Genomic DNA, 115,343 nt, shown 5'->3' on the forward strand with positions numbered 1-115,343 from the left:
TCCCGAGGCATCCTGGGCTTCCTCATCGCGGTCGCGATCGGCACGCCGCTGGGCCTGATCGTGGCCCGGGTGAGCTGGATCCGGGCCGCGATCGGCCCGATCCTGTCCGGTCTGCAGTCGCTGCCCTCGGTGGCCTGGGTGCCGCCGGCGGTGATCTGGTTCGGCCTGAACAACAGCGCGATCTACGCGGTCGTGCTGCTGGGCGCGGTGCCCTCGATCGCCAACGGCCTGGTGGCCGGGATCGACCAGATCCCGCCGCTGTACCTGCGGGCCGGTCGGGTGCTCGGCGCCCGCGGCTTCAACAGCGTGTGGCACGTGATGCTGCCCGCGTCGCTGCCCGGCTACGTGGCCGGCCTCAAGCAGGGCTGGGCGTTTTCCTGGCGCTCGCTGATGGCCGCCGAACTGATCGCCGCCGGACCGGAGTTGGGGTCGGGGCTGGGCCAGTTGATGGACCAGGGCCGTGATCTGGGCGACATGCCGATGATGTTGACCGCGGTCTTCATGATCCTGATCGTGGGGATCGGCATCGAGATGCTGGTCTTCACCCCCGTCGAACGCCTGGTGCTGCGCCAGCGCGGCCTGGCCACGAGCAGGTAGCCCACGCCATGACTCCCGTTCCCCCGCTCCTGGCCGTCGCGCACGGCAGCCGCGATCCCCGGCACGCCGCGGCGATGGCCGCCCTGGCCGCGCGGGTTCGCGCGCTGCGGCCGGGGCTGCGGGTGGACATCGGCTACCTGGACCACTGCGGCCCGCGGGTGCCCGAGCGACTGGACGAGTTGGCCGACGCCGGCGCCGACAGCGTGATCGCGGTGCCGCTGCTGTTCACCCCGGCGTTCCACGCCAAGCAGGACGTGCCCCACGTGCTGCGCCATCGCCGGCTGACCGTGCGTCAGGCGGCCACACTGGCCCCTTCCCCGCTGCTGTTGGCAGCCTTGGACCGGCGCATGCGCGAGGCGGGTGTACGGCCCGGAGACAGCCGATACGGCGTCGTCCTGGCCACCGCCGGTTCCACCGACCCGGAGGCGAACGCGGTGACCACCATCGTCGCGCGGGAGTGGCGGCGTACCGGTTGGTGCGCCGTGGTCCCCGCGTTCGCCTCCGTCCACCAGGGCTCCACGATCGGCGCGGCGATCGAGGAGTTGCGCACGCTGGGCGCCGAACGCGTCGCCGTCGCGTCGTGCATGCTGGCCCCGGGCATCCTGCCGGACCGCATCCTCCGACAGGCCCTGGCCGCCGGGGCGGAGCCGGTCACCGAGCCGGTCGCGGACACCGAGGAAATCGCCCGATTGGTGCTCGACCGCTACGACGCGGCACTGCCGGTGCGATCCCGGCGCTCCGCCTGACCCCGAACCGGCTCGAACCGGCTACCATCACCGGCGTGATCGACTCGGTGGCAGGCGAACGGTCGGTGCTCCTACGCGCGTGTGCGAAGGTCGCGGTGCCGGCCGCGGACGCCACGCTGCTCGCCTTCGGCGAGAACGCGGTGTTCGCCCTGCCGGGTGCGGGCCTGGTGGTCCGGGTGGCCCGCGGGGCACACATGGCCGAGCGGGCGCGCCGCGAGATCGCGGTCGCGTGCTGGCTCGCCGAACAGGACTTCCCGGCGGTACGACCCGCGCCGGGGATCGACCCGCAGCCGGTGTCCGTCGACGGCCGCCCGATCACCTTCTGGGAGTTGTTGTCGCCCGCCGAGCGCGAACCGGACGTCGTCGACCTGGCCCGACTGCTCAAGAAGCTGCACGCGCTGCCCACCCCGCCGTTCGCGCTGCCCGCCCGGGCCCCGCTCGCGCTCGTGGAGACCTGGCTGGATTCGGCCGACGCCGCCGTGGGGTTGGAGGATCGCCGCTATCTGTTGGCCCGCCGGGACGCGTTGGAGGCGGCCTGCCGCGAGCTGACCCCGGCGCTGGAGCCGGGCCTGATCCACGGCGACGCGCTGCTGCGCAACGTCGGCGTGCACGGTGGCCGGGCGCTGCTGCTGGACTGGGAGACCGCGGCCCACGACCTGCGCGAGTACGACCTGGTGCTGACCCCGATGGCCGCCGCGCGCTACGGCCTGCCCGACGGCGCGCAGCGACGGTTCGCGAAGAAGTACGGATTCGACGTCACCGAGTGGCCCGGCTACCGGGTGCTGCGCGACACCCGCGAACTGGCCGCCACCGCGTGGGTGGCCCAGCACGTGCCCGGCAACCCGGCGGCGGAGGAGGAGTTCCACCACCGGGTCCGCACCCTGCGCACCGACGACCCGGACGCCCGCTGGCACGCGTTCTGACCGGGCCGCGACCGCGAGCGCGCTCAGGACGTGCGCTTGCTGTCCACCCACTGTTGCTCGAACTCCTCCTGGAACAACGGGTAGAGCCCGCGCGTCTCGGCCGCGTGCGCGCGCAGCACGAACGCCGGTGACTCGACCCCGCGCGCGTGCCGCAGGTACGGCTGGATCAGGCCCACGTCCCCGTCCACCAGGTACGCGGCGAACCGGGGCGCCTCGTCGTACAGCCGGATCTCGATCCGTCGGGGCTCGCGCAGCTTCGAACGGATCCGGCGCAGGTGCAGGATGTTGAGCGTGGTCATCCGGGACAGCAGTCCCTTCTTGATGCCCTCGTCCTTCTCCCGCTGCTTCATCGCGTCCCCGGCCGGGTTCAGGAACAACAACCGCATCTCGCAGCCGCTCGAACCCAGTCGGGTCAGGTCGCGCCCCGAGTAGTTCTGGCACAGCAGGTTGAGCGAGACGCCCATCGCGTCGATCCCGCGCGCGCCCTCCACCAGGTCGGCGAACGGCAGGCGGCGTTGCAGCGCGGAGCGGTCCTGGAAGACCCCCACCACGTCCGCGTAGCGCCCGGCGAACAGTTCCTCGACCGCGTCCAGGGCCAGCCGCCGATCGCCCCGCTCGGCGAGCGGGCCGTCCAGCATCGCCAGCACCCGTAGGCAGGCACGCTCGACCTGGGCCAGCACGTCGGGCGAGAGCACCCGGTTGCGGGCCACGATGTGCCGGCCGATCTCGACCTCTTCCAGGGCGCGTTCCAGCTTGCGTCGGTCCGGCAGGAACGGTTCGAAGCACCACCAGTTGCGCACCATCAGCTCGCGCAGTTGCGGCAGGGTCAGGAACGCGATCAGCTCGTCGTCGGCCGGGTCCACGATGTAGCCGCGCCGGCGACTCATCTCCCGCACGGCCTCGGCACGTTCGACCCATTCGTTCTGCGCGTTGCCGGCCGCCGCCAGCACCCAGGCACCGTCGTCGTGCGGGTGCTCGCCGGGCCCGTAGACCGGGATCAGCACCGCGCCGATCACCGCGCGCAGCCGCTGTTCGATCAGGTTCAGGTAGACGTACGCCCGGCCGGCCCGACGGGCCCGCAACAGCGCGCCCGCCCAGTCGTCCTCGGTCCAGGTCAGCGTCGCGGGGTCTATCCCGGGCATCGGGTCGGGCGGGCTCGAACCGTCCAGCACGGCCGTCCCGGTCGCCGCGTGCCGGGGCCCGGGCAACACCGACGCGTCGAACGCGAACGAGCCGCTGTCGGTGAGCCCGGCCGCCCCGCTCGCGGACTCGCCGTCCGCGTAGCCGGCGTACGGATCCGGGAAGGTGTCCCCGCCGTCGCCGAAGGTCGGGCCGTTCCCGCCGCCGAGGCCGGTCGTACTCGGGCCCTCCGCGGGATCATCGGTCGTCGAGGGTGGCGAGTCGGATTCCCGATCGGCCATCGCGTCCCATCCGTTCGTCGTCGAGCCGGAACCGAACGAGCGTATAGCGAAACCCGGTGACCTCGGGGAGCCCGCGCGGGCCGGGTCGCATACCCCGTTCGAGTGATGCACGCGCGGGCATTACCCGAATGGCGTAAGGCGATTGGGGGGACTCGACACGCTCTGGCAATTTCTGCCCGGCGGCACGATGACGTCTCGGAACAATTGCCGGACGGCAGAGGGTCTTCCCTCCACCTGTTCCGGACCGCAACCGGGACGGCTCGATGGTCCGTCTCATGCGGCAGGAACCGTGGCACCCAGGAGGTCGTCATGTTGGCCACGAACGGCAGGATCCCGGCGGGACGTACCGGCACCGAGGACGATTTCGCCAAGTACCGAGACGTCGTCGCGGACATCTTCGCGCACCACCACCGCGCCGAGCCCGCGGGCGCCGACGGCGCGGTGTGCTCGTGCGGCGACGTATGGCCGTGCCGAGAGGAAGTCCTCGCGGCGGAATTGCTCGACTGGATCTGATCCGGTGCGCGCAACCGATCGGTGGCACAGCGCGCACGCCCACCGATCCGGCTCGAAATCCACCCGACCGGGGGACGCCGGAGCAGATCTCGCACATGAATCCGGTTCGGTACGGGAGACTGCAAGCTGCCGAAGCACGATCCGCGACAAAGCAGGTTGCTCATGCAGGTCTGGCCCGGTCATCCGTATCCGCTCGGCGCCACGTACGACGGCGCCGGCACCAACTTCGCGGTCTTCTCGGAGGCCGCCGAACGTGTCTGGTTGTGCCTGCTGGACGAGGGCGGCGCCGAGCAGCGCATCGAGCTGCGCGAGGCCGACGCGTTCGTCCGGCACGCCTACCTGCCCGGTGTCCAGCCCGGGCAGCGGTACGGCTACCGCGTCCAGGGCCCGTTCGCCCCCGCCTCCGGCGCCCGGTGCAATCCGAACAAGCTGCTGCTCGACCCGTACGCCAAGGCGATGTGCGGCGAGGTGCACTGGCACGAGTCGATGTACGGCTACTCGTTCGAGCACCCGGACCTGATGAGCACCACCGACTCCGGGCCGCACACGATGGCCTCGGTGGTGATCAACCCCTGGTTCGACTGGGGCGACGACCGGCCGCCGCGCACCGAGTACCACGACACGGTGATCTACGAGGCGCACGTGCGCGGGCTGACCCGCACCCACCCGGGGCTGCCCGAGGAGATCCGCGGCACCTACGCGGGCATGGCGCACCCGGCGGTGATCGAGCACCTGGTGAGCCTGGGCGTGACCGCGATCGAGCTGATGCCGGTGCACCAGTTCGTGCACGACCACCGGCTCTCCGACCTGGGCATGCGCAACTACTGGGGCTACAACACGATCGGCTTCTTCGCGCCGCACGCGGCCTATTCGTCCACCGGCGAACGCGGGCAGCAGGTGCAGGAGTTCCGCTCGATGGTCAAGGCGCTGCACGCGGCGGGCATCGAGGTGATCCTCGACGTGGTCTACAACCACACCGCCGAGGGCAACCACCTCGGGCCCACGCTGTCCTTCCGCGGCCTGGACAACGCGTCCTACTACCGGCTCGCCGACGACAAGCGCTACTACCTGGACACCACCGGCACCGGCAACAGCCTGCTGATGCGCAGCCCGCACGTGCTGCAGCTGATCATGGACTCGCTGCGCTACTGGGTCACCGACATGCACGTGGACGGCTTCCGCTTCGACCTCGCGGCCACCCTGGCCCGGCAGTTCCACGAGGTGGACCGGCTGTCCTCGTTCTTCGACCTGGTCCAGCAGGACCCGATCGTGTCCCAGGTCAAGCTGATCGCCGAGCCGTGGGACGTCGGCGAGGGCGGCTACCAGGTGGGCAATTTCCCGCCGTTGTGGACCGAGTGGAACGGCAAGTACCGCGACACCGTGCGCGACTTCTGGCGCGGCGAGGAGCGCACCCTGGCCGAGTTCGGCTCGCGGCTGACCGGCTCCTCGGACCTGTACCAGGACGACGGCCGGCGGCCGATCGCCTCGATCAACTTCGTCACCTGCCACGACGGCTTCACCCTGCACGACCTGGTGTCGTACAACGGCAAGCACAACGCGGCCAACCACGAGGACAATCGGGACGGCGAGAGCCACAACCGGTCCTGGAACCACGGCGTCGAGGGCGAGACGGACGACCCGGACGTGCTCGCGCTGCGGGCCCGTCAGCAGCGCAACTTCATCGCCACCGTGCTGCTGTCCCAGGGCGTGCCGATGATCGCGCACGGCGACGAGTTCGGCCGCACCCAGCAGGGCAACAACAACGTCTACTGCCAGGACAACGAACTCGCCTGGGTCCGATGGCCCCAGGGCGAGGTGCCCGATCAGCTCGAATTCATGCGGATGATGACCCGGCTGCGGGCCGAGCATCCGGTGTTCCGACGCCGGCGCTTCTTCCACGGCAGATCCGTCCAGGGCACCCACGACGAGCTCACCGACATCGCCTGGTTCACCCCCACGGGTGAGGAGATGTCCGACGGCGACTGGTGGGCGGCCGCCGCCAAGTCGGTCGCGGTCTTCCTCAACGGCAACGCGATCTCCGAACCGGACCCGCGCGGCCAAAAGATCACCGACGACTCGTTCCTGTTGTTGTTCAACGCCTCGCACGAAACCGAGGAGTTCACCATCCCCGACGGCCTGGGCACGACCTGGACCGTCGTGGTCGACACGGCCGACGACAAGACCACGATGCACGAGCCGAAGACCCGGATGACCGTCGACGGCGGCTCCTGCCAGTCGGTCGAGCCCCGCTCGCTGGTGGTCCTGCAACGACCCTGAATCGGGCGGCCGGCCCCGGTCCGGCGGATCCCGGCGAACCGGGCCCGGCCGCGTCCGATCAGGTTTCACCACCCCGGCGGGTGGTAGCCCGGGGCCGTCCGGGGAAGCTAGTCCGCATGACCTCGTCGCCTTCGCAGCTCCCCACCGGGACCTATCGGCTCCAGTTGCAGCCCACCTTCGGGTTCGCCGAAGCTGCCGCCGCCGTGCCCTACATCGCCTCCCTCGGGGTCAGCCACCTGCACCTGTCGCCCGTCCTGCAGGCCGTGCCCGGCTCCACCCACGGCTACGACGTGGTCGACCACTCGCGCGTGTCCGCCGAACTCGGCGGCGAGGACGGGCTGCGCGAGCTGGCCGGCTCCGCCGCCGCACACGGGCTGGGCATCGTGCTGGACATCGTGCCCAACCACATGGCGGTGCCCGCGCCCGAGTCGCTCAACCGGCCGCTGTGGGAAACCCTGCGGGAGGGGCCGGACTCGCCCTACGCCCGCTGGTTCGACATCGACTGGTCCCGGCACGACGGCCGGGTGCTGCTGCCCGTGCTCGGCGGACCGGTCGAGGAGGTCGCCGACGAGTTGATCGTGGACGGCGACGTGCTGCGCTACCACGAACACGAGTTCCCGCTCCGGGCCGGCACCGACAAGCTCGCGCTCGACGAACTGCTCGCCGCCCAACACTTCGAACTCGCGCACTGGCGGCGCGCGGACAGCGAGCTGAACTACCGCCGGTTCTTCACCATCGCCGGCCTGATCGCCCTGCGTCAGGAGGACGACGAGGTCTTCGCCGCCACCCACGAGGTCGTCCTGCGGCTGGTCGACCAGGGGCTGGTGCAGGGGCTGCGGATCGACCACCCGGACGGGCTCGCCGACCCGCGCGCCTACCTGGCCCGGCTGCACGCCGCCGCGCCGAACGCCTGGATCGTGGTGGAGAAGATCCTCGCCGACGAGGAACGGCTGCCCGCCGACTGGGCCTGCCACGGGAGCACCGGCTACGACGCGCTGCGCCGGGTGGACAACCTGTTCGTCGACGCCGAGGGTGCCGAGCCGCTGCGGGCGCTGCACCGCGAGCAGACCGGGGTCAGGGAGGGCTTCGACTACCTCGCCCAGGAGGCGAAGGCCGAGGTGCTCGCGGGCGGCCTGGCCACCGAATTCGCCCGGCTGCGGCGCGCCCTGGACGACCTGGAACCGGTCGCGGGCGCCGGTGACATCGGCCGCGCCCTGCCGCCGCTGCTGACCGCGTTCCCCACCTACCGCCCCTACCCCGGCGGCGGTCCCGGCTCGATCGCGGCGATGGCCCGGGCGCTGACCGGGGTGCCCGGGCAGGTCTCCGAGGCGGCCCGCGAGATCGCCGAACTCGCGCTCGCCGACGGCGAGTTCGGCACCCGCTTCGGCCAGGTGGCGGCAGCCCTGGCGGCCAAGGGCGTCGAGGACCGCGCGTTCTACCGCTGGTACGGCCTGAGTTCGCTGAACGAGGTCGGCGGCGCCCCGGACTCGATCGGCCTGGACATCGCCGACTTCCACGCCGAATGCGCGCGAATGTCGCCCACCACGATGACCACGCTGAGCACCCACGACACCAAGCGCAGCGAGGACGTGCGGGCCCGGCTCGCGGTGCTCGCCGAGGTCCCCGAGGACTGGGCCGAACGGGTGCACACCTGGAACGACTGGTCCCGGCCGCACCGCTCCGAGTTCCGCTTCGGGCCGGACGGCTACGACACCTATCTGCTGTGGCAGACCCTGGTCGGCGCCTGGCCGTTGTCGCCCGACCGGGCCGTCGACTACCTGCGCAAGGCGATGCGCGAGGCGGCCCGGGCGACCACCTGGACCGACCCGAACCCCGACTACGAGGCGGCCACCGAGGCATTCCTGCGCGCCGTCCTGGCGGACGAGGAACTCGGTGCCGACATCGCCGAGTTCGTCACCGACCTGGATCGACCGGCCCGGGCCGTCTCGCTCGGCGCCAAGCTGGTCCAGCTCACCATGCCGGGCGTACCGGACGTGTACCAGGGCGGCGAACTGGCGCTGTACACGCTGGTCGATCCGGACAACCGGGCGCCGGTCGACTTCGGCCGCGAGCACACTCCCCTGGACGCGCTCAAGTTCCGCGTCACCCGCGCCGCGCTGGGCCTGCGCCGGGCACATCCCGACTGGTTCACCGGCACCTACGCGCCGCTGCTCGCCCGGGGCAAGGAGGCGCGACACGCGATCGCGTTCGTGCGCGGCGGCGAGGCGATCACCGTGGCCACCCTGCTGCCGGCCGGCCTCGCGGCCAAGGGCGGCTGGGGCGGCGCCCTGCTCCCGCTGCCGCCCGGTCGCTGGATCGACGCGCTGACCGGGAACCCGTACAGCGGCCAGGCCCGGCTGCGGCACATCCTGGAGGACCTGCCGGTGGCCCTGCTCACCCGCGGCTGACCCACCCGCGCTCCCTCCGCACTCTCCCACCCGTTCGCCCGCGTTCCCGGAAAGGACAAACCATCGTGGTCAGGTTCGAGGTCTGGGCCCCGAAAGCGTCGTCCCTGGACGTCATCGTCGACGGTCGCCGCAAGCCGATGCGGGACGCGAACCGGCCCGGGTGGTGGCAGGCGGAGGTCCCGGCCGCGGTGCACGGGAGCGACTACGCGTTCGTGATCGACGGCAGCGCCCCGCTGCCCGACCCGCGCTCACCCTGGCAGCCGCACGGCCCGGACGGCCCCAGCCGGGTGGTGGACCACGCCGCGTACACGTGGGCCGACCGGGCCTGGACCGGCCGGCCGCTGCCCGGCGCGGTGGTCTACGAGTTGCACATCGGCACCTTCACGGTCGAGGGCACCTTCACCGCGGCCGTCGAGCGGCTGGACCACCTGGTCGACCTGGGCGTCACGCACGTCGAGGTGATGCCGGTGTCCGCCTTCCCGGGCAGGCACGGGTGGGGCTACGACGGGGTGTGCCCGTGGGCGGTGCACGAGCCGTACGGCGGCCCGGAGGGCCTGAAACGATTCGTCGACGCCTGCCACGGGCGCGGCCTGGGCGTGATCCTGGACGTGGTGCACAACCACCTGGGCCCCTCCGGCAACCATCTCCCGCAGTTCGGGCCCTACTTCACCGACCGCTACAAGACACCGTGGGGTTGGGCGGTCAACCTGGACGGACCCGGCTCCGACGAGGTGCGCGCCTACCTGGTCGCCAGCGCCCTCATGTGGCTGCGCGACTACCACGTGGACGGACTGCGCCTGGACGCGGTGCACGCGCTCGCCGACAACCGCGCGGTGCCCTTCCTCGAAGAGTTGTCCGAGGCGGTGGACAAGCTCGCCGCGGCCAGTGGTCGGCCGCTGTTCCTGATCGCCGAGTCGGACCTGAACGACCCCCGGGTGGTCACCCCGCGCGAGAGTGGCGGGATGGGCGTCCAGGCCCAGTGGAGCGACGACTTCCACCACGCGCTGCACGCCCTGCTCACCGGCGAACGGCAGGGCTATTACGGCGACTTCGGATCGATGGGCACACTCGCCAAGACGCTCACCCGGGTCTGGCTGCACGACGGCACGTGGTCCTCGTTCCGCGAGCGCACGCACGGCCGGCCGGTGCCCACCTCACGCATGCCCGCACACCGCTTCCTGGGCTACCTGCAAACCCACGACCAGGTCGGCAATCGGGCCACCGGCGACCGCATCTCGGCCACCCTGCCGCCGGCGCTGCTGGCCGCGGGCGCGGCCCTGGTACTCACCTCGCCGTTCACCCCGATGTTGTTCATGGGCGAGGAATGGGGCGCGTCCACCCCGTGGCAGTACTTCACCGACCACACCGACCCCGAACTGGCCGAGGCGGTGCGCAACGGGCGGCGCGCCGAGTTCGCCTCGCACGGCTGGGACGCCGCGCAGATCCCGGATCCGCAGTCCGCGCGGACCGTGCGCGACTCGTGTCTGGACTGGGACGAGCTCAAGGGCTCACCCCACGCGGCGCTGCTGGCCTGGTACAAGCGGCTGATCGCGCTGCGTCGCGAGTGGGAACACCTGACCGATCCGGATCTGACCCGGGTTCAGGTCAGCTTCGAGGAGACCGCCGGCTGGCTGATGGTGCATCGTGGTGCGTTCCGTACGGCGATCAACCTGGCCGAGCAGCCCGCCACGCTGCCGATGGGCACCGGCGCGGCCGAGATCGTCGCGGCCTGGGACGACCGCGCGGAGATCCGGCGCGGCCTGGTCGGCACCACCCTGCGCCTGCCCGCGACCTCGGTCGCGGTGGTCCGCGTGGGCCCGCGCTGATCGGGCCCGAACGCCGGACGGTCGACGCCGCCGTCCGGCGTTCGGGGCCGCCCGGGTCCGCTCAGGCGTCCAGCAGCCGCTTGCGCTCCGCCTCGACGTCGAAGGTGGCCGCCGGGTACCGCGGGTCCAACTCGGCGAGGTGCTCCAGCAACAGCCGGCTGATCGCCCAGTTGCGGTACCACTTACGGTCCGAGGGCACCACGTACCAGGGCGTCGCGTCGCTGTCGCACTTCTCCAGCGCGGCCTCGTAGGCCGCGCGATACTGCGGCCACACCGAGCGCTCGTCGATGTCCGCGGGGTTGAACTTCCAGTGCTTGTCCGGGTTGTCCAGCCGCGCGAGCAACCGCTCCCGCTGCTCCTCGGGCGAGATGTGCAGGAAGACCTTGAGCACGCTCACCTCGTCCTTGGCCAGGCCCTGCTCGAAGCGGTTGATCGTGGCGTAGCGGCGCGACCACACCTGGCGCGGGACCAGTTCGCGCACCCGGGCGATCAACACGTCCTCGTAGTGCGAGCGATCGAAGACGCCGATCAGGCCGGGGGCCGGTACCTGGTTGCGGATCCGCCACAGGAACGGGTGTCCGAGTTCTTCCTCGGTCGGCGCCTTGAACGCGTGGATGTGGCAGCCGGACGGGTTGAACTGGCCGATCACGTGCTTGACCGTGCCGCCCTTGCCGGAGGTGTCCATGCCCTGGATCACCAGGAGCACCCGGCGGCGCGCACCGCCGGCCACGGCCTGCGCGTAGAGCTTCTCCTGAAGCTCGGCCAGTCGCGGTGCCATCGCGGCGACGTCGGCGAGCGCGTCGGCCTTGTCGCCGCGGAAGCCCGGGGTGGCGCGCGGGTCGATCGCGGTCAGGTCGACGGGGCCGGCGGGCGGGCGGAGCACGGCGCGGATGGACGGCACGTCCGTCCGCGGGTGCTCGGCCGCCTCCGCGGGCGCCTCGGCGACCACGTGCAGGCGCGGTGACTCGGCGGCGACCCGGGTTTCGGGGACGGACTCGACGACGGCTTCGGTCACCACCTCGACGACGTCCGGGCCGACCGCTTCGAGGGCGACCACGTCCAGGCGCAGCGCCTTGGCGGCGGCCTGCTCGGCCTCGGCGCGCTCGGCGGCCTGCCGGGCGAGCTTCTTCGCCACCTTCGCCGCTTCGGCGGCCTCCCGCTCGGCTGCGGCCCGGACCGCCTTGGCGGCCTTCTTGTCGGCCTTCCGGGCGGCCTTGGCCTGCTCGGCCCGCAACTCCCGCTCGGCCTTCAGCGCCTTCTCGGCCTTCCTGGCGGCTTTCTCCGTCTTTTCGGCCTTTTCGGCTTTCTCGGCCTTGGCGGCTTTCTCGGGCTTCTCGATCTTCTTGGCGGCCTTCTCGGGCTTCTCGGCCTTGCCGGCCTTCGCGGCCTTCGCGGCCTTCGCAACGGCCGTTTCGTCCCATGTCTCGCCCAGGCCCACCGGGGCTCGCCCCTTCGGGTCCCGGTCGGTCGTGCCTGCACTCCTGCGTTCGGCCTTCTTCGCCATACCGCTGCCTCCGCGTCGTCGGGACCCGGGTCCGATGATGCCTCACCCGCACACCGGTCGCCCACGGACAACACCCGCACGGCGCACGGCCGATGCCGGCCGTACCCGTGCGTCCGCCCCGGTCAGCGGGTCGGTACGTGCTCCGCGCCGTCGCGGGCCATCGCCACCAGCCGCGAGACCGCGCGCAGGTACTTCTTGCGGTAGCCGCCGGCCAGCATCTCCTCGGTGAACAACTCGTCGAAGGGCACCCCCGAGGCGACGACCGGCAGCTCGCGGTCGTACATCCGGTCCGCGAGCACCACCAGGCGCAGCGCGGTCGCCTGGTCCTGGACCGGTCGCACGCCGCGCCAGAAGATGCCGGTGACCCCGTCGAGCATGGCCCCGTAGCGGCTGGGATGCACGGTCGCCAGGTGCGCGAGCAGCTCGGGGAAGTCGTCGAGCGCGGCACCCTCGGGCGCGGCCTCGGCGGACTTGGCGACCACGTCGTCGTCGATCGGCGCGGGAGCCGCGGGCAGGCCCCGGTGCCGGTAGTCCTCGCCGTCGATGCGCAACGCCTCGAAGCGCGCGGACAACCCCTGTATCTCGCGCATGAAGTCCTGCGCGGCGAACCGGCCCTCGCCGAGCTTGTCGGGCAGCGTGTTCGAGGTGGCGGCCAGCTTGACGCCCGCGTCGGCGAGCTTGCCGAGCAGGGTGGACACCAGGACGGTGTCGCCCGGGTCGTCCAGCTCGAACTCGTCGATGCACAACAGGCGGTGTCCGGACAGCGCCTCGACGGTCTGCCGAAAGCCCAGCGCGCCGACCAGGTTGGTCAGCTCGACGAACGTGCACAGCGACTTGGGTCCGGGCGCGGCGTGCCACAGCGACGCGAGCAGGTGGGTCTTGCCGACGCCGTAGCCGCCGTCGAGGTAGATCCCGCTGGGGCCGGGCGCGCTCTCCCGGCGGAACCAGCGCCGCCGGCCGTTCCCGCCGTCCCCGTTCAGCTCGGCCGCGAACCGCTCCAGGCGCTGCACGGCCGCGGCCTGCCCGGGCTGGTTCGGATCGGGAATGTAGGTATCGAAGCGCACGTCGCCGAAGCGCGGCGGCGGAACCATCTCGGCGACGAGACGGTCGGCGGGGACGCTGGGCTGCCGCCGGGTGAGTGACACGGCGTGGACTACTGGCACGATCATCAAGCCTACGACGCGTGCAAAACTCGGTCGCATGCGCCGTCTCCTTCCCGTACCCAGCGCCCCTGCCGAACCCGACGTCGACCTCGTCGAGGCGTACGCCTATCCGCCCGGCCGAACCTGGCTGCGGGCCAACATGGTGGCCGGCCTCGACGGCGCCGCGCAGGCACCCGACGGCCTGTCCGCGGGGCTGTCCTCACCGGCGGACAAGCGCATCTTCGGGGTGCTGCGCGGCCTGGCCGACGTCGTGGTGGTGGGCGCGGCCACCGTCCGCAAGGAGGGCTACCGGCCGCCCAAGCCCAAACCGGCCTACGCCGCCGCCCGCGCCGCCGCCGGGCAACCGCCGGCGCCGGTGATCGCGGTCGTCTCGCGCGGCCTGGCCATCGACTTCACCGCGCCGCTGTTCACCGAGGCGGTCACCCCGACCATCGTGATCACCTGCGAGGAGGCCGCACCGCACGGCTTGGCGGCGGCCCGCGAATACGGTGACCTGCTCGTCGCCGGACGGGACCGGGTCGACCTCGCGAGTGCCCTGGACGCACTGGCGGCCCGCGGCCTGACCCGGCAGCTCACCGAGGGCGGCCCGCACGTGCTGGCCCAGATCGCCGCGTGCGGTCGCCTGGACGAGCTGTGCCTGACGGTGAGCCCGCTGCTGACCGCCGGTCCCGCCGACCGGATCCTGGCCGGTCCGGCCCTTCCGGACGGCCTGTCGATGCGCCCGGTGTCGGTGCTGGAGGAGGACGGCTCGCTGTTCACCCGCTACGTGCGGGCGTGAGCCTCGCCGGCACACCCGCGCGCCCGTGCCCGGCGGCCGATATCCCGCGCTCGTGGACGGTCGCCGACCGAGAGAGTGGGAGGGTGGTCTCCTGGGCGGACGGCGCACAGACACCCGCCCCGGCGGTTGGATCATCCGGATCAAGGAGTGTTGCGTGTACACGATCGTGCTGCTCATCGAAAAGGTCCTGAACGAGGCGGACGTCGAGTTCGTCACCAGCCTGCACGAGGGCGTCGAGACCTCGTTCGTGGTGGTCCTGCCCGGCAAGGCCGACCATCGCAAGCTGCTCCAGGCCCTGGACGACGTGGCCCTGGTGCGCCTGGACGAGGCGGCCGAGGACATCGACGAGAAGCCCGACCCGGACGACGGCGCGACCGCCGCCCGCCGCACGTTGGACGCGAGCGTCGCGGCCCTGCGCGCGTCCGGCGCGAACGCGGTGGGCGAGACCACCCCGGGGCGCGACCCGCTGGACACGCTCAAGCAGATCGTCGAGCGGCACGACGCGGACGAGGTGATCGTGCTCACCGACCCGCACTTCATCGAAGAGGTCTTCCACCGCGACTGGGCCTCGCGGGCCCGGCAGAACGTGGGTGTCCCGGTGCTCAAGCTCTTCGCACACGACGTGAGCTGACACAATCGCGGGAGCCCGCGCCGAACCGCCCGGGTCCCACGATTCGAAGGAGCCCGCGTCATGGCACCCCCCGCCGAGCCCGTCGACCTCGGCAGCCCGTTCTTCGTCGGCATCGGTGGCGCCGGCATGTCCGGGCTCGCCAAGATCCTCGCGATTCGCGGGGCCCGGGTCTCCGGCAGCGACGCCAAGGACTCCACCCAGGTGCTCGCGCTGCGCCAACTCGGCTGCACGGTGCACGTGGGCCACGACGCGGCCAACGTGGCCGAGGACGTGTCCTGCGTGGTCGTGTCGTCCGCGATCCGTACGGACAATCCCGAGCTGGTGCGCGCCCGCGAGCGGGGCATCCCGATCGTGCACCGCGCGGACGCGCTCGCCCGGCTGATGGACGGGCGCCGCTCGGTGGCCGTCGCCGGCACCCACGGCAAGACCACCACGACCAGCATGCTCGCGGTCGGCCTCACCTCGCTGGGCCTGGACCCGTCCTTCGCGATCGGCGCCGACCTCAACGAGGCCGGCAGCAACGCCCACCACGGCTCGGGCGACATCTTCGTGGCCGAGGCGGACGAGAGCGACCGCAGCTTCCACAAGTACGCGCCCGAGGTCGCGGTCGTCCTCAACGTCGAGTTGGACCACCACGCCAACTACGGCTCGCTCGAGGACGTGCTGGAGGCGTTCGAGATCTTCGCCGCCCGGATCACCCCGGGCGGCACCCTGGTGGTGTCCGCCGACGACGCCGGCGCCGGCACCCTGCGCGAGCGGCTCGCGGTGTCCCTGCCGCTGCTGCGGGTGGTCACCGTCGGCGAGCACCCGGACGCGGACCTGCGCCTGGTCGAGATCGAGTCGCTCGGCCTGGGCAGCCGGGTCACGGTGCGCGGCAAGGCCGTCGAGGACGACCTGGTGTTCACCGTCGCGGTGCCCGGCCGGCACAACGCCTCCAACGCGGTGATGGCGCTCGCGGTCGGCCTGGCCCTGGGCGTCGAGCCGCAGCGGATGGCCGAGGGCCTGGGCAAGTACCAGGGAGTGCGCCGCCGATTCCAGCTCAAGGGCGAGGAGAGCGGCATCCGGGTGATCGACTCGTACGCCCACCACCCCACCGAGATCGCCGCCGACCTGGCCACCGCGCGCGGCGCGGTGGGCGCGGGCCGGGTGATCGCGGTGTACCAGCCGCATCTGTTCAGCCGCACCCAGCAGTTGGGCGTGGAGATGGGCCGCGCGCTGGCCGCCGCCGACATCGCGGTCGTGATGGACATCTACGCCGCCCGCGAGGACCCGCAGCCGGGCGTGACCAGCAACATCATCGCGCACGCCGCGCTGGACAACGGCGGCCTGGTGCGCACCGAGCACAGTTGGTCCGACGTCGCCGGTTCGGTGGCCGCGCTGGCCCGGCCCGGGGATCTGGTCCTGACCATGGGCGCGGGCGATGTCACCCTGCTCGGCCCGGAGATCCTGGACGCGATCCGCGACCGCAACAACGCCCCGCGCTGAGCATCGGCCGGCCGGGCCGACCGCACGGTGCCGCGACGTCCCCGAGGGAACGTCGCGGCACCGTGCGGTGTTGGATGTGAACATGGCCTACGAAATCGAGAAGACCGACGACCAGTGGCGGGCCGAGCTGTCCCCCGAGGAGTTTCGGGTGCTGCGCCGAGCCGGCACCGAGCGCGCCTGGACGGGCGAGTACACCGAGACCAAGACGACCGGCGTCTACCGCTGTCGGGCATGCCGGACCGAGCTGTTCCGCTCCGACACCAAGTTCGACAGCCACTGCGGCTGGCCGTCCTTCTACGCGCCGCTGGCCGAGGACCGGGTCGAGTACATCGAGGACTCGTCGATGGGCATGACCCGGGTCGAGGTGCGCTGCAAGAGTTGCGGCTCGCACCTGGGACACGTCTTCGAGGGTGAGGGCTACGGGACGCCCACCGACCAGCGTTACTGCATCAACTCCATCTCGCTGACCCTGGAACCCGACCCGCAGGGCTGATCCAGCCGCAGGGTCGATCGCCCGGCCGGCAAACCTGCTTCGGGCCGGTGCGGCAAAGCTCACATCGGGTCACTCGGGCGGTGTTCGTCCGCTATGCCTGGTGACCATGAATCCGTGGCTGCCACTCCTCGCGTACTCGGTCTGGACGGCGCTCGTGCTCGGCGTCGCCATCGGGTGCGCCCGGCGTGGCGGCAAGCGGGCCGATCGGCAACGCCTGACCGAACTGAGCCCGACCGAGTACGCGTTCGTGTCCGGCGGTGCGGCCCGCGCGGCCGACGTGTGCATCCTGCGCCTGCTCGGCGCCGGGTCGCTGCACGTGAGCCGGGACGGCCAGGTGGTCGCCGCCCGCGCCCCCGAGCCGGGCGCGGTGCCGGACGCACCATTGCGCGTGCTCGACGAGGGGTACGGCGGGCTGCCGCTGCGCGAACTGCGCGTGCGGGTGGCCGCGTCGCCGGAGATCCAGGCGATCGGCGCCACGTTGTTCGCGGACGGTCTGGTCGCGCGGCCGAACGCGGAGCCGCGCCGGCTGCCGCGCTGGGCGTTGTTCGCGAGCATCCCGCTGGGTGTGGCCACCGCCGTGGCGGGCTTCGTGACCGCCGACGACGGAGCCGCGAGCGCGCTGCCGTGGGTGGGTCTGTTGCTCGCGGTGATCGGCATCCAGGCGTGTGTCGCGGGCCTGCTGCTGCTCGGCGTGTTCGGTGAGCGGGTGGTGCCCACCGCGCCGATGATGCGCCGGCTGATCCGGCTGCGCCGCGACGAGGCGGCGGTGGCCGCCCTGGGCGCCGACGGGGTGGGCGCGGTCGCGCTGTGGGGCCTGGACCGCTTCCCCGACCCGGTGGTCAAGGAGATCTTCCGCCGCAACGCCCCCGCTCCGGGCAGCCGCGACCCGCAGTCCCCGTGGTGCGGCAACACGTCCTGCGCGTCCCCCCAGGGCGCCCGAGCGGGCTCCTGCGGCGGCACGGCGGACGGCTGCGGCGGCTAGGGGCCGTCCGGGCCCGGTGGGCGCGGCGCAACCGAGGGAAGTCCGCCTGTTTCGCCGTGCGTGGTGCCCGTCATGCTTGGCAGATGCGGACAGCGGTGGGAATCGGGTGGCGGCCGGAGATCGACCTGACGATCGAGCGCCTGGCCGGCGTCGATTTCGTCGAGGTGATCGCCGAGAACGTCTGCGTCGAGCACCTGCCCGAGTCGTTGCGGGTGTTGCGCGCACGGGGCGTCGAGGTGATTCCGCACGGCGTCGCCCTCGGGCTCGCGGGTGCCGACCGGCCCGATCCGGCCCGGCTGGCCCGGCTGGCCGAGGTGGCGGGCGCGCTGGAGTCGCCGCTGGTCAGCGAGCACCTCGCGTTCGTCCGGGCAGGCGGTCTGGAGGCCGGCCACCTGCTGCCCGCGCCGATGACGTGGGACGCGCTCGACGTGGTCGTGGAGAACGTACGGATCGCCCAGGAGTCGCTGCCGGTCCCGCTCGCGCTGGAGAACCCGGCGACCCTGCTGACCTGGCCCGACAACGAGATGAGCGAGGCGCGGTTTTTGACCGAGCTGGTCGAGCGGACCGGCGTGCGGTTGCTGATCGACGTGGCCAATCTGCACACCGAGCGGGTCAACCACGGCCTGGACCCGGCCGCCGCACTGGCCGAACTGCCACTGGAGGCGGTCGAGTACGTGCACGTCGCCGGCGGCGTCGAGCGCGACGGCCTGTGGCACGACACACACGCGCACCCGGTGACCGCGCCGGTCCTGGAGGTGCTGGAGATGTTGTGCGCGCTGCACCGGCCGCCGCGGGTGCTGCTGGAGCGCGACACCGACTTCCCGCCGGCCGGCGAGTTGGCCGCCGAACTGGCCGCGATCCGCGCGGTGCTCACCCGCCCGGCGGTGCGCTCGTGAGCGCGCGCGAGCGGCTGGCCCGGCAACAGGGCGAACTGCTCGCGGCACTGGTGGCGGGTGGACCCACGCCGGCCGGTTTCGATCCGGAGCGGGTGCGGACCCAGGCCCGGGCACTGGCCGCCAAGCGGCGCGACTCGGCGCTGCGCGCGGTGCCCGAACTGGCCGACGCGCTGGGGCCGCGCTGGCCGGGCGAATTCATGACGTGGGCACTGGTGCACCCGAAACCGGCGGAGGGCGGCAGCCGCGCGGACGTACACGCCTTCGCGTCGCACCTGTGCGAGCGGGACGCGCTGCCGGCGGCGTTGGCCGAGGTGTTCACGACGCGCGAGCCGTCCCGGTGGGGGCGATTGCGCGGGTGGTTGGCACGCCGCGCGTGGGGGCGCGGGCAGTAGGCACGGCAGGCAATCGCACACAGGGGGTGGGCGCGGCATGGTTTGGGCCTTGGTAGCGGCGTATTTGGTCATCGTGGTGTGGGGCATCACCCGCCACCAAATCCGCAGGCGGCTCCGCAGGCCGATCCGGCAGTGGGCGGACCGGCGCGCCCGTCGGGAGTACGGACGAGGCGGGTTCTCGAACGACGCCCCGTGGATGGGCGGCCCGCCATTCGACGGATACGGCTCGCAGCACTCGCACGGGCACCACCAGCACGGCCCCGACTGGCAGGGGCATCACGGCCACCACGCCTCGTGCGGCGGGAACTCCTCGTGCGGCGCGGGCGGGGGTTCCTCGTGTTCGAGCGGCTCGTCGTGCTCGAGCGGCTCGTCCTGTTCCAGCGGTTCCTCGTGCTCGAGCTCGTCGTCGTGTTCGAGCAGCTCGTCCTAGCCTGCGACGCCGCGCGGCGGTCGGGCCCGATCGGCTCGACCGCCGCGCGGGAGGTGACTCAGACCAGACCGGCGAGCAGTTCGCCGATCGAACGCCGGCGACCGGTGTAGAACGGCACCTCCTCGCGCACGTGCCGGCGGGTCTCCGAGCCGCGCAGGTGCCGCATCAGGTCGACGATGCGATGCAGCTCGTCGGCCTCGAAGGCGAGGATCCACTCGTAGTCGCCGAGCGCGAAGGAGGGCACCGTGTTCGCCCGCACGTCCGGGAAGCCGCGCGCCATCTTCCCGTGCTCGGCGAGCAGCCGACGACGCTCGGCGTCCTCCAGCAGGTACCACTCGTACGAGCGCACGAAGGGATACACCGCGACGAAGTCGCGCGGGGTCTCCTCGGCCAGGAAGGCCGGGATGTGGCTCTTGTTGAACTCCGCCGGGCGATGCAGCGCCATGTTCGACCACACCGGCTCCAGCAGCCGCCCCAGGTCGGTGCGGCGGAAGCGGTTGTACGCCTCCTGGAGCGCGTCCGAGTCCTCGGCGTGCCACCAGATCATCAGGTCCGCGTCGGCGCGCAGGCCCGAGACGTCGTAGGTGCCACGCACCACGACGTCCTTGTCGAGCAACTGCTCGAACAACTGCTCGACCTCGCCCGCCATGCCCGCCCGGTCCACGGGCAGCGGCTCACGGAGCCGGAAGACCGACCACATCGTGTACCTGATCACCTGGTTGAGGTCGCGGGCCTTGGGGCGGGTCGGCGCCGGCCCGCCTTCGGTCCCGGTGACGTCCCCGTCGAGAGCGGCGTCGATCACGGCTGCTGCGGCGTCGACCGGTTCCGGGGTGTTCTCCGCGGTGCTTTGCGTCATGGGTCGATTCTCTCTCTCCCGGGCCGGGCGTCAGCGCACGGGGCGGGCAAGCGGCCCGGCGAGCTGCGCCAAGACGTCGGCCGCGGCAGCCGTCCCGCTCGCCACACACGCGGGGATGCCCACGCCCTCGTACGCCGCACCGCACACCGCCAGCCGGGGCAACCGCTCCACCGCGTCGCGCACGCAGGCGATCCGGCCCAGATGGCCGACCGCGTACTGCGGCAGCCCACCACCCCAGCGGGTGACCCTCGTGTCGATCGGCTCGGCGCTCAGCCCGATCGCGTCCCGCAGGTCGGCGAGCGAGTCGGCGACCAGATCCGCGTCCTCGCGCTGCAGCACCGCCTGCTCGCCGGCCCGCCCGAGCGAGGTGCGCAGGACGAAGGTGTCGCGGTCGGCATCGCCGAGCCAGCCCCACTTGTTCGACGCGAACGTGCTCGCCTTGATCCGGCGGCCGTCGATCGGCGGCACCAGGAACCCGCTGCCTGCGGGCACCGCCGCCAGGTCGGCGCGGCGGAACGCGAGGGTGACCAGCGCCATGCCCGCGTACTCGATCGAGGACAGTTCGACCGCGGCGACCGTGGAGTGCGGCCGCAGCAGCCGCGCCGCGGGCGCCGCCGGCACCGCGAGCACCACCGCGTCCGCGTCGAGCACGGCCGGCGCGTTCGTCGGCCCGGTGATCAGCCGCCAGCCGCTCGGCGTGCGCTCCAGTTCGCGCACCGTGGTCCGGGTTTTGATCTCGCCGCGCCCGGTCGCCACCACCGCGCCCGCGACCGCGACCGGCAGCCGCCCGACGCCACCGCGAATGCCCATGAACACGGGGCCGCCCGGCCGCTGGGCGGCACGCTCCAGCAGCCCGCGCACACCCGCGACCAGCGACCCGCCGGAGCGTGCGATCGGCAACAACTGCGGGACCGCCGCGGCGAGCGAGATGTCGTAGGCGTTGCCCGCGTACACCCCACCCAACAGCGGCTCGACCAGCCGGTCCACCACCTCGTGGCCGACCCGCTCGGCGACATAGCGGCCCACCGAGACGTCGTCCTCGTAGCGGTGCGGCGCGAGCGCGTGGTCCAGCGGGATCCGGGCCAGGCCCGCCGCCGACAACACCCCGCTCGACGCGAGCGTTTCCAGGTCGCCGGGCACACCCATGACATGGCCGCGCGGCATCGGCCGCAGCGCACCGCGGGTCCACAACGACGCGCTCGCGGTGGTCGGCGGCTGCAGATCCGCGGCCAGGCCGACCTCACGCGCGAGGTCGATCGACTCGCTGCGCCGCGCGAGCATCGACTCGGCGCCCTCGTCGACCGCGACGCCCGCGATGGTGCCCGCGTGCAGCTTGCCACCGATCCGCGCGGAGCCTTCCAGCACCGTGACGGTGAGCTGCGGATCGCCGTCCCGAAGCAACATCCAGGCAGCCGTGAGACCGGCGATTCCGCCCCCCACGACCACGACATGACGACCGTCTACCACCGGCGAACTGTCCACACCGCACCCTCTCACGCACACCGCCCGGCGACCGGAACCGGCCACGCGTCGGCCCCGTCCGGGCAGCGCCCCGCGGCTCACCGACCCGGCACCCGCGTCCACGCCGCCGAGCAGCGCGCGGGCGTCGACCCCAGAACCACCGGCGCCCGCACCCGCCGCCCTACCGCGCGCTGACCTCGTGCACGTGCGCCACGATCCGGGTGAGCACCTCGGGGTCGGTGTTGGGCAGTACGCCGTGCCCCAGGTTGAAGATGTGCCCCTCGGCGGCACGCCCGGCGGCCAACACCTCGTCGGTCTTGGTCCGGACCGCCTCCCACGGCGCGAACACCACGGCCGAGTCCAGGTTGCCCTGGAGCGCCTTGCCCGGCCCGACCCGGGTCGCCGCCGCGTCCAGCGGAATGCGCCAGTCGACGCCGACCACGTCGGCCCCGGCCTCGCCGAACATGTGCAGCAGTTCCCCGGTGCCCACCCCGAAGTGGATCCGCGGCACGCCGTAGTGCTCGACCGAGGCCAGCACCTTCGTACTGGCCGGCAGCACCGAGGCGCGATAGTCGGCGGCGGACAGCGCGCCGGCCCACGAGTCGAACAGTTGGATCGCCGAGGCGCCCGCCTCGATCTGCACCTTCAGGAACGCCGAGGTGATCTGCGCGAGCCGGTCGACCAGGTCGGCCCACAGTTGCGGGTCGCCGTACATCAGCGCCTTGGTCTGCTCGTGGTTCTTCGACGGCCCGCCCTCGACCAGGTAGCTGGCGAGGGTGAACGGCGCCCCGGCGAACCCGATCAGCGGCGTGGCGCCGAGTTCGCCGACGAGCTGACCGACCGCCTCGGTGATGTAGGGGACGTCCTCCGGCGTCAGATCGCGCAGTTGCGCGAGATCGGCGCGCGAGCGGATCGGGTGGGCCACCACCGGACCGACGCCGGGCTTGATGTCCAGGTCGATGCCGATCGCCTTGAGCGGGACCACGATGTCGCTGAAGAAGATCGCCGCGTCCACGCCGTGCCGGCGCACCGGCTGCAGGGTGATCTCGGTGACCAGGTCCGGCCGCATGCACGAGTCGAGCATCGCGGTGCCCTCGCGAAGCTTGCGGTATTCGGGCAGCGAACGACCCGCCTGGCGCATGAACCACACCGGGGTGTGCGGTACGGGTTCACGTCGGCAGGCCCGCAGGAAGGCCGAGTCTCGGACGGTGGCGTGCGGAAGGCTCGTTTCGGTCACATCCGCCATGGTCCCAGACGCACCCGGACGGCCCAGACCGAGCACCCCCGTACGGCGCGTCGCCCGGGCCTGACGACCCCGGCGCGGCCTAGGCTGCCAAGCATGGCAGCAGGCGGCGAATCCGAGGAGCCCGAGGAGTTTCGGCAGGCGCTGGCCGGATGGCGGGCCGCGAGCCTGCGCCCGGAGATCGTGCTGGAGGAGATGTCCCGGCCACGCGGCCTGGCCCCCTGGTCGGCGGCGTTCGCGGGTGAGGTCGCGCTGGGCGAGGACGAGGACGAACTGGCGGGCGGGCGGATCGTGCTGCTGCACGACCCGGCGGGTCACGAGGCCTGGGAGGGGACGTTTCGCGTGGTGACCATGACGCGGGCCGAACTCGAACCCGAGCTGGCGATGGACCCGCTGCTGCCCGAGGTCGGCTGGACCTGGCTGACCGAGTCCCTGCACGCGGTCGGCGCCGCCTATCGGGCCCCCAGCGGCACCGTCAGTCGCAGTACCTCGCAGGGTTTCGGCGGACTCTCCGGGCAGATCGCCCGGACCGAGATCGAGGTCCGGGCGTCCTGGACCCCGACCGACGACGAGTTGTTGCCCCACCTGCTGGCGTGGACCGAACTCATGTGCACCTGCGCGGGTTTGCCGCCGCTGGTCTCGGGCGAAGGCGTGGTCGCCATACCGCGCCGGCCCGCCCGACCCGGCTCCTGACACGCCGGGTCGGCACTGCGAGACCTCGCGGTCACACACCCGGGTCAACGTCGCATAACGGATTTGGATCTTCCTCTAAAGGCCGGCGCCATATGTGCCGAAGGACAGGGTGACCACCCCGAAGGAGTAGCTGGTCGGGCCGCTTCTTCGGGAATCGCGATCACTGCGCAGGAGGCCCGGTGTCGGTACTTCTCGATCACCCTGCAAACCTGCTTGCCTACCGTCCTTCCAAGCCCACGGCAATGGTTGTCGTCGCGGACCCCCGGGTTCGCGACGCGGTCATCCGCCACCTGTGGGCCCTCGGTGTGCGCGACGTCGTCGGGGCGTCGACCATCGCCGAGGCTCGATCCCGTGCCGGTACACCGCGCGACCTCTGTGTCGCCGACGTGCACCTGCCCGACGGCTCCGGACTCACGCTTCTCACCGAGATGCGCGCGTCCGGTTGGCCGAACGGCTTGGCACTCTCCGCAGCCGACGACATCGGTGCCGTTCGTTCCGCGCTTGCCGCGGGCGTTCGGGGCTATGTCGTGACCGGCGCGCGAGCGGGACTGAACCCTGGACACGCACGGCAAGCGGGAATGCACCACGGGATGCCCCAGGCAAACCGCATGCGTCCGTCGGAACAGCGCGGGACGGAGCCCGGCTCCGGCGTCCGGGAGCTTTCGGCGCGCGAGATCGAGGTCCTGCGCCTCGTCGCGGAGGGCCGGTCCAACAAGGCGATCGGCCAGGCGATGGGCCTGTCGGCGTTGACGGTCAAGAGCCATCTCGCCCGCATCGCCCGCAAGATGGGCACGGGCGACCGTGCCGGCATGGTCGCCCTCGCGTTGCGGGCGGGCATCATCAGCTGACGCAGGTCGGCAGAGCATCAGGACACCTCATCAGGTAGAGCCGAATCCCGGCGGGTGGACCCACCCGCCGGGATTCGGCCTGTCGGGGCCCGGGCGCGCTCGGCCCCGGGTCGGTCGAGCCGGTTCGGCTCGCCGCGCGACCTGCGCCCGCCCCGCGCGCACGAGGGCGCCCGAACCCGATGTCGCCGGCCGAATCCGGCGCCCCGGCATGTCCCGGATATTCCGTGCCGGTGGATTTTGTACGGTTTCCGACCGCCGTACACCGCCCGTGGCGCGCCCACCTTGGCGGGGACCTGCCCGATCGGGTGGACGGGCGGGTTATTTTGGTGGGGTGACCGACGCCTCCTTCGAAACCTCATCCGAACTTCCGGCGCCGGTCCCCCCGGCGCCGGTCCCTCTCCTGGCACCTCGCGAGGGCGTACCGCCGGTCGTGGCGGATCCGCGAGCGCTCGCCGAGACCATCGCCGCCTTCGCCGCCGGAGCGGGACCGGTCGCCGTCGACGCCGAGCGGGCGTCGGGCTATCGCTACGGACAACGTGCCTATCTGATCCAACTGCGCCGGGCCGGCGCGGGCAGCGCCCTGGTCGACCCCGCGGCGTGTCCGGACCTGTCCGGGCTGGGCGCGGCGATCGTCGACGCCGAATGGGTCCTGCACGCCGCCTCCCAGGACCTGCCGTGCCTGGCCGAGGTCGGCATGGTGCCGCGGCGGATCTTCGACACCGAGCTGGCCGGCCGACTCGCCGCCTTCCCCCGGGTGGGGCTGGGCGCGATGGTCGAGACCGTGCTCGGCTTCTCCCTGGAGAAGGGGCATTCGGCGGTGGACTGGTCCACCCGCCCCCTGCCCGAGCCGTGGCTGCGTTACGCCGCGCTGGACGTGGAGGTGCTGATCGAGCTGCGCGACGAGCTGGAGGCCGTACTGACCGAGCAGGGCAAGCTCGACTGGGCCCTGCAGGAGTTCGCCGCGATCGCCGCCGCGCCGCCGGCCGCCCCCCGGGTGGACCCGTGGCGGCGCACGTCCGGGCTGCACCGGGTGCGGCGCCGTCGGCAGTTGGCGATCGTGCGCTCGTTGTGGCTGGCCAGGGACGGCATCGCCCGCCAGAAGGACGTCTCGCCGGGCCGGGTGATCCCGGACAGCGCGATCGTCGAGGCCGCACTCGCCGGGCCCGCGTCGGTGGCCGCCCTGCTCGCGCTGCCCGGCTTCACCGGTCGGGACAGCCGACGCCAGGCCGGCGTGTGGCTGGCCGCGATCGAGCAGGCCCGGGCGCTGCCCGAGGTGGAGCTGCCGATGTCCACGCTGCCGCACGAGGGCCCGCCGCCGGCGCGCGCGTGGACGGACAAGGACCCGGCCGCCGCGGAGCGTCTGACCGCGGCCAAGACGGCCGTGGCGGCCATCGCGGACGAGCACACGCTGCCCACCGAGAACCTGCTCGCGCCGGACTACGTGCGCCGGCTCGCCTGGGCACCACCCTCGGCGCCCACCGCCGACGCGATCGGCGATGTACTGCGCGCCTTCGGCGCACGTTCGTGGCAGATCACGCTGACCGCGCCCGCGCTCTCCGGCGCGTTCCTGCGGCTGGCCGCACACGCCGCCAACGGCACCGGCGCCTGACCCGGACACCGCGCACCGGGCGCGTTGCGTCCGGTGCGCCGCGACGGGCGATCCGCGATTCGGCGCGGCGCGCCGTTACCCGAGCTTTGCTTTGTCCACATTGACGCCGGATCCCCCGGATGGTTTGGTTAGCCTCGCCTAATTTTTCGGTATTTGTTCGAGCGGTGGGGTGGCCTGTGTTTGCCAACTATCTGATTGGCCTGCGCGAGGGCCTGGAGGCGGCCCTGGTGGTCAGCATCCTGATCGCCTATCTCGTCAAGAGCGAGCGCCGGGACGCGTTGCCGGCCGTGTGGCTGGGGGTGGCCGCCGCGGTGGCGCTGAGCGTCGCGCTGGAGGCGACCCTCGAACTGACCTCCGCCGAGATGACGTTCAGGCAACAGGAACTCTTCGGCGGCTCCCTGTCGATCGTCGCCGTCCTGCTGGTCACCTGGATGATCTTCTGGATGCGACGCACCTCGCACGCCCTCAGGGCCGAGCTCCAGGGCCGACTCGACCACGCCCTGGCCATGGGCACCGGCGCACTCGTCCTCACCGCGTTCCTGTCCGTGGGCCGCGAAGGACTGGAGACCGCCGTCATCGTCTGGGGCACCGCCCGCTCCACCGGCGAGAACACCGAACCCATGATCGGCGTCGCCCTCGGCCTGGCCACCGCCGTCGTCCTCGGCTACCTCTTCTACGCCGGCGCCGTCCGCATCAACCTCGCCAAATTCTTCCTGTGGACCGGCGCCGGCCTCGTCGTCGTCGCCGCCGGCGTCCTCGCCTACGGCGTCCACGACCTCCAGGAGGCCGACCACCTCCCCGGCCTGACCGACCGCGCCTTCGACATCAGCGACACCATCCCCGCCGACAGCTGGTACGGCACCCTCCTCAAGGGCATCCTCAACTTCCAACCCGACCCCACCGTCCTGCAGGCCACCGTCTGGCTCCTCTACCTCGTCCCCGTCATGGCCCTGTTCCTCCTGCTCCCCAAGGGCGGCACCAAGACCCGGACACCGACCCCGCAGGAAACCACCGCCACCGCCTGAGCACACCCCGGCGCACATGCGTGAAGGGCCCGATCCGAGGTGCGGATCGGGCCCTTCACGCATCGGGGTGGGCGGCGCCCACCGGCACTCAGGCGAACAGCGCCTTGCCCCAGTAGTCGTCCGCGCCGTGCACCCCGCCGGGGCAGGCGAACAGCGCCGAACCCACGTGCTGGATGTATTCGTTCATCGTGTCGTTCGCCGCCAACTGTTGCTGGAGCGGGATGAAGCCCTTGCGCGGGTCGCGCTGGTAGGCCAGGAAGAACAGGCCCGCCTCCAGCCGGCCGAGCCCGTCCGACCCGTCCACGAACGAGTAACCCCGGCGCAGGATGGTCACCCCGTTGTTGGAGTCGGGGTGGGACAGGCGCACGTGCGAGTTCTCCGGCAACGCCTTGAGCGGGACCACGTCGTGCTCGCCGGTGGCGCCGTGCGGCGCGCCGACGCCCTTGGACCGGCCGATGACGTCCTGCTGCTCCTGTAGCGAGGTCCGGTCCCAGGTCTCGATGTGCATCCGGATTCGGCGGGCGACCAGGTACGACCCGCCGGTCATCCACTGCGGGCCCTCGCCGGCCGGTACCCACACGTGATCGCGCAGTCGGTCGGCCTCGGTGCCGGCGATGTTGCGCGTGCCGTCCTTGAATCCGAACAGGTTGCGCGGCGTCATCGCCTCGGGCGTGGTCGAGGAGGTCTTGCCGAAGCCGAGCTGGGACCAGCGCACCGACACCACGCCGAAGCCGATCCGGGCGAGGTTGCGGATCGCGTGCACCGCGACCTGCGGATCGTCCGAGCAGGCCTGGACCGCGATGTCGCCGCCGGAGCGCTGCGGGTCGAGCTTGTCGCCCGGGAACAGGGGCAGTTCGGCGAGCGCCTCGGGCTTCTTCGCGGCGATCTGGAACCGGTCGCGGCCGTCCTTGGTGAACAGCGTGGGGCCGAACCCGACGGTGAGCGTGAGGTTGTTCGGCGGCAGGCCGACGGCCTCGCCGGTGTCGTCCGGCGGCGACTGCGGGACGCCGCTGTCCGCGCCGGTCCCGATCGCCTTGCCCGCGGTCATCGCGGCCGCCGCGGCGGTCCACTGTCGAAGCATGCGGACCAGCTTGGCGCGGTCGTCGGTGATCACGTCGAAGACGCAGAAGTGCAGCCGGTCCTGCACCGGCGTGGCGATGCCGGCCTGGTTGACGCCGTGGAAGTCGACCGCGCCCAGGGTCGGCACGGACGACTTGTCCTCGCTCCCGGTGACCGCGGTGGCCACCCCGCCGGCCGCGGCGGCGCCGACCACGAGCGCGCCGCCGGTCCAGCCCAGCAGGGCCCGCCGACTGAAACCGTCGCCCGACGGCTCGACCGTCTCGGTGTCGTGTTCGATCTCGGTCATGAGGCCCTCCCTATGGACGTGCGGTTGCCCGTGCGATGTGGTCGGCGGCGTGCCACGCCCGGCCCCGCGCTGCGGCCGGGCGTTCGCCCGTTGCGACGTGGGACATGACTAGGCGACGACGCCGGCCAGCTTGGACAACGGCTCGCCGAGCGCGTTGACGGCGTCCGAGAGTTCCTTGCGCTTGGCCTCGTCGACGGTGTCGTAGGACACGTAGCCCTCGCCCTGCTTGTACTTGTTCAACAGGCCCTGGATCTTGGCGAACTCGCCGTCCAGGGTGCCGGCCAGCGCCGCGTCCTTCTCCGCCACGTACGGCTTCAGCAGGTCGAACGCCTTCTTCGCGCCGTCCACGTTGCCCACGAAGTCCCACAGGTCGGTGTGGCTGAACGCCTCTTCCTCACCGGTGACCTTGCCGGTGGCCACCTCGTCGAGGAGTTCCTTGGCGCCGTTGGCGATCGAGGTCGGGGTGATCTCGGCCGTGCCCACCTTCGACTGGAGCGTCTTGAGGTCGGCCAAAAGGCGGTCGGCGTAGCCCTTCTCCACGTCGGTGATCTGTCCGGTCGTCCACAGCGCCTTCTCGATCCGGTGCCAACCGGACCACTCCTGCCCCGGCTCCAGGTCGGCCTCGCGGGCGTCCATCTGCGGGTCGAGGTCGCCGAAGCTCTCCGCGACCGGCTCGATGGTCTCCCAGCCCAGGCGCGACTTGGGGTAGAGGTCCTTGGCCTTGGCCACGTCGCCGGCCTTGACCGCGTTCACGAACTCGGTGGCGACCGGCAACATCTGATCGACCGTCTCGGTGGTGAAGGCGCGGTAGTGCGCGACCGCCTGGGCGAGGCGGGGGTCGACCGGCTTCTCGGCCGGGGTGCCGGCGACGGTGATCTTCTGCCGGATGCCGTCGCCCTTCATCCCGGGCTTGCAGGCGACCTCGTAGCTGCCGGCCTTGATCTCGAAGTTCAGCGTCGCCGAGGTGCCGGGGCCGATGTTCTCGCGCTCGGTGACGATCCGGTCGCCCTGGGCGTAGACGTACAGCTCGGTGACCTGGCTGCCCTTGTTGGTCACCTTGATGCTGTTCTTGCCCGCCGGCCAGTCCTTCTTGCCGACGTCGCACGACTTGTCCTTGGCGGTCACCTTGACGGCGTCGCCGGAGGATTCGTCGCTGCTGCACGCGGTGAGCGCCAGCGGCAACGCGAGCAACAGTCCGGTGCCCAGCACGCGAACGGCAGGGCGGCGACGGACGACAGACATGGACTCTCCCGGGGACGAGAACGAGCGAAGGCGGGTCGAGGCCCGGCAGGGGAACGACAGGGACCAGCACCCGCAGAAATGCACAAGAGGGACAAAAGGCAATTATTAGGCAAGGCTAACCAAGCCTAGGCTTGGCTTATTTTGTCAGCCGAATGCCCCCACACAGTCAAGCCGAAGTAAAGGCCCCCCTCGTCGAACGTGGATCACATCACGTCCGGCCCGAGACCCGCCGGCGCGGCAAAGCATGGCGAGCCCGGTATATGCGTAAAGTCGTGCCGAGTCGGCACAATCCGGAGCCTCGTGATCACCTCGGCGCGGACCACCGCGACAGCCCGTCGGAGCTCCGCCCTCGTGCTGCGGCCTCGCTTGCGGGCGGATCCGAGCGGGCGCGCGCGGCTCGGGCGGTCCGGCGTCGAGGATCCCGGCGACCGCGGCCGAAACCGTCGACTTCCTCGGCTCGTTCGCGCGCCCGAATGCGTCCGGGAGGCGTTCCGGGCGCGCTCCGGGGGTGCTTTGACTGGAAATCCACCGGTCGCCGGGCCGTTCCGGATCCCTGCGGACGGCGGTCCGGCGGACGGGGCGCGGCCGGAGTGGGGTCGAGGGCTAGGACCATTGGTTACTCATGAGTAGCATGGGGCTCGTACCCATCGCAGGAGGAGTGTGCGCTCGTGCCTCGTAACGTCCGGGACGTCGTCTTCGTAGACGGCGTCCGTACCCCCTTCGGCAAGGCCGGCCCCAAGGGCATCTACCACGAGACGCGAGCCGACGACCTCGTCATCGCGTGTATCCGTGAGCTGATGCGCCGCAACCCGTCGCTGCCGCCGGCCCGCGTGGACGAGGTCGCCATCGCGGCCACCACGCAGATCGGCGACCAGGGCCTGACCATCGGCCGTACCGCGGCGCTGCTCGCGGGACTGCCGCGCGAGGTGCCCGGCTATTCGATCGACCGCATGTGCGCGGGCGCGATGACCGCGGTCACCACGGCCGCCGGCGGCATCGCCTTCGGCGCCTACGACGTCGTGGTCGCCGGCGGTGTCGAGCACATGGGCCGCCACCCCATGGGCGAGGGTGCCGACCCGAACCCGCGGATCATCTCCGAGCAGCTCGTGGACCCGTCCGCGCTGGTCATGGGCAACACCGCGGAGAACATCCACGACCGCTTCCCGGAGCTGACCAAGGAGCGCGCCGACCGGTTCGCCCTCGGCAGCCAGGACAAGGCCGCCAAGGCGTACGCCGACAACCGGATCCAGCCCGACCTGGTGCCGGTCGCGGTCCGCTCGGTCGAGCAGGGCTGGGGCCTGTCCACCGTCGACGAGCCGATGCGCCCGGGCACCACGCTCGAGGGCCTCGGTGCGCTCAAGACCCCGTTCCGGCCGCACGGCCGGGTCACCGCCGGCAACGCGGCGGGCCTCAACGACGGCGCGACCGCGTGTCTGCTCGCCTCCGAGGACGCCGCGCGCGAGCTGGGTCTGCCGATCAAGATGCGCCTCGTGCAGTTCGCCTTCGCCGGCGTGGAGCCCGAGGTGATGGGCATCGGCCCGGTTCCGGCCACCGAGAAGGCCCTGGAGCGCGCCGGCCTCACCATCGAGGACATCGGCCTGTTCGAGCTGAACGAGGCGTTCGCGGTCCAGGTGTTGTCCTTCCTGGACCACTACAAGATCGCCGACGACGACCCGCGTGTGAACAAGTACGGCGGCGCGATCGCCTTCGGTCACCCGCTCGCCTCCTCCGGCGTGCGCCTGATGACCCAGCTCGCGCGCCAGTTCGAGGAGCACCCCGAGGTCCGCTACGGCCTGACCTCGATGTGCATCGGGCTGGGCATGGGCGGGACCGTCATCTGGGAGAACCCGAACTGGACCGGGGCCGACGCGGACACCGCGAACTCCGCGACGAACGCCGCGACGAACTCCGAGGGGAACGACAAGTGAGCGACCTGAGCCGACTGGCCGCCGAGGTCTTTCCCGACGAACTGGTCTCGCACTTCCCCGTACGCGTGCTCGATCTCCCGGGCGGCGCGGGCAGGTTCGCGCTGATCACCATCGACAACGGCTTCGACCACACCAAGCCGAACACGTTCGGCCCGGCCGGTCTGGGCGAGCTGAACGCCGCGATCGACAAGGTCGAGGCGCTGGCCGCGGCGGGCGACATCGTCGCGGCGGGGGTGACCGGCAAGCCGTTCATCTTCGCCGTCGGCGCCGACCTCAAGGGCGTGGAGAAGGTCGTCCTGCGCGAGCACGCGCACGCCATCGGCAAGGCCGGCCACGACACGTTCAAGCGGCTGACCGCGCTGCCCGTGCCCACGTTCGCGTTCTACAACGGCGCGGCGATGGGCGGCGGCGTCGAGATCGGCCTGGCCTGCACGTACCGCACCATCTCCACCGCGGTGCCGGCCTTCTCGCTGCCCGAGTGTTTCCTGGGTCTGGTCCCCGGTTGGGGCGGCTGCGTGTTGCTGCCGAACCTGATCGGTCCGGACAACGCGGTCACCGTGATCATCGAGAACGCGCTGAACCAGAACCGGCAGCTCAACGGTCCCAAGGCATTCAAGCTCGGGATCGCGGACGCGCTGGTGGAGTCGGCCGACTTCCTGGCCCAATCGCTGGTGTGGGCGGGCAAGGTCGTCTCCGGCGAGATCGTGGTCGAGCGCCCGGAGATCGATCGCGGCGCCGGCTGGAACGCGGCGATCGAGCGCGGTCGGGCGATCGCCGACTCGAAGGTGCACGGGGCCTCCCCCGCGCCGTATCGCGCGCTGGAGATCATCGACGCGGCGCGCTCCGCACGATTGGGCGACGTGGCCTCGCTGCAGGCCGGCTTCGACGCCGAGGACGACGCGCTCGCCGACCTGATCATGGGCGACGAACTGCGCGCGGGACTGTACTCGTTCAACCTGATCCAAAAGCGCGCCAAGCGCCCGGCCGGCGCGCCGGATCGCAAGCTCGCCCGCCCGGTCACCAAGGTCGGCGTGGTCGGCGCCGGACTGATGGCCTCACAACTCGCGCTGCTGTTCGCGCGTCGCCTGCGGGTGCCGGTCGTGCTGACCGACATCGACCAGGAGCGCGTGGACAAGGGCGTCGGCTACGTGCACGCCGAGGTCGACAAGCTCCTGCTCAAGAAGCGCATCTCGGCGGACGCCGCGAACCGGCTCAAGGCGCTGGTGACCGGCTCGCTGACCAAGGACGCGTTCGCGGACGCCGACTTCGTGATCGAGGCCGTGTTCGAGGAGATGTCGGTCAAGCAGCAGGTGTTCGCCGAGGTCGAGGCCGTGGTCTCGCCGACCTGCATCCTGGCCACCAACACCTCGTCTTTGTCGATCACCGAGATGGCCTCCAAGCTGGCGCACCCCGAGCGGGTGGTGGGCTTCCACTTCTTCAACCCGGTCGCGATCCTGCCGCTCCTGGAGATCGTCCGCGCCGAGCAGACCGACGACGGTGCGCTCGCCACCGCCTTCGCCGTCTCCAAGCAGCTCAAGAAGACCTCGGTCCTGGTCAAGGACGCCCCGGCGTTCGTGGTCAACCGCGTGCTCACCCGCTTCCTCGGCGAGGTGCTGGCGGCGGTGGACGAGGGCACCCCGATCGAGGTCGCCGACAACGCGCTGGCCCCGCTGGGCCTGCCGATGTCCCCGATGGTCCTGCTCGAACTCGTCGGCCCGGCGATCGCCGCGCACGTCGGCGAGACCCTGCACACGGCCTTCCCGGACCGCTTCGGCGTCTCGGCCAACCTGGAGCGCGTGGTCAAGGCCGGCAAACGCTCCTTCCTGACCTGGGCCTCGGGCGCCCAGGAGGTCGACCCGGAGGTCGTCGCGCTGCTGGAGGTGGGCGACTCCCCCTCCACGGAGGAGCAGGTCCGCGACCGCGCGTTGGCCGCCCTGGCCGACGAGATCACCCGCATGCTCGACGAGGGCGTCGTCGCCGCCCCGCAGGACATCGACCTGTGCATGATCGCCGGCGCCGGCTGGCCCTTCCACCTGGGCGGCATCACCCCGTACCTGGACCGCGCGGGGGTCAGCGAGAAAACCGTGGGCAAGCGCTTCCTCCCGGCGGGGGTGGCTTCGGTTCCGCGGTAGGCGGGCGGCGCGCGAAGGGCGGCCCGGCTCCGTGGGGCCGCCCTTCGCGCGCTTGGGCCAATCGGCGTTCGGGTCGCTCGGCGCTCGGGTCACACCCGGGTCGGCGGGCGGCTTGCCACAGGTGGGTCGGAAGGCGGCCTCGGGGTCGGCCTTGGGTGACGGCGGCGCTCTGTACCTGCGAGACCATCACGGGATCGGGGGCTGCGGCTCGTGCGAACGACCGAAGCCGGTGGCTTGCAGGGCCCCCAGGGGGCGACCGTCGCTACGCGCCGCCACCTGCCACTTGTCCCGGGTCGGCTCACGGATCGGTCGGCTGCCTGGGAGGGCGGATGGCCGCACGCAGGTCCACGGGTATTCGATCCGGGAGACCGTTCGGGGCTATGTCGGCCTCGTGTCGGTGCGGATCCAACGGCTGTCCGGAAGCCGAGCTCGATCCCCCCTGTCCGGAACCCGCCGACCCTTTCGGCCCGACGACCTGCCGGGGCTGCCACCGCAACTACCGGCCCGTCAGACCCAATCCCTGGTGCTCGGATTACTGCTTGACCAGGAAGTCCTCATGCTGTCTGACCAGCAGGGATGCGCGGCTTGCGGAGCCTCCATGGCCCGCCGCAAGCCGACACCCAACACCCGCAGGTGGTGCTCGGGCACCTGCCGGCAGAGAGTTGTCCGCCGGCGGGCGGAGTTCCGCACGCGGGCCGCACGAGTCGACGAGTGACCGACGGCCTCACCGCAGGTGGAGGAAACTCCGGATGTCGTCGAAGCCGTCGAGGGCCCGACCATCCACGTCCGTCGGATCCGCCTCCGCACGCGCCGCCAACGATTCAGCCAACGCAAGGGCCTCATCGCTGAGACATCCGAAGCGCCGAGCCGCATGTCCCAGACACAGGCCGGCCAGACCGAGCAGGGGGCTGCCTGGCACGGCCCGCGTCCCGATCTGGACGCACCGGTGCTCGACGAACTCCCGATCGTCGTCGTTCAACGCACTTCCGACCAGTGCAACCGCCGCCTCGCCCTCTTGCGAACGGTCACGCAGAGCCTCCTCCAAGATCCCGGCCACTGCCTCGTGAGGCAGAGCAGGAGGGTTCTCAAAGCGCAGATGAGAGTGCATCCCGCGAGATTGCGCGCTGACGGAAGTGGCATCCGCCCAGGCCCCCAGCGACGTCGAGGCGAACCCTGCCTGACGCGGCACCGACCCGATCCGCCACACATCGGACCAACTTCGGTGTCAGAAACCGGATAGTGGCCCATCTTCAGTGTCACAAACAGCGATCCGCCCAACTTCGGTGGCAACCAACCCAAGTTCGCTGTCACAGGTCATCGGTGGGCGGGGCCGTCGCCTTCCCGATGCGAGCGGCGCCGTGCCGCCACCCGATGCACCGCCGGCCGCACCGTCTCGCGTGTCGGGCGGCAGCCACAATGGCAATCATGAGCAGTGATGCGATGCGTGTTGCCTCGGTGGGCGATCTGGAGCGTTTGCGAGAGATCGAGGTCGCCGCCGGGATGTGTTTCGTCGATGTCGCGATGCCGGAGATCGCTGCGGACGAGCCGTTGTCCGTGGCGGAGTTGGCGCAGTATCAGAGCGATGGGCGGTGCCTGGTGGTCGGGGAACCGGCGATCGCCTATCTGATCTGGGACCTCGTGGACGGCGCGGCGCACATCGAGCAGGTGTCGGTGCATCCCGACGGGGCGCGGCGCGGGCTCGGGCGGGCGATGATCGATCGGGTGCAGGCGGAGACCGGGCTCGCTTCGACGTTGACCACGTTTCGGGACGTCCCGTGGAACGCTCCGTACTACGCGCGGATCGGCTTTCGCACGCTCGACGCGGCCGAGGTGACGCCGGGGCTCGCGGCAATCCGGGCGCACGAAGCGGCCATCGGGCTGGATCGATGGCCTCGCGTATGCATGCGGCGGCCGGCTCCGGATCTCGGACAGGCAGCGAAGTCGATCTCGTCTTCGCACTGATTTTCGGCTCCCTCTGCCGTTGCTGACGAATGGTCAGCTAGCTTCTGCGCATGACGGATGCGCTGGGTGCGACGGACGAGTCGGCCGAGGTCGGTGGGGCGGACGAGGACGTCGAGCCGACCTCGACACCCGAGCGCAAGCCTTGGTCACGGCGCCGCAAGGCGATCGTGGGACTGGTCGGGCTGCTCACCCTTTCGCTGTTCGTGGTCGGTGGCTGCGCGGTCTGGGTGGTGTACTCGCTCAACGCCAACATCAAGCGCATCGACGGAGTCTTCGACCGATCGAGCATCCCCGCTGCGGGGCCGCGCCCGCCGGCCGATCCCACCGCCGGTCGGGCACTGAACATCCTGCTCGTCGGTATGGACGCGGCGGCGGCCGGCGCCGACCCGAACGTGCTGGAGGGCCGACGCAGCGACACCATGATGCTGCTGCACCTGCCCGCCGGTCGGGCCTCGATCTCGGCGATCTCGCTGCCGCGCGACTCGTGGGTGTCGATCCCGGGACACGGCGAGGCCAAGCTGAACGCGGCCTTCTCGTGGGGCGGACCCGCGCTGCTCGTGGCCACGATCGAGAACCTGACCGGCGTACGAATCGACCACTACGCGGCGGTGGACTTCGGCGGCTTCAAGGGCATGGTCGACGCGCTCGGCGGGGTGACGGTGGACGCCGACAAGGGCCGGGCCAAGCTGGACGGCAACGAGGCGCTCAAGTTCGTGCGGCAGCGCTACGGGCTCGAGCGCGGCGACCTGGATCGGGTGGCCCACCAGCAGCAACTCCTGGGCGCGATCGCGGAGAAGGTCACCGCGGAGGGCGTACTCGGCAGCCCGCTGCGCACCGAGAACCTGTTGCAGTCGCTGACCAAGTCGCTGACCGTCGACGACAACCTCAACTTCAAGGCCCTGCTCGACCTGGCCACCGACCTCAAGGGCATCAACGAAGCCGACCTGGCGTTTCGCACCGCCCCCGTCGCCGGCTTCGGCGAGCGCGGCGGCGGGCAGAGCGTGGTCCTGCTCGACGACAAACGCTGCAAGGAACTGTTCGCCGCCGTCCGCGCCGACATCCCCTGGCCGGAACCGGCCCCCGGCGAACTGTGGCGGCCCTGAGCACGTCACCGACGGTGCTCGGAGCGCTCAGCACAGTCGGTGCAGGGCGCGGCGGGCGGCCTTGGCCACCTCGGGATCGGGGTGGGTGGTTTCGGCGAAGCGCAGCACGTCCTCGGCGCAGGGGTGGCCCATCGTCGCGAGTTCGCCGAAGACCACGTCGGCGCCCGGTCCCTGGCTGCCCGTCACCTCGGTGAGCAGGCCCAGTACGGCCGCCTCGTGTCGACCCAGGAGCGCTGCGGCGGCGTTGTCCGCGGTCAGCCAGGCCAGCGTGCGCAGCGTCGCGGGTGGCACGTCGCGGTCGTGGGTCAGGCGCCAGTTCCACACGTGCGGGGCGAGGGTGGGGTCGGCGCCGGCCTGGGTGAGGGCGCGTTCGACGGCGGCCTCGGGCAGGTCGGCAGCGCCCAGATGGGCGAAGAGCATGAGGCGCTCGGTGGGCCCGGCGGCGCCCGCGACCGCACACAGCTCGGACAACGCGGCGTCGACGGGGCGGCACGCGATCCAACTCGCGAACGTACGCGTCGCCACCGGTCGCGGCCACGCCCCCATCGCGCCGAGCAACCGGGCGCCGGACGCGGCGGTGTAGTCGTCGACGGTGGCGACCGGCAGCCCCTGCTCCCGAAACATGCGATGCACGAGCGTGCCACCGAGGCCGGTCAACGTGATGCCCTCGGCGGTGCGCCGAACAATGCCGAGCGCCGCCAGCCGATCGGCAAGCAAAATCACCCCGGCCCGAACCCGACCGAGAAACTCGGCAGACCCCGGATCCGCAGCGGCGGACACACCGGCCGCAGACGCGAACGAGCCGGTCGCGGGCGCGGGCGGGCCAGCCGCACGCGGGCCCGGGTCGGTCGCGGAAGCATGCGGGTCAGCGGTACGCGAGCCCGGGTCGGTCGCGGGCGCAGGCGCAGGCGCAGGCGCAGGCGCAGGCGGGCGAGTGGAGTCGGCCGCCGGCGCCGGCGGGCGCGGGTCCGTCGCGGGCTCAGGCGCGCCGGTGTCGGATGCAGGCACGGGCAGGCGCGGATCGGCTGCGGGCGCGGGCGTACCGGCGTCGGACGCAGGCACGGGCAGGCGCGGATCGGTCACGGGCGCGCGTGGGTCCGTCGCGGGCGCAGGCGGGCGCCGCCCGGTCGCAGACGCGGGTGCGGGCGGGTTGGCCGCAGGCGAGCACGGATCGGTCGCGGGCTCAGGCGAGCCGGTGTCGGTCGCAGGTGCGGGCCAGCCGGTGTCGGGTGCGGGTGCGGGTGCGGGTGCGGGTGCGGGCAGGCGCGGATCGCCTGCGGGCGCGGTGGCGCCGGTGTCGAACGCGGGTGCAGACAAGCGCAGATCATTTGCAGATGCGGGCGAGCCGCTGTCGGTCGCCGGTGCAGGCAGGCGCGGATCGGTCACGGGCGGGCTCGGGTCGGTCGCGGGCGCAGGCGGGCGCGGGCCGGTCGCAGACACAGGTGCGGGCGGGTTGGCCGCAGGCGAGCGCGGATCGGTCGCGGGCGAGCCAGGGTCGGGCGCAGGTACCGGCGCTGGCAGACACGAGTCGGATGTGGGCGGGCTCAGGTCGGGCGCAGGCGCAGGCGAGCGTGGGTCGGGCGTGGTCGCACCCGCACCCGCGTCGCACAGTCGGCCCAGTTCGCGGACCAGGTCGGGCGCGTCCAGGATCCGGCCGAGCGCGAACGCCTCGTCCTCGGCCGGCAACTCGGTACGCAGCGTGCGAACCACGTGGTCGAGGTCGCGACGCACCGCCAAGCCCACGAACAACGACGCCGGGAGCGGGCCGCCGAGTTGGACCAGACCGGTGAACAGCGACGCGGCGAGCCCCTCGGGGACGTCCCACCGCCGCTCGTGCGCCTCGCCGAAGGTCGCGTTGTCCTCGGCCACCACCACCATCGCCCGCGCGGCGAGCGCGATCAGCTCGCGGTCACCGCCCTCGCGCCACACCCGCAGGCCGTCCGCGGCATGTACCGCACCATCGAGTAGGACGAGCAGACCGGTGCCCAGCGCCAGCGTCCAACGCCGGTGCAAAGCATGCTCGTCCCGAGCCGTACGAGGCGGGCCGGCGACGGGGCCACAGGGTTGCTCGGCGATGCCGAGGTCGACCATCGCCCGGCGTGCGACGTCGTGCGCCAGTACCTCCTCCCGGGTGATCGACAGCGGCCCGTGCTCCTCCACGTATTCCGCGAGCGCGGCCGCCTGGGCCAACAGCGGCGACATCCGGGCAGCCAACGCGCACTCGGAGGTGGGCGGCACGTACAGCGGCGGCAACGCGGGCTCGCTCGGGCCGCTGCCGGGACCGCTGAGCGGGGCGGGCACACCGAGTTCGAGGAAGCGGGTACGCAGCCCGTACAGCCCCAACGGGGTCAGCCGCACCGCCATGAACGGCGCTCCACCACCCACGAGTTCACGGATCTCCAGGACACCGAACGCACGCAGGTCGTCCATCTGGTGGGCCAGGGTCAGGCCGGTGAACAGCGCCGGGTCGGCGACCAGCGGCGACCTCGGTCGGCCGTCGGGCGTGTACGAGAGCAGCTCGAACAGCCCGCCCATCGGCACCCAACGACCCGCGTGGTCGTACAACTCGCGCAACAGCTCACGAATCACATCGCCACCGCGCAGCACGTACCCGGCGCGACGCATGGCCGGCCGTCCGGTGGCCTCGCCGACCGCGACGCCCTCCCACAGGCTCGACCACACACGCAGCACATCGCTCGGTCGACCGATCGCCAGCGCCCGGGTGAGCGCACCCGCGGTCGCGACGGTGCGGCCGACCTCGATCAGGCCCGCCGTACAGGCGATCGACCAGACATGATGCAGCGACTCCACGTCGCGCGCGCTGCGGACGCCCTCGATCGGTACGTCGATGCCCAGCGAGGCCGCGGCCTCGACCGCCGGGACCCGGCGCAGGACACCGGTCGCGGTCACCGGCCGCCCACGACCGACCCAGCGGGCCAGAGTGAGCGCGGCGGCGAACGACGGCGCCGCCGAGGCCGCCCGCGCCAACTCGCGTTCGTCCGGCAACCGAACCGCCGGCAGCGCCCTGCCCCGTCCTGGGCCCGTCGCATAGCCCGCCACGAACAACTTTTTCGCCGACCCCCAACAGGTCGAATCCGCCATCCGGGCCGGCAGTTCGCCCTCGTGTCGTTCCAGCACCGCCAGCAACGGGTCGAGCCGGTCGCTGTCCGGGTGCAGGGGCCCACGCTCACGCAGGAACTCCAGGAACAACCGCAGCGCGGGCACCACCAGACCTACGGTGTCCGCACGGGGCAGCGCGACGTGCGCAGGCACCAACGTCTCCAACAGCGCATTCAGATCACCGGCCCGCCAGCGCGTGTGGTCGTCGAGCCGCAGGCAGGCGACCCGCAGATCGAGCAGGGTGCCCACGACATCGATCATCCGCTCGGTATCCGGGGCCGGTCGGCCCGCTCGCGCGAGCCATGTGCCGAAGTCGGCCACGATGCCGCAGGAATCGGGAGATAGCGCCACGTCGCAGAGCGTAGTGAGCGCCGCATCCGCTTCGCATGGATTTCGGACAATCCATGCGAACCGACAACGGGCCCCGAAGCACCGCTCCCAAAGAGCCCCCGAACGCACCACCCCTCACTCCCGCACACGCGCCGACATCGACTCACCCCACCGCCTGGGCGGGCGACCACAACCGCACTCCCCTACCTCGCCGGCGCGCCCACAGCCACCTGCGCCCTCCGACGACCGCAGCCCACACCACCCGCGCCGCCGCCCGCACCCGCGACCAGTGCCGTCGGCGCAACCACACTCGCGACCGCACTACGCTGCGCCCGCACCCGCCGCCACAACAAAGCGCGGCCCGAGCGCCGTCGGCGACCAAGACCACGACCACGACCACGCTCGCCGGCCTTGCCGCCCGCACCCTCCGACCACTGCGCCCGCACCCGCCAGAGCCCGCGGCCGACACCGGCTCACCTGCGCCTGCGCCCGCGCCTGATCCGCCCACGACCGCGACCTACGACTGTCGGCACCCGAACCCGCACCCACACCCACAGGCGACGCCCGCGCCTGCGCCCCCGGTCGCCGGCCCGACACCCGCGCCGGCGACAACGCGCAACCACCGGCACCGGTGCCGGCAAGGCCGCCCGCCGGCACACCGTCGTCGAGCTTGGTCGAATAGGCCACCCCGGGCGGTGATGTCCGCCACTTTTGCTGACTGAGCGTCAGATCACCTGCGGACCTGCGTGAACACCCACCCACCGAGTCGGAAAAAGACAGCCGTCTCCCTTCAGGTGACGGGTCGTCAGGTGGCATGGTGACCCCAGCGCAGAGCACGGCCGGCGACGGCCGCTCCGCGTCGAGGCGACAACGTACGCGATCCACAGTGAGGTGCCCCCGTGCTGCTCGACCCTTCCGCCGCCCTGCTCACCGATCGCATCGCCGTGGTCACCGGCGCCGCCCGGGGAATCGGCGCGGCGACGGCCGTCGCACTGGCCCGGTTCGGCGCGGACGTCGCCATCTGCGACCGCGAGCCGATCGGCCTCCAGGAGACCGCGAAGGCGATCGAGGCGACCGGCCGCCGGGCGCTCGCGGTCGAACTCGACGTCCGCGACAGCGACGGCGTCGAGCGCTTCCTCGGCGAGGCACACAGCACATTCGGCGGGTTGGACATCCTCGTCAACAACGCCGGCGGCGGCTTCTGGTCACCATTCATGGAGGTCCGCCCCAAGGGCCAGACCGCGCTGGTCGACGAGAACTTCACCTCCGTCACGCACGTGATCCGACACGGCGTCCCGCTCGTCCGCGACGGCGGCTCGATCGTCAACGTCACCAGCATCGAGGCGTTCCGTGCCGCACCCGGCTTCGCGGTCTACGCCGCGATGAAGGCCGCGGTCGAACAACTCACCAAGTCACTGGCCCTGGAACTCTCGGATCGACGCATCCGGGTCAACTGCGTGGCCCCCGACGCGATCCCCACCCCCGGCGACGCCGGCCTCGCGGAGACGTTCGAGACCGCCGAGGGCGCCCACGACTACGCCGCCAAGGTGCCCCTCGGCCTGGGCACCCCCGACGACTGCGCCGCCCCGATCGTCTTCCTCGCCGGCGACCTGGCCCGCTTCGTCACCGGCACCACCCTGCACGTCGACGGCGGCACCATGGCCGCCTCCGGTTGGGTCCGCCGCCCGGACGGCACTTTCGCCCCCTGACCGAAAGCGCCGGCGCCCGCACCCGCCGGCGCCGGCCACGCACCCCCGCCCACACAGCACCCAGACAAACCGGAACGCCCCCGAACGCCCCGGACCACCGACCGATCACCCCGCCCCGACCAGAACGCGGAACTGGGAGTGCAATGGAATTCGGCATCTTTCTTCAGGGCTACAACCCGTCGTTCCGGCGCGAGGGAAACCCCAACGCCGAGCACGAAGCCCTGATGAACGACATGGACTTCGCGATCGCCGCCGACCGGGCCGGCTTCAAGTACGTCTGGCTGAGCGAACACCACTTCCTCGACGAGTACTCGCACCTGTCCGCCAACGACGTGATGTGCGGCTACCTCGCCCACGCCACCGAGCGCATCCATATCGGTTCCGGCATCTTCAACCCGCTCCCCCAGGTCAACCACCCGGCCAAGGTCGCCGAGCGGGTCGCGATGCTCGACCACCTCACCAAGGGTCGCTTCGAGTTCGGCACCGGCCGGGGCGCCGGCAGCCACGAGATCCTCGGCTTCCTGCCCGGCATCGAGGACATGTCCGAGACGAAGGCGATCTGGGAGGACGTGATCCGCGAGTTCCCCAAGATGTTCCTCCAGGACACCTACGAGGGCTACAACGGCACCTACTGGCAACTCCCGCCGCGCAAGATCCTGCCCAAGCCGTACGGCAAGTCGCACCCCGCCATGTGGTACGCCGCCGGCAGCCCGCCGTCCTACGCGATGGCCGCCCGGATGGGCCTGGGCGTACTCGGCTTCTCCATCGGCGACCCGGCGAGCGCCGAGAAACTGGTGGCCGGCTACAAGCGCGAGATCGGCAACGCCGAACCGATCGCCGACTTCGTCAACGACAACGTGCTCGCGGTGAGCACCGGCTTCGTCGCCGAGACCAGGGAGCAGGCGGTCGCCAACGCGGTCGCGGCCCGGCCGATGTACCTCACCGGCAACGTCTTCCGCTACCACGACACGTTCCCGCACCCCGAGGGCATCCCGTACTGGCCCGAACTCATGCCCGACCTGACCCCCGAACTGGTCGAGTTCGCCGCCGACGCGGGTGCGCTGATCTGCGGCGCGCCGGACGGTGTACTGGACGCGGTCAAGGCGTACGAGGCGGTCGGCGTGGACCAACTCGTCCTCGGCCTGGGCTGCGACAACCGCGAGAACACCCTCAAGACCATCGAACTGTTCGGCAAGCACGTCATCCCCAAGCTCGACACCGAGCCGGAGCACCGCACCACCCGCTTCCGCCGGCAGGCCTGACCATTGCCACCCGGCCGGCGTCCCCGGCCGGGCCCGTCCCGCCCGACACGTGTCACCGCACGACCCGAAAGGCAACCATGAGCTTCAAGGAATATCCGATCCGGGTGGGCAGCATGCTGTTCACCGCCGTGGACCCCGAGCGCGGCCACGAGGTGAGCTACAACCGCTGGTACGAGCGCGACCACTACTACGCCGGCTGCATGATCGGCCCCGGCCTGCTCGCGGGCAGCCGCTGGGTGGCCACCGCCGACCTCAAGGCGCTGCGCTTCCCGGCCGACAGCGACGTGGTCCCCAGCATCGACGCGGGCTCCTACGTCGCGATCTACTGGCTCAACGACGGCCAGTTCGACGAGTGGAACGCGTGGGCGGTCGACCAGGTCAACTGGCTCTACGGCAACGACCGCGGCTTCCAGCACCGGATCCACGCACACACCGGCATGTACCTGCACGACAGCCGCTGGTACCGCGACGAGGACCCGGTCCCGCTGGAACTGGCCCTCGACCGCAACTACCAGGGCCTGGTCTCGCTCGCCGTGCAGCGCGCCGAGGGCACCACCCAGGAGGACCTGGAGGCGTGGTTCTCCACGAACCTCCCGGACTTCCTCAAGGGTTCGCCGATCGCGTCGGTGGCCGCGTGGACCGCGGTCCCGCTCAAGGACGACGCTCCCGCGTTCGTCCCGCGCGACCCGAACGCCGCGACCCGCAGCATGCAGTTGTACTTCCTCGAGGGCGACCCGCGCGAGAGCTGGGACGCGTTCAAGGCGTGGGCCGAGCGCATCGACGCCTCGGGCATCGGCCGGGTCACCTACTGCGCGCCGTGGATCCCCACCGTGGTCGGCACCGACAAGTACACCGACGAACTCTGGGGCTGAGCCCCGCCGTCGTCCGACACCCGCGTGGGCCCGGGTCGCCTCGACCCGGGCCCACGCGGGTCATCGAACAACCGTCGCCGTCACCGCAGTCGGCTGTGCTGTCGTCCGTAGAGGAAGTAGACGACGAAGCCGGCCACCATCCACACCAGGAACCGCAGCCACGTCTCGGTGCTGAGATTGAGCATCAGCCACAACGTGGCCAGCATCGACAGGATCGGCAACCACGGCACGAGCGGCACCCGGAACGCGCGCGGCAACTCCGGTCGGGTCCGGCGCAGGATCAGCACGCTCGCCGCGACGACCATGAACGCGAACAGTGTGCCGATGTTGACCATCACGTCGATCTCGTGGATCGGGGTGAACCCGGCGATCGCCGCGACCACCACCGCGATCAGCATCGTGCTCATGTACGGCGTGCCGAACCTGGGATGCACCTTCGCGAACAACGGCGGCAACAGTCCGTCCCGACTCATCGCGAAGAAGACCCGACTCTGCCCCATCATCAAGATCATGCACACGGTGGTCAGGCCGGCCACCGCGCCGATGCTGATGATCGTCGCGATCCAGCCCTTGCCGACCGACCGGAACGCCTCCGCCAACGGTGCGGACGACGAGAGCATGTCGTAGCGCTGCATGCCGACCACGACCAGCGACACCGAGACGTACAGGATCGTGCAGATCACCAGCGAGCCGAGGATCCCGATCGGCATGTCGCGCTGCGGCTTGCGGGTCTCCTCGGCGGCGGTGGCGACCACATCGAAGCCGATGTACGCGAAGAACACGAGCGCCGCACCGGAAAAGATCCCCATCACACCGTAGATCTGCGGCTCGAACCCGAACAGGGTCTGCACGAGCGGCGCCTTGAGCCCGTCGTTGCCGGACGAGGGCGGCTGCGAATCGGGGACGAAGGGGTTGTAGTTGCCGGTCTTGACGAAGAACAGACCGGCGAAGATCACCAGCAACACGATCGCGATCTTGATGGTGACCATGACGAGGTTGAACCGGGCCGAGAGCTTGACCCCGAACACCAGGATCGTCGCGACCCCGAGCACGAGCAGCAGGGCCGGCAGATTGACCTTCCCGCCGTCGCCCGGCGCGGCCGTGATCGCCTGCGGCAGGTCGATGTTCGCCTGCGAGAGCAGTGAGGTCAGATATCCCGACCAGCCGATCGAGACCACCCCGACACCGAGCGCGAGTTCGAGAATCAGGTCCCAGCCGATGATCCACGCGGGCAGTTCGCCGAGGGTGGTGTACGAGAACGTGTACGCGGATCCCGCCACCGGAACCGTGGACGCGAACTCGGCGTAACACAGCGCGGCCAGCCCGCAGACGAATCCCGCCAGCACGAACGACAGCGCCACGGCGGGGCCCGCGTAGTCCTTCGCCGCCGTACCGGTCAGCACGAAGATGCCCGTGCCCACCACCACACCGACGCCGAAGACCATCAGGTCGAGCGCGGACAACTCCCGGCGTAGGCCGTGTCCTTCGGTGACATCGGTGTCCTGGATGGACTGCTCGATGTTCTTGGTGCGAAACAGCGCGTTGGCCATGGCAACACCTCCTGGTGGCGGAGACCGTTGCCATGATCGAGGCTTTCACTCCTGTTTCCGGGTGACCGATCCTCGGCGCGTCAGGGTGATCTTCGAACCGAAAGCCGAGGAGCCGGGAAGCCGGAGTGCGGGAGCACCGGGGATCGACCACCCGGAAACAGGAGTGTGGGAGTGCGGGAGCACCGGGAAAAGCACAACGATCCCGAGGCCGAAAGCGAAGCCTGTGGCTTCCCGCTCCCGGCCCCGGGATCGTCGCGACGTGTGCGGCGGCCCTGGCTCAGGCGGTCGTCTCGTGTTGTTCCGCGTCCGCGTCCACGGTCTTGGACGCGATCTCCTCGACCACCTGGCGCGAGATGTCCTGGGCGTTCAGACCGATCCGAACCAGGATGTCCGAGCGCTCCGCGTGGTCGAGGAACTCCTGCGGGATGCCGAAGTCGCGCAGCGGTACGTCCACCCGCGCGTCCCGCAGCGACTGCGCGATCGCCGAACCGACGCCACCGGCCCGGCCGTTGTCCTCGATCGTGACCACGAGCCGATGCCGAGCCGCCAACGGCGCGAGCCCGGCCGGAACCGGCTTGACCCAGCGCGGGTCGACCACGGTCGCGGCGATGCCCTGGTCGGCGAGCCGATCGGCGACCTCGACCCCGATCTCGGCCATCTGCCCCACGGTCACGATCAGCACGTCGCCGCGCTCACCGCCGCCGTTGCGCTGGGGACCGGTACGGCGCAGTACGTCCATCTCGTCGATCCGGCCGATCGCCGCGATCTCCGGGCCCACCGCGCCCTTGCCGAACCGCACCACGGTCGGCGCGTCGTCGACCTCCATCGCCTCGCGCAACTGGGCACGCACCTGGGCCGCGTCGCGCGGCGCGGCCAGTCGCAGGCCCGGCACGACCTGAAGGATCGACATGTCCCACATGCCGTTGTGGCTGGCCCCGTCCGGCCCGGTCACGCCGGCCCGGTCGAGCACGAAGGTCACGCCGCACTTGTGCAGCGCCACGTCCATCAGCACCTGGTCGAACGCACGGTTGAGGAAGGTCGCGTACACCGCGACCACCGGGTGCAGTCCGCCGCTGGCCAGGCCCGCCGCCGAGGTCACCGCGTGCTGCTCGGCGATCCCGACGTCGAACACCCGGTCCGGGTGCTTGGCGGCGAACTTGTGCAGCCCGACCGGGATCAGCATCGCCGCGGTGATGCCGACGACGTCCTCCCGCTCGTCCGCGATGGCGACCATCTCGTCGGCGAACACCGACGTCCACGACGCGCCCGACTTCTTCACCGGCAGGCCGGTCTCGGGGTTGATCACACCCACCGCGTGGAATTGGTCCGCCGCGTCGTTGACCGCGTGCGCGTAACCCTTGCCCTTCTGGGTGATCGCGTGCACGATCACCGGTCCGCCGAAGCCGCGGGCCCGGCGCAGCGCGTTCTCCACCGCCTCGACGTCGTGCCCGTCGATGGGGCCCACGTACTTCAGGCCCAGGTCCTCGAACAGGCCCTGCGGCGCGACCGCGTCCTTGAGGCCCTTCTTGGCGCCGTGCAGCATGTCGTAGACCGGACCGCCGACCACCGGAGTGCGGCCCAGCACGCCCTTACCCCACTCCAGGAAACGCTCGTAGCCGCGCGTGGTGCGCAGCGTGGCGAGGTGGTCGGCGAGGCCGCCCTGGGTCGGGCCGTACGAGCGCTCGTTGTCGTTGACCACGATGATCACCGGGCGGTCCTTGGCCGCCGCGATGTTGTTCAGTGCCTCCCAGGCCATGCCTCCGGTCAGCGCTCCGTCACCGATCACCGCGACCACGTGCCGATCGGTTTGACCGCGCACCTGGTACGCCTTGGCCAGGCCGTCCGCCCAGGACAGCACCGTGGAGGCGTGCGAGTTCTCGATCACGTCGTGCTCGGACTCGGCCCGGCTGGGATAGCCGGACAGGCCGTCGGCCTGACGGAGCTGCCCGAAGCCGTCCTTGCGGCCGGTCACGATCTTGTGCACGTAGCTCTGGTGGCCGGTGTCGAAGAGGATCTTGTCGCGTGGCGACTCGAACACCCGGTGCATCGCGATGGTCAGCTCGACCACACCGAGGTTGGGACCCAGGTGACCACCGGTCTTGGAGACGGACTCCACCAGGAAGGTGCGGATCTCGTCCGCGAGCCGCGCGAGCTGCTCGGGCGAGAGGGCCTTGAGATCACGGGGTCCTCGAATGCTGTCCAGCAGGGCCACCCGTTCCTCCTTCGTCAGATCCGTCACCGCCCCCACGGGTCTGACTGCAGGAGAGGCGTCCATCGAGTCTAGACGTGGCGATGACGGCGAATGGTTCGCATCGGGGTACCGCGATGCGCCATCCGTGCGCACCGGCTCACGTCGAAGCGCCCACGACCTGCGCCTCGGGTGTGCGTTCGACCGCGAAGGGGGTCATCTCGCTCATCACCATCGCCATCGCGCCGAGCACCTCGGCCCGCTCGCCGAGCGACCCCGTGACCACGGTCAGCCGACGCGAAGCGCTGGGGATGGCGTACCGCCCGACCGACTCGACGATCGGCGCGATCAGCAGGTCGCCGGCGCCCGCGAGGTCCCCGCCGAGGATGATCCGTTGCGGATTGAGCAGGTTCGTCAAGCTCGCCACGCCCACCCCCACGTGCCTGCCGGCGTCCGCGACCACCCGCCGGCAGCCCGCGTCTCCGGCCTTGGCGAGCTCGATCATCCGCGCGATGCTCAGGTCGGCGCCGTGGCTGCCGCGCAGCAGGTCGAGCAGGTAGGAGGCGTTGGTGAAGGTCTCCAGGCAGCCCCGGTTGCCGCACCGGCACACCGGCCCGGACTCGTCCAGCGTTATGTGACCTATCTCGCCCGCGGTGCCGCCCGGCCCCCGGTACAACCGGCCGCCGATCACCAGGCCCGCGCCGACACCGCCGGACACCTTGAGGTAGGCCATCTCGGTGCAACCCACGCCCGCGCCCCAGACGAGTTCGCCCAGCGCGCCGAGGTTGGCGTCGTTGTCCACCAGGACCGGCAGGCCCAGCCGGGCCTGCATCGCCTCGCGCGGGTGGCAGCCCACCCAGCCCGGCAGGATCGTGGTCGAACCCAGCGCACCGGTGTCGATGTCGATCGGGCCGGGCACGCCGAGCCCGACCCCGGTGACCTCGGCCCGGACCGCGCCGGCGCGCTCCAGCAGCACGCCCAGCAGGCGATCCGCGAGCGCGAAGCCCTCGTCGGCGGAGGAGTCGACGTCGATCGGGACGTGCTCCTCGGCGAGCACCCGGTGGGCGAAGTCACCGATCGCCACCCGCAGGTGGCGATGGCCGAAGTCGATGCCGACGACCACGCCCGAGGCGCGGCTGAGCGAGACGTTGCGGGCCCGCCTGCCGCCGGCGGAGGTGGGGGTCACCTCGACCATGTCGAGGGCCTTCAACTCCCGTACGATGTTCGACACCGTCGCGGCGGACAGCCCGGTACTCCTGGCGATCCCGGCCTGGGTGAGCGCACCCGCCATGCGGACCGCGTGCAGGACCCGATCGAGATTGGCCCTGTGCAGCGAGGACTGGGAGCCGGACGAGTGCGATCCCGGCGGCCGGGCCTGCGAAAAGCGGGCTCCCGTCATGCCGTCGGACATCTACGATCTCCTCGCCCCGGTGCATTCGACGCACTTGTTGTGTGCAAGTCCTGAACTCTATTGCCCCCTCCGTCCGGGCAGAAGAGTCAAACCTGAACGCAGGCGTCACGATCGGGCCTCTATTCGCCGCCGCACGACCGACGAACGCATGGAACGTTACAAACACCCCTTTCGCTCCGGCGTCGTGGCAGGTGGGCGGGACCGAGCGGACGGGCGCACCAGGTGCGCGACGTCGCGCACGTCACAGTCGAGGCTCCCAACGCTCGCCCGCGAGGGCCTCCTCGACCAGCCGGACCGCACGCTCGGTGGCCGCGGCGCGCGAGCCCTCGTACTCGTACATGCGCAGCGCCGCCTCCACCGCCCGCGCGGGCACCCGCTCGGCAAGCTCGACACGCGCCGTGCCGTAGCCGTGTCGGGCCGCGGCGAGCGCGGCGGCCACGTGTTGGCGGGCCATCCGGGCCAGGATCAACGGGTATTTGCGCAGGAGGTCGTGGCTTCGATAGCCCGACGGGCACAGGTCGAACAGCCAGGCGACGGCCGTTTCCTCCCAGCCGGCCACACCGGGTGGCCGAACACCTCTCGGCCATCCCGTCGGCGCGATTCCGTCCCGGCCCCTGGGCTTGGATCCGGCCTCGTTCCCGGCCGCGGCATGGGCGAAGCGACCCGGCTGCTCCCAGGCCGGGGTATCGCGATCGCCATTGCCGTACATATGTTCGATTATGCGCGGTGGCCGACCGGGAATGCACACGTGGATCATGGAGGGGGCATCCCGCACTCGCGTTCGACTCTCGCGTCGTCGTGCTCGCGCTCGCCCCCCACCCGCGTTCCGCCCCGCACCCCACTTTGTTCGACTGTCGTACGACTCCAGGAGGACCCGTGATCCAGGCCGACAGCGCCGGCGACGAGGCCGCATTCGCCCACATACCGCTGGTCGGCGTGTGGCGGAACGGCTTCCTGGAATCGATCCACCACGGCACGGCCGTACTCACCGGCACCGACGGCTCGGTGGTCGAGGGACACGGGGCCGTGGACGCGCCGATGTTCCCCCGCTCGGCCAACAAGCCGTTCCAGGGTCTGGCGATGGTGCGCAACGGGCTGGACCTGGACGGCGAACTGCTCGCGCTCGCCTGCGCCAGCCACTCCGGCGAGACGTTCCACCTGGAGGGGACCCGACGCATCCTGGCCCGCGCGGGGTTGCCGGAGAGCGCGCTGCGCTGCGTACCGGACTGGCCCCTGGGCGCGGCCCAGCGCGACGCGTGGCTGGCGGCCGGCAAGGGCCCCGAGCGGATCGCGATGAACTGCTCGGGCAAGCACGCCGCGATGCTGCTCACCTGCGTGTACAACGGCTGGTCGACCGAGGACTATCTGGCGCCGGACCACCCCTTGCAGCAGGCCGTCCGCCAGGCGGTCGAGGACGTCGCCGGCGAGCCGGTCGCGGCGGCCGGCGTGGACGGGTGCGGGGCGCCGCTGTTCGCCATCTCGCTGGCAGGCCTGGCCCGGTCCTACGGCCGCTTCGCCGGAGCCGCCGAGGGCACCGACGAGCGGCGGATCGCGGACGCGATGCGCGCCCACCCGCAGTGGGTCGCGGGCACCGGTCGGGACGTGACGGGGCTGATGCGGGCGATCCCGGGCCTGCTCGCCAAGGACGGTGCGGAGGCGGTGTACGCGGTGGGCCTGCCGGACGGGCGGGGCGCCGCGGTCAAGATCGCGGACGGTGCGTCACGGGCCCACATCGTCGCCGTGGCGGCATTGTTGTGGCGCATGGGTGCGGACGAGCAGAGCCTCGCCCCGTTCGCCCAGGCACCGGTGTACGGCGCCGGTGAAGTGGTCGGCGCGATCCGCGCGTTCCCTCTTTTGGGTGAACCGGCACCCTAGCCCTGTCGCCCACATGCGCAGAGCGCAAAACTGACCCTGCGGCCGGTTGGGAAACCAACCGGCCGCGCCAATGCCCGACAGGTGCGCGAGGACGCTGCCTGCGGGTGTGGGCCCGAGTGGGCGGGCGCGGGTGCAGGCGCGTTGCCCGCGAGCGCGGGTGCAGGCGCAGGCGCGAGCACAGACGCCTGCGCCGCGTGCAAGTGTGGATGCCGCGAGTGCGTGCGGCCGGCACCTGCCCCACCCTCGTGTCGAGGGCGTGACGGCGTACCAAAACACCGGGCCGGGCCCCGAAGGAGCCCGACCCGGTGCGTCGATGCCGTGCGACCTGTCGTCGCGGTGCGGCGATCAGCCCTTGTTCACCAGCGAACGCAGCACGTACTGCATGATGCCGCCGTTGCGGTAGTAGTCCGCCTCGCCGGGGGTGTCGATGCGCACGACCGCGTCGAACTCGACGCCGGTGTCCGTGGTGACCTTGACCGTCTTGGGGGTGCGACCCTCGTTCAGCGCGGTGATGCCCTCGAACGCGAAGGTCTCCTCGCCGGTGAGGCCCAGCGTGGCGGCGCTGTGGCCGACCGGGAACTGCAGCGGGATGACACCCATGCCGATCAGGTTAGAGCGGTGGATGCGCTCGTAGGACTCGGCGATCACCGCACGCACGCCCAGCAGCGAGGTGCCCTTGGCGGCCCAGTCGCGGGACGAACCCGAGCCGTACTCCTTGCCCGCCAGCACCACCAGCGGGATGCCCGCGGCCTGGTAGTTCACCGACGCGTCGTAGATCGTCGACACCGGGGCGTCGGCCTGCGTGAAGTCACGCGTGAAGCCACCCTCGGTGCCCGGCGCGATCTGGTTGCGCAGGCGGATGTTCGCGAACGTGCCGCGGATCATCACCTCGTGGTTGCCCCGGCGCGAGCCGTACGAGTTGAAGTCCTTGCGCTCGACACCGTTCTCGGCCAGGTACTTGCCCGCCGGGCTGTCGCCCTTGATCGAGCCCGCCGGCGAGATGTGGTCGGTGGTGACCGAGTCGCCGAGCTTGGCCAGCACGCGTGCGCCCGCGATGTCCACGACCGGCGCCGGCTGCATCTGCATACCCTCGAAATACGGGGGCTTGCGCACGTAGGTCGACTGCGGGTCCCACTCGAACGTCGCGCCCGTGGGGATCTCCAGCGACTGCCAGCGCGAGTCGCCCGCGAAGACGTCGGCGTAGCGGTTGATGAACATGTCCTGGTCGATCGAGGAGGCCACCACCTCGGCGATCTCCTCGTCGCTCGGCCAGATGTCGGCGAGGTAGACCGGCTTGCCCTCGGGGTCCAGGCCCAGCGGCTCGGTGGTGATGTCGATGTCCATCGACCCCGCGAGCGCGTACGCGATCACCAGCGGCGGCGAGGCCAGGTAGTTCATCTTGACGTCGGGGTTGATCCGACCCTCGAAGTTGCGGTTGCCCGAGAGCACCGAGACGACCGCGAGGTCGGCGTCATTGACCGCCTTGGAGACCTCCTCCGGCAGCGGGCCGGAGTTGCCGATGCAGGTCACGCACCCGTAGCCGACCAGCGAGAAGCCGACCTTCTCCAGGTACGGGATCAGGCCCGCCTTCTCGTAGTAGTCCATGACGACCTTGGACCCGGGCGCGAGCGTGGTCTTGACCCACGGCTTGCGGGTGAGGCCCTTCTCGACGGCCTTCTTCGCGAGCAGCGCGGCGCCGAGCATGACCGAGGGGTTCGAGGTGTTGGTGCACGAGGTGATCGAGGCGATCACGACCGCGCCGTGGTCGATCTCGTACTCGACGCCGTCCTCGCCGACCACCTTGGTCGGGTTGTGCACGCGACCGTTGGAGCCGGTGGGCGCGTCCGAGGCCGGGAAGGACTCCTTGCCGGACTCGTCGCCGTTGGTGACGTAGTCCGCCAGCACGTCGCGGAAGCGCGTCTTGGCCTCGACCAGCACGACCCGGTCCTGCGGGCGCTTGGGGCCGGAGATCGAGGGCACCACGGTGGAGACGTCGAGCTCGATGTACTCCGAGTACTCCGGCTCGTGGCTGGGGTCGTGCCACAGGCCCTGGGCCTTCGCGTACGCCTCGACCAGCGCGAGCTGCTTGTCGTCACGGCCGGTCAGTCGCAGGTAGGTGATCGTCTCGGCGTCGATCGGGAAGATCGCGCAGGTCGAGCCGAACTCCGGCGACATGTTGCCGATGGTGGCGCGGTTGGCCAGCGGCACCGCGCCGACGCCCTCGCCGTAGAACTCGACGAACTTGCCCACCACGCCGTGCTTGCGCAGCATGTCGGTGATGGTCAGCACGACGTCGGTGGCGGTGACGCCCGGCTGCGCCTTGCCGGAGAGCTTGAAGCCGACCACGCGCGGGATGAGCATGCTGACCGGCTGGCCGAGCATGGCGGCCTCGGCCTCGATGCCGCCGACGCCCCAGCCGAGCACGCCCAGGCCGTTGACCATCGTGGTGTGCGAGTCGGTGCCGACACAGGTGTCGGGGTACGCCTGTCCGTTGCGAACCATGATGGTGCGGGCCAGGTGCTCGATGTTGACCTGGTGCACGATGCCGGTGCCGGGCGGTACGACCTTGAACTCGTCGAACGCGGTCTGGCCCCAGCGCAGGAACTGGTAGCGCTCCTTGTTGCGGCCGTATTCGATGTCGGTGTTGATCTCGAACGCGTCCGGACGGTTGAACACGTCGGCGATGACCGAGTGGTCGATGACCATCTCGGCGGGCGCGAGCGGGTTGATCCGGGAGGCGTCGCCGCCGAGGGCCTTCACGGCCTCGCGCATCGTGGCGAGGTCCACGACACACGGCACGCCGGTGAAGTCCTGCATGATCACGCGCGCCGGCGTGAACTGGATCTCTTCGCTCGGCTCGGCCTTCGCGTCCCAGCCGCCCAGGGCACGGATGTGATCGGCGGTGATGTTCGCGCCGTCCTCCGTGCGGAGCAGGTTCTCCAGCAGGACCTTCAGGCTGTAGGGGAGGCGCTTGCTGCCCTCCACCTTGTCCAGCCGGAAGATTTCGTACGACTCGTCACCCACGTTCAGGGTGGAGCGAGCGTCGAAGCTGTTCGCGGACACGACGGTCTCCCTTGATCTTGTGCGTTTCTCCCGCATCCTGCCGACACCCACTCGACGTACGCCAAGCAAGGTGACCCTAACCAGGGATGCCGGGGTCTGCGCCCCGCAGATATCTTGATGTCAAGACAAGTCTAGTCTAGGCCCCGACTCGTCCGTGCGGGTACCCGCAACACACGTGACGACCCGTCGGTCGCGGATTCCTCCGAGCGATCTCCCCCACACACGCACGTGCGCCCCTAACATGCGGGACAGCGAGTCCGGCGCGACCCACCGAGTGGGTCCGGCAACGGGCCCGGAGCACGCGTTCGCGCGAGAGCGTGTCGAGTGGGGCGGCGACGAGGGGGATGACGCCATGAAGCGGATCCGGATCGGCGTTTTGGGCGCGGCTCGCATCGCGCCGGCCGCGCTGGTCAAGCCCGCGCGGCTGCTCCCGGAGGTGCAGGTCGCGGCGATCGCCGCCCGCGACGCGGCCCGTGCGGACGCCTTCGCGCGGCGGCAGGGCATCCCGCGCGTGCACCCGGACTACGCCGCGCTCATCGCGGACCCGGAATTGCACGCGGTGTACATCCCGCTGCCCAACGGGCTGCACGCGCACTGGACGATCCGGGCGCTGGAAGCCGGCAAGCACGTGTTGTGCGAGAAGCCGATGGCGGCCAACGAGAGCGAGGCGCAGGAGATCGCGGACGTCGCGGCACGCGCGGGCCTGATCGCCATGGAGGCGTTCCACTATCGGTATCACCCACTCGCGAGCCGCATGCGCGAGATCCTCGACGACGGCGAGTTGGGCGAGATCCGTCGCATCACCACGTCGATGTGCTTCCCACTGCCGCTGCTCGGCGACATCCGCTACCGCTACGACCTCGCGGGCGGGGCGTTGATGGACGGTGGCTGCTACGCCGTACACCTGATGCGGCTGCTCGCGGGCGACAACGCGAGCGACCCGATCGAGGTGTCGGACGCGCACGCGCTGACGATCCGCAGGGACCGGCGGGTGGACCGCGCGATGTCGGCCCGACTACGGCTGCCGGGCGGCGCGGCGGGCACCGTGCACGCGTCGATGTTGTCCCGACGCGTGCTGGACATGCACGCGCACGTCGTGGGCACGCGCGGCGAGATGCGCGTACTGAACTACCTGATGCCCCACCTGCCACATCGGTTCACCGTGCACACGGGCAAGCTCAAGCGGCGCGAACACCTGGGCGAGGCGGCGAGAACGCCGACGTATCACCTGCAACTGCAAGCGTTCGCGGACGCGATCCGCCTGGGCGCACCGACGCTGACGCCCGCGGTCGACGCGGTGCCGACGCTGCGCGTCATGGACGCGATCTACCGCGCGGCGGGACTGCCGCTGCGCGGCGAGGCCGCCCCCGCCACCCGGTGAGCACCCGCAGCACCACATCGACGCCCGAAGCACCCGAGTTGCCCGAGTATGGGCACGTCCGCGATCACCTGCTCAGCGCATGATGTAGTGCAGGATCACGTCGTGGACGTGTCGACCCTTGTCGTCGCTGCGGAACTCCACGCTGTAGGTCTGCGTACCGACGTGGATCGCTATTTCACTGGAACTCAGATACGAACCGGTGAAGCTCTTGTTGGAGACCATGCTCACGCTGCTGATCTTCGAATAGGGCAAGGAGGTGATCGCGATCTTCTTACCGACGAAACTGTTGTCCTGGATGATCGCGCGCCGGTCGGTCAGGCCGATGAACCCGGTGCCGACGCCCTTCGCGTCGTAGACCGCGATGATCTGCTCGCCCGGCAGCAGCCCGCTCTGGATCTTCTCCAGTTGCTCGCGCTTGTCGAAGACGACGTTTCCCGCCCCGCTCATCCTGTTGCTCCTCCTCGTCGACCTGCGGTACCCAGCCTAAGGCTGCGCGGTCAGCGCCATTCGCTGGTGGCATGGAAGTGTCGCAACGTGTCTTCGTACGGGCCCAGATCCAGGTTCTGCCGCGCGAGCCACTCGTCCGAGTAATACGAATGCGCGTAGCGTTCTCCGCCGTCGCACAGCAGCGTCACCACCGAACCGGTGCGGCCCGCGGCGCGCATCTCGGCCACCAGGCGCAGGGCGCCCCACAGGTTGGTGCCGGTCGAGCCGCCGGCCTTGTGCCCGGTGCGCCGGTGCAGGTCGCGCATCGCCGCCACCGACGCGGCGTCGGGGACCTTGATCATGCGATCGACGATGTTCGGCATGAAGCTGGCCTCGACCCGGGGTCGGCCGATGCCCTCGATCCGCGACGAACACGCCTGGGCGTACTCCGGGTCGTGCATGCGCCATCCGTCGAAGAAGGCGGAATTCTCGGGGTCCACGACGCAGATCTTGGAGTGGTGTCGGCGATAACGCACATAGCGGCCCATGGTCGCGCTCGTGCCCCCGGTACCGGCGCCGACGACGATCCACTCGGGAATGGGGTGGCGCTCCTGGGACATCTGCTCGAACACCGACTCGGCGATGTTGTTGTTGCCCCGCCAGTCCGTGGCGCGCTCGGCGTAGGTGAACTGATCCATGAAGTGCCCGCCCGTTTTTGCCGCCAGCGCGCGCGAGACCTCGTACACGGTGGCGGCGTCCTGGACCAGGTGACATCGACCGCCGTGGAACTCGATCAGCTCGATCTTCTCCGGGCTGGTGGTGGCGGGCATGACCGCGACGAAGGGCAGGCCGATCTGATTGGCGAAGTAGGCCTCCGAGACCGCCGTCGAGCCCGAGGACGCCTCGATCACGGTGGTGCCCTCCTCGATCCACCCATTGCACAGGGCATACAGGAAGAGCGAGCGGGCCAGGCGGTGTTTGAGCGAGCCGGTGGGATGGGTCGACTCGTCCTTGAGGTAGAGGTCGATACCCCACTGCGCGGGCAGCGGGTAAGCGAGCAGATGGGTGTCGGCGGAACGGTTGGCGTCGGCGCTCACCTTGCGGATGGCCTCGTCGACCCAGTCTCGAGTCTTCGCGCTGAAACGGTCCACATCGTTGTCCACCGACGTCACGTCGACTCCCCTGGCTGGTTCGTGTCCCCGTGCCGGATTTGGGGGCGCGAGGGCTGCGGCATCGATGGTGATCGACTCCGGCCCAGGCTACGGGCCGACGCGCGGATTCCTTGGCCAACCCCTCGAATGGCCCATGAGCTGCGCATACGTATTCTCGGCCGGAAGTTGTGACGTGTCGGGGGGTCCGCCGCGTCTATGGGGTGGGTACGCGCGAGGGCGCGTAGGGACGAGGAGGGTCTATGGCGGGCTTCGACGCTGAGCCGGCCGATTTCCTGGAGTTCGCCAACGCGTGCAGCGGTCGGCTGTTCCGGACGGCGTGGCTCCTGTGTGGCGATTGGCATCTCGCCGAGGACCTCGTGCAGACGACGCTGGGCAAGTTGTACCGGGCATGGAAGCGGGTCAGTCGGGCCGACAGCCCGGAGGCATACGCGCGCACCGTGCTGACACGCACCTATCTGTCCCACCGACGCAGGCTGAGCAGCACCGAGCAGCCCTATGCCGACCTGCCGGAAGGCTCGGGCCCCGAGGAGGACCAGGCGTTGCGGTTGACACTCCTGAAGAGCCTGTCCGAACTGCCGCCCAAGGACCGGGCGGTGTTGGTCCTGCGGTACTGGGAGGACCTGAGCGTGGAGCAGACGGCGCGACAGATGGGCGTGTCCGAGGGGGCCGTGCGGAGCAGGTCGATGCGGGCGCTGGAGAAGTTGCGGAGCGTGCTCGGAAGCGAATCCGGCTGGCTCTCCGCCGCATGAGGGGTCAGTGAGCACACCGCCGGTACGGCCGTACGGCTGGTGAGCAGTACGACCTGCGTTCACACGGATGGCACGGATGGCGAGGAGACGGTAGGTCTATGGGGTCCCACGAGAAGGAGCTGGCGGCCGCGATGCGGGCGTCGGCGTCGGGGCTGGTCCCCCCGGCGGGATTGGTCTCGGGTGGTATCGCCCGAGGCAGGCGGATGAAGTTGCTACGGCGTTTCCAGGTCGGCGTGTCGACCGCAGCGGTACTGGCCGTGGCGGGAACGACCCTGCTCGTCGTCTCGGAACGAACCGACGGTGGCCCCGGACAGGTGTCCGGACCTGCGAGCCCGACGGCGCAGCTGCTCACATCACCCATCCCCCAGGCAGTGCCCAAGCCACGGCCGACACTGTCCGCCCCGCCTCAGATGACACCCCTGCTGCCGCCGCTGCTGCTGCATCTGTTGATGCCGCTGTTGCCGGAGACCCTTCCGCCCACGCGGATCACCGGGTCGGACAACACCGACAAGAGCACTGCGGGCATCCATAGCGTCGGGGCGTCGGTGTCGTTGGTCCTGGAGGACTCCCTCGGGCCCAGCCTGCTGTCGATGTCGGTGCAACAAAGCGCCGTGGTAGCCGAAGTCGCGGGGTGTCCGCACCCGGAAGGCACCACCAAGGCCAAGTGCATGGACTACGGGATGTCCGACGGCAGTCGAGTGGTGGAGCGCCAGGATTGGGTCTATCCCGCAGCTCCGGACACGCCGGAGAACCGCGCCGACGGCAAGGCCGGCCCTTCGGGAAGGGGACCCCAGGAGTGGTCCGTTCAAGTCGTGCGTCGCGACGGGGTCGTGATCACGGTCAACGAGGTCGCCTCCCGCGAGGAGAAGGGGGAAATCGGCCGCCCGACACCGCTCCTGTCGATGGACCGGCTGCGCTCGATCGCGCTCGCCCCGATCTGGCCCGTGTGGGTGCGCGCGGAAGCCAACAGTACGGCGGCGAGCACCCCGCCCAACATCAACTACCAGTCCCCAACTCGTCGGGACGACTACAACGTCCCGCCGTCGACCGCCGTGCCGTCGCAGACCCCTTCGGGAAACGCGCGGTCGGAGAACGGGGCCGGGTCGACTCCTTGACCGGGCGTTGCCACCGGATCGATTCCCGAAGCCGGATCGCGCTCTCGAACATCGTCGACCCCTGCCGGGCATGACTGGCCGTCGGCCGGGCAGGCGCCGGATGTCGAGCCCCCGGGCGCCTCTGACTCCCCCCTCACGCTCCGGGGGCTCGATGCCCTCCCGGCTCTCCCGTCTGGGATCCTGACGTGGGGTCCTGTCGACTCCGGGGAGACTTCGAGGGAGGCGGTCGCAATGGCCGAGGGCATAGGGATCGGTCTGGGCGGCGTGGGGTTCGAGGGCGGCTACGCGCAGTATGGCCCGGCGGACCCCGAGGATCGTGCCCGGCACATCCTGGAGGTCTTCGAACGGGCCTTCGGCGCGTTGATCGACGGCGATCCCGCCGCGTTCCGGGTGAAGTTCCGCAAAATGGCGTCCTCGGCGTTCGCGTTCTACCGGGGCACGGCCTGTTTGTTCTACGCCGACCTCGACGGCCGCGAGGACGCCTTCCTGGACGAGCACACCTCGCGGGTGTGGATCCACGGCGACCTGCACGCGGAGAACTTCGGCACGTACATGAACGCGGACGGCAAGCTCGTGTTCAACGTCAACGACTTCGACGAGGCGTACGTCGGCCCCTGGACGTGGGACGTCAAGCGTTTCGCGGCCAGCCTCGCGCTGATCGGGCACGGCAAGGCCCTCAGCGACGACACGATCGCGGCCTTGGTCACCGGCTACGGTGCGGCCTACCTGGACCAACTCCGGCTGCTGACCGACAAGATCACGCCGCAGGACGCCGCACTGACACTGGCGACGACCGAGGGACCGCTGCTCGAAGTGTTGCGGCAGGCCCGGTTGCAGACGCGCATCGGGTTGCTTCGTTCGCAGACGGTCGTCGCCGACCACGAACGACGCTTCGCCCTGTCCGGCGGCGCGTTCGAGTTGCCGGACGACGTCAAGGAGACGGTGCTGGCGGCCTTCCGGCGCTACCTCGACACGCTGCCGCCCGCAACGCGCCAACGGCCGGACACCTACGAGGTCAAGGACGTGGTGGGTCGGCGCGGGGTCGGCATCGGCAGCGCCGGGTTGCCCTCGTACAACCTGCTGATCGAGGGCAACACGGAGGCGCTGGAAAACGACGTGATCCTGTACATGAAGCAGGGCCAAACGCCGTCGGTAAGCCACCACGTCACCGACCCCCGGGTGCGGTCCTACTTCGAACACGAAGGTCATCGCACGGTCATCTCGCAGCGCGCCCTGCAGGCACACGCGGACCCGTGGCTCGGCTACACCGACATCGACGGGGTCGGGCAGTTGGTCGCCGAGGTGTCGCCCTACGCGAACGACCTGGACTGGTCGGACCTCAACGAGGTGGACACGATCGCGGAGGTCGTGGAGTACCTGGGCCGCGCCACCGCGACGATGCACGCGGTCGCGGACGAGGAAAGCGGTCACACGCTGGTCCCGTTCTCGACCGAGGACGCGATCCTGGAGGCGATCGAGCGGGACGAGGAGGGCTTCACGGCCTCACTCGTGGACTTCGCGCACGCGTACGGGGCTCGTGCCCGCGCCGACCATGCCATCTTCGTCGACCTCTTCCGCAACGGGTTGATTCGGGGGTTGTAGGCGCGGCTCGCGCCCGCGAGGCGCCGCCACGGTGCTGTCCGATTCCCGCCGGCCACTCCTGCGGGAAGGGGTGACACTTGTCGACGTGATGGACGACGAGCAGTGCTACCGAGCGTGCAGCAGCCGGGACAGTCGGTTCGACGGCTGGTTCTACATGGCGGTCACCAGCACCGACATCTACTGCCGGCCGAGTTGCCCGGCGGTCAAGCCCAAGCGGGAGAACGCGCGGTTCTACCCGTCTGCGGCAGCCGCGCAGGCGGCGGGGTTCCGGGCGTGCAAACGCTGCCGCCCGGACACCTCGCCGGGTTCGCCCGAGTGGGATGTCCGCGCCGATGTGGTCGGGCGCGCCATGCGGTTGATCGCGGACGGGGTCGTGGATCGCGAAGGCGTCGGCGGTCTCGCGGGTCGGCTCGGATACAGCGACCGCCAGTTGAACCGGCTGCTGATGGCCGAGGTCGGCGCGGGCCCTCTCGCGCTCGCCCGCGCCCGCCGGGCACAGACGGCCCGCGTCCTCCTGGAGACCTCCGATCTGCAGATCGCACAGGTGGCGTTCGCGGCCGGGTTCGCCAGCGTGCGGCAGTTCAACGACACCGTGCGCGAGGTGTTCGGCCGCACCCCCACGGAGGTGCGCGGACGGGCCGGCGCCCGCAGCGTCGAACCGGGCGAGATCCGGTTGCGGCTGCCCTACCGGGAGCCGATCGCGCTCGGGCACACGCTGGATTTCCTGGGGCTGCGGGCGGTGCCGGGGGTGGAGGAGTACGTGGACGGCGTCTACCGTCGCGTACTGTCCCTCCCGCACGGCACCGGCGTGGTCGAACTCTCGCCCGGTCCCTCGTGGGTCTGGTGCCGCCTGGTCCTGGACGACCTGCGCGACCTGGGGGCCGCCGTACAGCGCTGCCGGCGCTTGCTCGACCTGGACGCGGATCCGCTCGCCGTGGACGAGGCACTCGCAAGCGCCGAGGTCGGTGACGGCGGGCTGGGCGCGCTGGTGCGTGCCACGCCCGGCCTGCGTTCACCGGGCCACGTGGACCCCGACGAGCTCGCCGTCCGAGCCGTGCTCGGCCAGCAGGTCTCGGTCGCGGGCGCTCGCACGATCGCGGGTCGGCTGACAGCCCTGTACGGCAAACCGCTGGTCGCGCCACAGGGCGGACTCACCCACGCGTTCCCGACCGCGGACGCGTTGGCGGACGCGGATCCGGCGGATCTGCCGATGCCCATGGCTCGCAAGAAGGCGATCTACTCGCTCGCCGGGGCGCTCGCGTCCGGGGCGGTCCGCCTGGACCCGGGGGTGGACCGCCGAGCGGCGGAGGCGGGCCTTTTGGCCCTTCCGGGTATCGGCCCCTGGACGGCGTCGTACATTCGGTTGCGGGCACTCGGCGATCCGGATGTGTTCCTACCGACCGATCTGGGCGTCAAGCACGCGCTGGCGCGCTGGGGGCTCCCGGTCTCGGCCGCGCAGTCGTGGTCCCCATGGCGCTCGTACGCGTTGCACCACCTGTGGGCGAGCCTGTCCGCAGCATCCACCGTCTCGGTGAAGGAAGTCGCATGAACCAGGACGCGCTGTTCGATGTCGTCGAAACGCCCGACCCGAACGTGCCCCCGACCGCGTTCAACGTCCCCCTCGACGGCCCCCGCCGATACGCGACGCTGGAATCCCCGGTCGGCGAGTTGCTCATGATCGGTGACGGCCAGTCGCTCACCGCCCTCTACATGGCGGCGACCCCAGACGCGGACTGGGTATCCGATCCCGGTGCGTTCACGCAGGCGAAGGCGCAGTTGAGCGCTTACTTCGCCGGCGAACTGCGCGAGTTCGACCTGCCGTTGGCGCCGGTCGGCACGGCCTTCCAGCTCAGGGTCTGGTCGGCCCTGACGACCATCCCGTTCGGGCACACGATGTCCTACGGCGCGCTGGCCACGAGGTTCCTCGGGCAGCCCACGGCCTCCCGTGCGGTCGGACTGGCCAACGGCCGCAATCCGATCAGCATCGTCATCCCGTGTCACCGGGTGATCGGAGCCGACGGCACGTTGACCGGCTACGCGGGCGGATTGCCGCGCAAGCAGCGCCTGTTGGCGTTGGAGAACATCCGCGTCGCCGGATAGCCGGACCACTTCCACAGGCACCGCGACGCTCGCGGGACTCATGACTGGAACGCCCGCCGCACGAGCCCCGCGACCTTCCCTCGGCGCAGTGTGTCGTGCCAGGTGAAACGCAGAACGAGCGCGCCGGCGAGGGCCAGCTCGTTGGCCCGGGACCGGTCGCGGAACAACGCGTCGGGCCGCGAGTGCACGTCCGCTCCGTCCGCTTCGGCGAAAATCGGCCGCAGCCCGGTCAGCCAGGCGAGATCCACGCGGGCCCGGCCGCCGTCGAGCAGCGCGACCTCGTGCTGCAACTCGTCCGGTGCGACCCCGCCCCGCACGCAGTCGAGGCGTACTCGCGACTCCAGCGGGCTTTCGGCCCGTGCGTCCGCGATCTCCAGTAGCGGCCGCACCTGTCCCGCCCCGGGGCGGCCTGCCGCCGCCCGCTCGACCGCCTCCAACTGCGCCACCTCGACCAGGCGCAGGTGCAGCGCCGAATCGAGAATCGCCAACCCGTCCTCGGGCGAAAGCCTGGCCACCAGGTCGGCGAGCGTCCGCACCGGCGTCGTCACCGCGAAGCCGTCCACCGTCACGATCTCCTCCGCCGGCAACCGTCGCCGATGAACCACGATGCCGGGCCCACCACGACGCGACGCGGTATCGGGCGTCGCGATGTGCACACATTCCACCGGCGGCACGCCACGCATCCCGTGCACGCGGGCCGCACTGTGCAAGACGGCCACGGCTCGCTCGCCATAGGCCGCGAGCCCGGCGCGCAACAGCCCGCGCCAGGACAGCGCACATCGATCGGCATCGACGAACCCCACGCCGCGCGCGAGTTCGCGCACGCTCCCATCGTTCACGAGCCTGCGCCACACCCGCCCGGTCACCCCGGCGGACAGCGCCTGTTCCCGCGTTACCACTCCGTCGTGCTGCCATGCCAACCCCCGCAAGACTCGTACGGTCACTTCCATTCCCGGATCCTGGTCTGCACGGCCCGGGGCACGCGGCGCGAGGCCGCAGTCTGTGGACAACTCGACCCTTGTGGACGACTTGGAGCTCGCTTTGCCGGATTCGTGGACGATCTTCAGCCATTCGACACCTTCATGATCGCTGCGGGCCGCCGGACCGTCGCGACCAACCGGTGTGATGGACAAGTCCCCGCACCCCCTCCGTCCCGAGGATCGCCATGCCCAACCTCCGCAAACACCGGCGCGTAGCGGCCGTGTGCGCCGCGCTCGCCCTGACGGCGGGCGCAGGCGCCGCCTACGCCGAGAGCCGCCCCGCCACGGCCCACTCCTCCGCCCCCGTGAGTGCGGCCCCCGCCGCCGCGCCCGCCAAGGTGTCCTTCAATGTCATCAGTGACGTGCAGGGCGACCTCGCGGACTTCGGCCGCGCGCTCGACCAGATGAAGGTGATCAACCCGAACAGCGGCGCGCTCGTCGTCAACGGCGACATCACCCCGCGCGGCTACAAGGCCGAGTACGACCAGGTGAAGCAGGTCCTGAACACGCGTCCGCACCCGGCGAACACGTTCTTCACGATCGGCAACCACGAGTTCTACGTGCCCAAGTACTGCAATCCGGACAAGCTCTGCCAGGAGACCTGGCCCAACGGGACCACCGAGCAGTCGCTCTTCCAGAACTTCTACGACTTCACCGGCCTCGACAAGGTCTTCTACGAGCGCGTTGTCGACGGTGTCCCGATGTTGTTCCTCGGTACCGAGAAGTACATGAAGTACAGCGACTCCACCAAGTGGGACGAGGTGTGGTTCAGCGACGAGCAGCTCACGTGGCTCGAGCAGCGGATGAACTACTGGGAGGCACAGGGCAAGCCGACGTTCGTGTTCTCGCACCACGTCCTGCCGGACACCGTCTCGGGGACGCGTAACAAGCTCTACAAGTCGGACTACCTCCAGGCCGACCGGATCATGAACATCCTTGGCGCCCACAAGGACGCCGTGCTGTTCACCTCGCACACGCACTGGGACCTGAACCTGTCCGACTGGGCCGTGCGCAAGGTGGTGCCCGGGACCGGCAACCTCGAGGGCTTCACCGTCGTCAACACGGGTGCTGTTCAGACTCAATGGACCGACGACGGTTCGGGCGGCGAGAGCGCGCTGAGCGGTTTGGAGAACAGTGGGCTCCAAGTCGAGGTCGCGAACGACCGCGTGACGATCAAGGCCCGCGACTTCCGGCGCAACCAGTGGGTCAAGGAGATGAACGTCCCACTGCACACCAAGTGCGCGGCGGCCAAGCCGTGGACCGAGTCGATGACGTACACGAACGGCGACACCGTCGTGTGGAACAACCACACGTGGCGTGCCAAGTGGTGGACGCGCGGCGAGGCACCGGGCACGACCGGCCAGTGGGGTGTGTGGGAGGACCGGGGCGCTTGCTGATCGCCCGTGACAGGAGCTGAAGGGGTGGGACCGTCGGCGGCCGGTCCCACCCCTTCGGCGTCCCCGCCGACGCCTTACGGCTGACGTCTTCGGTTCGGGTCCGGAGACCCGCACCCGTGTGCAGTCCCGACGGCGGCGGCTGCGGTCGGGCTGTCCGGGCCGGTCACGGCCACGTGGTGAAGGCGACCGATCGACGGCTTCACCCACCGGGTCGCGTGCTTGTGCGGGCCGCTCAGTGGCCGCCCGCAGGTGACGAAGGCATGGGAGTCGCCGGCGAATGGCCTCGCGTAAGGGTCTGGGCCCCGTCCCGGTCGCCAGGGGGCCGGGCCGGGCCGGGCATCGGGTCGATGCGTACGAGCGTGAGGTCCCCCTTGTCGAGGATGCCCGCCCGCCGTCGTGCGGCTGCCCAGCGGGCGAGTTCGTGAGGACTTCCCGCCGCAGGTTCGCGCAGTTCCTCCCAGGGTCGTCCGCCGGCCAGCGCGGTGCGCAGGAACCACGCGCCCGCCGTTTCGTTGGCGACGTACAACAGATCGCGGTCGGTCCAGGTACCGCGCGCACACCGCACCCGCCGTGCCACCGCTGCACGATCCGCACCGTTGCTGGTCGCGACATCGGGCCGTCGGGAGGTGGGGAACACCCGCCAGAGCCGGTCGCCGCGAACCTGGAAGAGGTAGGCGTCACCGAGCACCGCGACCGCCCATTGGCCTCGGCCGGACAACCACGGATGTGGCGCGAAGTGCGCGGCGAGTACTGCGGAGGCATGCGCTCCACGCTCCAACTTGCGCAATTCGTACGGCTGTACGGGCATTCCACGCCGATCCCGCTCGACCAGATAGCGCTTGGTCAGTTCGGGCCATCGGTCCGCCGCGCGCGCCAACACATCGGCGAAGCCCGCACCCCCGCACAGGAGCGGAGTGGGCGCCGCGCCACATGCCCGCACCACGAGTTCGGCCCAGCGCCGCGCCAGCAGGCTCTCCGCGGCGCCGTCCGCGAAAGCCACCCGAAGCGCGCCCGGCCGGTCCACCCGGGCGCGCCTGCACGCGGGTCCGGCCGGCGGCAGGAACCCACGCCCCGCCCCGTCGCCGATCCAGACCGCGTCCTCGTATTCAAGAGGTTCGCCTTCGAACCGGTGCAGCGCCAGGACCGTGACGTTCGCGCGCACCGTGCCGTCTCCTCTTTGGTGGTACGAGAACCGCTCAGCCGCGCACGTCCGCGATCGGGTTGGGGATGTCGACGTAGACGGACTGGGTCTCCAACGGAACTTCGAGTTCGTCGAGACCCGCGACGCGGGTGAGCAGGTTGGCCTTGCACCGCAGTGTGGCACCGTCGAGCAGGCGGTCCATGAGCGGGCGCCCTGCGGGGTGATCCGCGCGCGTGCGGATCAGCCGGTCACGGAAGATCGCGATCAACGCCTTTTCATCGGCCAGCCCTTGCGCACCCATCGCGCCGACGAGGCCGAGCACGTTGTTGATCGCGAGGTAGTAGCCGAGTCGTTCGTCGATCACGTGGTCGGGGCACCAGGTGCCCAGGTCCCGACCCGCGCCGGGGAGCCAACGGGCCAGCCGTGCTCCGCGTTCGGCCGAGAAGTAGTAGCCCTGGTTGCCGCGATAGCGCCCACCGATCGGACGACCGTCCGTGTCCAGTACGACCAGGGTGTTCTGTTGATGCGCCTCCAGGCCCAGGCCGTATTCGCCGTGCAGCCACAGGATCGGTGCGACCAGCACCTCCAGGTATCGGCGGAACCACGACTCGGCTGTCTCCCGCAGCGGTGTCGCGGTGCGCGCGGCCAGCGTGTACAGCACGTCGGCGAGGATCGATCTCCCCCGCTGCAGGTCCGGGCGCGTCGCGGCCAGCCCCGCTATGCAGTGCACGCGGTCTCGCGGGCCGAACGGGTTGTCCCGCACCACGAGTTCGAGCCCCGACTCGCCACGCCCACCGGGAATGTCGACGGCGATCCAACCGAGATCGCGCAGCACGTCGAAGCCGGGGTGAGCGGAGTGCATGACGCGCTTGAGGCCGGCGTCGAGCATGCGGTGTACGGCGAGACCTCGGCGCAGTTCGCTGCGGTGGTTCTCCCGGCGGGAGTTGGTGATCTCGATGCCGAGCGATGTCTTGAGCATGACGGGCGCGCCGGTGCGGTACACGGTGCGCAGCGAGGATGTCGCGGACCAGGCGGGCCCACCGGGACCGAGGTCGCGAAGCAGACCACGTTCCAGGAGGGCGGCGACACCCGGCCTCGCCAACACGTCGCGGGCCTGCCACGGGTGCGCCGGCAGCGCGACCATACCCGGGGGCAGGCTCACGTCCCCTTCGGCAAGCCCGGCGAGCACGACCGGCACCGGACGCCCCAGGTCGCCGTCGTGGACCGCGACGGAGGGGTCGACGGCGAACCAGTGCAGGGGGAACGAGCCGCGCAATTCCGGCGAGTAGCGCGGCGACGAGGGCCCGTACATACCTTGACGGGATGCCGGCGACGGGTGCATCGGGTGGCCGAGCACGATCGACTGCTCGGTGCACAGGAACGGCGTCGTTCCGGGCACGTCCTCGGACGCCTTGCGACGCTCGGCGAGATGGTGTGCGATCCGTCGGGTCGAGTCGATCACCCGGTCGGTCATATCGGCGATCGCGGTGATCGAGCCGACTCGCCCGTGCGCGGCCTCGATCGCAAGCAGCACGGCCAACGTGGTGGCGTCGAGGGCGACACCACTGCTCAGTCGGACCGGCCCGAAACGGTGCATGCCGGTCTCCGAGCGATACAGGACCGGCGCGACGACGGTGCTGGCGGTCGCCGGCAACGGAAGCCGTAAGGGGCCGTCCGCCGGTACCGCCGTGCCGCTTTCACGGATGCGGCAACGCAGCAGATTCTCGATGGCCGCGTGGTCGGCGGCGCGCGCCGGCGTGGGGTCGAGCAGTGGGTCGCTCGACCCGCGGTCGCCGGCGGTGATGTGTCGCGCGGCGCCGAGTACCGCGCCGGGGCGCGGGTGTTCGGGTTCGAGGTGGGTCGGATGGGCTCGCGCGGGCGAGGATTCGTCCCCGGCCGGACCGGGGATGGCCTTTCGAGGGCTGCCCGGTCGCGCCGGCTCCGGAAGCGCCTCCGCGGATGTCGACATGTGCGGTACGTACCTCCCCTGGTCTGCACGGCCGTGGGTCGGGCTACGGTTCGAATCGTGGACGCGGCCCGTTCGCCACCGCTCCGAAGGACGTTCACCGTACGGCAATCCGCCGGTTATCAGAATCATGTCCCGCATCGGGCTCCCGTGTGCGGGCTTTGCGCGATGGCAACCCCTTCTCATGATCCGCGATGCCGGCGGACGCCAACGCGCCTGCGGGCCCGCCCCGTTGCCCGAATGTCGGCGGCCAGCGGCCGCGTGAGCCCGTCATCACGGTACGAACGCCTCCATAAGAGCGATGTCAGGGACCGGGCACGGCGGGTCCGGCGCCGCTTCGCATTCCCCCGAATGGACGCACGGTCGTCGTACCCGGCGGACCTGACGGGTCCGCCGGCCTGCGGTGGTGGTCGATGCGGGCGATCGAGGCTGAGCACGTTGTACATGTCGCTCCCACAAGGAGTCTGCGCCATTTCCGATGGATCGGGGTACTCGTGCCGAATACGATCGCAGCATTCTCCTGGTTCCGGTGATCGTCACCACGCACCGTCCGCGAGCGGCTACGATACGAACGCCCTTGTGTCGTAGGCAGCGAGAGGCGAGACGGGCGATCTTCGCAACCGGCTCCTGCCGCCCTCCCCCGCAAGTCGTGTAACCGAGGAGGCAAGGCTCCGGCACCGCTCGAACGTCGAACCGCGGGATCTGTCGCACTTTCGTTCACCCGCATGCGGGCCGCGACTACGGGATGTCTTGCGACGGCCGGAGGACCAGAGTTGCCTGGGGCGGCCAAGCCAGGGGCGGCGGTGCGGGGTTCAGGCGACCGGCCACGGCAGGATCACCCACAGGGTCTTGCCGTCGGGGTGTGCCTCGATGTGGATCTGGCCGCCGAATTCGGTGACGATGTTGCGCACGATCAGCAGGCCTCGCCCGGAGGTGTCGTCGACCGTTTCCAACAGGGCGACCGGACGGTAGGGGTGGCGGTCGCGCACTCCCAACCACAGCCAACCGTCGTGCACCGTGCAGGTCACCGAGACCTCGGGTGACAGTACGGCCGCGTGTTCGACGGAGTTGGTGATCAGTTCGGAGGCGACCAGCTTGAGGGCGTAGCCCAGGTCGTGCCCGTAGGGCAGTCCCCAGTAGGTCAGATGGTCCGCGAGAGCTCGTCGGGCCTGGGCGACCGAGGCCGGCTGGGCGGGCAGGGTGAACCAGCAGGATCGCTCGTATCCCGTTCCCATGTCACCCCCTTCGGCCCCGCGCCTCAGCGTACTGACCGGCGCGCTTGCGGGCGCGCGGTTGACGATTCGTCATATCGCTACGATTCGATGATCGGTCGCGTGTGTGAGTGAAGGTCGACATGGGCAAGACCATCGCAGTCCACGTCCCTCCCGGCGTGTGATTCTGAGCGCCGAACAGCGGCATTCCTCTGCGAATGACCGGATTGTGCACGGCGCGGATTCCAGAAGGGTGACTACCTGTGGTGGAAGATCTCGATGCCGTCGAACAGGCCATGTTGGCCAACCTTCTCGACGGTCGGCGGCCTCGTCGGCGCAGCTCGGAGACGCCGACCCGGTCCAATCGACAACACCAGCCCCCGCAGCAGCAGCGCCGTCAGGCGCAGTCGGCGCCGCGTGCCGTCATCCCGGCGCCTGCGCCAGCGGCCGTGCCCAATCGAGACGCTACGCGCGTTCTCGACATCGGTCGCGTGATCAAGCAGATCGATCCCCGGACCACGCCCGAGCAGCGGCACGCGATGGCGACGAGCTGGACCCAGTTGGACATGACGGCGGCTCAGGTGCTGGCCTGGCTGACCGCCGGCATTCTGCCGACCGAGTACAAGCTGGCGGCGCTGTGCCTGGAGCGGGGGCTGACCCCGCAGGACATGAAGACCCGCCTGGACGGCGTGCGCGTGGTCGAGCGGCTGCGCAGCGAGGGCGTGGACGGCGTGGTGGCGCAGTTGCGCAGCGGCGCCGCGTAGGCGGGCCCGTCGAGGCACGTCGCAGGGCCGGCCGGTGGATGATCATTGACATGGTTCATTACCCAGCCTAGCTTTTAGCGATGTGAAGGATTCGGGGGCGGGTTCCGCCGCCCCACCTACTCTGACGCACCGCCAGATCTTGTTGGTCTTCTGCGGGTTGATGCTCGGCGTCATGCTGGCATCGCTCGACGCGACCATCGTCTCGACGGCGATGCCGACGATCGTTGCCGACCTCGGCGGGCTCGAACACCTGGCGTGGGTGACCACCGCGTACACCCTCGCCACGGCCGTCTCGATCCCGCTGTACGGAAAGCTCGGCGACGTCCACGGCCGCAAACGGCTGTTTCAGTTCGCCATCGTGGTGTTCCTCGCAGGCTCGATGTTGTGCGGCACCGCGCAGTCGATGGGCGCGTTGATCGCCTTCCGGGCGATCCAGGGGCTCGGTGCCGGCGGGCTCATGAGCAACGCTCAGGCCATCATCGGCGACCTGGTGCCACCCGCCGAGCGTGGTCGCTATCAGGGCTTCATCGCGTCGACGGTGGCCTTCTCGACCGTGTGCGGGCCGCTGATCGGCGGCTTCTTCACCGAGGCGCTGTCGTGGCGGTGGGTGTTCTACGTGAACATCCCGCTGGGTGCGGTGGCGCTGATGGTCACCTCCGCGGTGCTCAGGCTGCCGCGCAAGCCCTACGTCAAGCGTGCGTTCGACGGCTCCGGTCTCGCCCTGCTCACTTGCGGGACCAGTGCTTTGATCCTGTTCACGAGTTGGGGCGGGACACAGTTCGCCTGGATCTCCGCACCGAGCCTGGTACTGGCGGTGACGGCGGTCGGCATGCTCGCCGGTTTCGTATTGGTCGAGCGGCGTGCGGCCGATCCGTTGATTCCCTTGCGGCTGCTCTCGCGCAACACGATCGTGCGGGTCGCGTGTCCGCTGACGATGGTCACCGGCTGCCTGACCCTGGGGATGAGTACGTTCCTGCCGATCTACCAACAGATCGTGCGCGGTCACGGGCCGACCGAATCGGGGCTGTTGCTTGCGCCGATGATGCTCTCGATGATGGTGTGCTCGACGCTGTCGGGTCGGTTGATCTCGCGGATCGGCAAGTACAAGCGCTTTCCCCTGATCGGCACTGTGCTCGCCGCTGCCGGGCTCGTGGTGTTGTCGCTGTTGGGCACGGACAGCCCGTACTGGCATCTGCTGATCGGCCTGATGGTGCTGGGCTTCGGGCTCGGCACGATCGGGCCGGTGACCACACTCGCGGTGCAGAATTCGGTCGAGCAGTCGGACATCGGCGTGGCCACCGGTCTGAACTCGTTCGCCCGCTCGATAGGTTCGGCTCTGGGCGCGGCCGTGCTCGGCGCGGTGTTCGCCCACGGGCTGGCCGGCAACACCGCGAGCAGCGGGGCCGGCGAGACCCGCATGGGAGTCACCCGGCAGGCGATCGACGCATTGCCGGCGGGGCAACGGGAAGCGACGTTGACCACGTTCGCGGACGCGCTCGACGCGGTGTTCCTGGCGGGCGTACCGATCGCGGTACTCGGCTTCGTGCTCGCCTTGATGTTGCGGGAGATCCCGTTGCGTCGGGGGCCGAAGCAGACCGCGGCCGGATCAACGGGCACCGAACGCAAGCTGTCCGAAGCCGGCTGACAGGTCGCGCAGGTCTTCCGCCGCGTCCCAGGCCCAGTGGTTGGGGTTGCCGGCGAGCGCTTCGTCGGTCTCCAGCCGGCGCAACGCGAGCCCCGCCAGGTCGAGGACCATGTCGTACTCGCCCAGGCCGTTCAATCGGTTCAGGACGATCACGACGTCGCAAACACGCCGGGTGAGGCTGCGTTCGGGGACGCCTTCGATCAACCGGGAGAGGCCGTAGCCGGCCATCAGGCCCAGGATCATGCCGCGTATGGCGGACAGATCGCGCCGTTCCCTGGCCGATTCGAACCGCCGCCACCAACGCACCCACGCCTGCGGCTCGGTGGTCGCGCGAGCCTCGATCGCCGCGCCGTGCGGCGGTGCGAACGCCGATCGCGCGGGCCCGGCGAGCATCAGCCGCTCCAGGGCCGCGTCCACCGCGACCTCCAAATCGGGGCACGGCGTCGATCGCGAGGGGGGTCCGGTCTGTTCGGCAGCGGTCGATGCCGTCGTCGTCATGCAATGCATTGCAGCGGAGTGTCCCGTTGTCTCGCCCTGCGATCACCCGAACGAGGGACACTGTGTCGTATGAACGAGCGGGAACCGCAGCGCCGGGACGACAATGGCGCGCGTTTCCGATCCGGGGACCGCGCCGATCGCCCGGGGGCGGTCACCGGCCGCTTGGTGTTCGAGTCGGCGCTTTCGCACATGCAGCTCTACCGGGTAGTGGGGCCGCTTTCCCGACCTGCCCGACAGCGGACGCCGCAGCGGAGCGGTGCCGGACGCTGTCGGCGGACGACGAGCCGACGGCCACCGCGTTCCTTGCGGCCTTCCGGCATCCCGGGCCATCCCTTCGGGACGACTGCCGCCTCGAACCCGATACCGCCGCGGCAGGGTTCCGGGGCGGGCGGGAGTACGCCGAGCCCGGACCGGCGCGCGGATGCGAAACCGGTCACGAGTACGCGCCCGAGGGCGAAGGCGAGCCGGCGCAGGCACCGGCGCTCGACCGTGCCCGGGACCATCCGATCCGCGCCGCGACCGATATGGGGGCCAGGGACCCACACACGGATCCGCGCCGGCAGGATCTGCTCGACCTTGTGACGCGCGTGCCGCACTGACGGCGGCTCGGCGCGGCGCGGGCGTGGCACTCATCGACTCAGGGGGGATCGATGCGCGAGCTTCAGAGCGGTGACCCGACTCGAATCGGGCCTTACTCCATCCATGGTCGGCTCGGCGCCGGCGGCATGGGGCGTGTCTACCTCGGCCGTTCGCCCGGCGGGCGACCGGTCGCGGTCAAGGTGATCCATGTCGAGCTGGCCCAGGATCCCGACTTCCGGGCCAGGTTCCGACGCGAGATCGATGTCGCCCGGCGCGTCCAGGGGTTCTTCACCGCGCCGGTCCTGGACGCCGACGCGGACGCGGACGAGCCGTGGTTGTCCACCGCCTACATCCCCGGGCCGTCTCTGCACGCCGCGGTCGCCGAGCAGGGTCCGCTGCCCGTGGAGGCCGTACGCGTGCTGGCCGGCGGCCTCGCCGAGGCTCTGGCCGCACTCCATGCCGCCGGGGTCGTGCACCGCGATCTGAAGCCCTCCAACGTGTTGCTGGCCCAGGACGGTCCGCGGGTGATCGACTTCGGCATCTCGCGGATCGGTGAGCAGACCGCGCTGACCCGTACCGGCAGCACGGTCGGCTCTCCCGGCTACCTGGCCCCGGAGCAGGCCCTCGACGCGGAAGTGGGGCCGGCCGGCGATGTGTTCGCACTCGGTGGGGTGCTGGCCTACGCCTCGACCGGTCGTCCACCGTTCGGCGGCGGCCGGGTGGAGGCGGTCGTGTATCGAGTGGTGCACGGCGAGCCTGATCTGGACGGCGTCCCGCGCGAGTTGCGCGGTCTGATCCAGTCCTGTCTGGCCAAGGACCCTGCGGACCGCCCGCCCGCTACGCAGGTGTTGACCTACCTGCAGGAGCTCGGCGTCGACGCGCACGCCGCCCCCGAAACCTGGCTCCCGGACGCCGTCACCACGATGCTCCCGGCGCATCGGGCCCCTATCGGCGACCCGCCCGAGCCCACTCCCGGGCCGACGCACCCGCCCGCCGTCCCACCGTCGCCGAGGCCGCTCGCCGACCCCGCACCGTTGTCGTCCACCGACCCGCAACCCGTGCACACGTTCCACGCGATGCCGCCCGCGCCGTCGCAGTTCTCGGCTCATCCGGCGGCCCACATCCCTCCTCCTGCCGCCGCCCAGCCCCCGTCCGAACCACGCGGCCGCGGCCGAGCCGGGCCGGTCGCCGCAGCCGTGGTGGCCTGCCTGCTGGCCATCGGTACGGCGGTGGCGGTGCCGAACCTGATCGACGACGACACACCGGCTGCGGGCAGGACGAATCCGCCGACCTCCAACGGCGCCCAGGGCGGCACCAGCACCCTGAACGGCGTTACGGGCACAAGCGCCCAACCCCCCGCCTCAGCCTCGCCCACGGCCCCTGGGCCACGCCCTCCGGCGATACCGCCGAGTGCGGCCGGTGAGACGCGGCGCAGCCTTCAGGGCATCACCTTCGTCGTGCCGGCGGGCTGGACGGTCGAGCAGGGCGTTGATGGTCCCCACGTGATGTGTCTGCTGCCGCCCGCCGCACTGCTGGGCGGCCGCCCCAACGACGGCTGCGCGGTGGACGGCGTGGAGATCCGCCTGCCCGATCCGCCCGGTGACGAGTGGGGACGAACACTGGACCTCGAATCCGGATCCGGCTGGGTCTGGCAGGGCGACGCCTGGTGCCGCGGGGTAGTACCCCGCGGCACCGCGATGACCACGTCATCCACGATCGTCGAACGCGGGTTCCGGCCGGTCGGACCCAAGACCGCCGATTACCGGCGCTGGTCGGCCGGTTGCGACAACGGCTCGACGTATCACCCTCGGGTGTGGTGGCTGCCGGTCACCAAACTCTCCGTCGAGACCTTCGCCATGCCGCCGAATCTGGACGCGACGGTCGATCACATCGTCGCGTCCTTCGATTTCTCGGACTATTCCGGAGCCCAGGGATGACGACTCCCTGTCATACCCGCCGTCAGGGCTTTTCCCAGATCTGGAAGGCCCGGACCGTGAAGGGCACGTCGGGCACGAAAACCCCCTCGCCGGGATATGTGCTGAAGTCTCCTTCCGTGGCGCACTCCCTGCTCTGATACATCGTCACGTAGCGATCCATGCGGTTCGCGAAGGACAAGGCATCGACCCCATCAGGCAGTGACACGCACTGATCGACGTTGACGCCGGCCAGTTCGAAGGTTGCCGCCGGTGCGCCCGCAAAGCCCGGCTCGGTCCAGAAGCACACCTGCCCGGGTGCGCACGAGGCTGCCGCAGCCGGTTCGGCGGAGGCGCTCGGTGCGCCAACGGTGGTCAGCAGGCTCGTGGTCAGAGCCAGCGCGCAGACAAGGCGACGTCGCATGCGATTCATGAGAACTTCCCCGTTCGTCGAATCCGTTGCCCCGGTTCCGACGTGTGTCCAGGGTTGCGCATGAAAGGGCGAAGCGAGGGCGAACGGACGCGGTTTTACCTCGAAAGAGTGCATTGAAGATCGACATCGGCATTCTCGGAACCAGACTGCGAAACGTTTCGTCGCTGTAGATATCGGCTCATTCGGAGGCTGTCATGGCTGTTGTATCCGTTCCCCGTCGCCATCTCGTCCGCTCCGCGCTCGGCGTCGCCGCCGTCGTCGGCATCGCCGCCACCACCGTGTTGTCCGGGACCGCCCAGGCCGCCGGCACCACCTACCTCACCAACATCCGCACCGGGCAACACGCGACCTACGATCGCGTGGTCCTCGACTTCTCCGCCGGCGTGCCCGCCTACGGCGTCACCGGCACCAGCAGCCTGGAACAGTGCGCGAGCGGGAAGCCGGTCAGCTTCCCGAACAGCGCCGAGTACGTCGAGTTGGACATCGCGAGCGCGGCTCACGACGAAAACGGCAACGCCACCTACACCGGCCCGCGCACCGTGGTGACCAACATGCCCTCGCTCACCGGGTACTCGGTCACCTGCGACTTCGAGGGCAAGCTCAAGGTCGGCATCGGCTACAAGAGCAATGTGCAGCAGGTGGTCACGTCGGTCCTGACCAACCCGAGCCGCATCGTGATCGACGTCAAGCGCTGAGGCGACGGCCGGGTCGAGGCGCGCCGCGCTCGGCTTCGCCCCGGCCATTCGTCTAGGTCATTCGTTGTTCGACCGCCGCCAACTCGGCGGCGGTCAGCACGTTCGGTGTGCCCACCGCGAGCGAGCGCACGTAGACCTCGCACAACCACTCCAGGATCCTGGTGCGGTCGTAGGCCTCGATCAGATCCCGCCCCAGGGTCACGCCCCCGTGGTTGGCCAGCAGCGCCCCGCTTCGACCACCCGCGAGCGCAGCGCGCACCGAGTCCGCCAATTCCGGTGTCCCGTAGGTCGCGTACGGTGCGACTCGCACGTCGTGGCCGCCGAGCAGCAGCACGTTGTAGTGGATCGCCGGCAATACCGGCAGGGTCGTCGCCACCACCGCGCCGAACACGGCGTGCGTGTGCACCACGGCCCCGGCGCGCGGGTCGTTCTCGTACAGCGCGAGGTGCATCGGCGTCTCGGAGGACGGCGCCCTCGTCCCCTCCAGCACCGTGCCCGACAGATCCACAACCGCGCACTCCACGGGCGTGATGCGTTCCAACGGGGCGCCGGAGGGAGTGATCGCGACCATCGGACCCCGGCGCACGCTCAGATTGCCCGAGGCGCCGACCACCAGGCCGCACTCGACGATCCGGCGTCCGAACTCGCACAGTTCGCGACGCTCGTCCTCCAACAGCACCGAGACCTCCCGACCGGGATGTGCCCGGATTCGCTCTGACGCCAACACGACCGATCGGGGCCGAGATCGCCCCGGACGGATCCAATCAGATCGCCGCGCTCAGATCCCGCCGTGGTGTCGGTGGAAGGTCTCCGCCTCCACGTCCTCGTCCTCGTCGCCCACTGCCGTGCGCACCGCCTCCGAGAATCCGCGTGCCCGCATGCGCCTGGGTCCGGCCGCGACCATCGGGTCGCTGTTGAGGTCCTTCAGCAATGCCACGCACAGTGCCAGCATCACCAACACGAACGGCAACGCCACCAGGATGGTCGCCTGCTGCAGCGATTTGAGGCCGCCGGCGACCAGGAGCACGGCTGCGACCGCACCGATCAGCGCACCCCACCCGACCACCAACCAGCGCGCCGGCTTGAGTGATCCCCGACTGGTCAGCGAACCGAGCACGAGCGAGGCGGAGTCGGCTCCGGTGACGAAGTACAGCGCGACCAGGACCATCGCCACCGTCGCGGTGACGGCGTACAGGGGCAGTGCGTCGAGCATCGCGAACAGGCCGGACTCCGGCCCTTCGGCGACCTTGGCGACCAGGTCGGCGGCGCCGGTCTGTTGCAGGCGCAGCGCCGTCCCGCCCATCACCGCGAACCAGACCGTGCTCGCCCCGCTGGGCACCAGCAACACGCCGATCACGAATTGACGTACGGTGCGCCCTCGCGAGATGCGCGCGATGAACGTGCCCACGAACGGAGCCCAGGACAACCACCACGCCCAATAGAAGATCGTCCACGTGCCCATCCACTCGTCGCCGCCGAAAGTACCGGTGCGGGTCGCGAGGGTCAGCAGGTCGTTGAGGTAGCTGCCGACGGACGCGGGCAGCACACCGAGCACGTACACCGTCGGCCCGACCACGAACACGAACAGCATGAGCACCAGTGCGAGCAGTACGTTCGCGGTGCTCAGCCATTTGACGCCGCGGTGGATCCCGCTGAACGCGGACACCACGAAGGCGGCCGTGAGGGCGATGATGATCACCACGTGCAACGTCGCGGTGTCCTTGATGTCGGTGGTCAGGTCCAGGCCCTTGCCGACCTGGAGAGCACCGAGCCCCAGGCTCGTGGCCGAGCCGAACACGGTCGCGAAGATGGCGAGCAGGTCGATCGCCTGTCCGGCCGCGCCGTCCGCGCGCCGGCCCAGGAGCGGTACGAACGCGGCACTGACCCGATTTCCACGACCGCGCCGAAACGTCGCGTACGCGAGGGCGAGACCCGCGATCGCGTAGATCGCCCACGGGTGCAACGTCCAGTGGAACAGTGTCCATTCGAGTGCGGCGCCGGCCGCACCCGGGGTTTGCGGAACCGCGCCGGAGGCCGGCGGCGGAGTGGCGAAGTGCTGGATGGGTTCGGCGACCGCGTAGAACATCAACCCGATGCCCATGCCGGCGCTGAACATCATCGCGACCCAGGCCCCGGTGTTGAACTCCGGTTCTTCGTCGTCCTTGCCCAAGCGGATCCGGCCGTATTTCGACACGGCGATGAACACCGCGAGCACGAGGAAGGCGTCGGCGGCGACGACGAACAGCCAGCCGAAGTTGCGGATCGTCCAATCGAGTCCCGTCGACGCCGCGGTCTCGAGCGACCCCTTGGCAAGGACGCCCCAGAGGACGACGGCGAATACGACCGCGAAGCCGACGCCGGCGACGACCGGGTCCACGCGAGGCGCGGCAGCGGCGTCCCGGCTCGATCCGCTCACTGGGCCGTCCTTTTCGTCCGCTTATATGCCACACGATATGGTGCGGCCTCGCGGACCGGGAAGGGCGGGGCGCGCCGGGCCCGAACTCCCGCGTCACTCCTTTGTCGCAGCCCCGGTGGCCTTTGCCGCAGACTGGTACAGCGCCACGATCTGCCGAATCTGCTTGTCGGGGTCACGGATCCAGTCCCCGCTCCACAGGCGGTACACGACCCACCCCCGCTCCACCAGACGAGCCGGCCGCAACCACTCGCGCTCGCGTACGGACGACTCCGCACGATAGGCCGCACTGCGGTCGGTCTCGATCGCGACCAGCATCCGCCTCGGCGACACGGCGCCCGCGAGCGTGCCTGCAACCGCGGCGTCGCCCGCACCCGCAGCGGTATCCGGATCCACCCGCGGTCCCGGCAACGCGATCACGACGCCCGCGCGCCCACCGAACCCGTGGATCGGGTCGAGACCGGCCGCCCGCAATCGATCGAGCACATCGGCGTGGAACGGGTCCGGGGCTCCGGCCGTCCCTGCGCCCACACCCCTCCCGCCGCGCGCACCCGCACCTGCGGTCTCACCCACGTTCGCCTCGCGCTCGCCGGCGGCCGCGTACCGCAGGACCGTTCGCAACAACCGAGCCCCTGGGGCCCGCAGCCGTGCCGGATCGAGTTCGGTTTCCTCGAAGGTGGTCATCACGACCAGTCGCCGGCGCGCCCGGGAGACCGCCGAAGCCACGAGTGCGTCCCCACCGGGCATGGTGGCCGCGCCGAATCGATGGATCAGCCGTCCTTCGGCGTCCCGCTTCGCCCCGATGCTGAAGAGCACCGTGTCCCATTCGCCCCCGTGCAGGACCGCCGCCAGGTCCACCGCGAACTCCCCACCGCCGCGGCCCGTCGACAGTGCGGACCGAAGGCGCTGCGCCTGCGACCCACCCAGGGTGACAATGGCGAGGGTTTCCTCGGGATACCGCGCCCGATACGACCGGGCGGTCGCGACCACCTCCGCGATGTCGTACGCGCCGGTCACGACGTGCCGTACCGCCGCTTCCTCGCCCCGCACGCCCGGAAGCCGAGCAGCCGGCAGCACACCCGGCACCGCAAGGCGTTCGTCGAGAACGCGGTGCGTGTAGGCGATCCGAACCGGCTCGACGAACCGGCTCACCGAGGCGAGGGCGGAGCGTAGGTCGCCTTCGGAGCCGGGATCGCCGGGCTCGACCGGCCCGTCGGGGTCACCGAGTCCGGGCCCCGCCGGGTCCCCGAACAACACGACTCGACCGGCCCGTAACAGGGCCGGGATCACGTCACGTTCACTCACGGTCCCGGCGTCGTCCACCACCACCAGGTCGAAGTGCGCCGTGTCCGGCAATCGCCGAACATCGCGTGGCGACATCACCTTCAGGTACTCGTCCGCCGGCGCATTCGACAGACTCCTGGGCATCCCCGGCACCGGTCCGGCGACAGCGGCCGCGGCCGCCCCCGTGCGATACCGATGCGCGTGCGCCTGCAGGCCCACCACCCCGCCGGGCGCGACGGCGGGTACAGGCGTGGGAGAGCGACGTATACAGGAATCGCCCGTACGCCTGCGCGACCCGCTCCGGCGACACTCCCCGCGCCGTCAGGTCCGCCAACAACGGTCCGAGGCCGGCGGTCGCGAGGGCGCGGTACGAACGGCAGCGGACCGCGAGTCGCTCCCACGACGCGCCGTCCGCCGAGATCGATTCCGCGAGCCGATCCAGCCGTGCGCCGATCTCGGGCAGCGAGGTGTCCGCCGGCAGGTCCAGGACCGGGAACAACGATTGCGTGTAGCCCTCCAGCGCCTGCCGTTCCCGCTCCGAACCGGCCCACGCCAGGGCCATTTCCCGCAGGAAGGCCGCCTCGGGCACCCCGCTCGCCCCTTCCCGGAAGAGCCCGTGCAGGGCCCGCGCCTCGGACAGGGTGAGCCGCATGGCCGCCCGGTCGGCCGGGAGGCGGGTGTGGTCACGCAGGTATCGACGCGCCGCGGGTCGGCCGTACCAGTGCGTGGTCGCGAGCAGTTGTCGCATGGAGTACGGCCCCGCGAGGATCTCCGGGTCGACGGCGATCGAGAGCCGGCGCAGCCGCTCGACCACCACGAGGCGCGCGGTCCATTCGGCGAGATCGCGTGGTTCGGGCCGATCCGCGTGCAGTCGTGCCCTGGCCGCGCCTGCTCTGATCTCCCGGAAACGTGAGCGCAGTTCGGCGATCTCGCCGACGGTGGTGCGGGCCTGCTCGGGTGTGTCGATGCGTACGCCGTGCCAGGCCGCGTCGCGCAACCCCCCCGCGTGGGCGAATCGTTCGAGCTCGCGACCGAGCCGACGGGCCTCGCCAGGGTCGAGGGTGGACGCCACGTCGTGATCGAGTACCGGACCGGTCCAGGGCGGCAGCCCGATGAGGTGATCCTGGATCCCGCCCAGGGTCAATCCCCAGGCCCCGTACGGCTCGACCATCGAACGCCGATGCCGATCCAGCAGCCGTCCGTCCGCGTCGTGGTCCGCCACGGCTGCGACTGCGTTGCCCGCCGGGACCCCGCCACTTGCCCGGCCCCCGCAGGCCACCCCCGCACCGGCGCGCCCACCGGTCGCCCCGGCCCTCGCCAGCTCCTCCCACAACCGCCGCGCCCCGTACCGCTGCCTGGTCACGACCAACACGCGCCCGCCGGCGTCGCGCTCGCGCCGAACCACCATCGCGGCGGTCCTGGTCTTGCCGGTGCCGGCCGCCCCGATCACAACCAGGGCGGGAGGACGGGCCGACGCGGCGGCGAGTACCCGTATCTGGTCCGGGTCGGCGTCGCCCACCCACCCGGCCGCCGTCACATCGGGTTCCGCCGCTCGCAACGTCGTCGCGGCCCCGGCCAAGGCCGCGACGACGTCTTCGCGAGCGAGGTACCAGCGGTGTCCCGGGTCGCCCGGCAACGGAAAGCGCCCGGCCGCCCATCGCGACAACGCGGCACCGACGACCTCGTCCCGACTGTGCGTCATGTCCCGTCCTCCTCGGGAAGACTCTCTCCCGAGGAGCCCCGCGAGCGCAGGGGGCAATCCCTCAATACCGAGGACCACCCGCCACAACCCACACCGGACAAACGGCCCGACCGTCGTCGACGGCCCGGTCCAAGACCCGTTCCAAAGGCCCTTTGCCGATCCGGAGCACGAGAGCCTCGACGCGGTCGCCCCGTCACCCTCGATACAGCCGCGCGACCACCTCCTCGATCGTGGGCTCTCGCACGGAGACGTCCCGCAGGCCTCCGTCGCGCGCGATGGTGGCGATCAACTCCCCCGCGGGCACGCCGTCCAGTGCGAAGGTGACCCGTCTGCCCTCCGCCTCGACCGCCTCGATCGTGACCCCGGGCGTGCGCACGTCCAGCACACGGGCCTCGTCCAGGTCGACGACCACACGTCGGCGCGAGCCGTAGCGCGCGTGCAATGCCTCCAGCGTCCCGTCGTGCACGACCTGCCCGCGGTCGATCACGATCAGCCGCCGGCACAGGTGCTCGATGTCGGCGAGGTCGTGTGTCGTGAGCACGGTCGTGACGTCCCCTCGCGTGCCGATCTCGGCCAGGAAGGCGCGCAGCGACTGCTTGCTGACCACGTCGAGCCCGATCGTCGGCTCGTCCAGGAACAACACGTCCGGACCGTGCAGGAGTGCGGCGGTGATCTCACCACGCATGCGCTGCCCGAGCGAGAGTTGGCGCACCGGCGTGTCCATGAACTCGTCCAGTTCGAGCATCGCCCGACACCGGCGAAGCCGGGCCTGGTGTTCGGCGCGCGGCACCGCGTAGACGAATCCCAGCAATCGAAACGATTCACGCAGCGGCAGGTCCCACCACAGTTGCGAACGCTGGCCGAAGACCACCCCGATCCGGCGGGCGAGCCGGCGTCGACGGGGCACCGGTTCCAGGCCGCAGACTCGCACGTGTCCCGAGGTCGGCGTCAGGATGCCGGTCATCATCTTGAGCGTGGTCGATTTGCCTGCCCCGTTGGGCCCGATGTAGCCGACCGTCTCACCCCGCACGACGCTCAACGCGACGCCGTCCACGGCGGCCACCGTTCGGGATTCCCGGCGGATTCGGCCGACCTTGCGTCGGACGGTGAACTCCTTGCGCAGATCCCGAACCTCGATCATCGTCTCGGTCTCGGTCTTGATCGCAGTCATGGTCCCGGTCGCGGTCACGATCCCGTACTCCTGTAATGCCGGATCCCCGTCCGCCACATCAGCAGCGCGATCAACCACGCGAAGGCCGCGACAACCGGGGAAAGCCAGGCGAGCCAGGCAGGCCCGCCGAGTGGATCCGCGTGCCCCGTCAGGAACAGCGCGGGGTGATACCCGACCAGCGCGAGGCCGACCCCGTAGCCGAACACGCGGCGCAGCAGTCCCGGGTAGATCGTCGCCGGGTAGCGTGCGAACTCCTTGCCGCCGTAGGTGAACGCGTTGGCGATCTCGCCGGATTCGACGAACCAGAACGCGACGCAGGCGCCGGCCACGAACACCGCGGCGAACAACGCGCAGCCCGCGATCGGGGTCAGTACGAGCATCAGTACGCGCGCCGGCGTCCAGTGCGGAGCCGCGTAGACGAGAACGACGGCGAGCAGCACGAACGACTGGGCGGCCCGACCGATCCGGCGCAGCGCGAAGTCGGTGGCGAGCAGTTGCGGCAGTACGCGCAGGGGCCGGACCAGGATGGCGTCGAGCATGCCCTTGCGCACGTACAACGACAGCCGTTCGATGTTGCCGACGGTCAGGTCGGCGAGATCGAAGGCGAACACCGCGAGCGCGGACATCACGAGCACCTCGCGCAGCCCGAACCCGCCCACCGTCGGCGAGACCCGGAAGACGACCAGGATGACGGCGGCCTCGACGAGTGTGCTCAGCGCGCAGGATGCGACGTCGATGCAGAACGAGGTGCGGTATTGGGTCTGGCTGCGGATCTGGGCCTGCACCAGGCGGACGTACGCCCGGACCGCCGTGGGCTCAGCCACCCTGGATCACCAGCTTGTCGGTCGCGGCCCGCTGCACGCGCAGGACAAGGGGCACCAGGATCGCCACCCAGACCAGTTGCAGGACGACGCTGCCGATCTGCTGTACGGGTCCGGGGCGTTCGACCACGACGTCGAGTGGGATCTGGAACAGGCCGGGGAACGGGGTGGCGAACCACAGCACCGCCTGGGCCCAGCCGGGCAGGAAGCGCAGCGGAAAGAAGGTGCCGGCGAACACGCCGGAGGCGAGCAACCACACCGCGCCGAGACCGCGCGCGTCCAGGAGCCAGAACGCGCCGAGGTTCACGAGGTAGCGCAGCGCGAAGCTGATTGTCGTGCCCAGGGTCAGCGAGATCACGAACAGCGGGATCGTGTAAGGGCGTTGTGGGATGTACAGGGTGAACATGAGCGCGCCGGCGAGGACGGGTACCAGCATGCGGGCGAGCACCGCGTAGGCGGCCCGGCCGAGGTCGGCGGCCAGGAACGCCTCGAACGGGTCGATCGGGCGCAGCAGGTCGGCGGTCACGTCGCCGCTGCGGACACGGTCGGCGAGTTCGTTCCAGGACCAGACGTGCACGACGCTGAGGATGCCCTGGCCGACCCAGACATAGGTGGCGAGTTGGGCGGCGTCGTAGCCGCCGGGCCGGCGTCCGTCCTCGGTGAGGGCGCGCATCAGCGAGTAGATCATCACACCGAAGACGATGTTGGTGAACAGGCCGGCGAGGGCGGCTTGGCGGTAGGTGGACCAGCGGCGAAAGCCCGCGCCGAAGAGCGCGCCGAAGCGGTACAGCCGGGCCCGCCGGTCCGGCGGGGGGTCGACCCGCGGTGGGCGCGCGAAAGCGAACGTCATGGTGAAATCCCTTTCCCCGGGCGGCGTGTGGCGTCGGCGGGGCCGACAGGACACGCGACCTTGGGCATACCGAAGTGACCTCGGGCGGAGGCGTGGGGATGCTCACTCTTGGCTTCGTTGCGCCGCGCCTGATGCGTGTCGAACGCCGGCCCCGGCCCGCAACACCCCGGGCAAGGCGAGTAAGAGTAGTGGACGAGCGAGGACGTTTCACCCCGGTTTTACTGACCCGTACGGGTGGGCACCCCTTTTTTTCGCCGCAAAGGATGAACCGATCAGCCCACTCGTGTGACGATCGTGCGCATGGTGCAGCAGTTGGGCAAGGGACAGAACACGCCGGTGTCCGCCGCGAAGGTGCGCGCGGTCTTCGTCTGGCGGCCGGGGCCGAGTACCCCCGGCCTGGACGCGTCGGCGCTGTTGTTGGGTGCGTCGGGTCGAGTCTCGGGCGACGCCGACTTCGTGTTCTACAACCAGCCGACCCATCCCTCCGGCGCGGTTCGCCACGTCGGCAAGGACGAGGGGACGTGGTCGCGGGACGCACTGGAGATCGACCTGGGGTCGATGCCGGCGAGTGTGGATCGGGTGGTGCTCGCGGCTTCGGCGCACAGTGGCACGTTCGCGGGCATCCGTGACCTGCACCTGTTGGTGAGCGATCCCGGGGCCGAGGTGGACCTGGTTCGGTTCGACATCGCGGACGCGACCGTGGAGACGGCGATGCTCGCGGGCGAGTTGTACCGCCGCGGCGGGGCCTGGAAGTTCCGGGCGATCGGGCAGGGCTACTCGACCGGGCTGGAGGGGCTGGCCACCGACTTCGGCATCACGGTGACGGCCCCGCCCCCGCCCCCGCCGGCACCCGCGCCTCCTCGGGTGCAGGCGCCCGCGCCGCCGCCGGTGTCGTCGACGCCGCCGCCGGCGCCTCGGTTGAACGTCCGCAAGCCCGAGCCGGCGCGGCCGCCGGCCGGCCCGCCGCCGGCGAGTACGCCGAGCCGGCCGCCCGTGCGGTTGAGCAAGGTGACGCTGACCAAGGCCTCGCCGATGGTCTCGCTGAGCAAGGAGGGCATCACCGGCAGTCGGATGCGGGTGAACCTCAACTGGGTGCAGGCCGCTCCCGGGCGCGGCATGCTCAAGCGGTTGATGGGGCCGACCGACCTCGACCTGTGCTGTCTGTGGGAGCTGAACGACGGCTCCAAGGGCATCGTGCAGGCGCTGGGCAACATGTTCGGTTCGCCGGACAAGCCGCCGTATGTGTTCCTGGACGGCGACGACCGCACCGGCGCGAACACCGCCGGCGAGAACCTGTTCATCAACCTCGACCACAAGAGCAGCTTCAAGCGACTGCTGATCTTCGCGTTCATCTACAAGGGTGTGACGTTCGACGACGCGCAGGCGGTGGTGACGTTGACGCCGGCGACCGGTCCCGAGTTGGAGATCCGGCTCGACGAGACCGGCGGCGCGGCCCGCTCGTGCGCGATCGCGCTCGTTCAGAACCAGGGCGGCGATCTGACCATCCAGCGCGAGGTGCGCTACATCAAGGGCAATCAGCAGAAGGTCGACCAGGCGTACGGGTGGGGCCTGCAGTGGCGAGCGGGCACCAAGGACTGACGCGGGCCCCCGTACGGGGCGACGAAACGGATGCGGGTGCGGGCGCCGGCGGTCGCACCCGGGCTCGGGTGCGGGCGCAGGTGCCGGCAACCGTGCCCGCGCAGGTGCAGGCGCCCGCGGTCGCAGGTGCCGGTGCGAGCGCATCCCGCTCACCGGCCGGGCGTCGCGCATCGCACCCTTGTGGTCAGGCGTCGTCCGGGTGGGTGCCCTCGGGGCGTACTCCGATGCCGGGCAGGTCGACGTAGCCTCCCGACGTCCACGCTCGGGTGCGCAGCCGACGTACGCCGTCGATGCCCCAGAAGGCGAACGCCTCCAGGATCGACTCGGCCGCCGCGACGGCGTGTTCGGCGCCGGGGCGCAGCCACACCTGGCGGCCGTTGCCGGGTACGTTGCCCAGTTCGAGGCGGTCCTGTCCGACGCGGATCTCGGCCGTGTGCGCGGGTTCGGCGACGTCGCCCAGCACCAGCAGAACCGGTTCCACCCAGCCGACCAGCGGCATGTCCACCACCAGCGAGGACAGCACACGCGGCAGCGCGTCGCGGAAGTCCGCCCAGTCGCGCGGGTCCGGCCCGAAGGGCAGGAACAGTTCGGCCAGGCTCATGTCGGGTCGGCTGACACACCAGATGTAGGGCAATTCGGCCAGCGAGCCGGCCCGTTCGAATCCACGTCGCTCGAAGGCCTCGCCGGCGCGCGTGGGAAACAACTCCATGACGAGCGCCTCGTTCGCGTCGTCCCGGGACAGCCGCAGGGTGATCCGTCGCGATCGCCAGCGCAGCCACGCGGCGGGCCCGCCCCGCCAAGGCGCCGGCCCCAGGGTCGCGGTCAGCGCGGCGCCGAGCCTGGTGTGTGCGGCGTCCAACTCGCGCCCGCGGTCGCGGACATAGGGCACGGCGCCCCAGGCGCCGGGGCCGTAGGCGTACTGGCCGGGCACGGACGGGCCCTGGAACCCGGGCATCGGTGGCGGCGGATCCGCCCGAATCGGCAGCGGGGCGGTGAAGCGTACGCACGGCGCGCCCTCGGCGCGCTCGCCGGGATCCCCGCGGCACAGCAGTCCGGGTATGCCGGTTTCGATGGCCATGTACCCGTCCTCGCCCGGGCGAGTCTCCCAGCCGAGCCGCCCGGCGGTCTCCAGCAGGGCTTCGGCGGACCAGTCCCCCCACTCGGCGCCTCGGGCGGCGAGCAGCGTTCGAGCGAGTGTGTCGGCGGCAGGCATCACGGAGACAGCCATGCTCGACATGGTCACAGGACACGGGTCGATCGGACCAGACCCTTTGCCGATCCGCGCTCGAAAAGATCGTCGCCGAATCGGCGCCCGCACGCGCTTTTGCCGCGATTCGCGCTGCCCGCGCGGGTCATGCCGCCCGCCCCCGGGCCGACCGGCGCCCGCGGTCGACGCCCCCCAGACGCCTGCCGCACCCGCCGGCCCCGCCCATCTCCCCATCGCCTTACAGCAGGCTGGTCTCCGGATACTTGCCGCTGGGCGTGACGATCGTCCCGGCGTTGCCACGGAGGATCTCGGCGGCTTGGTCGAGCGCACCGATCGCGGCCATGTCGCCGGTCATCTCGACGAAGCGGCAGATCGCGTCGACCTTGGGACCCATCGAACCGGCCGGGAAGTCACCGGCGCGCAGTTGCATGGGGGTGGCGTTGGTGATCTCCTGCGCGTCGGGCTGCCCGAATCCGCGTACCACCCGGGGGACGTCGGTGAGCAGCATCAACACGTCCGCGTCCAGGGCCTCGGCGAGCAGGGCCGCGGTCAGGTCCTTGTCCACCACCGCCTCGACGCCGGTGAGTTGGCCGAGTTCGTTGCGGACCACCGGTACGCCGCCGCCGCCCGCGCATACCGCGACGGCCCCGGAGGCGAGCAGTTGGCGAATGAGTCGGGTCTCCACCACACGGGCGGGCTTGGGGGACGGCACGACCCGGCGCCACCACTTGCCGTCCGGCTTGACGATCCAACCGCGTTCCGCGGCCAGCCGCTTGGCCTCGTCCTCCTCGTAGACCGGGCCGACGAACTTGGTCGGGTCCCGGAACGCGGGGTCGGCGGTGGAGACGAGGGTCTGGTTGATCAGCGAGCACACCTGCCTGCCGGGTAGCGCGTTCTGCAACGACTGGAGCAGCCAGTAGCCGATCATGCCCTGCGTCATCGCGCCCAGCACGTCGAACGGATAGGGCTGGCTGAGCGAGGCGTCGGCGGCGGATTGGAGAGCGAGTACGCCCACCTGGGGGCCGTTGCCGTGGGTGACCACGAGTTCGTGGTCACGGGCCAGTGGGGCCAGCGACTTGACCGCTTTTTGGATGTTGTGCAGTTGGATGTCGGCGTCGGGCTTGTCCCCGCGCTGAAGCATCGCGTTTCCGCCGAGGGCGACGACGACGCGCATGGTGGATCCCTTCGGTCCCAAGCGACGCTCACGAACGGCCGTCCGCCGATCGCAACGTCGCGGCAAATCCGGCTGAATGGGGTGTAGCGCAACCACGAGCGGCCCGGGTACCGATGGTCCGGTGCCCGGGCCGCGCCGATCCTCGTACCTGCTCCGGGCCTAGTCGCCGAGGGTGGCGACCATGACCGCCTTGATCGTGTGCAGGCGGTTCTCGGCCTGGTCGAAGACGATCGAGAAGTGCGACTCGAAGACCTCGTCGGTCACCTCGAGCGCCTCCATGCCGGTCTTTTCGAAGATGTCCTGCCCGACCTTGGTGTTGCGGTCGTGAAACGCCGGGAGACAGTGCATGAACTTGACCTTGGGGTTGCCGGTCGCCTTCACCACGTCCATGTTGACCTGGTACGCCTTGAGTTGCGCGATCCGGGTGTCCCAGACCTCCTTGGGTTCGCCCATCGACACCCACACGTCGGTGTAGAGGAAGTCCACGCCCCGGACACCGTCCGCGACGTCGGCGGTGTGGGTGATCCGGGCGCCGGTCGCGACCGCGATCTCCTTGGCCTTGTCGACGATCTCCGGCTCGTTCCACAACTCCTCGGGTGCGACCATGCGTACGTCCATGCCCAGCATCGCGGCGGTGATCAACAGCGAGTTGCCCATGTTGTTGCGGGTGTCACCGAGGTAGGCGAACGAGACCTGGTGCAGTGGCTTGTCGCTGTGTTCGCGCATGGTGAGCATGTCCGCGAGCATCTGGGTGGGGTGCCATTCGTCGGTCAGGCCGTTCCACACCGGCACGCCCGCGTACGTGCCCAGTTCCTCGACGTACTCCTGCTTGCTGCCCCGGTACTCGATCCCGTCGTACATTCGCCCGAGCACCCGCGCGGTGTCCTTCATCGACTCCTTGTGCCCGATCTGCGAGCCGCCCGGGTCGAGGTAGGTCACGCCGGCGCCCTGGTCGTAGGCGGCGACCTCGAACGCGCAGCGGGTGCGCGTGGAGGTCTTCTCGAAGATCAGCGCGATGTTCTTGCCGACGAGGCGCTTTCGCTCGATGCCCGCGTACTTGGCGGCCTTCAGGTCCGCGGCGAGGTCGAGCAGGTGGTTGAACTCCTTGGGGGTGAAGTCCAATTCCTTGAGGAAGTTGCGGTGGCGCAGATTGAAGGCCATGGCTCCAGGCATCTCTCTTCGGACGGGTTCGAAGGATCGACGAATCACTCGGGCAAGACGTCGCACGACGAATCGCACGACGCGTCGGTCGAAGACTCGCACGACGGGTCACACGGATCGGCAAACCGCCAGGTTAGACGGCCTCGCGCTCGACCGGACAACTCATGCAGCGCGGCCCGCCGCGGCCGCGTCCGAGTTCGCTGCCGCGAATGGTGACCACCTCGATGCCGTTCTTGCGCAGGTAGGTGTTCGTGGTCACGTTGCGCTCGTAGGCGAAGACCACACCGGGCTCCACCGCCAGCACGTTGCATCCGTCGTCCCACTGCTCGCGCTCGGCGGAGCGCACGTCCTGGGTCGCGGTCAGGACCCGGATGTCGGACAGATCCAGCGCGCTCGCGATCGCCTTGTGCATGTCGTGGGCCGGATGGTCGGTGACCTTGAGTTCCTTGTCGTGTTCTCCCGGTTCGATCGTGTAGGACGGCAACATGCCCATGCCGGCGTACTTGGTGAACGTCTCGCCGTCGAGCATCGTCATCACCGTGTCGAGGTGCATGAAGGCGCGCTTCTTCGGCATGTTCAGCGCGACCACCTTCGTCGCGGAACCGTGCTTGAACAGCGCACGCGCCAGCGCCTCGACGCCCTGCGGGGTGGTGCGTTCGCTCATCCCGACCAGGACGGCACGGTTGCCGATGACCAGGACGTCGCCGCCCTCCATGGTCGCCGGGAAGCTGCTCTGGCCCGGGTTCCATACGTTGAAGTCACCCTTGGCGAAGTTCGGGTGGTAGTTGTAGATCGCCTCGAAGTGCACGGTCTCACGGCGGCGGGCGGGCATCATCATCGCGTTCACCGCGACGCCGTCGTAGGCCCAACAGGAGGTGTCCCGGGTGAAGATGTGGTTGGGCAGCGGCTTGAGTACGAAGTCGTCCACGTCCATGGTGTGGAACGCGACGCTGTGCGGCTCCTGCACGTATTCGAGGATCTCGCGCTTGGTGATTCCGCCGACCAGGTAGCGGACCAGCTCATTGGCGTCGAAGCCCTCGAACAGGCCGCGCAGTTCATCCACCGCCAGCAGGCCGAACTCGCGCTCGTCGAAGACCCGGTCGAGCACCATTTTCTTGGCGGCCGGCTCGCCGGAGAGCGTCTCGCGCAGCAGGTCGGTGAACAGGTGGACACGAATGCCGCGATCGCGCAGCGCGTCCGCGAAGCCGTCGTGCTCCTCGCGGGCCCGCTTGACCCACAGCACGTCGTCGAACAGCAACTCGTCCTTGTTCGTCGGGGTCAGTCGCTTCATTTCCAGATCCGGGCGGTGCAGGATCACCTGCTTGAGGCGACCGGTCTCCGACTCGACGTGGAACCCCATGGAATGGTCCTCCTGACCGTTGCGAACTGCGTTGTGCTTTCCGGCCATCGGGACCGGGTCTGGTTTCGGTGGTACTTCGGTGGTGGTTTTCGGTGCCGGGTCGGTGTCTGCTTCCGGTTTCGTCTGCGGATGGTCTTTCCGGTTGCCCGGGGTACGACGCGCCGGGAGCGCGCCGCGTCAATCGCGCATGTCCACGATGACGTCCTCGACGTAGGTCGCCTCCTTGCCGCCGGGGCCGTATTCGCCGCGCGAGGCCTTGACCCAGATGTAGACCGGGATGCCGAGCAGCAGCATGATCAGGCTCTTGAGCACCGCGTCCGAGCCCGCGCCGTAGACCATCCACAGCGTGAACAGGAAGCCCGCTCCGGCGATGGTGAGGTCCTTGGCCAAGGCCGCGCGGCTGACCGGGCGCTCGCGGGTGACCAGCCAGAACAGTTGCGCCGACGCGGAGAACAGGTAGGGGATCACGGTGGTGACGGTGGCCAGCAGCAGGATCGTCTCGAAGGCGTCCTCGGACCACAGGTAGTTCACCGCGACCACGACCGAGGTCAAGGCCGTGGCGACCAGAATTCCGAAGGCGGGCACGCCCGCCCGATTGACCGAGGCGAACGGCCGCGGGAACATGCCGTCCTTGGCCGCCGCGTACGGCATCTCCGCGCACAACATGGTCCAGCCGTTGAGCGCGCCGATGCCCGAGACGATCGCCATCGCGGCCATGATGCCGCCCCAGACGCTGCCGCCGAACATGTTGTTCAGCGCGTCGGAGAACGGGGCGGAGGAATCGACGAGTTCGCCATGCGGCACGTTGCCCATCACCGCGATCGTGCTGAGCATGTAGACGGCGGCGCACGCGAGCGTGCCGTAGATCGAGGCCCTGCCGATGTTGCGCTCGGGGTCCTTGACCTTCTCGGCGGCCACCGACGCGGCCTCGATACCCGAGTAGGCGAACACCACCAGCGCCGCGGAGACCTGGAGGGCGCCCAGGAAGCTCTTGCCGCTCGCGTTGAACTCGCCGAAGTTGCCGCTCTCGACGAAGAACAGGCCGACGATGGCGACGAACATCAGCGGAACGAACTTGAGCACGGTGGTCACCACCTGGAACAGGCCCATGTTCTTGACCCCGGACAAGTTGATCAGGGCCGGGATCCACAGGCCGACCAGGGCGATCGCGATCTTGCCCGGTTCGGAGTCCCAGTGCAGGAAGTAGTTCACGTAGCCGACCCAGGCCACCGCGATGCCGGCGTTGCCGGCCCAGGCGGTAATCCAGAACGACCACGCGTTCAGGAATCCGGGGAACTCGCCGAAGGCTTCGCGGGCGTAGGCGTAGGGGCCACCGGCCGCCGGGACGCGTGCGCCCAACTTGCCGAAGACGGCCGCGATCGCCAGGGCGCCGACGGTGACCAGGCCGAAGGCGAGGATGCTGATCGTTCCGTACTTGGCGAGCGTGGCCGGCAACAGGAAGATCCCGGTGCCCACGACACCGCCGACCACGAGCGCGGTCGCCTGCGGGAGACCGAGGGTGCCCCGCGCGGTGTCGTCGGCCGCGGGATCGGTCGCGGGTGGCGCCGCCGGGGCCTGGGGATCCACCGCGTGGCTCATCGCTGCTCCTCCGTGTCGAGGGGATCCGGGGCCGTGTCTTCGGCCTCGTTTTCCACCACATGGAAATCCTGCACCCGGGGTCGGGCGCGAACCTCCGACACAGGTCACGACCTGCGACGACGCTCGGACCGACCGACACGGGACGTTCGACCCGCTTCGGTCGGCACAGGGCACTGAAGCGACATACCCGAAAGTTTCCGGCATTCACGCAGGAAAGGGCGGCATCCGCGCGGGCACGGATACCGCCCTTGCTGCGAACAGGTGACGCGGCCTCAGAGCCTGGGGTCCACCGGCTCCGATTCCAGCGCGAGGACGGCGAAAACCGCCTCGTGCACACGCCACAGCGCCTCGCCGGTCGCCAGCCTGTCCAGCGCCTCGGCGCCCAGTGCGTGCTCACGCAGCGCCATCGACCGCTTGTGGCCCAGACCACGATTGCGCAGTCGTTCCAGGTTCACCGGTTCGGTGTAGTCGGCGCCGTAGATGATCCGCAGGTATTCCGGTCCCCGGCACTTGACGCCCGGCTGCACCCGACGGTTCGCGACCCGCGCGGCCTCGCCCGCGAGCGGCTTGACCACCATGCCCTCACCGCCGGCCGCGGTCAGTTCGGCCCACCAGTGCACGCCGGCCGCGACCTGCCGCTCGTCGGTGACGTCCACGATCAGCCGGCCGGTGGGTGCGAGCAGCCCGGAGGGGTCGGCCGCCACCAGTCGGTCGGCGAGCGCGAGATGCCATTCGTGGTCGCGGCCCAGGTAGGACCCGGCGCGGCCGGCGAGTATCTGGAACGGCGCGAAGCGCAGTCCCGCGAGGCCGTCGGTCTCCCAGCAGTACCGGCCGTAGGCGTCGACGAAGGCGTGCGCGTTGGCCTCGCGACCGCGGATGCGATCAGCCAGGTCGCCGACGTCGATTCCGCGTTCGAGTGCACGCGCCAGCGCGGCGCCGGCGACCGGCAACGCGGCGGTCGCGGCCGCGCCCACGGCGGCGTACTGCTGCCGCAGCAACTCCTGCGCCTTGGCCGACCACGGCATCAACTCGGCATCGAACAGCAGCCAGTCGGTGTCCAGCTCCGCCCACAGCCCCGCCGCGTCGATCGCCGCGCGCAGCCGGTGCAGGAAGCCGTCGGTGGTGGCCCGATCGGCGAAGAAGCCGCGCCCGGTGCGGGTCCACACCGCGCCCGCGCCCATCCCCTCGTCCACTCCGAACGCCTCGCGCGCGGCGGCCTCGTCCCGGCACACCAGGGCGACCGCGCGCGAGCCCATGTGCTTCTCCTCGCAGATCACCTTGGCGACCCCGTCCGCGTGGAACTGCGCGAACGCCTCGGCCGGATGTTCGAGCAGCCCCGGCAGCGTGCTGGTCGCGCACGGTGCCATCGTCGGGGGCAGGTAGACCAGCCAGCGCGGGTCGATGGCGAACCGGCTCATCACCTCCAGGGCCGCCGCCGCGTTCTCCTGACGTACCGTCACCATGCCTGCGCCGGCCGTCTCGACATGCCGGCGACCGACTCCGCCGGCGCTCAGGTCGAGTACGTCGCCCAGGTCGAGGGTCCGCCCGTCACGGCCACCCGGCGCCTGCGAGGCCAACGGACGCACGGGCTCGTACCAGACCTGTTCGGCCTGCACGGCGACCAGTTCGCGCTCCGGCCAGCGCAGCGCGGTCAGGTCGCCACCGAACACCGCACCGGTGTCCAGGCAGATCGTGTTGTTCACCCACACGGCGCGCGGCGTGGGCGTGTGCCCGTAGACCACGGTCGCCTTGCCCCGGTATTCGTCGGCCCAGGGGTAGCGCACCGGGAGGCCGTACTCGTCGGTCTCCCCGGTGGTGTCCCCGTACAGGGCGAAACTGCGCACTCGCCCGGACATACGACCGTGGTACTTCTCCGGCAAACCGGCGTGGCACACCACGAGCCTGCCCTCGTCGAGCAGGTAGTGGCTGACCAGAGACTCGCAGAAGTCGACCACCTGCGTGCGGAACTCCTCGCTCTCGGCGGCCAATTGTTCGAGTGATTCGGCGAGTCCGTGGCTGGTCTTGACCTGCCGGCCCTTGAGCGCGCGCACCAGCTTGTTCTCGTGGTTGCCCGGTACGCACAGCGCGTGTCCCGCGCCGACCATGCCCATCACCAGGCGCAGTACGCCCGGGGTGTCCGGCCCGCGGTCGACCAGGTCGCCGACGAACACGGCGGTCCGTCCCTCGGGGTGTGCGGCGTCGACCGGCCGCCCCGTCCGGTCACGGGTGATCGCGTAGCCGAGTTCGAGCAGCAGCGATTCCAGCTCGGCGCGGCAACCGTGGATGTCGCCGATCACGTCGAACGGGCCGGTCAGGTGTCGCAGGTCGTTGTATCGGCGTTCGTACACCATCTCGGCGCGGGCGACCTCGTCCACACCGGAGAGCACGTGCACCTTGCGAAAGCCCTCGCGTTGCAGGCCGCGCAACGATCGGCGCAGGTCCCGGTGCTGACGCTGGATCACCTGCGGGGGCAGGTGCATCCGGTCCGGGCGCGCGGAGTTGCGTGCCTGGCATTCGGCCTCGGGGATGTCGAGCACGATCGCGACCGGGAACACGTCGTGGTCGCGGGCGACCTTGACCAGTTGCGCGCGGGCCTCGCGTTGCACGTTGGTGGCGTCCACCACGGTCAGCCGGCCGGACGCGAGACGCATCCGGGCGACGTGGTGCAACAGTTCGAACGCGTCACCGGAGGCCGACTGGTCGTTCTCGTCGTCGGCGACCAGTCCGCGGAAGTAGTCGGAGGAGAGCACCTGGGTGTGCTTGAAGTGGGTCCGGGCGAAGGTCGACTTGCCCGCGCCGGTGGTACCGATCAGGACCACCAGACACAGGTCGGGCATGGTCAATGCACGGCGGGCGCTCGCGTCGTGGGTCATGCCGTTGCTCCGGTGCCTTCGTTGTCGATGGTGGGGGTGGGGGTGTCGGGGGCGTGCGGGATGCCGGCGAGGTCGGTCTCGGTACGGGTGAAGACGACCATCTGGGTCGAGGGGCCGACCTCGGGGTCGACTTCGCCGACCGGTTCGAATCGGGTGGCGTAGCCGTACCTGTCCGCCGCCCGCTCGGCCCACGCGCGAAACGTGGCGCGGTCCCATTCGAAGCGGTGGTCGCCGTGCCGCATGGCGCCCGCCGCGAGACCTTCGCCGCCCGCCTCTTCCGGGGCGTAGCGGACGTTGTACTCGACGTTGGGGGTGGTGACCACGACGGTCGCCGGTCGGGCCGAGCCGAGCACGGCGTATTCCATGGCGGGCAGGCGTGGTTCGTCCAGGTGCTCGATCACTTCGCACAGCACGGCTGCGTCGTAGCCGGCGAGGCGCTTGTCGGTGTAGGTCAGTGCGCCCTGGATAAGCCGCACACGATCGCGTTGCCGCTCCGACATCCGGGCGAGCTTGAGCTTGCGCTCGGCGATGGTGAGCGCTCGGGTGGACACGTCGACGCCGACGATCTCGCGAAAGCGCGGCTCGCGAAGCAGGGCCCCGATCAACTTGCCGTCGCCACAACCCAGATCGAGCACCCGCTCGGCCCCGGCCGCCCGCAGCGCCGTCAGAATCGCGTCCCGCCGCTGCCTGGCGAGCGTCGGGGGTCGCTCGGTCGTACCCGCACCTGCGTCCACCACCTCGGCGGTCGCCGGCACAGCCGCAAGGGCCGCAGCCGCAGGAGCAGCACCCTCGGTCTCAGACGCGGATCCCTCGGTCTCGGGCGCAGGTCCCTCGGTCGCAAGGCCGGCCGCGACGCCTTCGACCGCACGTGCGGGTGCCACGCCCTCGGCCGCCCGCACCCCCACCGCACGCGCCGGCATCGCGCCCGCAGGCGCACCCGCGTCTGCCGGCGTCACACCCGCGACCGCACCCGCCTCCGCGTCCACGGCTGCCTCGGCGTCCTCGCCGGCGTCGTCCGGTATCGCGTTGTCGAGGTTCTCCGGCGTGGTGTCGTCGATCTCGGCGAGCCGCTCCATCGCGCTGCGGGTGAGGGTGGGACGGCGCGCGAGGTAGCGGCTCGCGATCAGGTCGCGCTCCGGATGCCCGGACAGCCAGCCCTCGCCGGCGCGGAGCAGCTTGTCCACCTCGTCGGGCGCGACCCAGTAGTGCTTCGCGTTGTCCAGGACCGGCAGCAGCACGTAGAGCTGCCGCAGCGCGTCGGCGAGCAACATCGTGCCGCTCAGCGCCAGGCGCACGTAGCGCGATTCGCCCCATGCCGGAAAGCGCGGATCCAGCGGAATCGACTCGATCCTCACCTGCCATCCCAGCGGCTGGAACAGCCGACGGACCATCTCTTCGCCACCGCGCGCGGGCAGCGCGGGTACCTCGATCTCCAACGGCATCGGCATCGCCGCCAGCTCGGGACGCGCGTCGCAGCGCCCCTGCATCGCGGTGCGAAAGACCGTGCCGAGCGCGACCGCGAGCAGCGACGACGCGGCGTAGGGCCGGTCGTTGACGTACTGCGCGAGTGCCAGGTCGGGCGAGCCCTTGGCGCCCTTGCCCCGCTTGACCCCGCGGGTGAGCGCGATCGGGTCGACGTCGAGCAGCAGCGCCGCGGTGCAGCGCGCGTCGTCCGCCTCGGGGTAGAAGACGTGTGCTTCGCCGTAGGTCGTGGAGAACCGTTGCACCTTCCCGGGGTGCTTGTGCAGCAGGAAGCCGAGGTCGGTGGCGGGCTGATGAGTGGTTGCGATGGTCAGGAACACCAGGCCGATTATGTGCCAGGCACCCGGTCACCGACGATCGCTTTTTCCCGGTGTGCACCCCGCCGGCGCGCCCACCGACGCAGCTTCCGAACCGCCCTCCGGCACCGCCCCGACGCGCCTGCGACCGTGCCTGCGACCGCATCCTCGGTTGCGCCCTCACTCGTCGACGTCGACGGACAGTTCCACCGCCGTACGGGTCGCGCCCGCCTGCGCGCCCGCGACCTCTCGCGGGCAGTGCTGTCGCACACTGCCCAGGTCGATCGACAACTCCTGTTCGGCGGCGGCCCGCACGAGCGCGGCGAACGCCGGGTGCACGGCGGTCCCGTCGCCGGCGTCGTCGTCGGTGAGCACGTGGTCGGTGGTCAGTTCGCGGCCGGCCGGGCGGGTGCCGGTGATGGTCCGACGTCCGGGCACCGACCAACCCTCGGGTACCGGCGCGGCGATCGGCACGCACAGCCCGACCTCGGCGCCGGCGTCGTCCGCTGGTCGACCCAGGTCCAGCCAGAAAGCTCCGATGGGCGCGATGCCGTCCGCGTGCAGGCTCGCGTACAAATCCGAGAAGGCGCCCTCGATCGCGACGTCCGCATCCACGACGGCACCACCCGAGTCCGCGATCACCGGCCCCGCGTCCGCGTCCGCCGGCAATACGACGTACTCGACCACCCCGACCCAGGCCCGAGGCGGCGTCGCCCGCAGGCGCACGTCGTAGGCGAGACCCGCACCCGCGAGTACCCGTTCCGCCGTCGCGAGCGCTCGATCCTCGCGCGCCCGTTCGGTCCGCACCGCCTCCCGTCGCACGCGCAACGCCTCGTGCGCGCAGCCGCCTTCGTGCATCGTGTCGCGGATGGCCGCGAGTGGTACACCGGCCGAGCGCAGTGCACGGACCAGGCCCGCCCGTTCGACTTGGCCGATCGTGTAGCGGCGGTAGCGCGTGTGCGGGTCCACGTCCGCGGGCACCAGCACGCCCTGTTCGTCGTACCAACGCAGCGCCTTGACGGTCAGGCCCGTGGCACGTGCGAAGTCTCCGATGCCGAGGAGCATCCTCATCACCTCCGAGCGACCACGGTGCCCTCTCCCGTGACGGGAGAGTCCACTGCGGGGGGCGCGCCGCCGCGATCGTCGCGATCGCGGCGGGCGCGCGGCCCGGGGTCACCAGTCGTCGGGCTCGGTGACGGTCAGCAGGCGGACGAATCTCTCGTAGGACACCTGGCAGCTCTCCAGGCGTTCGTAGGTGCGGGCCGACAACGCCACGGGGGCGCTGGGTTCGAGAGCCACGCTCCAGAACCATCCCGGCGCGCCCGTGGCCCGTCCGATGACGGGCACGAGGTCGACGACCCGGCGACGCAGCCGGTCCAGCTCGATACGGCAGGCCCCCGCCGTGACATGGCCCCGAGCGGACCGCGCGAGCACGCGGCCGTTCGGGGCGATGAGCCGCCACCGCACGTGCTGCTCGGCGTCCAGGTGGACGTCGTAGCGCGCGTGCCGTTCCGGCGTACCGTCCGGGGCCCGCGACTCATCCGAAGCGACCGGCGACATAGTCGGCCGTCCGAGGGTCGCGGGGGGCGCCGAAGATCGCGGTGGTGGGTCCGGCCTCGACGATGTGGCCGGGGGTGTTCTCCGCCGCGAGGAAGAACGCACAGTGGTCGGATACGCGTTGGGCCTGCTGCATGTTGTGGGTGACGATCACGATGGTGATGTCGTCGCGCAGTTCGCCGATGGTGTCCTCGATCCGCCGGGTGGAGGTCGGGTCGAGTGCCGAGCAAGGCTCGTCCATGAGCAGCACGTCCGGGTCGACCGCCAGGGAGCGGGCGATGCAGAGACGTTGCTGCTGGCCTCCGGAGAGTGCGCCGCCGGGTTGCCGGAGCCGATTTCTCACCTCCATCCACAGGCCGGCCCGTACCAGCGAGGACTCCACGACGGCGTCCTTGTCGACGTTGCGCACGCCGGTCAGCTTCAGGCCGGCGACCACGTTGTCGTAGATGGACATCGCCGGGAACGGGTTGGGCTTTTGGAAGACCATCCCCACCCGTCGGCGGGTCTCGATCGGACGGCGGGTGGAGTCGTAGATGTCCTCGCCGTCGAGCAGGACCCGGCCCGCGAGTTGCGCGCTGGGCACCAGTTCGTGCATCCGGTTGAGGATGCGCAGGAAGGTGGACTTGCCGCAGCCGGACGGCCCGATCAGGGCCGTGACGGAGTTGGCCGCCATCACGAGGTCGACGCGTTCGAGCACCTTGTGGGTGCCGAACCAGGCGCTGACGGCATCCGCGGTGAGCGTCGAGCCACGCCCGCCGGCGGATTGAACCGGTAAAGGCTGGGTCTCGGCTGCGGGAGCGAGAGTCGTCGCACCGCTGTCCGGGCTGGTCACGTGCGGAGCCTCCGGGGTGTGGAGTGGGACGGGACGAGAACCGGCGTCAGAGCGTCGCCGGGAGTACGCGAGCGGCGGATTCGTACAGTGCCCACACGACGGCGAGCACGACCGGGGTGCCGAGCAGGAGCGTGACTCGGCGATCGGGGTGGCGGCGCAGCGCCCAGACCAGGACGACGAGCACGAGCGTGAACGCCTGTGCCCACAGCAGCAGCCGCACGCCGGCGTCCGCGTAGCCGCCGGTGCCCTTCTCGTCCGCGCGTAGACCTTGCGGACGGCGACCCTCCTGGGCCTTGGGGGCGCCCTGTAGTTCGGCGATGACGACGGTGCGCCCACCGGGTCGGATCCACGAGTCGGCGGTGATCAGCACGAGCCGGTTCTCCCGGCCGGGCGCGAGCACGTCGTCCTTGCCGTTGGCCACGTGCCTGCGCTCGATCACCTTGTAGGTGAACTCGCCCTGTTGGGTGGTGGCTTCGATGCGTTGGCCGACGCGCAGCTTGCCGAGGTCGCGGAACGGGCCGCCGAAGGTGTGCGAGCGGCCCATGATCACGCTGTGCCCGCCCTGGCCGGGCAGGCCGCTGGTGCGCAGGTGTCCGGGGCCCTTGGCGAGCGAGTCCGCGGTGGTGCCCTCGACCACGACCTGGCGCACGCCGATCGCGGGGATGCGCAGCATCGCGACCGGGCTGCCCTTGTCGATGTTGCCGCCGAGCGGGCCCACGTCGCGGTAGAGCTCGTCGGAGAGTCGGTCAGCCAGGATGCTCTGGTCGCGGGCCTGTTGGATGTCGGAGACCACGTAGAGGTAGCCGACGAAGCCCGCGATGAGCAGGGCGAGCAGCGCGACGGATGCGCCGGCGATCGTGTACGGGTCCGGGCGCGCGCTGCGGGGTTTGCCCGCGGTCGTCGGCGGTCGCCCGTCGGCGCCTGCGGGTGCGCTCGCGGGCGCAGGGTCGGTCGCGGGTGCGGTCGCCGGCGCGGTCGCGGGCACCTTGGAGACGGTGTCGGCGGTCATGCGGTGGCCCCCTGGCGACCGATCAGGCGCAGGACGGCGGCTACCGGTGGCGGCCAGCCACCGGTGCGGCGCTTGTGTCCGAGCGAGAGCAGTACCGGGCAGGCGATCAGCGCGGCGCCGCTCACGCACATCAGGACCAGCAGCACGACCGCGGACGGGTCGCCGTCGAGCGCGTCTTTGATCACGTTGGCGACCGAGGGGAACGGGCCCTTGTCGGTGGGCGGGGCGGCCGCGCCGACGGGGGCGGTGGAGGGCGCGGTCGAGGGCGCCGCGGTCGGGGTGTTGCCGGGGTCGATCGTGCCCGGGGTGTTCGGGCTGCCGTTGCCGGCGCTCGAACCGCCCGAGTTGCCGGCGCCGGTGCCCTGGTCGACCGGCGCGGTGGTGGGCGGCGGGGTCTCGCCGGTCCACTTGGGCGCGGCGGCGATCTTCGAGCGGGCGGCGGCGATCTGCTGCTTCTGCGCGTCGCTGAGCGGGGTGTAGCCGGGCGGCAGCGCGCCGGGCCTGAAGCTCCCGGTCTGTACCTGGCCGGCGGTTGCCGCGTAGGCGAGGAAGGTGTCGATCTTGGCCGCCTTGGCGGCGGTGAGCTTGTCCGTGGAGACCATCGCCACGTCGGTGATGGTGAGCGGGTAGGCGTTCTGCGCGGTGTTGCGGTAGTCGTTGGTCAGTGTCACCCCGTCCGACCCCGGCTTGGCGACGGCGAGGCCGGCGCGCACGGTCGCGGGGTCGGTCGGGTCGACGAAGTTGCCTGCGGCGTTGCGGATCTTGGCCACCGGGGTGCCCATGCGGGTGGCGGCCTCGACCGTGGTGATGGCCATCACGTAGTGGGATCCGTACTTGTCCTGGCCGTCGTCCTTGGGTCCGACCTCGGTCATGCTGCGGTTGGTGGGCACCGCGTTGCCGAGCCGGTTGACGACGTCTTCGTAGACCGTCTGCGGCACGTTCGTGTTGGAGAGCATCTCGACCCGGTTGGTGTACACCGCCAGCGGATAGGTCGCCTTGCCGATCCGCCATTCCGGCGGGCACACGATGCCACTGGCGTCGGGTGTGCCGGAGAGCCAGGTGACCGTCTCCGGGTCGGAGGCAAGCCATGCGGTGAGCGCCCAGATGGTGTCGTCCTGGACGCCGCGCAGGATCGGGGTGCGCGCGGCGGTGGGCCAGGAGTACGTCCCGTTGAGGGCCTTGAACTCGGGGTCGTCATAGAAATTCAGGATGGCGCCGGGCTCGTGTTCGAAAGGCAGGTACGCCCCGGTGATCAGTTTCGCGATCAATCGGGGGGTCAGCTTCATCGACGGGATGGGCAGGTGTGTCTGCACGTCGTCGATGTTGAACGAGAAGACCAGCGCGCCGTTGGTCAGCGGCGCGTACACGGTCTTGTCCTTGTCCCGGATGGTCGGCAGCGCCACCGGACGGGCCTTGTCGAGGGGGCCGCCGATGGGCTGTTGGGTGACGCCGACGTCGACGAGGTTGCCGAGGAACGCTTCGCGACCGCTGGGGCCGGAGCCGGCGCTCACCGTCATGTTGACCGGGCTGGTCCGGGCGCCGCACAGCCCGAACACCCAGGAGGCGCCGGCCTGGGTGAACTCGCCGGACCCGTTGACCGAGAGGTCCGGGTGCTCCATGCCGGGGCACGCGTCGGGTGCGGGCACGAAGGACAGCGGCGTGAACGCGGCCTGCCCGGCGGCGAAGGCGAGAGCCATGTCGGTGTCCTTGGGGCCGTACGACTCACCCAGGTCCACGTGGAATGGCGTGAACGAGGTGACGGTGCTCCCGGCGGCGGGCATCACGAATGCCACGATCGAGCATGCCTGGCGGTCGGAGCAGCCCAGTTCCGACAGTCGCAGCGCCGGCCGTACCTGGATCCACACCTGGCCGGATCCGTCGGCGGCGGTGGGCAGTCCGGTCTGCTTGGTGGCGGCTCCCGGCGGTGACGAGTCCGGCTGCTTGACCTCGTTGCCGTTCTCGGTCCAGCGCGGCGCCCAACAGTCGCGGGGCTGGGGCGAGGTGCCCTTGCACTGCATGACGACCACACTGTTGGTGCCGGCGGCCAGGGTGAATCCGGTCCATTTGACCAGGATTCGCTGGTTGACCAGGCTCGTGTTCTGCGACACGGTCACCGTCGGGCGGGGCTCGGCCGCGCCGGCGGAGCCGACGATCACACTCAGCCATCCCGCGAGCAGGGCGACGCACAGCGCGATGACTCCACCGACGGTCGGCACGCGACCGCGCGAGGCGGTGGATGGTTCGATGCCGCTCACGGCAACTCCACTTCTGACGCCCGCGTTCGGGGACGGCTCCCCCGGCGAGGACGACCCGCGCCGATCCTCGCGCGGCGCGGCGGTACCGGGGGAGCGGAATCCGACACGGTGTTCGAAAGTTCGTCTGCGACGCACGGACCGGACATCTCCCGGTCACCCGACTCAACCGACATCGGGCCCACGCCCTCGACCGAGGCGGCTGTACAGGAAGGGTGCGCCGAACACCGCGCCGGCCAGGCACACCAGTGTCAGCGCGTAGAACCACACGGGGGGCAGGGGCGGCGAGTCGCCGCTTTCCACCGATCCGGCGCTGACCGGCCCCGCGGGGCCGGACTTGTCGCCGCCGGCCAGGACTTCGCCGGTGTTTTGGTCGCCGGTGCCGCCGGTGCCGTTCTCTCCTTGGCCGCCGGGGGTGTTCGCGCCGGGGGTGTCACCGGGCTTGGGCGTGTTGCCGGTTCCGTTGCCGTTGCCGTTCCCGTTGCCGTTGTTCGTGGTGTTGTTGTTCTGGTTGGTGCTGCCGGGGACGTTCTGTTGCTGTTGTTGCTTTTGCTCCGGCGGTACCCACGACGGGTTGTAGGTCGGGTTCGGGCAGGCGTCGTACTCCGCCTTGGTCGGCTTGTTCAAGTTGGCCGGCAGCGCGCCCGGATCGGGTGCGCCGGGAATCGACTTGATCGCCTCGTAGCCGAAGCTGACCAGCTTGGGCGGCAGCGGCGAGTAGCCCAGCTCGGGGGCCCTGGCCTGTCCCGCACACAGGAAGTATTTGATGAACTTGCCCAGCGTCTCGCCCTTGGCCTCGTCGAAGCCGAACTGTTTCGCCGCCGGCACGATCATGTAGCTGTAGCTGGAGATCGGGTAGGCGCGCCGGTCGGGGTTGGTGTAGACGTCGTCGAGGATCTGCGTACTGTCCTGGTTCAACCGGGCCTTGGTGAGCCCGATCGACACCGCGTCGGACGTGGGTTGGGTGTACACGCCGCCGGCGTTCTTGACCGAGGCCACCGGGAATTGGCGTTGAATGGCGTAGGCGGTCTCGACGTAGGTGATCGCGCCCTCGCCGTATCCGGCCGCGACGTAGTTGGCCACGCCCTCGGAGCCCGCTTGTGCCTTGGCCGCACCCTTGACCGGGAATTCCGACGTCATCCCGCCGGGGAAGAACGGCCGCCAGATGTCGTTGACCTGGTTGGTCAGGAACGCGGTGAACTGTGCGCTGGTGCCCGAGCCGTCCGAGCGCACGACCGGGGTGATGGGGGTGGCGGGCAGCGCCAGTGCCGGATTGTCGTCCTTGATCGCCTTGTCGTTCCACACCTTGATCTGGTTGGTGAAGATCCCGGCGATGGTCCTGGGCGACAGTTGCAGGTTGCGGACCTGCTGGCCGCGGATCTTCAGGTTGTACATGAACGAGGTGCCGCCGGCGACGATCGGCAGGTACTTGAATTTGGTGTTCGAGCTCGCCAGCGCGGCGAGTTCGTTGGTCGAGGCGCCGGTGCGGTCGACGTAGTTGCCCTGGAAGGGGATCTCGGAGACGGCGAAGTCCACCAGGTGGTGCATGAAGTCGGTGCGCCCGGCGGTGGAGCCGTTCTGGTTGTAGTCGACCGCGAGACCGCGGGCGGCGACGTCGGCCGCCCATTGTTTGGTCGCGGGCGCACTCCACGTGGACCCGCTGCCGTTGATCCCGGCGGCGGCCGAGGCGGTGCCGGTCGGCACGGTGATCAAGGGCACGGCGAGTGCGGAGGCGATCGCCAGCCGTAGCAAGAGCGCGGGGACGCGCTTGATCCTGGTCATGAAGTGGGCTCCGGGGTGAGGGACTTGGCGGCGGCGCGCTGCCGCTTGCGGCGACCGGACTCGCCGGGGGTCCGCCCGCCGATCAGGCGTGCGAGGGTGAACAGCACGAGGACGATCAGCAGCAGGGTGACGCCGGCGCCCCAGGCGAGGGAGTTGAGCTGGTCGCTGGGCGACTTGTAGTTCTCCCAGATGAAGTACGGCAACGAGTTCTGCACACCACTGAACGGGTTCCAGTTCATGCCCGCGCTGCCGCCGGCGACGAGCAGTACGGGCGCGGTCTCGCCGACCACGCGGGCGCAGCCGAGGATGACCGCGGTGACCAGGCCGCTGCGGGCGGTCGGCAGCACCACGTTCCACAGCGTGCGGAACTCGCTCGCGCCGAGCGCCAGCGAGGCCTCGCGCAGGCCGTTGGGGACCAGGCGCAGCACCACTTCGGTGGCTCGCGTGACCACCGGCATCATCTCGACCGAGAGCGCGAGTCCGGCGGCCAGGCCGCAGAAGCCCTGGCCGAGCGAGATGACGAAGAAGGCGTAGACGAACAGGCCCGCGACCACCGAGGGGATGGCGGTCATCGCCTCGACGACCACCCGCACCACCGAGGCGAACCGGCCGCCGACCTCGTTCATGTAGATCGCGGCGATCACTCCGAGCGGGACGCTCAGCACGATCGCGATGCCCATTTGTTCGAAGGTGCCGACGATGGCGTGTGCGGCGCCGACCGCGACCCCGTCGGCGCTCAGGGCGCTGAAGTGTCGCTGGGTGGCGGTGAAGAAGTCGGCGTGCAGGATCCGACCGAAGCCCTTGACGAAGACGTAGCCGATCACGGTCACCACCGTGGCGACCATCAGGGCCGCACCGGTGGAGATCACCGCGCCGGCGACCCGGTCGCTCGCGGCGACCCGGTCCAGGCGCATGCGGGTGGCGATCGCGTACAGCAGCAGGAAGCTCACGTAGGCGGTGATCAGGTAGCCCTGCCAGCCGGCGACCGGCAGGATGCGCCCGTACAGCACCCACGCGAAGCTCGCGCCGGCGACCGCGGCGCCGAGTGCGACGCCGATGTCGTCGGGCGCCACGCGGCGCAACGCCACGCGGGCTTCCTCCGGTGGTCGCGGCGCGGACGCGGGCGGCGGCGCGTCGGGCCCGGGCCGAACGATCGGCTCGGTGACGGTCATCGTCGTGGATCCCCTCGATGGTGGGTCTGGTGGAGCCGTTGTTCGCGGTTCAGATCTCGGTGGACTTGCCGCTGCGCGAGCGGGCGACCAGGACACCGGCGACGGTGTTGACGGCGAGGGTGAGGACGAAGAGCGCGAGGCCGGCGGCCATCAGCGCGGAGATCGACTCGGTGTCGGCCTCGCCGTACTTCAGGACGATCAACGAGGAGATCGTCGAGCCCTGGCCGTCGAGGATGCGGAACGAGAAGTCGGTGTTGAACGAGATGATCATCGCGACGGCGATGGTCTCGCCCAGGGCTCGGCCCAGGCCGAGCATGATGCCGCCGATCATGCCGCCGCGTCCGAACGGCAGGACCACCGCGCGGATCACCCCCCAACGGGTGGCGCCGAGCGCGAGGGCGCCCTCTTTCTCGCCGGGCGGCGCCTGACCGAACACCTCACGGCTGACCGAGCAGCAGATCGGGATGACCATGGTGGAGACCACCACACCGGAGATGAACAGCGAGGAGCTGAACTGGCTGTCCACGAAACGGGCCTTCACGTCGATCGTGCGGATCTCGAAGATCGGCAGGAAGTCGAAGGTGGTGGCCAGCCATCGGCTGACCGGGATGAGCTGGGGTTGCAGCACGAAGAAGCCGAAGATGCCGTAGATGATGCTGGGCACCGCCGCCATCAGGTCCACGATGGAGGTGAGTACGCCGCGCAGGCGCCGGGGTGCGAATTCGGTGATGTACAGGGCCGCGGTGAGGGCGATGGGTACGGCGACGACGAGCGCGACGATGGCCACCAGGACGGTCCCGGTGAGCAGGCCGCGAACGCCGAAGGTGCCGCTCTTGGGTTCCCACACGTCCTCGGTGAGGAATCCCCAACCGGCCCGGTCGAGCGCGCTGCTGCCCTGGTAGAGCAGGTAGCCGCCGATCGCGACGAGCAGTCCCAGGACCAGGATCGCCACGCCGCGTGTGGTCCAGCGGAACGCGTGATCGGCCCTGGTCCGACGTACCACGATCCGCCGGGGCGAATCGATGAGTTCCGGCGACTCGGGTGCGAACACGGGCGGATGTGCCATGGATGTCGGCTCCTGGAAGCGGGTGGCGAACCGACCTGACCATTCGTCATGTCGCCCGGCGATCAAGCCGGATGCCCCTCGCCTGGAGACAACCAGAGCGCAGCACCCCGGCGACTGTCCGCTACGGAAACAACCGGTGCCGAGGGTGTACGGCAGGCGTCATATCCGTGCCGTCGGGGTTCCGGCGTATCCGGTTTCCGTTACAGGCGCGGCTCGTTCGCGTCGACGCCTCGTTGGGCCCGGTCCCGTTTCCCTGCCGGACATCCCACGACGATCAAGCCGCCGGCAGCGTTGTCGGCGTCGGCCACTGCGGTCGACGGCCAGCAAATGCCAAGAGAGAGTTGAGACTTCGAATGTCCAGCGTCTTCAGCATGCGCAAGACCGCCACCGTACTGGGCACCGCGACCGCCGCCATGGCCCTCGTCGTCGGCGCCAACGCCTCGGCGAACGCCGCCACTTACGTCAACGCCGGTTCGGACACGCTGCAGAACGTCACCGCGGCGCTCGGCTCGGACTATGCGGCCAATGTCGACCCGGGTGGCAACAACTGGATAACCGTCAACGCCGGCGTTCCCGCCGGTGGCCAGGCGACCGGCAAGGCCGCCTGTGACACCCAGTACGGTACCGGCAAGAACCCGTGGCCGAACGGCTCCAGCGCGGGCATCAACGCCCTGCTGGCCGAGCGCGCCGGTACCAGCGCCAACTGCCTGAGCTTCATCCGGTCCTCGCGTGGCCCCAAGGCCGGCACGCCCGAGACCACGCTGACCTTCACCCGCGTCGCCGGTGACGCGGTCACCTGGGCCACCAAGAAGCCCGGTGCGCCGACCAACGTGACCCGCGCGCAGCTCCAGGACATCTACAAGTGCACGATCACCGACTGGAACCAGATCAACTCCAGCCTGTCGGGCACGATCGAGAAGCACATCCCGCAGGCCGGCTCCGGTACCCGCCAGGAGTTCATCGACAAGGTGCTCGGCTTCGACCCGACCGCCACCGCCAACGGCGCGTGCGCCGCGACGGTCAACCAGAGCGCGCAGGAGAACCGCGGCGACGCGCCGCAGATCCTCTCGAACAACGCGATCATCCCCTACTCGCAGGCCGCGTACGGCGAGCAGACCACCCCCGCCTCGGGCGTGACCAACCACACCGGTGGCTTCACCCCGCGCAGCATCGACGGCAAGGCGCCCAACGCCACCGGCTTCATCGGTAACCGCTCGGTCTACTTCGTCTACGACCCGCTGGACACCGAGCCCGACACGGACACCATCGCGTTCATCAACTGGGCCAAGGCCCCCGCGCAGCTCCCGATCTGGACCACCTTCGGCTTCGTCTCCTAGTCGACGCCCGAGCCACACCGCAGCATGTGATCGAGTGACGGGCCGTCCCGAATCGGGGGTTCAGGGACGGCCCGTCGCCTCCGCAGAGTTCCAGGCGGGGCAGGGTGCGCGGGATCGGTACGGTGACGGGTTCGGTGGCCGCGGCGACAAGCCGGAGGTTCCGGCGAACCCGACCACCACTCGGCTCCGGGACATCGTCGGGTGCGTCGGCACAGACCGGAGTCCGATCCCGGGAAGCACCGCGTCCGGCCCGATCAGAAGCACCTGCCGTGCGAATACTCCGACCTTCGTGCGGTGTTCATCGACTGGGCCCAGGCCCCGCGCAGCTCCCGATCCGGGCCATTCGCATTCAGGCCCTGATCGACGCCGGGCCGAGGTACCACGGTTCACCGGTCGCACGACTCCAGGGGCTTTCGAGCCAAAGTTCACCCGACGGTGGCGGATCGCTCATCCGTTTGCCATCACCGGCCCCTGACGTTTCCCCCGCGGACGCCCACCAGGTCGCCGCGTGCTGTTTTGCTCGATCCCATTGACCCCGGAAGGGCATTTCATGAAGCTTCGTCGTCTGCTCGCGCTCACCGTCGCGGTTCCGGCCGCGCTGGCGATCGCCGCGGTGCCGGCCATCGCCACGGACGCCGCACCCACTTCTTCGGCGACCACGGCATCGGGCACCATCAAGGTCAGCCCGCTGTACGGTCCGGCCGACGCCACCGGCAAGGCGACCGTGCGCGCGAGCGTTCCCTGTGGCCCCGACGCGACCGCCTTCCGGTTCGTCGTGCGTTCGCCCGACGCCAACGAGCGGGTCTTCGGTGGGTCGTTCCTGGGTACGCCGCTGCCCGCCGACAAGGTCGCGGACACCGCGGTCGTCGGCCTGCGGGCGCTCTTCCCGGTCGGCTCCGCCGCGCAGGAAGGCGTCGCGCACAAGCTGGTCGCGCAGTGCTACACAACCGGCGCGGACGGCGTGCTGACCATCACCGAGCCCGCCTCGGTCGACCTGCGCGTCAACAGCGGCGTGTGGAGCTCGCTTTCGCCCGAGGTCCGCGCGCTGCCCACCAAGATCGGCGCCCTGCGCTTCGGTCTGGTCCTGTTCCGCGGCTTCGCGCCCGGTGAGCACGTGGACGGTGTCGTGCGTGCCGCCGACGGCACCGCCACCCCCGTCTCGTTGCAGCCGCAGATCGCGCCCAACGGCACCTGGGGCGGCGCGCTGCTGACGCTCCCGGCGTCCGTGGCCGACGGTTCCTACACGCTCGTGCTCTCCGGCACGGACTCGAAGGCGACCTCCTCGGTCTCGATCACCCTCGACTCGTCCCGCCTGTGGTGGTGACGCGGCGTCGGTGACAACGCCTTGGGCCGCCGGGAATCCTCCCGGTGGCCCACTTGCGATCCGTCCCCGTTTCCTTTCCTCTCAACGGAGTTGACCAGATGAGCCTAAGACTCGCGCGCGTGCTGGCATCGTGCGGAGCCGGGCTGCTCGTAATGTCGGCCATGCCGACGCTCGCGGCGGCGGCCGACCCCGGTTCCCCGACTCCGACGATCGTCGTCGCTCCGGGTACCGGCAAGATCGACACCAAGGTGACGATGAAGGCGACGGTGCCCTGTGCGGCGCCGGCCACCAATTTCCGCTGGAGCGTCAGCGGGGGCACGCTGACCGCGCCGCGCCTGATCGGTGGCGAGGTCGGCGACGAGCTTCCCGGTGATCGGATCCCCAACCGCACCACGGCGATCCGGCTGTTCCTGGCGGGGACCGACCTCACGGGCACGTTCAAGTTGACCGCGCAGTGCGTAAGCGACATCGGCACGCTGTTGAGCGAACCCGCGTCGGTCGACATCACGACGGCGGACGCGGCGGACGGCAAGACGTGGAGCGTGGCGGCTCCGCCCACCTCCGAGCCCCCGACCACCTCGCCGCCCACCAGCACGCCACCGACCACCACGCCGCCGACGACCACCCCGCCGACCGGCGCGGAGGACACCCTCGTCCTCGACCCCACGACCGGCGAGCTCTTGACGAAGGGGAACATCACCTCGTTGAAGGCATGCCCGCAGGGCGCGACGAAGTTCCTGTTCCTGCTGACCCCTCCCGGCGGCGGCACCGAGACGCGCATCGGCGGGTTCTCGCCCCAGGCCCTTCCCGCGGACCGCAAGCCGGCGATCACGCAGAAGCTGATCATCTCGGGCGGTGCCGAAGGTGACTACCGCATCCGAGCCCAGTGCCTGGACGACGCCGGCGCGGTCGTGACGAACGACCTCGCCCGGGTCAACCTGAAGCTCGAGGGAACCGCCTGGAAGGTGCTGGCCACCGTCACGCCGACCGTGGGCTTCAACGACGAGATCAAGATTCCCGACGCGACCGGTGTGCAGGTGAACTACACCCTCACGCTGACGAACTTCCCCGCGAATGTGCCGTTCAAGGCCGTGATCACCAAAAAGAACGACACCGCGTTCGCCCCGGTCGAACTACCCACGACCACAACCGATGCCGGCGGTCGGTTCACGGCCTCACTCGCCCCCTTCCCCCGGGCGGCGGCTCCCTGGGTGGACGGCGACTACATCCTGACGGTCACGACCACCGAGACCGGACCCAAGGTGGAGCGCCCCTTCAAGGTCACCCTCACGCGTGCCGGGGCGACCAACGGTTCGAGCACCGGCACCACCACGGGCACCACGACCGGCACGACGGCCGGTGACACCGCCGGGACGACCGCGGGCACGACCACCGGAACCACGACCGGCACGACCGCCGGTGACACCGCGGGCACCACCGCGGGCACCACCGCCGGCACGACCACGGGCACCACGACCGGCACCAGCTCCGGCAGTTCGGCCGGGAGCGGCAACGGCGGCGGAGGCGGTGGGCTCGCGCACACCGGTGCCCTGCTGGACCCGCGCCTGCTCGGCACCGCCGGCGGCACGCTCCTGATGATCGGCGGCGTCATGTGGTACCGCAGCCGCGGCACCCGCAGCACGCTGCTTGCCGGCAGTGGCACCTTCGGCGAGGACGACGGGGACACTCCCGCGACCGTCTGACGACGGGGGAACACACCGAACGGCCGCCCGCTGTAGCACCGGGGGCGGTGGGGTGAGAGAGGGGCTCTGTCGCAGCGCACGGGCTGCGACAGGGCCCTTTCCCGTGCCGCCGATGGCCGCGGGGCCCTCGGCTCAGCCGAGTTGGGACATCACCTCCGAGGCGATCAGCTCCAGGTGGTCCAGGTCGTGCAGGTCCAGGATCTGGAAGTAGATCCGGGTCGAGCCGATTTCGGCGAAGCGACCGATCCGGTCGACCACTTCGGCGGGCGAGCCGGCGAGACCGTTCTCCTTGAGTTCGGCGGGTTCGCGGCCGATCACCGCGGCGCGGCGGGCCACCTCGGCGTCGTCCTTGCCCACGCAGGCCACGAGCGCGTTCGACAAGACCAGGTCCTCGCTCTTGCGACCGTGCTCGGCGAGCGCGTCGCGCACCCGGTCGAACTGCTGCGCGCTGGTCTGCACCGATGCGAACGGGATGTTGAACTCGTTCGCGAAGCGCGCGGCCAGCGCCGGTGTGCGCTTGGCGCCGAAGCCGCCGATCAGGATCGGCGGGTGCGGGCGCTGCGCGGGCTTGGGCAGCGCGGGCGAGTCGGCCAGCGAGTAGTAGCGCCCGTCGTAGTCGAAGGTATCGCCGACCGGGGTGTCCCAAAGGCCGGTGATGATGTCCAGTTGTTCTTCGAGCCGGTCGAACTTCTCGCGCGGGAACGGGATCCCATAGGCGGTGTGCTCCTGCTCGAACCAGCCCGCGCCGATGCCCAGTTCGACGCGCCCGCCGGACATCGCGTCGACCTGCGCGACCTGGATCGCGAGCACGCCGGGCAGCCGGAACGTCGCCGCCGTCATCAACGTGCCCAGCCGAATGTGCTTGGTCTCCCGGGCCAGCCCGGCCAGCGTTATCCAGGCGTCGGTGGGACCGGGCAGGCCGTCGCCGCTCATGCGCAGATAGTGGTCCGAGCGGAAGAAGGCCCCGAAACCGAGGTCTTCGGTGGCTTTGGCCACGCTCAGGAGCGTCTCGTAGGTCGCGCCCTGCTGGGGTTCGGTGAAGATACGCAGATCCATGTGCCCATCCTCCCCCGAGGACGCGCCGCCCACCGGACTCGATCATGCGAGCCGCGCCGGAAAGGGCACCACGTGTGCCACACCGCGTCGCCGGCGCGGCGGGATCGCCGGGGCGTGCCGATGCGGTAGGCCCGACCAGGTCGCGGTCTCCTCGGCGGCACGCAGCCGCACCAGGTTGCGAAAAACGATCGCCCAGGCCGCCGCGCAGGCCCGCCGCTGGGCGGGCTCCAACCTGGCCCAGTCCCCGCAGGGGTTGTCCGCGACGCCCTGTCGGGCCAGCAGCGTGAGCACCTTGGCGACCCGCCCGAGCACCCGGGCGGCGCCCGCGATCGGCACGGCGGCCGGGTCTCCGCCCGGCAGCGGAACGACCGCGGCGCAATCGGGGCCCACGATCCGGCCGACGATCTCCCGCGCGTCCCCGAGTTCGTCGGCCACCCGGCACAGGCAGCCGCCCCGGTCCGGCTTGCCGCTCCACGCGTGCACCACCTGCTGCACGGTGTGCAGCGCGAGCGCGACGGCGGCCAGTGCGCGCGGCGTGGAATCGACGGTGGCCAGCTCGTCGTCCAGTTCGGCGAAGGTCTCGATGGTGTGCATGATCGCTCCCTCGTGCGGTGCTTGTCCGGGTCGCCCGGAGTTCGCCGGAGTTCGTCCGGTGTGTTCACGACGCCTCCAGATTGCGCCCGAGGGTCGGACGAATCGCCCGCCGTCGAACAATCTGTGGACAACCAAGCGGATTTTCGGCGGGTTTCACTCTTCGGGGTGATGTGTCTCCGGGTTGTCCACAGGCAGCCGGGCACGCGGAGTGACCACGTGCCAACCTGATCGTTTCCCGAGCAGGCAGCACTCGGCTCACGTACTCATCAGGGGGTGGTGGCATGTCCCGCACCGACGGCGAAGGCACAACGGGCTACGCGGTCGATACCGGCGAACTGCACGGACTGGTCCGGCGCTTGCACAACATCGGCGCCGACTACCTCGCGCGCGGCTGCTTCGCCGAGCCCGCCCGGGTCGCGGCCGACACCGCCCTTGGCCCCGATGCCCTGGGGACGCTCCCGGGCGCCGCCGAGTTGACCGACCGACACCGCCGAGCGGCGGCCGAGATGGTCGAGCTGTTGGCGCGGATTCGCGCCGAGTTGGCCACCACCCGGATCGAACTCGGCCACACCGCCGACCGGTTCACCGCCACCGAGACCGAGGTCGGCACGCTGCTGCGGACGGCGGCCTCGCGATGAGCACCCCCGACGCCGTGGACACGTACGCGGCGATTCACGCGGCCCGCCCCGGCGAGGTGGCCGCAGCGGCCGACGGTTGGCGCCTGGCCGCCGTCCGGCTGGCCGAGTTGCGCGACGCACTCGCCGAGACCGCCCGACGTGGCGCCCAGATCTGGACCGGCGGCGGCGCCGAACGCTTCACCGCCCGCTGTCACACCCTGGCCGACACCGCCGACCGACTCGCCGCCCACGGCATCGCGCTGCACCAGCACCTCGACAAGGCGGCCCACGCCCTGAACCTGGCCCAAGAGCAAGCCACCGACCCCACAGCCGCCCAATCCGCCGCCACACGCCTGGAGGACGTATACCGCGACCTCGGCGACCGACTACCCGCCCTCCCCCCTCCGCCGCACACCGACGCCACACCGAAAACCAACCTCCCCGCCGACGCTCCCCCCACCACCACCCCACCCCCGAGCCAACCCTGCGCCAAGAACACCACCGCCCCCACCAACCCGAGCACCATCAACCCCACCACCACCGACCCCGGCAACATCACCCCCCTCTCACCCCCGCCACCCCCACTCGCCCCACCCACATCCTGCGACCCACTCGAAGCCCCACCCCCCGAAGCCCCCGCAGTCACCCAAGCCTCCGAAGCACCCAAGACAGTGCCGCCCCCACCACCACCGTCCACACCAATCCCCACCTGTCTGACCAACAGCACACCGCCCCTGCCCCCACCACCCCCCGAAGCCCCACCCACACCGACACCGCCCCTCACCCCACCCCCACCATCCAGCTGCCCACCGCCCCCACCACCCCCGCCCGTCATGGGCACCCCCCTACCCCGAGACCCTCGCCAGGTCCTCCCAGCCGGAATCGGCCCCCGCGTACGCCGCCCCACCCCACCCCCCTCGCCCCCGATCCCCCCGGTAACCGGCATCCGCATCGCACCCGGCCTGCGCACCGGCAGCCCAGCAGCCACACACGACGCCGCACACACCGCCACCCCCCTCCCCAACCCACTCGGCACCACCACCCACAACGACCCACCCCCCACCCCCCTGCCACCCACATGGCTGACCGCCCCCACCACCGGCGGCACCCCCACCACCCCCACCCCAACCCCCCGCCCCCGCAGCCGCTACACCACCCACCCACCCGAAGCCTGGTGGACCACCCCCGAACCACCCCACCCCCCAACCTGACCACCCACCCCCGGCGCGTCAGCGCCCCCGACCCAGCCCCACCCCGGTGATCGACGCGCGCAGCGCGGAGAGCGGCGGAGCCGCAAAACAAAGACTTCGTGGCCCGGTGCGAAGCGCAGGGACACGAAGTCACGAGCGAGGGGCCACTTTTTGCGGAGGAACGTCAGCGGGGGAGCAAAAAGTGGCCCCTCGCGAGCCGGCGCCAAAGGCGCCCGACAAGAAGCAACGCCGCATCGCCGAAAGCCGCCCACCCGCCCGCCAAGCCCGCGACCCCGCCCCGCCCACCACGCCCGGCTCACGACTGACCAGCCCCGCCCGCTCCACTCACGACCGAGCCCCAGATGTCGGACTCGACATGCGACCGAGCCCCACCCCTCGCTCCACTCGCGACCCCGCCCCGGATCTCGAACCCGCCCTACGACCGCCGTTCATCCCCTCGCCGCGCTCACGACCTCGCCCGGCTATCGGCCCCGGCACTCGGACCGAGGTCGTAAGCGCGGCAAGGGGATGAACGTCGGTAATGAGCTGCGCCGGATATTCCGGTCCAGGTCGTGAGCGCGGCGAGCCGGTGAGTCCCAACGCTGTACCCGACATCCGGTCGTAAACCGGGTGGGACACCCCAGCCGAAGTGAGCAGCGCGGTGATGGGGTGAGCGTAGGTCGTAGGTCGAGCCGGACCCTCGGGCCGGGGCAGGATCGGGAGCGGGCCAACCAGGTCGGCCCCGAGCTTCGCCGCCCACCCCACCCGCGACCTCGGCCC

Annotated in this window: 89 protein-coding genes and 1 pseudogene (1 of these 90 only partly in view); 43 read left to right on the plus strand and 47 right to left on the minus strand. The window is 70.6% G+C overall.

From position 1 onward, the window contains the following. The 3 genes in view from ACH4U8_RS01440 to ACH4U8_RS01450 are tightly spaced (at most 35 nt apart) and all read left to right on the plus strand, a layout consistent with a single transcriptional unit that may run on beyond the window. Positions 1–597 carry the 3' portion of an ABC transporter permease gene (locus ACH4U8_RS01440; protein WP_395775512.1) on the plus strand. It extends 327 nt beyond the left edge of the window, so 597 of the gene's 924 nt are visible here — the last part of the coding sequence; the start codon falls outside the window, past its left edge; its stop codon occupies positions 595–597. A gap of 8 nt (positions 598–605) precedes the next feature. After that, positions 606–1,343, plus strand: coding sequence for a CbiX/SirB N-terminal domain-containing protein (locus ACH4U8_RS01445; RefSeq protein WP_360317709.1), 738 nt, complete (start codon positions 606–608; stop codon positions 1,341–1,343). 35 nt (positions 1,344–1,378) lie between these two features. Then, complete coding sequence (locus ACH4U8_RS01450) at positions 1,379–2,266, plus strand: phosphotransferase enzyme family protein (RefSeq protein ID WP_395775513.1); 888 nt, start codon at positions 1,379–1,381, stop codon at positions 2,264–2,266. Between the two features lie 23 nt (positions 2,267–2,289). Here ACH4U8_RS01450 and ACH4U8_RS01455 read toward each other — a convergent pair whose 3' ends face one another. After that, on the minus strand, positions 2,290–3,408 hold the full coding sequence (locus tag ACH4U8_RS01455; protein ID WP_379989569.1) for an SAV2148 family HEPN domain-containing protein: 1,119 nt from the start codon (positions 3,406–3,408) through the stop codon (positions 2,290–2,292). A 588-nt stretch (positions 3,409–3,996) separates the two neighbouring features. Between ACH4U8_RS01455 and ACH4U8_RS01460 the strand changes: the two genes are divergently transcribed. The 4 genes from ACH4U8_RS01460 (at position 3,997) to treZ (ending at position 10,711) form a co-directional block, all read left to right on the plus strand. Further along, positions 3,997–4,200 (plus strand): hypothetical protein, encoded by a 204-nt coding sequence (locus ACH4U8_RS01460; RefSeq protein WP_360317702.1) that lies wholly within the window; start codon positions 3,997–3,999, stop codon positions 4,198–4,200. A gap of 162 nt (positions 4,201–4,362) precedes the next feature. Beyond that, positions 4,363–6,477: a glycogen debranching protein GlgX gene (gene glgX, locus ACH4U8_RS01465; RefSeq protein ID WP_360317699.1), complete on the plus strand. Its 2,115-nt coding sequence runs from the start codon at positions 4,363–4,365 to the stop codon at positions 6,475–6,477. A 116-nt stretch (positions 6,478–6,593) separates the two neighbouring features. Next, a complete protein-coding gene (gene treY, locus ACH4U8_RS01470) occupies positions 6,594–8,885 on the plus strand; it encodes a malto-oligosyltrehalose synthase (protein ID WP_395775514.1) in 2,292 nt (763 codons plus the stop codon). A 65-nt stretch (positions 8,886–8,950) separates the two neighbouring features. Then, positions 8,951–10,711, plus strand: coding sequence for a malto-oligosyltrehalose trehalohydrolase (gene treZ / locus ACH4U8_RS01475; RefSeq protein WP_395775515.1), 1,761 nt, complete (start codon positions 8,951–8,953; stop codon positions 10,709–10,711). Between the two features lie 61 nt (positions 10,712–10,772). On the opposite strand, the gene ACH4U8_RS01480 is transcribed toward treZ, so the two are convergent. Together ACH4U8_RS01480 and zapE are read right to left on the minus strand one after the other, a co-directional pair. Next, positions 10,773–11,612 (minus strand): PPK2 family polyphosphate kinase, encoded by an 840-nt coding sequence (locus ACH4U8_RS01480; protein WP_360317808.1) that lies wholly within the window; start codon positions 11,610–11,612, stop codon positions 10,773–10,775. A gap of 725 nt (positions 11,613–12,337) precedes the next feature. Continuing rightward, positions 12,338–13,384 carry a cell division protein ZapE gene (zapE, locus tag ACH4U8_RS01485; RefSeq protein WP_395775516.1) on the minus strand — a complete coding sequence of 349 codons (1,047 nt, stop codon included), beginning with the start codon at positions 13,382–13,384 and terminating at the stop codon, positions 12,338–12,340. A gap of 31 nt (positions 13,385–13,415) precedes the next feature. Here zapE and ACH4U8_RS01490 point away from each other — a divergent pair, with 31 nt between their 5' ends. The 7 genes and pseudogenes from ACH4U8_RS01490 to ACH4U8_RS01520 all read left to right on the plus strand — a co-directional run bounded on the left by ACH4U8_RS01490 (position 13,416) and on the right by ACH4U8_RS01520 (position 19,575). After that, the gene (locus ACH4U8_RS01490) at positions 13,416–14,156 is read left to right on the plus strand and encodes a dihydrofolate reductase family protein (RefSeq protein WP_395775517.1); all 741 of its coding nucleotides are present in this window, start codon (positions 13,416–13,418) and stop codon (positions 14,154–14,156) included. A 154-nt stretch (positions 14,157–14,310) separates the two neighbouring features. Then, a complete protein-coding gene (locus tag ACH4U8_RS01495; RefSeq protein ID WP_360317687.1) occupies positions 14,311–14,787 on the plus strand; it encodes an indole-3-glycerol phosphate synthase in 477 nt (158 codons plus the stop codon). 60 nt (positions 14,788–14,847) lie between these two features. Then, the gene (gene murC / locus ACH4U8_RS01500) at positions 14,848–16,272 is read left to right on the plus strand and encodes a UDP-N-acetylmuramate--L-alanine ligase (protein WP_360317685.1); all 1,425 of its coding nucleotides are present in this window, start codon (positions 14,848–14,850) and stop codon (positions 16,270–16,272) included. Positions 16,273–16,354: 82 nt separating this feature from the next. Continuing rightward, a complete protein-coding gene (gene msrB / locus ACH4U8_RS01505; protein ID WP_020549426.1) occupies positions 16,355–16,765 on the plus strand; it encodes a peptide-methionine (R)-S-oxide reductase MsrB in 411 nt (136 codons plus the stop codon). Between the two features lie 106 nt (positions 16,766–16,871). Next, positions 16,872–17,747: a TIGR04222 domain-containing membrane protein gene (locus ACH4U8_RS01510; protein ID WP_395775984.1), complete on the plus strand. Its 876-nt coding sequence runs from the start codon at positions 16,872–16,874 to the stop codon at positions 17,745–17,747. Between the two features lie 83 nt (positions 17,748–17,830). Next, a pseudogene (locus tag ACH4U8_RS01515) lies at positions 17,831–19,035 on the plus strand (DUF692 domain-containing protein). 336 nt (positions 19,036–19,371) lie between these two features. Continuing rightward, on the plus strand, positions 19,372–19,575 hold the full coding sequence (locus tag ACH4U8_RS01520) for a hypothetical protein (RefSeq protein ID WP_380020526.1): 204 nt from the start codon (positions 19,372–19,374) through the stop codon (positions 19,573–19,575). On the opposite strand, the gene hemQ is transcribed toward ACH4U8_RS01520, so the two are convergent. From hemQ to hemE, 3 genes are all read right to left on the minus strand, one after another. Continuing rightward, the gene (gene hemQ, locus ACH4U8_RS01525) at positions 19,524–20,321 is read right to left on the minus strand and encodes a hydrogen peroxide-dependent heme synthase (protein ID WP_379992588.1); all 798 of its coding nucleotides are present in this window, start codon (positions 20,319–20,321) and stop codon (positions 19,524–19,526) included. The genes ACH4U8_RS01520 and hemQ overlap by 52 nt on opposite strands. 30 nt (positions 20,322–20,351) lie before the next feature. Next, positions 20,352–21,803, minus strand: a complete 1,452-nt coding sequence (gene hemG / locus ACH4U8_RS01530) for a protoporphyrinogen oxidase (protein WP_360317677.1) — start codon at positions 21,801–21,803, stop codon at positions 20,352–20,354. Positions 21,804–21,963: 160 nt separating this feature from the next. Next, on the minus strand, positions 21,964–23,028 hold the full coding sequence (hemE, locus tag ACH4U8_RS01535) for a uroporphyrinogen decarboxylase (RefSeq protein ID WP_360317675.1): 1,065 nt from the start codon (positions 23,026–23,028) through the stop codon (positions 21,964–21,966). Between the two features lie 93 nt (positions 23,029–23,121). On the opposite strand from hemE, the gene ACH4U8_RS01540 reads away from it, so the two are divergent. The 4 genes from ACH4U8_RS01540 (at position 23,122) to efeU (ending at position 27,200) form a co-directional block, all read left to right on the plus strand. After that, positions 23,122–23,718: a DUF3000 domain-containing protein gene (locus ACH4U8_RS01540; RefSeq protein WP_360317673.1), complete on the plus strand. Its 597-nt coding sequence runs from the start codon at positions 23,122–23,124 to the stop codon at positions 23,716–23,718. A gap of 179 nt (positions 23,719–23,897) precedes the next feature. Then, positions 23,898–24,566, plus strand: coding sequence for a response regulator transcription factor (locus ACH4U8_RS01545; RefSeq protein ID WP_078974877.1), 669 nt, complete (start codon positions 23,898–23,900; stop codon positions 24,564–24,566). Positions 24,567–24,897: 331 nt separating this feature from the next. Continuing rightward, on the plus strand, positions 24,898–26,175 hold the full coding sequence (locus ACH4U8_RS01550) for a ribonuclease D (RefSeq protein ID WP_360317671.1): 1,278 nt from the start codon (positions 24,898–24,900) through the stop codon (positions 26,173–26,175). Between the two features lie 176 nt (positions 26,176–26,351). Further along, on the plus strand, positions 26,352–27,200 hold the full coding sequence (gene efeU, locus ACH4U8_RS01555) for an iron uptake transporter permease EfeU (RefSeq protein ID WP_395775518.1): 849 nt from the start codon (positions 26,352–26,354) through the stop codon (positions 27,198–27,200). Between the two features lie 88 nt (positions 27,201–27,288). Here efeU and efeB read toward each other — a convergent pair whose 3' ends face one another. Both efeB and efeO read right to left on the minus strand, forming a co-directional pair. Then, positions 27,289–28,566, minus strand: a complete 1,278-nt coding sequence (gene efeB, locus ACH4U8_RS01560; protein WP_395775519.1) for an iron uptake transporter deferrochelatase/peroxidase subunit — start codon at positions 28,564–28,566, stop codon at positions 27,289–27,291. A 108-nt stretch (positions 28,567–28,674) separates the two neighbouring features. Beyond that, a complete protein-coding gene (gene efeO, locus ACH4U8_RS01565) occupies positions 28,675–29,808 on the minus strand; it encodes an iron uptake system protein EfeO (protein ID WP_360317479.1) in 1,134 nt (377 codons plus the stop codon). A gap of 668 nt (positions 29,809–30,476) precedes the next feature. On the opposite strand from efeO, the gene ACH4U8_RS01570 reads away from it, so the two are divergent. Further along, complete coding sequence (locus ACH4U8_RS01570) at positions 30,477–31,736, plus strand: thiolase family protein (protein ID WP_360317477.1); 1,260 nt, start codon at positions 30,477–30,479, stop codon at positions 31,734–31,736. Continuing rightward, complete coding sequence (locus tag ACH4U8_RS01575) at positions 31,733–33,868, plus strand: 3-hydroxyacyl-CoA dehydrogenase NAD-binding domain-containing protein (protein ID WP_395775520.1); 2,136 nt, start codon at positions 31,733–31,735, stop codon at positions 33,866–33,868. The genes ACH4U8_RS01570 and ACH4U8_RS01575 overlap by 4 nt, the downstream gene beginning before the upstream one ends. Positions 33,869–34,592: 724 nt before the next feature. On the opposite strand, the gene ACH4U8_RS01580 is transcribed toward ACH4U8_RS01575, so the two are convergent. Beyond that, complete coding sequence (locus ACH4U8_RS01580; protein WP_395775521.1) at positions 34,593–34,976, minus strand: hypothetical protein; 384 nt, start codon at positions 34,974–34,976, stop codon at positions 34,593–34,595. 212 nt (positions 34,977–35,188) lie between these two features. On the opposite strand from ACH4U8_RS01580, the gene ACH4U8_RS01585 reads away from it, so the two are divergent. Then, the gene (locus ACH4U8_RS01585) at positions 35,189–35,830 is read left to right on the plus strand and encodes a GNAT family N-acetyltransferase (protein ID WP_395775522.1); all 642 of its coding nucleotides are present in this window, start codon (positions 35,189–35,191) and stop codon (positions 35,828–35,830) included. A gap of 50 nt (positions 35,831–35,880) precedes the next feature. After that, positions 35,881–36,933 (plus strand): LCP family protein, encoded by a 1,053-nt coding sequence (locus ACH4U8_RS01590; protein WP_379991894.1) that lies wholly within the window; start codon positions 35,881–35,883, stop codon positions 36,931–36,933. Between the two features lie 27 nt (positions 36,934–36,960). Here the strand turns inward: ACH4U8_RS01590 and ACH4U8_RS01595 are convergent, their stop codons facing one another. Beyond that, a complete protein-coding gene (locus tag ACH4U8_RS01595) occupies positions 36,961–40,404 on the minus strand; it encodes a hypothetical protein (RefSeq protein ID WP_395775523.1) in 3,444 nt (1,147 codons plus the stop codon). Positions 40,405–41,282: 878 nt separating this feature from the next. Here ACH4U8_RS01595 and ACH4U8_RS01600 point away from each other — a divergent pair. The 3 genes from ACH4U8_RS01600 (at position 41,283) to ACH4U8_RS01610 (ending at position 44,226) form a co-directional block, all read left to right on the plus strand. Beyond that, positions 41,283–42,092 (plus strand): SDR family NAD(P)-dependent oxidoreductase, encoded by an 810-nt coding sequence (locus ACH4U8_RS01600; protein ID WP_395775524.1) that lies wholly within the window; start codon positions 41,283–41,285, stop codon positions 42,090–42,092. A gap of 143 nt (positions 42,093–42,235) precedes the next feature. Further along, complete coding sequence (locus ACH4U8_RS01605; protein ID WP_360317463.1) at positions 42,236–43,354, plus strand: LLM class flavin-dependent oxidoreductase; 1,119 nt, start codon at positions 42,236–42,238, stop codon at positions 43,352–43,354. 77 nt (positions 43,355–43,431) lie between these two features. After that, a complete protein-coding gene (locus tag ACH4U8_RS01610) occupies positions 43,432–44,226 on the plus strand; it encodes a hypothetical protein (protein WP_360317461.1) in 795 nt (264 codons plus the stop codon). A gap of 80 nt (positions 44,227–44,306) precedes the next feature. Here the strand turns inward: ACH4U8_RS01610 and ACH4U8_RS01615 are convergent, their stop codons facing one another. The 4 genes from ACH4U8_RS01615 to ACH4U8_RS01630 all read right to left on the minus strand — a co-directional run bounded on the left by ACH4U8_RS01615 (position 44,307) and on the right by ACH4U8_RS01630 (position 50,084). Then, a complete protein-coding gene (locus ACH4U8_RS01615; RefSeq protein WP_360317459.1) occupies positions 44,307–45,776 on the minus strand; it encodes an amino acid permease in 1,470 nt (489 codons plus the stop codon). Positions 45,777–46,053: 277 nt separating this feature from the next. Next, positions 46,054–47,988, minus strand: coding sequence for a 1-deoxy-D-xylulose-5-phosphate synthase (gene dxs / locus ACH4U8_RS01620; protein WP_360317491.1), 1,935 nt, complete (start codon positions 47,986–47,988; stop codon positions 46,054–46,056). Between the two features lie 136 nt (positions 47,989–48,124). Then, entirely contained in the window at positions 48,125–49,363 is a 1,239-nt protein-coding gene (locus ACH4U8_RS01625) for an ROK family transcriptional regulator (RefSeq protein WP_360317489.1), read from the minus strand. Between the two features lie 253 nt (positions 49,364–49,616). Continuing rightward, positions 49,617–50,084 carry a hypothetical protein gene (locus tag ACH4U8_RS01630; protein ID WP_395775525.1) on the minus strand — a complete coding sequence of 156 codons (468 nt, stop codon included), beginning with the start codon at positions 50,082–50,084 and terminating at the stop codon, positions 49,617–49,619. A gap of 167 nt (positions 50,085–50,251) precedes the next feature. Between ACH4U8_RS01630 and ACH4U8_RS01635 the strand changes: the two genes are divergently transcribed. Beyond that, positions 50,252–51,250: an asparaginase gene (locus ACH4U8_RS01635; protein WP_395775526.1), complete on the plus strand. Its 999-nt coding sequence runs from the start codon at positions 50,252–50,254 to the stop codon at positions 51,248–51,250. 345 nt (positions 51,251–51,595) lie between these two features. On the opposite strand, the gene acnA is transcribed toward ACH4U8_RS01635, so the two are convergent. Next, positions 51,596–54,313 carry an aconitate hydratase AcnA gene (gene acnA, locus ACH4U8_RS01640; RefSeq protein WP_395775527.1) on the minus strand — a complete coding sequence of 906 codons (2,718 nt, stop codon included), beginning with the start codon at positions 54,311–54,313 and terminating at the stop codon, positions 51,596–51,598. A gap of 352 nt (positions 54,314–54,665) precedes the next feature. Here acnA and ACH4U8_RS01645 point away from each other — a divergent pair, with 352 nt between their 5' ends. Continuing rightward, entirely contained in the window at positions 54,666–55,694 is a 1,029-nt protein-coding gene (locus tag ACH4U8_RS01645; protein ID WP_395775528.1) for a Gfo/Idh/MocA family protein, read from the plus strand. Positions 55,695–55,766: 72 nt separating this feature from the next. Here ACH4U8_RS01645 and ACH4U8_RS01650 read toward each other — a convergent pair whose 3' ends face one another. Together ACH4U8_RS01650 and ACH4U8_RS01655 are read right to left on the minus strand one after the other, a co-directional pair. Further along, positions 55,767–56,141 carry a PH domain-containing protein gene (locus tag ACH4U8_RS01650; protein ID WP_360317448.1) on the minus strand — a complete coding sequence of 125 codons (375 nt, stop codon included), beginning with the start codon at positions 56,139–56,141 and terminating at the stop codon, positions 55,767–55,769. Positions 56,142–56,191: 50 nt separating this feature from the next. Next, positions 56,192–57,292, minus strand: coding sequence for a PLP-dependent cysteine synthase family protein (locus tag ACH4U8_RS01655; RefSeq protein WP_395775529.1), 1,101 nt, complete (start codon positions 57,290–57,292; stop codon positions 56,192–56,194). Positions 57,293–57,531: 239 nt separating this feature from the next. Here ACH4U8_RS01655 and ACH4U8_RS01660 point away from each other — a divergent pair, with 239 nt between their 5' ends. The 5 genes from ACH4U8_RS01660 (at position 57,532) to ACH4U8_RS01680 (ending at position 62,858) form a co-directional block, all read left to right on the plus strand. Beyond that, positions 57,532–58,041 (plus strand): SigE family RNA polymerase sigma factor, encoded by a 510-nt coding sequence (locus ACH4U8_RS01660; protein WP_360317444.1) that lies wholly within the window; start codon positions 57,532–57,534, stop codon positions 58,039–58,041. Between the two features lie 233 nt (positions 58,042–58,274). Next, entirely contained in the window at positions 58,275–59,156 is an 882-nt protein-coding gene (locus tag ACH4U8_RS01665; RefSeq protein ID WP_395775530.1) for a hypothetical protein, read from the plus strand. Between the two features lie 231 nt (positions 59,157–59,387). Further along, positions 59,388–60,758, plus strand: coding sequence for a DUF2252 domain-containing protein (locus tag ACH4U8_RS01670; protein ID WP_395775531.1), 1,371 nt, complete (start codon positions 59,388–59,390; stop codon positions 60,756–60,758). Between the two features lie 88 nt (positions 60,759–60,846). Then, positions 60,847–62,307 (plus strand): AlkA N-terminal domain-containing protein, encoded by a 1,461-nt coding sequence (locus tag ACH4U8_RS01675; protein ID WP_395775985.1) that lies wholly within the window; start codon positions 60,847–60,849, stop codon positions 62,305–62,307. Beyond that, entirely contained in the window at positions 62,304–62,858 is a 555-nt protein-coding gene (locus ACH4U8_RS01680) for a methylated-DNA--[protein]-cysteine S-methyltransferase (RefSeq protein WP_360317436.1), read from the plus strand. The genes ACH4U8_RS01675 and ACH4U8_RS01680 overlap by 4 nt, the downstream gene beginning before the upstream one ends. A gap of 38 nt (positions 62,859–62,896) precedes the next feature. Here the strand turns inward: ACH4U8_RS01680 and ACH4U8_RS01685 are convergent, their stop codons facing one another. Then, complete coding sequence (locus tag ACH4U8_RS01685) at positions 62,897–63,757, minus strand: hypothetical protein (protein ID WP_395775532.1); 861 nt, start codon at positions 63,755–63,757, stop codon at positions 62,897–62,899. A 266-nt stretch (positions 63,758–64,023) separates the two neighbouring features. Between ACH4U8_RS01685 and ACH4U8_RS01690 the strand changes: the two genes are divergently transcribed. Continuing rightward, the gene (locus ACH4U8_RS01690) at positions 64,024–65,235 is read left to right on the plus strand and encodes a DUF4073 domain-containing protein (protein ID WP_395775533.1); all 1,212 of its coding nucleotides are present in this window, start codon (positions 64,024–64,026) and stop codon (positions 65,233–65,235) included. 232 nt (positions 65,236–65,467) lie between these two features. On the opposite strand, the gene ACH4U8_RS01695 is transcribed toward ACH4U8_RS01690, so the two are convergent. The 3 genes from ACH4U8_RS01695 to ACH4U8_RS01705 all read right to left on the minus strand — a co-directional run bounded on the left by ACH4U8_RS01695 (position 65,468) and on the right by ACH4U8_RS01705 (position 69,577). Beyond that, positions 65,468–66,397 (minus strand): hypothetical protein, encoded by a 930-nt coding sequence (locus ACH4U8_RS01695; protein ID WP_395775534.1) that lies wholly within the window; start codon positions 66,395–66,397, stop codon positions 65,468–65,470. Positions 66,398–66,431: 34 nt separating this feature from the next. After that, entirely contained in the window at positions 66,432–68,345 is a 1,914-nt protein-coding gene (locus ACH4U8_RS01700; RefSeq protein WP_395775535.1) for an IucA/IucC family protein, read from the minus strand. A gap of 809 nt (positions 68,346–69,154) precedes the next feature. Beyond that, the gene (locus ACH4U8_RS01705) at positions 69,155–69,577 is read right to left on the minus strand and encodes an ATP-binding protein (protein WP_020554102.1); all 423 of its coding nucleotides are present in this window, start codon (positions 69,575–69,577) and stop codon (positions 69,155–69,157) included. A gap of 467 nt (positions 69,578–70,044) precedes the next feature. Here ACH4U8_RS01705 and ACH4U8_RS01710 point away from each other — a divergent pair, with 467 nt between their 5' ends. Next, on the plus strand, positions 70,045–70,317 hold the full coding sequence (locus ACH4U8_RS01710; RefSeq protein ID WP_355529510.1) for a hypothetical protein: 273 nt from the start codon (positions 70,045–70,047) through the stop codon (positions 70,315–70,317). A gap of 82 nt (positions 70,318–70,399) precedes the next feature. Continuing rightward, complete coding sequence (locus ACH4U8_RS01715; protein ID WP_395775536.1) at positions 70,400–71,962, plus strand: MDR family MFS transporter; 1,563 nt, start codon at positions 70,400–70,402, stop codon at positions 71,960–71,962. On the opposite strand, the gene ACH4U8_RS01720 is transcribed toward ACH4U8_RS01715, so the two are convergent. After that, complete coding sequence (locus ACH4U8_RS01720; RefSeq protein ID WP_395775537.1) at positions 71,924–72,460, minus strand: hypothetical protein; 537 nt, start codon at positions 72,458–72,460, stop codon at positions 71,924–71,926. The genes ACH4U8_RS01715 and ACH4U8_RS01720 overlap by 39 nt on opposite strands. 650 nt (positions 72,461–73,110) lie before the next feature. On the opposite strand from ACH4U8_RS01720, the gene ACH4U8_RS01725 reads away from it, so the two are divergent. Continuing rightward, complete coding sequence (locus ACH4U8_RS01725) at positions 73,111–74,976, plus strand: serine/threonine protein kinase (protein ID WP_395775538.1); 1,866 nt, start codon at positions 73,111–73,113, stop codon at positions 74,974–74,976. A 22-nt stretch (positions 74,977–74,998) separates the two neighbouring features. On the opposite strand, the gene ACH4U8_RS01730 is transcribed toward ACH4U8_RS01725, so the two are convergent. Next, a complete protein-coding gene (locus ACH4U8_RS01730; protein ID WP_360317418.1) occupies positions 74,999–75,385 on the minus strand; it encodes a peptidase inhibitor family I36 protein in 387 nt (128 codons plus the stop codon). A 194-nt stretch (positions 75,386–75,579) separates the two neighbouring features. Here ACH4U8_RS01730 and ACH4U8_RS01735 point away from each other — a divergent pair, with 194 nt between their 5' ends. After that, positions 75,580–76,080, plus strand: coding sequence for a hypothetical protein (locus ACH4U8_RS01735; protein ID WP_360317416.1), 501 nt, complete (start codon positions 75,580–75,582; stop codon positions 76,078–76,080). Positions 76,081–76,132: 52 nt separating this feature from the next. Here the strand turns inward: ACH4U8_RS01735 and ACH4U8_RS01740 are convergent, their stop codons facing one another. The 7 genes from ACH4U8_RS01740 to ACH4U8_RS01770 form a co-directional block, all read right to left on the minus strand. Next, complete coding sequence (locus tag ACH4U8_RS01740) at positions 76,133–76,759, minus strand: class II aldolase/adducin family protein (protein WP_395775539.1); 627 nt, start codon at positions 76,757–76,759, stop codon at positions 76,133–76,135. 99 nt (positions 76,760–76,858) lie between these two features. Next, positions 76,859–78,496, minus strand: a complete 1,638-nt coding sequence (locus tag ACH4U8_RS01745; protein WP_395775540.1) for a BCCT family transporter — start codon at positions 78,494–78,496, stop codon at positions 76,859–76,861. 93 nt (positions 78,497–78,589) lie between these two features. Beyond that, positions 78,590–79,798, minus strand: a complete 1,209-nt coding sequence (locus ACH4U8_RS01750; protein WP_395775541.1) for a hypothetical protein — start codon at positions 79,796–79,798, stop codon at positions 78,590–78,592. Then, positions 79,791–81,479: a hypothetical protein gene (locus ACH4U8_RS01755; RefSeq protein WP_395775542.1), complete on the minus strand. Its 1,689-nt coding sequence runs from the start codon at positions 81,477–81,479 to the stop codon at positions 79,791–79,793. Before ACH4U8_RS01755 ends, ACH4U8_RS01750 begins: the two co-directional genes overlap by 8 nt. A 193-nt stretch (positions 81,480–81,672) precedes the next feature. Then, positions 81,673–82,668 carry an ATP-binding cassette domain-containing protein gene (locus tag ACH4U8_RS01760; protein WP_360317410.1) on the minus strand — a complete coding sequence of 332 codons (996 nt, stop codon included), beginning with the start codon at positions 82,666–82,668 and terminating at the stop codon, positions 81,673–81,675. Beyond that, a complete protein-coding gene (locus ACH4U8_RS01765; RefSeq protein ID WP_360317408.1) occupies positions 82,665–83,474 on the minus strand; it encodes an ABC-2 family transporter protein in 810 nt (269 codons plus the stop codon). Before ACH4U8_RS01765 ends, ACH4U8_RS01760 begins: the two co-directional genes overlap by 4 nt. After that, complete coding sequence (locus tag ACH4U8_RS01770; RefSeq protein WP_379987861.1) at positions 83,467–84,321, minus strand: ABC transporter permease; 855 nt, start codon at positions 84,319–84,321, stop codon at positions 83,467–83,469. The genes ACH4U8_RS01765 and ACH4U8_RS01770 overlap by 8 nt, the downstream gene beginning before the upstream one ends. Positions 84,322–84,621: 300 nt before the next feature. Here ACH4U8_RS01770 and ACH4U8_RS01775 point away from each other — a divergent pair, with 300 nt between their 5' ends. After that, a complete protein-coding gene (locus ACH4U8_RS01775; protein ID WP_360317404.1) occupies positions 84,622–85,920 on the plus strand; it encodes a TerD family protein in 1,299 nt (432 codons plus the stop codon). Positions 85,921–86,104: 184 nt separating this feature from the next. Here the strand turns inward: ACH4U8_RS01775 and ACH4U8_RS01780 are convergent, their stop codons facing one another. The 15 genes from ACH4U8_RS01780 to pstC all read right to left on the minus strand — a co-directional run bounded on the left by ACH4U8_RS01780 (position 86,105) and on the right by pstC (position 106,742). Next, a complete protein-coding gene (locus ACH4U8_RS01780) occupies positions 86,105–87,148 on the minus strand; it encodes a hypothetical protein (protein WP_395775543.1) in 1,044 nt (347 codons plus the stop codon). A 217-nt stretch (positions 87,149–87,365) separates the two neighbouring features. After that, positions 87,366–88,301, minus strand: a complete 936-nt coding sequence (gene arcC, locus ACH4U8_RS01785) for a carbamate kinase (protein ID WP_360317400.1) — start codon at positions 88,299–88,301, stop codon at positions 87,366–87,368. A gap of 159 nt (positions 88,302–88,460) precedes the next feature. Then, positions 88,461–89,462 carry an ornithine carbamoyltransferase gene (argF, locus tag ACH4U8_RS01790; RefSeq protein ID WP_360317398.1) on the minus strand — a complete coding sequence of 334 codons (1,002 nt, stop codon included), beginning with the start codon at positions 89,460–89,462 and terminating at the stop codon, positions 88,461–88,463. 133 nt (positions 89,463–89,595) lie between these two features. Beyond that, on the minus strand, positions 89,596–90,822 hold the full coding sequence (locus ACH4U8_RS01795; RefSeq protein ID WP_395775544.1) for an arginine deiminase: 1,227 nt from the start codon (positions 90,820–90,822) through the stop codon (positions 89,596–89,598). Between the two features lie 177 nt (positions 90,823–90,999). Continuing rightward, positions 91,000–92,421: an amino acid permease gene (locus ACH4U8_RS01800; protein ID WP_395775545.1), complete on the minus strand. Its 1,422-nt coding sequence runs from the start codon at positions 92,419–92,421 to the stop codon at positions 91,000–91,002. A 272-nt stretch (positions 92,422–92,693) separates the two neighbouring features. Then, positions 92,694–95,294, minus strand: coding sequence for a polynucleotide kinase-phosphatase (locus tag ACH4U8_RS01805; RefSeq protein ID WP_395775546.1), 2,601 nt, complete (start codon positions 95,292–95,294; stop codon positions 92,694–92,696). Then, positions 95,291–97,096, minus strand: a complete 1,806-nt coding sequence (locus tag ACH4U8_RS01810; protein ID WP_395775547.1) for a 3' terminal RNA ribose 2'-O-methyltransferase Hen1 — start codon at positions 97,094–97,096, stop codon at positions 95,291–95,293. Before ACH4U8_RS01810 ends, ACH4U8_RS01805 begins: the two co-directional genes overlap by 4 nt. Before the next feature lie 156 nt (positions 97,097–97,252). Further along, complete coding sequence (locus tag ACH4U8_RS01815) at positions 97,253–98,137, minus strand: MerR family transcriptional regulator (protein ID WP_395775548.1); 885 nt, start codon at positions 98,135–98,137, stop codon at positions 97,253–97,255. A gap of 108 nt (positions 98,138–98,245) precedes the next feature. Continuing rightward, positions 98,246–98,632 carry a hypothetical protein gene (locus ACH4U8_RS01820; RefSeq protein WP_355529452.1) on the minus strand — a complete coding sequence of 129 codons (387 nt, stop codon included), beginning with the start codon at positions 98,630–98,632 and terminating at the stop codon, positions 98,246–98,248. Beyond that, positions 98,610–99,326 (minus strand): phosphate ABC transporter ATP-binding protein, encoded by a 717-nt coding sequence (locus tag ACH4U8_RS01825; protein ID WP_360317483.1) that lies wholly within the window; start codon positions 99,324–99,326, stop codon positions 98,610–98,612. The genes ACH4U8_RS01820 and ACH4U8_RS01825 overlap by 23 nt, the downstream gene beginning before the upstream one ends. 181 nt (positions 99,327–99,507) lie before the next feature. Beyond that, positions 99,508–100,470: a sortase gene (locus ACH4U8_RS01830; protein ID WP_395775549.1), complete on the minus strand. Its 963-nt coding sequence runs from the start codon at positions 100,468–100,470 to the stop codon at positions 99,508–99,510. Beyond that, positions 100,467–102,725, minus strand: a complete 2,259-nt coding sequence (locus ACH4U8_RS01835) for a hypothetical protein (RefSeq protein ID WP_395775550.1) — start codon at positions 102,723–102,725, stop codon at positions 100,467–100,469. The genes ACH4U8_RS01830 and ACH4U8_RS01835 overlap by 4 nt, the downstream gene beginning before the upstream one ends. A gap of 162 nt (positions 102,726–102,887) precedes the next feature. Then, positions 102,888–104,504: a phosphate ABC transporter substrate-binding protein PstS gene (pstS, locus tag ACH4U8_RS01840; protein ID WP_360317382.1), complete on the minus strand. Its 1,617-nt coding sequence runs from the start codon at positions 104,502–104,504 to the stop codon at positions 102,888–102,890. Then, positions 104,501–105,676, minus strand: a complete 1,176-nt coding sequence (gene pstA, locus ACH4U8_RS01845) for a phosphate ABC transporter permease PstA (protein ID WP_360317381.1) — start codon at positions 105,674–105,676, stop codon at positions 104,501–104,503. Before pstA ends, pstS begins: the two co-directional genes overlap by 4 nt. Before the next feature lie 49 nt (positions 105,677–105,725). Next, complete coding sequence (gene pstC, locus ACH4U8_RS01850; RefSeq protein ID WP_360317379.1) at positions 105,726–106,742, minus strand: phosphate ABC transporter permease subunit PstC; 1,017 nt, start codon at positions 106,740–106,742, stop codon at positions 105,726–105,728. Positions 106,743–107,113: 371 nt separating this feature from the next. On the opposite strand from pstC, the gene ACH4U8_RS01855 reads away from it, so the two are divergent. From ACH4U8_RS01855 to ACH4U8_RS01865, 3 genes are all read left to right on the plus strand, one after another. Continuing rightward, complete coding sequence (locus ACH4U8_RS01855) at positions 107,114–108,079, plus strand: substrate-binding domain-containing protein (RefSeq protein ID WP_360317377.1); 966 nt, start codon at positions 107,114–107,116, stop codon at positions 108,077–108,079. 550 nt (positions 108,080–108,629) lie between these two features. Then, positions 108,630–109,403 carry a hypothetical protein gene (locus tag ACH4U8_RS01860; protein ID WP_379987868.1) on the plus strand — a complete coding sequence of 258 codons (774 nt, stop codon included), beginning with the start codon at positions 108,630–108,632 and terminating at the stop codon, positions 109,401–109,403. Between the two features lie 44 nt (positions 109,404–109,447). Then, positions 109,448–111,106 (plus strand): hypothetical protein, encoded by a 1,659-nt coding sequence (locus ACH4U8_RS01865; RefSeq protein ID WP_395775551.1) that lies wholly within the window; start codon positions 109,448–109,450, stop codon positions 111,104–111,106. A 132-nt stretch (positions 111,107–111,238) separates the two neighbouring features. On the opposite strand, the gene ACH4U8_RS01870 is transcribed toward ACH4U8_RS01865, so the two are convergent. Further along, positions 111,239–112,162: an LLM class F420-dependent oxidoreductase gene (locus ACH4U8_RS01870; RefSeq protein ID WP_360317371.1), complete on the minus strand. Its 924-nt coding sequence runs from the start codon at positions 112,160–112,162 to the stop codon at positions 111,239–111,241. 42 nt (positions 112,163–112,204) lie between these two features. Next, on the minus strand, positions 112,205–112,756 hold the full coding sequence (locus tag ACH4U8_RS01875; protein WP_395775552.1) for a hypothetical protein: 552 nt from the start codon (positions 112,754–112,756) through the stop codon (positions 112,205–112,207). A gap of 281 nt (positions 112,757–113,037) precedes the next feature. Between ACH4U8_RS01875 and ACH4U8_RS01880 the strand changes: the two genes are divergently transcribed. Continuing rightward, positions 113,038–113,394, plus strand: a complete 357-nt coding sequence (locus ACH4U8_RS01880) for a hypothetical protein (RefSeq protein WP_395775553.1) — start codon at positions 113,038–113,040, stop codon at positions 113,392–113,394. After that, positions 113,391–114,584, plus strand: coding sequence for a hypothetical protein (locus tag ACH4U8_RS01885; RefSeq protein WP_395775554.1), 1,194 nt, complete (start codon positions 113,391–113,393; stop codon positions 114,582–114,584). The genes ACH4U8_RS01880 and ACH4U8_RS01885 overlap by 4 nt, the downstream gene beginning before the upstream one ends. The last annotated feature ends 759 nt before the right edge of the window (positions 114,585–115,343 follow it).

The organism is Embleya sp. NPDC020886, from assembly GCF_044333915.1.
Classification (GTDB): Bacteria; Actinomycetota; Actinomycetes; order Streptomycetales; family Streptomycetaceae; genus Embleya.

What these genes read in the sequence shown, in the direction of transcription:
- murC (WP_360317685.1), top strand. Translation starts at nt 14,848, where the DNA reads ATGGCACCCCCCGCCGAGCCCGTCGACCTCGGCAGCCCGTTCTTCGTC.
- ACH4U8_RS01630 (WP_395775525.1), bottom strand. Translation starts at nt 50,084, where the DNA reads ATGTACGGCAATGGCGATCGCGATACCCCGGCCTGGGAGCAGCCGGGT.
- ACH4U8_RS01660 (WP_360317444.1), top strand. Translation starts at nt 57,532, where the DNA reads ATGGCGGGCTTCGACGCTGAGCCGGCCGATTTCCTGGAGTTCGCCAAC.
- ACH4U8_RS01875 (WP_395775552.1), bottom strand. Translation starts at nt 112,756, where the DNA reads ATGCACACCATCGAGACCTTCGCCGAACTGGACGACGAGCTGGCCACC.
- hemE (WP_360317675.1), bottom strand. Translation starts at nt 23,028, where the DNA reads ATGGCGGATGTGACCGAAACGAGCCTTCCGCACGCCACCGTCCGAGAC.
- treY (WP_395775514.1), top strand. Translation starts at nt 6,594, where the DNA reads ATGACCTCGTCGCCTTCGCAGCTCCCCACCGGGACCTATCGGCTCCAG.
- ACH4U8_RS01800 (WP_395775545.1), bottom strand. Translation starts at nt 92,421, where the DNA reads ATGAGCCACGCGGTGGATCCCCAGGCCCCGGCGGCGCCACCCGCGACC.
- ACH4U8_RS01855 (WP_360317377.1), top strand. Translation starts at nt 107,114, where the DNA reads ATGCGCAAGACCGCCACCGTACTGGGCACCGCGACCGCCGCCATGGCC.
- efeO (WP_360317479.1), bottom strand. Translation starts at nt 29,808, where the DNA reads ATGTCTGTCGTCCGTCGCCGCCCTGCCGTTCGCGTGCTGGGCACCGGA.
- ACH4U8_RS01590 (WP_379991894.1), top strand. Translation starts at nt 35,881, where the DNA reads ATGACGGATGCGCTGGGTGCGACGGACGAGTCGGCCGAGGTCGGTGGG.
- argF (WP_360317398.1), bottom strand. Translation starts at nt 89,462, where the DNA reads ATGGCCTTCAATCTGCGCCACCGCAACTTCCTCAAGGAATTGGACTTC.
- ACH4U8_RS01540 (WP_360317673.1), top strand. Translation starts at nt 23,122, where the DNA reads ATGGCAGCAGGCGGCGAATCCGAGGAGCCCGAGGAGTTTCGGCAGGCG.
- zapE (WP_395775516.1), bottom strand. Translation starts at nt 13,384, where the DNA reads ATGATCGTGCCAGTAGTCCACGCCGTGTCACTCACCCGGCGGCAGCCC.
- ACH4U8_RS01880 (WP_395775553.1), top strand. Translation starts at nt 113,038, where the DNA reads ATGTCCCGCACCGACGGCGAAGGCACAACGGGCTACGCGGTCGATACC.
- pstS (WP_360317382.1), bottom strand. Translation starts at nt 104,504, where the DNA reads ATGACCAGGATCAAGCGCGTCCCCGCGCTCTTGCTACGGCTGGCGATC.
- ACH4U8_RS01815 (WP_395775548.1), bottom strand. Translation starts at nt 98,137, where the DNA reads ATGCTCCTCGGCATCGGAGACTTCGCACGTGCCACGGGCCTGACCGTC.
- ACH4U8_RS01605 (WP_360317463.1), top strand. Translation starts at nt 42,236, where the DNA reads ATGGAATTCGGCATCTTTCTTCAGGGCTACAACCCGTCGTTCCGGCGC.
- ACH4U8_RS01735 (WP_360317416.1), top strand. Translation starts at nt 75,580, where the DNA reads ATGGCTGTTGTATCCGTTCCCCGTCGCCATCTCGTCCGCTCCGCGCTC.
- ACH4U8_RS01860 (WP_379987868.1), top strand. Translation starts at nt 108,630, where the DNA reads ATGAAGCTTCGTCGTCTGCTCGCGCTCACCGTCGCGGTTCCGGCCGCG.
- msrB (WP_020549426.1), top strand. Translation starts at nt 16,355, where the DNA reads ATGGCCTACGAAATCGAGAAGACCGACGACCAGTGGCGGGCCGAGCTG.
- ACH4U8_RS01455 (WP_379989569.1), bottom strand. Translation starts at nt 3,408, where the DNA reads ATGCCCGGGATAGACCCCGCGACGCTGACCTGGACCGAGGACGACTGG.
- ACH4U8_RS01610 (WP_360317461.1), top strand. Translation starts at nt 43,432, where the DNA reads ATGAGCTTCAAGGAATATCCGATCCGGGTGGGCAGCATGCTGTTCACC.
- ACH4U8_RS01755 (WP_395775542.1), bottom strand. Translation starts at nt 81,479, where the DNA reads ATGACGCACAGTCGGGACGAGGTCGTCGGTGCCGCGTTGTCGCGATGG.
- ACH4U8_RS01580 (WP_395775521.1), bottom strand. Translation starts at nt 34,976, where the DNA reads ATGCACTCTCATCTGCGCTTTGAGAACCCTCCTGCTCTGCCTCACGAG.
- arcC (WP_360317400.1), bottom strand. Translation starts at nt 88,301, where the DNA reads ATGCGCGTCGTCGTCGCCCTCGGCGGAAACGCGATGCTTCAGCGCGGG.
- ACH4U8_RS01460 (WP_360317702.1), top strand. Translation starts at nt 3,997, where the DNA reads ATGTTGGCCACGAACGGCAGGATCCCGGCGGGACGTACCGGCACCGAG.
- ACH4U8_RS01625 (WP_360317489.1), bottom strand. Translation starts at nt 49,363, where the DNA reads ATGACGGGAGCCCGCTTTTCGCAGGCCCGGCCGCCGGGATCGCACTCG.
- ACH4U8_RS01725 (WP_395775538.1), top strand. Translation starts at nt 73,111, where the DNA reads ATGCGCGAGCTTCAGAGCGGTGACCCGACTCGAATCGGGCCTTACTCC.
- ACH4U8_RS01705 (WP_020554102.1), bottom strand. Translation starts at nt 69,577, where the DNA reads ATGGGAACGGGATACGAGCGATCCTGCTGGTTCACCCTGCCCGCCCAG.
- ACH4U8_RS01820 (WP_355529452.1), bottom strand. Translation starts at nt 98,632, where the DNA reads ATGTCGCCGGTCGCTTCGGATGAGTCGCGGGCCCCGGACGGTACGCCG.
- ACH4U8_RS01650 (WP_360317448.1), bottom strand. Translation starts at nt 56,141, where the DNA reads ATGAGCGGGGCGGGAAACGTCGTCTTCGACAAGCGCGAGCAACTGGAG.
- pstC (WP_360317379.1), bottom strand. Translation starts at nt 106,742, where the DNA reads ATGGCACATCCGCCCGTGTTCGCACCCGAGTCGCCGGAACTCATCGAT.
- ACH4U8_RS01795 (WP_395775544.1), bottom strand. Translation starts at nt 90,822, where the DNA reads ATGGGGTTCCACGTCGAGTCGGAGACCGGTCGCCTCAAGCAGGTGATC.
- ACH4U8_RS01675 (WP_395775985.1), top strand. Translation starts at nt 60,847, where the DNA reads ATGGACGACGAGCAGTGCTACCGAGCGTGCAGCAGCCGGGACAGTCGG.
- ACH4U8_RS01510 (WP_395775984.1), top strand. Translation starts at nt 16,872, where the DNA reads ATGAATCCGTGGCTGCCACTCCTCGCGTACTCGGTCTGGACGGCGCTC.
- ACH4U8_RS01775 (WP_360317404.1), top strand. Translation starts at nt 84,622, where the DNA reads ATGGTGCAGCAGTTGGGCAAGGGACAGAACACGCCGGTGTCCGCCGCG.
- ACH4U8_RS01730 (WP_360317418.1), bottom strand. Translation starts at nt 75,385, where the DNA reads ATGAATCGCATGCGACGTCGCCTTGTCTGCGCGCTGGCTCTGACCACG.
- ACH4U8_RS01445 (WP_360317709.1), top strand. Translation starts at nt 606, where the DNA reads ATGACTCCCGTTCCCCCGCTCCTGGCCGTCGCGCACGGCAGCCGCGAT.
- hemQ (WP_379992588.1), bottom strand. Translation starts at nt 20,321, where the DNA reads ATGACGCAAAGCACCGCGGAGAACACCCCGGAACCGGTCGACGCCGCA.
- efeB (WP_395775519.1), bottom strand. Translation starts at nt 28,566, where the DNA reads ATGACCGAGATCGAACACGACACCGAGACGGTCGAGCCGTCGGGCGAC.
- ACH4U8_RS01720 (WP_395775537.1), bottom strand. Translation starts at nt 72,460, where the DNA reads ATGACGACGACGGCATCGACCGCTGCCGAACAGACCGGACCCCCCTCG.
- ACH4U8_RS01690 (WP_395775533.1), top strand. Translation starts at nt 64,024, where the DNA reads ATGCCCAACCTCCGCAAACACCGGCGCGTAGCGGCCGTGTGCGCCGCG.
- ACH4U8_RS01490 (WP_395775517.1), top strand. Translation starts at nt 13,416, where the DNA reads ATGCGCCGTCTCCTTCCCGTACCCAGCGCCCCTGCCGAACCCGACGTC.
- ACH4U8_RS01670 (WP_395775531.1), top strand. Translation starts at nt 59,388, where the DNA reads ATGGCCGAGGGCATAGGGATCGGTCTGGGCGGCGTGGGGTTCGAGGGC.
- ACH4U8_RS01680 (WP_360317436.1), top strand. Translation starts at nt 62,304, where the DNA reads ATGAACCAGGACGCGCTGTTCGATGTCGTCGAAACGCCCGACCCGAAC.
- ACH4U8_RS01615 (WP_360317459.1), bottom strand. Translation starts at nt 45,776, where the DNA reads ATGGCCAACGCGCTGTTTCGCACCAAGAACATCGAGCAGTCCATCCAG.
- ACH4U8_RS01805 (WP_395775546.1), bottom strand. Translation starts at nt 95,294, where the DNA reads ATGACCCACGACGCGAGCGCCCGCCGTGCATTGACCATGCCCGACCTG.
- ACH4U8_RS01830 (WP_395775549.1), bottom strand. Translation starts at nt 100,470, where the DNA reads ATGACCGCCGACACCGTCTCCAAGGTGCCCGCGACCGCGCCGGCGACC.
- glgX (WP_360317699.1), top strand. Translation starts at nt 4,363, where the DNA reads ATGCAGGTCTGGCCCGGTCATCCGTATCCGCTCGGCGCCACGTACGAC.
- ACH4U8_RS01870 (WP_360317371.1), bottom strand. Translation starts at nt 112,162, where the DNA reads ATGGATCTGCGTATCTTCACCGAACCCCAGCAGGGCGCGACCTACGAG.
- ACH4U8_RS01780 (WP_395775543.1), bottom strand. Translation starts at nt 87,148, where the DNA reads ATGGCTGTCTCCGTGATGCCTGCCGCCGACACACTCGCTCGAACGCTG.
- ACH4U8_RS01645 (WP_395775528.1), top strand. Translation starts at nt 54,666, where the DNA reads ATGAAGCGGATCCGGATCGGCGTTTTGGGCGCGGCTCGCATCGCGCCG.
- ACH4U8_RS01885 (WP_395775554.1), top strand. Translation starts at nt 113,391, where the DNA reads ATGAGCACCCCCGACGCCGTGGACACGTACGCGGCGATTCACGCGGCC.
- ACH4U8_RS01770 (WP_379987861.1), bottom strand. Translation starts at nt 84,321, where the DNA reads ATGACGTTCGCTTTCGCGCGCCCACCGCGGGTCGACCCCCCGCCGGAC.
- pstA (WP_360317381.1), bottom strand. Translation starts at nt 105,676, where the DNA reads ATGACCGTCACCGAGCCGATCGTTCGGCCCGGGCCCGACGCGCCGCCG.
- ACH4U8_RS01700 (WP_395775535.1), bottom strand. Translation starts at nt 68,345, where the DNA reads ATGTCGACATCCGCGGAGGCGCTTCCGGAGCCGGCGCGACCGGGCAGC.